The sequence below is a fragment of the Neobacillus sp. DZ-9 genome, assembly GCF_059587065.1.
Genome location: NZ_JCAIOL010000002.1, coordinates 57672 through 173014, shown reverse-complemented (window position 1 = coordinate 173014; position 115343 = coordinate 57672). Strand labels below are relative to the sequence as shown.

118 protein-coding genes, 1 pseudogene and 1 riboswitch (2 of these 120 cut by a window edge) are annotated in these 115343 nt (G+C 37.3%); of the genes and pseudogenes, 51 read left to right on the top strand and 68 right to left on the bottom strand.

What is annotated here, in order from left to right; all coding sequences use genetic code 11:
* The 6 genes from AC59HZ_RS05235 to AC59HZ_RS05210 all read right to left on the bottom strand — a co-directional run.
* Window positions 1-760 carry the 5' portion of an AAA family ATPase gene (locus AC59HZ_RS05235; protein WP_496544815.1) on the bottom strand. It extends 755 nt beyond the left edge of the window, so 760 of the gene's 1515 nt are visible here — the first part of the coding sequence; it begins with the start codon at window positions 758-760; the stop codon falls past the left edge of the window.
* Between the two features lie 17 nt (window positions 761-777).
* Complete coding sequence (locus AC59HZ_RS05230; RefSeq protein ID WP_496544814.1) at window positions 778-1023, bottom strand: hypothetical protein; 246 nt, start codon at window positions 1021-1023, stop codon at window positions 778-780.
* Window positions 1024-1059: 36 nt separating this feature from the next.
* Window positions 1060-1194, bottom strand: a complete 135-nt coding sequence (locus AC59HZ_RS05225) for a hypothetical protein (protein ID WP_496544813.1) — start codon at window positions 1192-1194, stop codon at window positions 1060-1062.
* A 174-nt stretch (window positions 1195-1368) separates the two neighbouring features.
* On the bottom strand, window positions 1369-1515 hold the full coding sequence (locus AC59HZ_RS05220; RefSeq protein ID WP_496544812.1) for a hypothetical protein: 147 nt from the start codon (window positions 1513-1515) through the stop codon (window positions 1369-1371).
* Between the two features lie 12 nt (window positions 1516-1527).
* Window positions 1528-1650 carry a hypothetical protein gene (locus AC59HZ_RS05215; protein ID WP_496544811.1) on the bottom strand — a complete coding sequence of 41 codons (123 nt, stop codon included), beginning with the start codon at window positions 1648-1650 and terminating at the stop codon, window positions 1528-1530.
* A gap of 76 nt (window positions 1651-1726) precedes the next feature.
* Window positions 1727-1969 carry a helix-turn-helix transcriptional regulator gene (locus tag AC59HZ_RS05210; protein WP_496544810.1) on the bottom strand — a complete coding sequence of 81 codons (243 nt, stop codon included), beginning with the start codon at window positions 1967-1969 and terminating at the stop codon, window positions 1727-1729.
* Between the two features lie 150 nt (window positions 1970-2119).
* Here AC59HZ_RS05210 and AC59HZ_RS05205 point away from each other — a divergent pair, with 150 nt between their 5' ends.
* From AC59HZ_RS05205 to AC59HZ_RS05160, 10 genes and pseudogenes are all read left to right on the top strand, one after another.
* Window positions 2120-2575 (top strand): helix-turn-helix domain-containing protein, encoded by a 456-nt coding sequence (locus tag AC59HZ_RS05205; protein WP_496544809.1) that lies wholly within the window; start codon window positions 2120-2122, stop codon window positions 2573-2575.
* A 187-nt stretch (window positions 2576-2762) separates the two neighbouring features.
* A complete protein-coding gene (locus AC59HZ_RS05200; RefSeq protein WP_496544808.1) occupies window positions 2763-2972 on the top strand; it encodes a hypothetical protein in 210 nt (69 codons plus the stop codon).
* 190 nt (window positions 2973-3162) lie between these two features.
* Window positions 3163-3477 (top strand): hypothetical protein, encoded by a 315-nt coding sequence (locus AC59HZ_RS05195; protein ID WP_496544807.1) that lies wholly within the window; start codon window positions 3163-3165, stop codon window positions 3475-3477.
* A 146-nt stretch (window positions 3478-3623) separates the two neighbouring features.
* Window positions 3624-4361 carry an AAA family ATPase gene (locus AC59HZ_RS05190; protein ID WP_496545341.1) on the top strand — a complete coding sequence of 246 codons (738 nt, stop codon included), beginning with the start codon at window positions 3624-3626 and terminating at the stop codon, window positions 4359-4361.
* A 151-nt stretch (window positions 4362-4512) separates the two neighbouring features.
* Window positions 4513-4806: a 3-isopropylmalate dehydrogenase gene (locus tag AC59HZ_RS05185; RefSeq protein ID WP_496544806.1), complete on the top strand. Its 294-nt coding sequence runs from the start codon at window positions 4513-4515 to the stop codon at window positions 4804-4806.
* 235 nt (window positions 4807-5041) lie between these two features.
* Window positions 5042-5455, top strand: a complete 414-nt coding sequence (locus tag AC59HZ_RS05180) for a hypothetical protein (protein ID WP_496544805.1) — start codon at window positions 5042-5044, stop codon at window positions 5453-5455.
* Window positions 5456-5535: 80 nt separating this feature from the next.
* A complete protein-coding gene (locus AC59HZ_RS05175) occupies window positions 5536-5778 on the top strand; it encodes a DUF7336 domain-containing protein (RefSeq protein ID WP_496544804.1) in 243 nt (80 codons plus the stop codon).
* A 143-nt stretch (window positions 5779-5921) separates the two neighbouring features.
* Window positions 5922-6440, top strand: coding sequence for an ImmA/IrrE family metallo-endopeptidase (locus AC59HZ_RS05170; protein WP_496544803.1), 519 nt, complete (start codon window positions 5922-5924; stop codon window positions 6438-6440).
* A gap of 67 nt (window positions 6441-6507) precedes the next feature.
* Window positions 6508-7935 carry a recombinase family protein gene (locus tag AC59HZ_RS05165; RefSeq protein WP_496544802.1) on the top strand — a complete coding sequence of 476 codons (1428 nt, stop codon included), beginning with the start codon at window positions 6508-6510 and terminating at the stop codon, window positions 7933-7935.
* Between the two features lie 14 nt (window positions 7936-7949).
* A pseudogene (locus tag AC59HZ_RS05160) lies at window positions 7950-8921 on the top strand (hypothetical protein); the annotation flags it as partial.
* Window positions 8922-8960: 39 nt separating this feature from the next.
* On the opposite strand, the gene AC59HZ_RS05155 reads toward AC59HZ_RS05160, so the two are convergent.
* Window positions 8961-9596 carry a phosphatase PAP2 family protein gene (locus AC59HZ_RS05155; RefSeq protein WP_496544801.1) on the bottom strand — a complete coding sequence of 212 codons (636 nt, stop codon included), beginning with the start codon at window positions 9594-9596 and terminating at the stop codon, window positions 8961-8963.
* A gap of 139 nt (window positions 9597-9735) precedes the next feature.
* Here AC59HZ_RS05155 and AC59HZ_RS05150 point away from each other — a divergent pair, with 139 nt between their 5' ends.
* Window positions 9736-10908: a M20 family metallopeptidase gene (locus tag AC59HZ_RS05150; protein WP_496544800.1), complete on the top strand. Its 1173-nt coding sequence runs from the start codon at window positions 9736-9738 to the stop codon at window positions 10906-10908.
* A 22-nt stretch (window positions 10909-10930) separates the two neighbouring features.
* Here the strand turns inward: AC59HZ_RS05150 and AC59HZ_RS05145 are convergent, their stop codons facing one another.
* The 3 genes from AC59HZ_RS05145 to AC59HZ_RS05135 form a co-directional block, all read right to left on the bottom strand.
* On the bottom strand, window positions 10931-11653 hold the full coding sequence (locus tag AC59HZ_RS05145; protein WP_496544799.1) for an EcsC family protein: 723 nt from the start codon (window positions 11651-11653) through the stop codon (window positions 10931-10933).
* Between the two features lie 62 nt (window positions 11654-11715).
* Window positions 11716-12939, bottom strand: a complete 1224-nt coding sequence (locus AC59HZ_RS05140) for an ABC transporter permease (protein WP_496544798.1) — start codon at window positions 12937-12939, stop codon at window positions 11716-11718.
* The gene (locus tag AC59HZ_RS05135) at window positions 12932-13672 is read right to left on the bottom strand and encodes an ABC transporter ATP-binding protein (protein WP_496544797.1); all 741 of its coding nucleotides are present in this window, start codon (window positions 13670-13672) and stop codon (window positions 12932-12934) included. Before AC59HZ_RS05135 ends, AC59HZ_RS05140 begins: the two co-directional genes overlap by 8 nt.
* A gap of 594 nt (window positions 13673-14266) precedes the next feature.
* On the opposite strand from AC59HZ_RS05135, the gene AC59HZ_RS05130 reads away from it, so the two are divergent.
* Both AC59HZ_RS05130 and AC59HZ_RS05125 read left to right on the top strand, forming a co-directional pair.
* A complete protein-coding gene (locus tag AC59HZ_RS05130) occupies window positions 14267-14686 on the top strand; it encodes an HIT family protein (RefSeq protein ID WP_496544796.1) in 420 nt (139 codons plus the stop codon).
* A 150-nt stretch (window positions 14687-14836) separates the two neighbouring features.
* On the top strand, window positions 14837-15364 hold the full coding sequence (locus AC59HZ_RS05125) for a tryptophan transporter (protein ID WP_496544795.1): 528 nt from the start codon (window positions 14837-14839) through the stop codon (window positions 15362-15364).
* A 68-nt stretch (window positions 15365-15432) separates the two neighbouring features.
* Here the strand turns inward: AC59HZ_RS05125 and yhzF are convergent, their stop codons facing one another.
* A complete protein-coding gene (yhzF, locus tag AC59HZ_RS05120; RefSeq protein WP_496544794.1) occupies window positions 15433-15624 on the bottom strand; it encodes a membrane protein YhzF in 192 nt (63 codons plus the stop codon).
* 222 nt (window positions 15625-15846) lie between these two features.
* On the opposite strand from yhzF, the gene AC59HZ_RS05115 reads away from it, so the two are divergent.
* The gene (locus tag AC59HZ_RS05115; RefSeq protein WP_430066360.1) at window positions 15847-16422 is read left to right on the top strand and encodes an HTH-type transcriptional regulator Hpr; all 576 of its coding nucleotides are present in this window, start codon (window positions 15847-15849) and stop codon (window positions 16420-16422) included.
* Here the strand turns inward: AC59HZ_RS05115 and AC59HZ_RS05110 are convergent.
* The gene (locus AC59HZ_RS05110) at window positions 16419-16757 is read right to left on the bottom strand and encodes a DUF1878 family protein (protein WP_496544793.1); all 339 of its coding nucleotides are present in this window, start codon (window positions 16755-16757) and stop codon (window positions 16419-16421) included. The two genes, AC59HZ_RS05115 and AC59HZ_RS05110, sit on opposite strands and share 4 nt — an antisense overlap.
* A 207-nt stretch (window positions 16758-16964) precedes the next feature.
* Here AC59HZ_RS05110 and AC59HZ_RS05105 point away from each other — a divergent pair, with 207 nt between their 5' ends.
* Window positions 16965-17144: a hypothetical protein gene (locus AC59HZ_RS05105; RefSeq protein ID WP_191272637.1), complete on the top strand. Its 180-nt coding sequence runs from the start codon at window positions 16965-16967 to the stop codon at window positions 17142-17144.
* A 106-nt stretch (window positions 17145-17250) separates the two neighbouring features.
* On the opposite strand, the gene AC59HZ_RS05100 is transcribed toward AC59HZ_RS05105, so the two are convergent.
* Both AC59HZ_RS05100 and AC59HZ_RS05095 read right to left on the bottom strand, forming a co-directional pair.
* Window positions 17251-17343 (bottom strand): YjcZ family sporulation protein, encoded by a 93-nt coding sequence (locus AC59HZ_RS05100; protein WP_223592945.1) that lies wholly within the window; start codon window positions 17341-17343, stop codon window positions 17251-17253.
* 32 nt (window positions 17344-17375) lie between these two features.
* Entirely contained in the window at window positions 17376-17462 is an 87-nt protein-coding gene (locus AC59HZ_RS05095) for a YjcZ family sporulation protein (RefSeq protein ID WP_223593141.1), read from the bottom strand.
* Window positions 17463-17669: 207 nt separating this feature from the next.
* Between AC59HZ_RS05095 and AC59HZ_RS05090 the strand changes: the two genes are divergently transcribed.
* The gene (locus tag AC59HZ_RS05090; RefSeq protein ID WP_496544792.1) at window positions 17670-18542 is read left to right on the top strand and encodes a peptidylprolyl isomerase; all 873 of its coding nucleotides are present in this window, start codon (window positions 17670-17672) and stop codon (window positions 18540-18542) included.
* 42 nt (window positions 18543-18584) lie between these two features.
* Here the strand turns inward: AC59HZ_RS05090 and AC59HZ_RS05085 are convergent, their stop codons facing one another.
* From AC59HZ_RS05085 to AC59HZ_RS05060, 6 genes are all read right to left on the bottom strand, one after another.
* The gene (locus tag AC59HZ_RS05085; RefSeq protein ID WP_496544791.1) at window positions 18585-18779 is read right to left on the bottom strand and encodes a sporulation YhaL family protein; all 195 of its coding nucleotides are present in this window, start codon (window positions 18777-18779) and stop codon (window positions 18585-18587) included.
* Between the two features lie 83 nt (window positions 18780-18862).
* The gene (yhaM, locus tag AC59HZ_RS05080) at window positions 18863-19807 is read right to left on the bottom strand and encodes a 3'-5' exoribonuclease YhaM (protein ID WP_496545340.1); all 945 of its coding nucleotides are present in this window, start codon (window positions 19805-19807) and stop codon (window positions 18863-18865) included.
* Between the two features lie 51 nt (window positions 19808-19858).
* Window positions 19859-22861 (bottom strand): ATP-binding protein, encoded by a 3003-nt coding sequence (locus AC59HZ_RS05075; protein ID WP_496544790.1) that lies wholly within the window; start codon window positions 22859-22861, stop codon window positions 19859-19861.
* 20 nt (window positions 22862-22881) lie between these two features.
* The gene (locus AC59HZ_RS05070) at window positions 22882-24102 is read right to left on the bottom strand and encodes a metallophosphoesterase family protein (RefSeq protein WP_496544789.1); all 1221 of its coding nucleotides are present in this window, start codon (window positions 24100-24102) and stop codon (window positions 22882-22884) included.
* Between the two features lie 117 nt (window positions 24103-24219).
* Window positions 24220-25473, bottom strand: a complete 1254-nt coding sequence (locus tag AC59HZ_RS05065; protein WP_496544788.1) for an ABC transporter permease — start codon at window positions 25471-25473, stop codon at window positions 24220-24222.
* Window positions 25466-26365, bottom strand: a complete 900-nt coding sequence (locus tag AC59HZ_RS05060; protein ID WP_496544787.1) for an ABC transporter ATP-binding protein — start codon at window positions 26363-26365, stop codon at window positions 25466-25468. Before AC59HZ_RS05060 ends, AC59HZ_RS05065 begins: the two co-directional genes overlap by 8 nt.
* Window positions 26366-26490: 125 nt before the next feature.
* Here AC59HZ_RS05060 and AC59HZ_RS05055 point away from each other — a divergent pair, with 125 nt between their 5' ends.
* Entirely contained in the window at window positions 26491-26676 is a 186-nt protein-coding gene (locus AC59HZ_RS05055; RefSeq protein WP_430066408.1) for a YhzD family protein, read from the top strand.
* 33 nt (window positions 26677-26709) lie between these two features.
* On the opposite strand, the gene AC59HZ_RS05050 is transcribed toward AC59HZ_RS05055, so the two are convergent.
* The 5 genes from AC59HZ_RS05050 to AC59HZ_RS05030 all read right to left on the bottom strand — a co-directional run bounded on the left by AC59HZ_RS05050 (window position 26710) and on the right by AC59HZ_RS05030 (window position 32386).
* Window positions 26710-27501 carry an enoyl-CoA hydratase gene (locus tag AC59HZ_RS05050; protein ID WP_496544786.1) on the bottom strand — a complete coding sequence of 264 codons (792 nt, stop codon included), beginning with the start codon at window positions 27499-27501 and terminating at the stop codon, window positions 26710-26712.
* 146 nt (window positions 27502-27647) lie between these two features.
* Complete coding sequence (locus tag AC59HZ_RS05045) at window positions 27648-29267, bottom strand: long-chain fatty acid--CoA ligase (protein WP_496544785.1); 1620 nt, start codon at window positions 29265-29267, stop codon at window positions 27648-27650.
* 131 nt (window positions 29268-29398) lie between these two features.
* Complete coding sequence (locus AC59HZ_RS05040) at window positions 29399-30910, bottom strand: coproporphyrinogen III oxidase (protein ID WP_496544784.1); 1512 nt, start codon at window positions 30908-30910, stop codon at window positions 29399-29401.
* Window positions 30911-31039: 129 nt separating this feature from the next.
* The gene (locus AC59HZ_RS05035) at window positions 31040-31909 is read right to left on the bottom strand and encodes a Cof-type HAD-IIB family hydrolase (protein WP_496544783.1); all 870 of its coding nucleotides are present in this window, start codon (window positions 31907-31909) and stop codon (window positions 31040-31042) included.
* A gap of 126 nt (window positions 31910-32035) precedes the next feature.
* Window positions 32036-32386, bottom strand: coding sequence for a YlbF/YmcA family competence regulator (locus tag AC59HZ_RS05030; protein ID WP_496544782.1), 351 nt, complete (start codon window positions 32384-32386; stop codon window positions 32036-32038).
* 238 nt (window positions 32387-32624) lie between these two features.
* Between AC59HZ_RS05030 and AC59HZ_RS05025 the strand changes: the two genes are divergently transcribed.
* The 8 genes from AC59HZ_RS05025 to AC59HZ_RS04990 all read left to right on the top strand — a co-directional run bounded on the left by AC59HZ_RS05025 (window position 32625) and on the right by AC59HZ_RS04990 (window position 40254).
* The gene (locus AC59HZ_RS05025) at window positions 32625-34004 is read left to right on the top strand and encodes a YheC/YheD family endospore coat-associated protein (RefSeq protein WP_496544781.1); all 1380 of its coding nucleotides are present in this window, start codon (window positions 32625-32627) and stop codon (window positions 34002-34004) included.
* 1 nt (window position 34005) lies between these two features.
* Window positions 34006-35109, top strand: coding sequence for a YheC/YheD family endospore coat-associated protein (locus AC59HZ_RS05020; protein WP_496544780.1), 1104 nt, complete (start codon window positions 34006-34008; stop codon window positions 35107-35109).
* Entirely contained in the window at window positions 35087-36451 is a 1365-nt protein-coding gene (locus tag AC59HZ_RS05015) for a YheC/YheD family endospore coat-associated protein (protein ID WP_496544779.1), read from the top strand. The genes AC59HZ_RS05020 and AC59HZ_RS05015 overlap by 23 nt, the downstream gene beginning before the upstream one ends.
* Window positions 36448-37494, top strand: a complete 1047-nt coding sequence (locus AC59HZ_RS05010) for a YheC/YheD family endospore coat-associated protein (RefSeq protein WP_496544778.1) — start codon at window positions 36448-36450, stop codon at window positions 37492-37494. Before AC59HZ_RS05015 ends, AC59HZ_RS05010 begins: the two co-directional genes overlap by 4 nt.
* A 75-nt stretch (window positions 37495-37569) precedes the next feature.
* The gene (locus tag AC59HZ_RS05005) at window positions 37570-37779 is read left to right on the top strand and encodes a YheE family protein (RefSeq protein WP_496544777.1); all 210 of its coding nucleotides are present in this window, start codon (window positions 37570-37572) and stop codon (window positions 37777-37779) included.
* Window positions 37780-37832: 53 nt separating this feature from the next.
* Complete coding sequence (locus tag AC59HZ_RS05000) at window positions 37833-38024, top strand: hypothetical protein (RefSeq protein ID WP_430066326.1); 192 nt, start codon at window positions 37833-37835, stop codon at window positions 38022-38024.
* A gap of 116 nt (window positions 38025-38140) precedes the next feature.
* Complete coding sequence (locus AC59HZ_RS04995) at window positions 38141-39046, top strand: PucR family transcriptional regulator (RefSeq protein ID WP_496544776.1); 906 nt, start codon at window positions 38141-38143, stop codon at window positions 39044-39046.
* A 107-nt stretch (window positions 39047-39153) separates the two neighbouring features.
* Window positions 39154-40254, top strand: a complete 1101-nt coding sequence (locus AC59HZ_RS04990) for an ABC transporter ATP-binding protein (protein ID WP_496544775.1) — start codon at window positions 39154-39156, stop codon at window positions 40252-40254.
* A gap of 41 nt (window positions 40255-40295) precedes the next feature.
* Here the strand turns inward: AC59HZ_RS04990 and AC59HZ_RS04985 are convergent, their stop codons facing one another.
* A complete protein-coding gene (locus AC59HZ_RS04985; RefSeq protein ID WP_496544774.1) occupies window positions 40296-40538 on the bottom strand; it encodes a hypothetical protein in 243 nt (80 codons plus the stop codon).
* Between the two features lie 333 nt (window positions 40539-40871).
* Between AC59HZ_RS04985 and AC59HZ_RS04980 the strand changes: the two genes are divergently transcribed.
* On the top strand, window positions 40872-41075 hold the full coding sequence (locus AC59HZ_RS04980) for an alpha/beta-type small acid-soluble spore protein (RefSeq protein WP_430066318.1): 204 nt from the start codon (window positions 40872-40874) through the stop codon (window positions 41073-41075).
* Between the two features lie 247 nt (window positions 41076-41322).
* Here the strand turns inward: AC59HZ_RS04980 and fumC are convergent, their stop codons facing one another.
* The gene (fumC, locus tag AC59HZ_RS04975; protein WP_496544773.1) at window positions 41323-42702 is read right to left on the bottom strand and encodes a class II fumarate hydratase; all 1380 of its coding nucleotides are present in this window, start codon (window positions 42700-42702) and stop codon (window positions 41323-41325) included.
* Window positions 42703-42999: 297 nt separating this feature from the next.
* Between fumC and AC59HZ_RS04970 the strand changes: the two genes are divergently transcribed.
* Complete coding sequence (locus AC59HZ_RS04970) at window positions 43000-43620, top strand: NAD(P)-dependent oxidoreductase (RefSeq protein ID WP_496544772.1); 621 nt, start codon at window positions 43000-43002, stop codon at window positions 43618-43620.
* 38 nt (window positions 43621-43658) lie between these two features.
* Here AC59HZ_RS04970 and AC59HZ_RS04965 read toward each other — a convergent pair whose 3' ends face one another.
* From AC59HZ_RS04965 to thiT, 9 genes are all read right to left on the bottom strand, one after another.
* Window positions 43659-45674 (bottom strand): ABC transporter ATP-binding protein, encoded by a 2016-nt coding sequence (locus AC59HZ_RS04965; protein WP_496544771.1) that lies wholly within the window; start codon window positions 45672-45674, stop codon window positions 43659-43661.
* Complete coding sequence (locus AC59HZ_RS04960; RefSeq protein ID WP_496544770.1) at window positions 45671-47428, bottom strand: ABC transporter ATP-binding protein; 1758 nt, start codon at window positions 47426-47428, stop codon at window positions 45671-45673. Before AC59HZ_RS04960 ends, AC59HZ_RS04965 begins: the two co-directional genes overlap by 4 nt.
* 402 nt (window positions 47429-47830) lie before the next feature.
* Window positions 47831-48145: a YbjQ family protein gene (locus tag AC59HZ_RS04955; protein ID WP_496544769.1), complete on the bottom strand. Its 315-nt coding sequence runs from the start codon at window positions 48143-48145 to the stop codon at window positions 47831-47833.
* Entirely contained in the window at window positions 48126-48362 is a 237-nt protein-coding gene (locus AC59HZ_RS04950; RefSeq protein WP_496544768.1) for a sigma-Y antisigma factor component, read from the bottom strand. The genes AC59HZ_RS04955 and AC59HZ_RS04950 overlap by 20 nt, the downstream gene beginning before the upstream one ends.
* Entirely contained in the window at window positions 48359-48706 is a 348-nt protein-coding gene (locus AC59HZ_RS04945; protein WP_496544767.1) for a YxlC family protein, read from the bottom strand. The genes AC59HZ_RS04950 and AC59HZ_RS04945 overlap by 4 nt, the downstream gene beginning before the upstream one ends.
* A complete protein-coding gene (gene sigY, locus AC59HZ_RS04940) occupies window positions 48660-49217 on the bottom strand; it encodes an RNA polymerase sigma factor SigY (RefSeq protein WP_496544766.1) in 558 nt (185 codons plus the stop codon). The genes AC59HZ_RS04945 and sigY overlap by 47 nt, the downstream gene beginning before the upstream one ends.
* A gap of 138 nt (window positions 49218-49355) precedes the next feature.
* Complete coding sequence (locus tag AC59HZ_RS04935; protein ID WP_496544765.1) at window positions 49356-51350, bottom strand: transglycosylase domain-containing protein; 1995 nt, start codon at window positions 51348-51350, stop codon at window positions 49356-49358.
* A 61-nt stretch (window positions 51351-51411) separates the two neighbouring features.
* Window positions 51412-51867, bottom strand: coding sequence for a helix-turn-helix transcriptional regulator (locus AC59HZ_RS04930; protein ID WP_496544764.1), 456 nt, complete (start codon window positions 51865-51867; stop codon window positions 51412-51414).
* Between the two features lie 151 nt (window positions 51868-52018).
* Entirely contained in the window at window positions 52019-52603 is a 585-nt protein-coding gene (thiT, locus tag AC59HZ_RS04925; protein ID WP_496544763.1) for an energy-coupled thiamine transporter ThiT, read from the bottom strand.
* A gap of 73 nt (window positions 52604-52676) precedes the next feature.
* Window positions 52677-52783: riboswitch (TPP riboswitch) on the bottom strand.
* A gap of 198 nt (window positions 52784-52981) precedes the next feature.
* On the opposite strand from thiT, the gene AC59HZ_RS04920 reads away from it, so the two are divergent.
* From AC59HZ_RS04920 to AC59HZ_RS04895, 6 genes are all read left to right on the top strand, one after another.
* Window positions 52982-54142: a histidine kinase N-terminal domain-containing protein gene (locus AC59HZ_RS04920; protein ID WP_496544762.1), complete on the top strand. Its 1161-nt coding sequence runs from the start codon at window positions 52982-52984 to the stop codon at window positions 54140-54142.
* A 106-nt stretch (window positions 54143-54248) separates the two neighbouring features.
* Window positions 54249-54806 (top strand): GNAT family N-acetyltransferase, encoded by a 558-nt coding sequence (locus AC59HZ_RS04915; protein ID WP_496544761.1) that lies wholly within the window; start codon window positions 54249-54251, stop codon window positions 54804-54806.
* A 137-nt stretch (window positions 54807-54943) separates the two neighbouring features.
* Window positions 54944-56251, top strand: coding sequence for a hemolysin family protein (locus tag AC59HZ_RS04910; RefSeq protein ID WP_496544760.1), 1308 nt, complete (start codon window positions 54944-54946; stop codon window positions 56249-56251).
* A gap of 156 nt (window positions 56252-56407) precedes the next feature.
* On the top strand, window positions 56408-56842 hold the full coding sequence (locus tag AC59HZ_RS04905; RefSeq protein ID WP_496544759.1) for a MerR family transcriptional regulator: 435 nt from the start codon (window positions 56408-56410) through the stop codon (window positions 56840-56842).
* 60 nt (window positions 56843-56902) lie between these two features.
* Window positions 56903-58255, top strand: coding sequence for a hemolysin family protein (locus AC59HZ_RS04900; protein WP_496544758.1), 1353 nt, complete (start codon window positions 56903-56905; stop codon window positions 58253-58255).
* 115 nt (window positions 58256-58370) lie between these two features.
* Entirely contained in the window at window positions 58371-58553 is a 183-nt protein-coding gene (locus AC59HZ_RS04895; RefSeq protein ID WP_496544757.1) for a hypothetical protein, read from the top strand.
* Between the two features lie 70 nt (window positions 58554-58623).
* On the opposite strand, the gene AC59HZ_RS04890 is transcribed toward AC59HZ_RS04895, so the two are convergent.
* The gene (locus AC59HZ_RS04890; RefSeq protein ID WP_496544756.1) at window positions 58624-58920 is read right to left on the bottom strand and encodes a hypothetical protein; all 297 of its coding nucleotides are present in this window, start codon (window positions 58918-58920) and stop codon (window positions 58624-58626) included.
* Window positions 58921-59174: 254 nt separating this feature from the next.
* On the opposite strand from AC59HZ_RS04890, the gene AC59HZ_RS04885 reads away from it, so the two are divergent.
* The gene (locus tag AC59HZ_RS04885) at window positions 59175-59486 is read left to right on the top strand and encodes a HesB/YadR/YfhF family protein (protein ID WP_496544755.1); all 312 of its coding nucleotides are present in this window, start codon (window positions 59175-59177) and stop codon (window positions 59484-59486) included.
* A gap of 53 nt (window positions 59487-59539) precedes the next feature.
* Here the strand turns inward: AC59HZ_RS04885 and AC59HZ_RS04880 are convergent, their stop codons facing one another.
* Both AC59HZ_RS04880 and AC59HZ_RS04875 read right to left on the bottom strand, forming a co-directional pair.
* Window positions 59540-60079 carry a hypothetical protein gene (locus AC59HZ_RS04880; protein WP_496544754.1) on the bottom strand — a complete coding sequence of 180 codons (540 nt, stop codon included), beginning with the start codon at window positions 60077-60079 and terminating at the stop codon, window positions 59540-59542.
* Between the two features lie 170 nt (window positions 60080-60249).
* The gene (locus AC59HZ_RS04875; protein WP_496544753.1) at window positions 60250-66867 is read right to left on the bottom strand and encodes a DUF4350 domain-containing protein; all 6618 of its coding nucleotides are present in this window, start codon (window positions 66865-66867) and stop codon (window positions 60250-60252) included.
* A 281-nt stretch (window positions 66868-67148) separates the two neighbouring features.
* Here AC59HZ_RS04875 and AC59HZ_RS04870 point away from each other — a divergent pair, with 281 nt between their 5' ends.
* From AC59HZ_RS04870 to AC59HZ_RS04860, 3 genes are all read left to right on the top strand, one after another.
* Window positions 67149-68351, top strand: coding sequence for a HupE/UreJ family protein (locus AC59HZ_RS04870; RefSeq protein ID WP_496544752.1), 1203 nt, complete (start codon window positions 67149-67151; stop codon window positions 68349-68351).
* 124 nt (window positions 68352-68475) lie between these two features.
* Window positions 68476-69732 (top strand): DUF445 domain-containing protein, encoded by a 1257-nt coding sequence (locus AC59HZ_RS04865; protein WP_496544751.1) that lies wholly within the window; start codon window positions 68476-68478, stop codon window positions 69730-69732.
* A 134-nt stretch (window positions 69733-69866) separates the two neighbouring features.
* Window positions 69867-70232, top strand: a complete 366-nt coding sequence (locus tag AC59HZ_RS04860) for a cytochrome-c oxidase (protein ID WP_496544750.1) — start codon at window positions 69867-69869, stop codon at window positions 70230-70232.
* A 100-nt stretch (window positions 70233-70332) separates the two neighbouring features.
* Here AC59HZ_RS04860 and AC59HZ_RS04855 read toward each other — a convergent pair whose 3' ends face one another.
* The 4 genes from AC59HZ_RS04855 to alaP form a co-directional block, all read right to left on the bottom strand.
* Complete coding sequence (locus AC59HZ_RS04855; RefSeq protein WP_496544749.1) at window positions 70333-71220, bottom strand: TIGR03943 family putative permease subunit; 888 nt, start codon at window positions 71218-71220, stop codon at window positions 70333-70335.
* A gap of 12 nt (window positions 71221-71232) precedes the next feature.
* The gene (locus AC59HZ_RS04850; RefSeq protein ID WP_496544748.1) at window positions 71233-72102 is read right to left on the bottom strand and encodes a permease; all 870 of its coding nucleotides are present in this window, start codon (window positions 72100-72102) and stop codon (window positions 71233-71235) included.
* Between the two features lie 221 nt (window positions 72103-72323).
* The gene (locus tag AC59HZ_RS04845) at window positions 72324-73163 is read right to left on the bottom strand and encodes a 5'-nucleotidase, lipoprotein e(P4) family (RefSeq protein WP_496544747.1); all 840 of its coding nucleotides are present in this window, start codon (window positions 73161-73163) and stop codon (window positions 72324-72326) included.
* Window positions 73164-73222: 59 nt separating this feature from the next.
* Window positions 73223-74623 carry an alanine permease AlaP gene (gene alaP, locus AC59HZ_RS04840; RefSeq protein WP_496544746.1) on the bottom strand — a complete coding sequence of 467 codons (1401 nt, stop codon included), beginning with the start codon at window positions 74621-74623 and terminating at the stop codon, window positions 73223-73225.
* 299 nt (window positions 74624-74922) lie between these two features.
* Between alaP and AC59HZ_RS04835 the strand changes: the two genes are divergently transcribed.
* Together AC59HZ_RS04835 and ald are read left to right on the top strand one after the other, a co-directional pair.
* Window positions 74923-76176, top strand: coding sequence for a PucR family transcriptional regulator (locus tag AC59HZ_RS04835; protein WP_496544745.1), 1254 nt, complete (start codon window positions 74923-74925; stop codon window positions 76174-76176).
* Between the two features lie 130 nt (window positions 76177-76306).
* Window positions 76307-77440, top strand: coding sequence for an alanine dehydrogenase (gene ald / locus AC59HZ_RS04830; protein WP_496544744.1), 1134 nt, complete (start codon window positions 76307-76309; stop codon window positions 77438-77440).
* A gap of 18 nt (window positions 77441-77458) precedes the next feature.
* On the opposite strand, the gene AC59HZ_RS04825 is transcribed toward ald, so the two are convergent.
* The 9 genes from AC59HZ_RS04825 to AC59HZ_RS04785 all read right to left on the bottom strand — a co-directional run bounded on the left by AC59HZ_RS04825 (window position 77459) and on the right by AC59HZ_RS04785 (window position 87507).
* A complete protein-coding gene (locus tag AC59HZ_RS04825) occupies window positions 77459-78799 on the bottom strand; it encodes a UDP-glucose dehydrogenase family protein (protein ID WP_496544743.1) in 1341 nt (446 codons plus the stop codon).
* A 20-nt stretch (window positions 78800-78819) separates the two neighbouring features.
* Window positions 78820-80220, bottom strand: coding sequence for a hypothetical protein (locus tag AC59HZ_RS04820; protein WP_496544742.1), 1401 nt, complete (start codon window positions 80218-80220; stop codon window positions 78820-78822).
* A 116-nt stretch (window positions 80221-80336) separates the two neighbouring features.
* On the bottom strand, window positions 80337-81260 hold the full coding sequence (locus tag AC59HZ_RS04815; RefSeq protein WP_496544741.1) for an FTR1 family iron permease: 924 nt from the start codon (window positions 81258-81260) through the stop codon (window positions 80337-80339).
* A 29-nt stretch (window positions 81261-81289) separates the two neighbouring features.
* Window positions 81290-82042: an EGFR-like transmembrane domain-containing protein gene (locus tag AC59HZ_RS04810; protein WP_496544740.1), complete on the bottom strand. Its 753-nt coding sequence runs from the start codon at window positions 82040-82042 to the stop codon at window positions 81290-81292.
* Between the two features lie 97 nt (window positions 82043-82139).
* The gene (locus tag AC59HZ_RS04805; protein WP_496544739.1) at window positions 82140-82910 is read right to left on the bottom strand and encodes a glycosyltransferase family 2 protein; all 771 of its coding nucleotides are present in this window, start codon (window positions 82908-82910) and stop codon (window positions 82140-82142) included.
* A complete protein-coding gene (locus AC59HZ_RS04800; RefSeq protein ID WP_496544738.1) occupies window positions 82907-84364 on the bottom strand; it encodes an alkaline phosphatase family protein in 1458 nt (485 codons plus the stop codon). Before AC59HZ_RS04800 ends, AC59HZ_RS04805 begins: the two co-directional genes overlap by 4 nt.
* Window positions 84361-85311: a lysylphosphatidylglycerol synthase transmembrane domain-containing protein gene (locus AC59HZ_RS04795; RefSeq protein ID WP_496544737.1), complete on the bottom strand. Its 951-nt coding sequence runs from the start codon at window positions 85309-85311 to the stop codon at window positions 84361-84363. The genes AC59HZ_RS04800 and AC59HZ_RS04795 overlap by 4 nt, the downstream gene beginning before the upstream one ends.
* Window positions 85292-86248, bottom strand: a complete 957-nt coding sequence (locus AC59HZ_RS04790) for an NAD-dependent epimerase/dehydratase family protein (protein WP_496544736.1) — start codon at window positions 86246-86248, stop codon at window positions 85292-85294. The genes AC59HZ_RS04795 and AC59HZ_RS04790 overlap by 20 nt, the downstream gene beginning before the upstream one ends.
* 77 nt (window positions 86249-86325) lie before the next feature.
* Complete coding sequence (locus AC59HZ_RS04785; protein ID WP_496544735.1) at window positions 86326-87507, bottom strand: hypothetical protein; 1182 nt, start codon at window positions 87505-87507, stop codon at window positions 86326-86328.
* A gap of 282 nt (window positions 87508-87789) precedes the next feature.
* Here AC59HZ_RS04785 and AC59HZ_RS04780 point away from each other — a divergent pair, with 282 nt between their 5' ends.
* Entirely contained in the window at window positions 87790-88905 is a 1116-nt protein-coding gene (locus AC59HZ_RS04780; RefSeq protein ID WP_496544734.1) for a GAF domain-containing sensor histidine kinase, read from the top strand.
* A 13-nt stretch (window positions 88906-88918) separates the two neighbouring features.
* Window positions 88919-89569 (top strand): response regulator, encoded by a 651-nt coding sequence (locus AC59HZ_RS04775; RefSeq protein WP_496544733.1) that lies wholly within the window; start codon window positions 88919-88921, stop codon window positions 89567-89569.
* A gap of 95 nt (window positions 89570-89664) precedes the next feature.
* Here AC59HZ_RS04775 and AC59HZ_RS04770 read toward each other — a convergent pair whose 3' ends face one another.
* The gene (locus tag AC59HZ_RS04770; RefSeq protein ID WP_430066235.1) at window positions 89665-89919 is read right to left on the bottom strand and encodes a YhdB family protein; all 255 of its coding nucleotides are present in this window, start codon (window positions 89917-89919) and stop codon (window positions 89665-89667) included.
* 137 nt (window positions 89920-90056) lie between these two features.
* Here AC59HZ_RS04770 and AC59HZ_RS04765 point away from each other — a divergent pair, with 137 nt between their 5' ends.
* The 3 genes from AC59HZ_RS04765 to AC59HZ_RS04755 all read left to right on the top strand — a co-directional run bounded on the left by AC59HZ_RS04765 (window position 90057) and on the right by AC59HZ_RS04755 (window position 92915).
* Window positions 90057-91034, top strand: a complete 978-nt coding sequence (locus AC59HZ_RS04765; RefSeq protein ID WP_496544732.1) for a M14 family zinc carboxypeptidase — start codon at window positions 90057-90059, stop codon at window positions 91032-91034.
* Window positions 91035-91052: 18 nt separating this feature from the next.
* Entirely contained in the window at window positions 91053-91412 is a 360-nt protein-coding gene (locus tag AC59HZ_RS04760) for a DUF3889 domain-containing protein (protein WP_496544731.1), read from the top strand.
* Between the two features lie 90 nt (window positions 91413-91502).
* Entirely contained in the window at window positions 91503-92915 is a 1413-nt protein-coding gene (locus AC59HZ_RS04755; protein WP_496544730.1) for a SpoVR family protein, read from the top strand.
* Between the two features lie 406 nt (window positions 92916-93321).
* Here the strand turns inward: AC59HZ_RS04755 and AC59HZ_RS04750 are convergent, their stop codons facing one another.
* From AC59HZ_RS04750 to AC59HZ_RS04740, 3 genes are all read right to left on the bottom strand, one after another.
* A complete protein-coding gene (locus AC59HZ_RS04750) occupies window positions 93322-94044 on the bottom strand; it encodes an SDR family oxidoreductase (RefSeq protein WP_496544729.1) in 723 nt (240 codons plus the stop codon).
* Between the two features lie 47 nt (window positions 94045-94091).
* A complete protein-coding gene (locus AC59HZ_RS04745) occupies window positions 94092-95834 on the bottom strand; it encodes a phospho-sugar mutase (protein ID WP_496544728.1) in 1743 nt (580 codons plus the stop codon).
* Window positions 95835-96023: 189 nt separating this feature from the next.
* Window positions 96024-96422 (bottom strand): YhcU family protein, encoded by a 399-nt coding sequence (locus AC59HZ_RS04740; RefSeq protein WP_496544727.1) that lies wholly within the window; start codon window positions 96420-96422, stop codon window positions 96024-96026.
* Window positions 96423-96561: 139 nt separating this feature from the next.
* On the opposite strand from AC59HZ_RS04740, the gene AC59HZ_RS04735 reads away from it, so the two are divergent.
* Window positions 96562-97455 carry an RluA family pseudouridine synthase gene (locus AC59HZ_RS04735; RefSeq protein ID WP_496544726.1) on the top strand — a complete coding sequence of 298 codons (894 nt, stop codon included), beginning with the start codon at window positions 96562-96564 and terminating at the stop codon, window positions 97453-97455.
* A 37-nt stretch (window positions 97456-97492) separates the two neighbouring features.
* On the opposite strand, the gene AC59HZ_RS04730 is transcribed toward AC59HZ_RS04735, so the two are convergent.
* Entirely contained in the window at window positions 97493-97747 is a 255-nt protein-coding gene (locus AC59HZ_RS04730; RefSeq protein WP_335715334.1) for a GlsB/YeaQ/YmgE family stress response membrane protein, read from the bottom strand.
* Window positions 97748-97915: 168 nt separating this feature from the next.
* Window positions 97916-98620 carry a pirin family protein gene (locus AC59HZ_RS04725; RefSeq protein WP_496544725.1) on the bottom strand — a complete coding sequence of 235 codons (705 nt, stop codon included), beginning with the start codon at window positions 98618-98620 and terminating at the stop codon, window positions 97916-97918.
* A gap of 305 nt (window positions 98621-98925) precedes the next feature.
* Here AC59HZ_RS04725 and AC59HZ_RS04720 point away from each other — a divergent pair, with 305 nt between their 5' ends.
* The 3 genes from AC59HZ_RS04720 to AC59HZ_RS04710 all read left to right on the top strand — a co-directional run bounded on the left by AC59HZ_RS04720 (window position 98926) and on the right by AC59HZ_RS04710 (window position 101233).
* Window positions 98926-99543 carry a DUF47 domain-containing protein gene (locus AC59HZ_RS04720; RefSeq protein WP_496544724.1) on the top strand — a complete coding sequence of 206 codons (618 nt, stop codon included), beginning with the start codon at window positions 98926-98928 and terminating at the stop codon, window positions 99541-99543.
* Window positions 99544-99554: 11 nt separating this feature from the next.
* On the top strand, window positions 99555-100541 hold the full coding sequence (locus AC59HZ_RS04715; RefSeq protein ID WP_496544723.1) for an inorganic phosphate transporter: 987 nt from the start codon (window positions 99555-99557) through the stop codon (window positions 100539-100541).
* A gap of 116 nt (window positions 100542-100657) precedes the next feature.
* Entirely contained in the window at window positions 100658-101233 is a 576-nt protein-coding gene (locus AC59HZ_RS04710; protein ID WP_496544722.1) for a YitT family protein, read from the top strand.
* Between the two features lie 113 nt (window positions 101234-101346).
* Here AC59HZ_RS04710 and AC59HZ_RS04705 read toward each other — a convergent pair whose 3' ends face one another.
* The 9 genes from AC59HZ_RS04705 to deoR all read right to left on the bottom strand — a co-directional run bounded on the left by AC59HZ_RS04705 (window position 101347) and on the right by deoR (window position 110967).
* Complete coding sequence (locus tag AC59HZ_RS04705) at window positions 101347-104577, bottom strand: hypothetical protein (RefSeq protein ID WP_496544721.1); 3231 nt, start codon at window positions 104575-104577, stop codon at window positions 101347-101349.
* Entirely contained in the window at window positions 104574-105986 is a 1413-nt protein-coding gene (locus AC59HZ_RS04700) for a glycosyltransferase family 2 protein (protein ID WP_496544720.1), read from the bottom strand. The genes AC59HZ_RS04705 and AC59HZ_RS04700 overlap by 4 nt, the downstream gene beginning before the upstream one ends.
* Before the next feature lie 4 nt (window positions 105987-105990).
* Window positions 105991-107028: a HEAT repeat domain-containing protein gene (locus AC59HZ_RS04695; protein WP_496544719.1), complete on the bottom strand. Its 1038-nt coding sequence runs from the start codon at window positions 107026-107028 to the stop codon at window positions 105991-105993.
* Between the two features lie 74 nt (window positions 107029-107102).
* Window positions 107103-107906: a pyrroline-5-carboxylate reductase gene (gene proC / locus AC59HZ_RS04690; protein ID WP_496544718.1), complete on the bottom strand. Its 804-nt coding sequence runs from the start codon at window positions 107904-107906 to the stop codon at window positions 107103-107105.
* Between the two features lie 21 nt (window positions 107907-107927).
* Window positions 107928-108440 (bottom strand): DUF3189 family protein, encoded by a 513-nt coding sequence (locus AC59HZ_RS04685; RefSeq protein ID WP_496544717.1) that lies wholly within the window; start codon window positions 108438-108440, stop codon window positions 107928-107930.
* A 104-nt stretch (window positions 108441-108544) separates the two neighbouring features.
* Complete coding sequence (locus tag AC59HZ_RS04680) at window positions 108545-108943, bottom strand: cytidine deaminase (protein ID WP_496544716.1); 399 nt, start codon at window positions 108941-108943, stop codon at window positions 108545-108547.
* Window positions 108944-108968: 25 nt separating this feature from the next.
* Window positions 108969-109139: a DUF1427 family protein gene (locus tag AC59HZ_RS04675; protein WP_496545339.1), complete on the bottom strand. Its 171-nt coding sequence runs from the start codon at window positions 109137-109139 to the stop codon at window positions 108969-108971.
* 24 nt (window positions 109140-109163) lie between these two features.
* Window positions 109164-109838 (bottom strand): deoxyribose-phosphate aldolase, encoded by a 675-nt coding sequence (gene deoC / locus AC59HZ_RS04670; RefSeq protein ID WP_496544715.1) that lies wholly within the window; start codon window positions 109836-109838, stop codon window positions 109164-109166.
* Window positions 109839-110022: 184 nt separating this feature from the next.
* Entirely contained in the window at window positions 110023-110967 is a 945-nt protein-coding gene (gene deoR, locus AC59HZ_RS04665) for a DNA-binding transcriptional repressor DeoR (protein WP_496544714.1), read from the bottom strand.
* Window positions 110968-111262: 295 nt separating this feature from the next.
* Between deoR and AC59HZ_RS04660 the strand changes: the two genes are divergently transcribed.
* Window positions 111263-113341: an MMPL family transporter gene (locus tag AC59HZ_RS04660; RefSeq protein WP_496544713.1), complete on the top strand. Its 2079-nt coding sequence runs from the start codon at window positions 111263-111265 to the stop codon at window positions 113339-113341.
* A 40-nt stretch (window positions 113342-113381) separates the two neighbouring features.
* Here the strand turns inward: AC59HZ_RS04660 and AC59HZ_RS04655 are convergent, their stop codons facing one another.
* On the bottom strand, window positions 113382-113702 hold the full coding sequence (locus tag AC59HZ_RS04655) for a hypothetical protein (RefSeq protein WP_496544712.1): 321 nt from the start codon (window positions 113700-113702) through the stop codon (window positions 113382-113384).
* Window positions 113703-113899: 197 nt separating this feature from the next.
* On the opposite strand from AC59HZ_RS04655, the gene AC59HZ_RS04650 reads away from it, so the two are divergent.
* Both AC59HZ_RS04650 and AC59HZ_RS04645 read left to right on the top strand, forming a co-directional pair.
* Complete coding sequence (locus AC59HZ_RS04650) at window positions 113900-115018, top strand: metallophosphoesterase (protein ID WP_496544711.1); 1119 nt, start codon at window positions 113900-113902, stop codon at window positions 115016-115018.
* A gap of 158 nt (window positions 115019-115176) precedes the next feature.
* Window positions 115177-115343 carry the 5' portion of an ArsB/NhaD family transporter gene (locus AC59HZ_RS04645; RefSeq protein ID WP_496544710.1) on the top strand. The gene runs 1114 nt beyond the window's last position, so the window shows 167 of its 1281 coding nt (coding positions 1-167); its start codon is at window positions 115177-115179; the stop codon falls past the right edge of the window.

Here is a 115343-nt window from a genome sequence, read left to right as displayed (position 1 = left end):
GCGACTGCAGATTATTAAAAGCCTGGTTCTTTTCAAACGCCGCATCCATTTGGCTTTCAAGTTCTCGAACTTTTTTATCAAATTGCCCTAACTCAGCTTTAATGGAGTCGATATCAAGTTTTTCCTCAGATAATTGCTCCAACTGCTCTTTTAATGTCTTGGTGCGACTTTGTGCGGCAATATAGGCTTTGTCCTTTTTATTTTTATTGTCCTTATGAATTTTCTCTAAATCATCTAAACTATGTTTTTTTAGATTACGTTCCAATACCTCTCGTTGGGCTTCTGGAAGTTGTTTTAAGACTTCTTTGCTTACAGGAGACATAACATACCTTAAAAGCAATTCACGCTGTTTTTCCCAATGAAGAGAAGGAAAATATGACGGATTATATTGAGACATAAATAAGTCTTTATCAAATAATTGTTCTATTACATCAGTGAATTCTTTTGCTTTGCTAGGGACCTCGTTTATGTAGTAGGTCGCTTTGCCTTTCTTAAGTCCCCGGCCTAGTAGTAATTGTTTTTCATCAACCATTAAATGAAGTTGTACTAAAGTTTCATCAGCTGCATAAGTTATTGGTGTCGGGTCCATCTTGCTTCCAAAGGCATCTGTGCCGTAAAATAACCAACAAGGGGCTTCCACAACAGTGGATTTTCCTTTTGCATTGTCTGCAGAGATCTTGGTCAGGTCGCCAAACTTAACTTCAAGGTCTCTGTGAGATTTGTAGTTTTGTAGATTTAAAGAAATGAATTTTATTTCCACGATTAAACCTCCTATAATTAAGCCAATTCTTGTTCTAGCCGTTTGATTTCTGCTTCTGCTGCTCCGATGTAAGCCGCAATTACCTCTTCCAAAAGGTCATTTCTTTGCTCAACAATGTTTACATTGTGTTCAACACTATAAAAGATGATTCTTTCTGCATCATTAATCTTGTGAACATTCGCTTTTAGTTCATCGATTTCACGGATTATGTTCTTCGCTAAATCAACCCTGGCTTCCATATATTCAAGTGTTTTCCTATCCATCCATCTCTCCTCCTCTAAAGCTATGAAACAAATAAATTAGTTTTCATGGTGTTCCAATATATATCCGACAGTTACTACTTCACGAAGGTTTGTAGAATACTCGACAGCATCCAATTTTGTGTGGAAATCGCCGTCTGAAACATAAGCTAAAAGCTCTTTACTAATTTGCACGTTTATCACCTCCTAGAAGCCATTTATCACCTGCCCAAAATAAAGCCAATGCTATTGAAAAAAACATAAGAGCAAATGCGATGTACCCCGTATGAACCACCTCCTTAAGTTAGAACAACTTTTCATCGTGTTTTTTCGCCATTTGGCTAAAAAATTTAGAGGACTAAGCCTCTGCTAAAATTGTTCTTGCATTGCTTTTTTATAGCAACTTAATCTTGCTGCACGTTTATACCAGGAATCATTTCTTTTTGTTGGATGAACAGATCCAAGTTGAGCAACCTTTTTTGTGTAGTAAGAAATACGGCGAACATTTTTATTCACTTTCATCCCTCCTCAAGAACTCTTTTTATTTTCCTGCTGCTGGGTTCTTTGTTGTTCTGCTAAATGTCTAAGTAATCCAGGCAATAAATGTTTTTCAACGGCTTTGGCTAATTTGTGAGCTGGCACCTTAATCATTTGATCGCCTCCTTATTAATGTGTATGAGAAGCTGATTGTCTGCTATGTTTTGACAACCTTGGGGATACTAAGATCTCATGCAGTATTAATTCCGTTTCTCATTTCGCGAACTTTATCATCAAAAAAAAGTGCTTCAATTGGTACGCCAAGAGCATTTGCAAGTAACGGAACTTTTTCAGCAGTCAAATTCCTTCGACCTTTTTCAATATCTGCATAGCTTGAAGCAGTTTTAAAGCCAAGTTTTTTTGCTACAAACTTTTGCTTTATTCCCTTTTCGATTCTAATTTGTCGAGCAATTTGACCAACTTTTGCATCCATCGTTTCACCTCAATTTCGCATATTGCGAACTAACTACCTTTATAGTAATTTCTCATTTCGCGAATGTCAACATAATTATTCTCATTTTGCGAAATTATATATCGAATATGCGAATTTAGGATAAAATCATTATATTAGGAGGTGTATCCAGTGAGTGAAATAATGGGGAAACGATTGAAGCATTTAAGAGAGAAAAGTGGATATCAGCAAAAATTTGTTGCCGACAAAATCGGTGTTAAAAACAATACTCTCTCTGGGTACGAATCAGGGAATAGGGAACCTGATTCAGAGACTCTCACAAGGCTTGCAGATTTTTATGAAGTTACGACAGATTACCTCCATGGAAGAACTGATGATCCAAAGGGATATGTAGTATTAGACCCAGACACGCTCCTGCAAATGTACGGAATTGAGCCCAAAGATAAAAACATTACATTTGATTCCCTGGCAGAAATCACCAAACTTGCTAAAAATTATGGTCTGGAACAATTAGGTTTCTTCGACATCGAGGAATGGAAAAACCTAAGCCCTGAAGAAATAATGATGTTGGATGCACAATTTAAAGCTGTAGCTGAATTAGCTAAAAAGCGGAAAGAAAACAAGTAGACGCTAAAGACACTCATAGGTTATAAAACCAGTGGTGTCTTTTTTTATGATATGTTAAGTTTAATGTCAATTGTTTATTAAACTAACGGGGCAGGTTTGTTCAATATGGGATAATTAACTCGCTTTGGGAAACGAATAAAAGTGAAGTAAATGGAATCCTTTAATACAATAAATAGGAGTAGTAAAGATGAATTCTTTAATGAAAGATTTTTTATTTTATTTAATGGCATTCTTAGGTGTTTTAATTATGTTTATTAGCGTCATTAATATGTGGATAATAGATACGAAAAATAAGAAGAGTGAACAAAAAAAAAGTAAATCAAAACATGTAAAATTACTGATATTTGGGTTAATTGTTTTTATTTTATCCCGTATCTTACATGGACAAATTCTTTAAGTGGTTAATAATGGCAACCCCTATTAAGCTAAAGGGTGCATATGTTAAAGATGGGATTGCTGCGGCGATCCCGTTTTTTTATTGTGCTAACGGGGCAGTTTAGTTGAACAAGAAATAATAATTTAAGCATAGATTTCTTTGTGGTAAAATATGTTAGTAGTACAAGCTGGAGTCGGATGGAGGTTTTTATATGAAAAGGAAATTAGTTTTAACTCTTGGTTTTGCAGGAGTTTTAGCGTTATCAGTTGGTTTTGCGGAAAACTTACAAAGCACAAAGGTATCAGCAGAAGAACAGCCTGAATTAGCAGAACAAACAGTAGAAAACGGAACAGGATTTTATTTTACAAAATGGAAACTATTAACTGAAGGAAGTGATATTCCCACAGTTATTACAGTTGAAGAACAATACGGGGCAGAGAAAATGCTAAAAAATATGCCAACTGGGTTTAAGGTATTTGTACCACAAGAAAATGGAACAGGATTCTACGTTTCAAAAGCGAAATAGTTTATTAAACTAAAGGGTGCGATTGTTCAATAAGAGCAGTCGCTTTTTCTTGTTCCGCTAACGTTGCGGGGTACTTCAATAAGAATTATCTCAAAATCTCGCAATACCCGTTATAATAAAAATAAAAAAGCGGAGTGTAGCCAATGCTGTTTTTACGTAGAATTACTCTTTTACGAGAAGAAGTTCCCGATTTTAATACGTACCCATTCACTGTTCCTGCTATAAGAGGAATGGATGCATTGGACTTAGATAGTGAAGTAACATTTTTTGTAGGGGAAAATGGTTCTGGAAAATCTACTTTGCTTGAGGCAATTGCTTACAAGTGTGGGTTTAATACCGCGGGGGGAGGAAGAAACAATATATTTGATGTAGATTCATCCCACGCTGCTTTAGGAAATTACATTCGTTTGTCTTGGTTGCCAAAAATCAGTCAAGGCTTCTTTTTAAGGGCTGAAAGTTTTTATCATTTTGCTACTCATCTGGATGAACTAGCCAAAGAAGATCCGACTATTTATCAAGCATATGGGGGTAGGTCATTACACCACCAGTCTCACGGAGAATCCTTTTTATCATTATTTTTAAACCGTTTTTCGGGTAAGGGCATTTATATATTAGATGAACCCGAGGCAGCATTATCGCCAGCTCGCCTATTAGCATTTATGAGGGTTATTTATCAATTGGTGAGTAGTGGAAACTCTCAATTTATCATCGCCACACATTCGCCTATTCTTCTGGGGTATCCAAATGCAAACATCTTTAGTTTTGATTCCAATGTAATTGAAAGCGTCAGATATGAAGACACAGAACATTATCAAATAACAAAGGGATTTTTAAATAGAAAGGAAAGGTACTTAGAAGAGTTGTTTTTAAATGACGAGGATTAATAAAAATATAGCTTACTCAACTAAAGGGTGCAAGAGTTAAAGAAAGTGATCGCTGCGGCGGTCTTTTTTATTTTTGAGCTAGAATGGCAGAATAGTTCAACAAGGTTTTTAGTTTTAATGGTAAAATATGTTTATTAAAGGGGGCAGTTGAATGAGTAATTTTTTCTTAATCCTTATGGGCTTTTTTATTGTTGTTGCAAATGTTATTGGATTTATATCCTACAAGAAAAAGAAAAATCTATACTTTACGGCTTTTACAATATTATTATCAGCAGTTTTATTTGGGGCAATCGGTGGTGTATTAGCACTTTTGGTTATTCGTGATGCTTTTGCAATATTTTACGGCTTGCAAGTAGGATATTATTTATTAATAAATAGTGTTATTGTTTTTTTAATCGCCATTTTAGCAACTGTAATAAATAGATATAACAACAGAACAACGTAATTCACGACTACATTCAACTACCATGGAAGAACGTGTTAAAATTCCATTCTCTGTGGTGCAGCTTTGCTGCATAGTTGGCTAACGGGTGCATGAGCTGTACAAGGTTGCTAAGGTAGCCTTTTTTTGTTCAACTAACGGGGCAGTTTAGTTGAATAAGCATTCAAAGAATTCTATTAAAAAAACCAACAATAACAGAAATTGAAATGGTAATATTTAATAAAAACGGGGTCGTAGGATGAAATTAAAAAGTGCGGTAATTACCATTATATTTTTTATCTTTCTTGGAGGTTGTAGTGATACGGAAGAACCAAAAATTCAAGATAAAAAACTGGATGAAGCATCGATGAATTTCGAGATGAACAATGTTAAACCTTTTTTACAACGCATTAGCCCATTAGTTGAATCAGGTTTTTCAGCAGAAGAAATTAACCAAGTACAAGAAAAGTTAGAAAAAATGAAACCCGATGATGAGTATGAGGTTGGTAGATTCGATATAGTTTATCGAGACAAAAATACGCCTTTTATCATAAAGGCTTTTATGGATGGTCCTGAAGCACCTGATGTTTATATCTATACAGAACCTGATTTAGCTACCCAGATACAAGAGGAAATGATTAAGTTTGCAGATGAATTGGAAGCTAGTAATTGAAAAACTATGACCTACCTTCTTCAACTATCAGGTGCTTTTGTTTCACAAATAAAAAACGGAAAAATAGGGGAAGTGTTTCTATGGGGTATGTATATGTTTTAGAACACAGTTACGAGTATGAATATGAAGGCGAAATGTTTGATGAGATAAAAATGATTGGTGTCTTTTCAACAAAAGAAAAGGCGGAAGAAGTGATTGAAAAATATATGACACTACCTGGGTTTAAAGACCATCCCAAGGAATGCTTTCATATAGGCAAACACGAGATTGATAAAATTAGTGGATGGGATGAAGGCTTTATTAAATGGAAGGATGCTTATTAAGCTAACGGGTGCTTTAGTTAAAGAACAACTCCGAAATATTAAAGAATAAAATAGATCGTTTTGTAATGTCCATTTAATTGGGCATTTTTTATTGTTTTTACGAACAAATGTTTGTATAATTTTATCGAAAGGTGGGGAATTTGGTGGAATTATATAAAAATACTTATAGAACAACCGCCCTAGAGGATTGGGTAACGGACTTTTATATTCGCTTAAAAATCCTTCATCCTCGGCAGATTAATGAGGATCATATTGCACGGATTTACAGTATCTTTATCAAACGTTGGGAATTGCCTTCCTTCCACAAAGTTAATGGAAATTTTCGAGGAATTTATATTAATAAATTAAAACCGAAGGACCAGCAAAGAGAAATATTTTTCCACGAACTCTGTCATGTCCTTAGACATATGGGAATCCAAACCATGATGCCAGCTGCTTTTCGTGAGCTGCAGGAATGGGATGCCAGGCATTTTACTTTGTATGCCGCCATTCCCCATCACATGATTAAATTTATAGATTTTGAGGACGAATATGTTATTGACCAGATGGCTGGACTTTTTAAGGTTACACCAGAACTATGTGAGGAACGCTTGGAACAGATCCGCAATCGATGCTCCCATATTAAATATATTGCAGAAAATCGGAATACTTATGAAGTATAGCCATTATTTAACGGGATATTTTATAAGAGACTTTATATATCATTGATTGTGGAAAGGAGGAAAAACAATGAGGGCTGTTGACTATGACCGTGTATCTACGGATGAACAATTTAAACAAGGCTACAGTATTGAGTCTCAAAAAGAATTAAATGGTAAGTTTATAGAGTCACAGAACTGGACGCATGTTGACTCTTATGTGGATGATGCTAGCGCGAAAGATCTAAACAGAAAAGACATGCAGCGCTTGATAAAAGATGCTAAGGATAAGAAGTTTGATGTTGTTGTCTTTTACAAATTGGACCGTCTTGTAAGGTCTGTAAGTGACCTGGATAAGTTACTCAAGATATTTGACGCGAACAATATCGCTATTCGCTCAGTAACCGAACCATTTGACACGACAACAGCTATGGGAAGGTTTCTTATTACCTTGGTTGCTGCTATTGCACAATGGGAGCGTGAGACGATTTCAGAGCGTGTGACGGTTAATATGTTGGCAAAGGCAAATAAAGGTGAACGTAATGGTGGGCGCGCTCCGTTTGGATATAAACTTGTGGATGGGGAATTAGAAATCAATCAAATGGAAGCAAATCTAATTGAGGAAATGTTTCGGCTATATACTAATGGTCATGGAATACGTTCAATCGTATTGTATTTACAGCAATTTGGAGTTTATAAGGACATCAGGACGATTGGTCGGTGGCTTGAGAATCCAGTATATACCGGCCGTTTAAGATGGGGAAATAATTCTAAAATGGATGCCATCATTTACAATGAAATTACCCATACAGCAATCATTAATGATGAGACCTTTGAAAAGGTTCAGGAACTAAGAGGTAAAAGAAAAATAGATGGAAAGAAAGCAACCTCACCTTTTCACTTTTCAGGTGTTCTCCGATGTGCAAGGTGTGGTGGAGCTCTCTCAGGATACAGTAGAAAGGCAAGAGGCTCGAAACATTACGTCTGCATTAATAAGAAAAATTTTGCAACCTGTGACCTTCCACAATTCACTGAACATGCATTAACTCAAATCTTTTTAGATGAATTAACCGCTGATGATCCTGAGCAATTTTTAAACTTGTCAAAGGAATTTAATTTAGAGAAAAATGAACAAGACAACCAATCACATTTAATTAAGGATTTAGAAAGAGAATTGGCTGCTATTAAGACTCGCAAAAAGAATTGGCTCCTGGCATTAGGCAATGGTGTAATGAGTCAGGAAGAATACAAAGAGTTAAGTCAGGAAGATACACGGAAAGAAGAAATGATAAAAGAGCAGTTGGCCGCGATAATACCAAGTGAAGTTAAATATGATCGAAATGAAATATTATCACTGCTTGAGCACATTCCACATTTATGGGATACTGCAAATGATTTAGAAAAGAAAGCATTTATTAATGACCTATTTGAATCAATCACTGTTGACGTTCCAAGCAGCTATTACCGGGCTCCAGGTAAGACCCCTTCTGTTTTAATAACTGAAGTAAAATTCCTCTAAAAAATAAAACTCCTTTGTTGTCGTTAGGCACCGCCATGGCAATGAACTTGTTTGGTCATGGGATTGCTTTATCTGGGGATTTCGTGATTCAGGCTGCTCCAAAGCTAACTTCTGATGCAGCAGGCATTCCAATCCAAGAGGTCATTAATGCCAGCGTTCCTTTAGTTTTCACAATGGGGATTGTTACAACCGTTACGGCTTTCTTCTTTTTAAGGAGAGATATGAAGCGGGGCGTCCTAAAAATAACAGATTCTGTTATACAAGACACTCATGAAGAAGAAAAAAATCAGCCAGCACTTTTATCCGTTGCCCAAAAACGATTCTTCGCCATTTTAGTGCCTTTATTATTTGCTGCTGATGTTGCTGCTATGACTATTTTAGAATTAACTGGCGGCGATGCAACCGCATTAATTGGAGGAACCTCCATCCTCATATTGTTGCTAATCACATTAACCACTCACAAAAATAAAGGGCTTGAAAAAACCACTCAATATTTAATAGAAGGATTTACCTTTGGGTTTAAAGTGTTTGGACCTGTTATTCCCATTGCCGCATTCTTCTATTTAGGTGATGCTGGTTTTGGAAAAATTATTGGTGATTTCTTACCGAAAGCCTCACAAGGAATCGTCAACGATTTAGGTGTCGCTCTAGCCAATGTTGTGCCATTGAGTAAAGAAGTGGGAGCGGTTACATTAACCACAGTTGGGGCAATTACTGGATTAGATGGTTCAGGATTCTCTGGGATTTCTCTAGCTGGCTCAGTTGCCGCCCTTTTTGGCACAGCCATCGGCAAAGGTATTGCTACCTTGACAGCACTTGGGCAAATTGCAGCGATTTGGGTAGGCGGCGGTGTCCTCGTACCATGGGCGTTAATCCCAGCGGCTGCTATTTGTAAGGTAGATCCATTCGACTTAGCCAGAAGAAACCTTGTCCCAGTATGTATAGGATTGGTTGTAACAACGATAGTTGCAATGTTTTTAATCTAAACTAATAATTAAGAGGCAGATTAATTTTCTGCCTCTTGCTTACTTTACCCGCATTTTAAAATATTTATAGATTAATAGCGAGCAAAACACCCATATGTACCCTATAGCATATCCGCCTAATACATCAGAAGGAAAATGAACCTGCAAAATGATTCTGCTTGCCCCTATTAAAAGAATTAAAATGGTTGCGGCACAGACAATAATGATCTTCACAGTTTTTGATTTGGCGGCTTCCATTAAAAGATAAGCAATTAAAAAATAAACAATCATCCCCACCATCGCGTGTCCGCTTGGATAGCTGTAGCTTTTTACTTGGACAAGATGCTCAAGGTCGGGTCTAGGCCGGTCAAAAAGATTTTTTAGAAGTTTACTAGCTTCATTACCTAATGCTACTGACAAGGCAAAAACAGCAGCACCCAAATAGTTTCTTTTCCTCAGTATTAACCAGGCAAGTGTTAATAAGCCAACACCCCCAATCCCTTTTTTATCACCCATTTCGGTTATCTGAACAAAAAAGGGAATGACAGAATCAGGAACATGGGCTGCCCAGCCTGCCACACTATCATCAATAAAAAATAGACTGTGTAAGGCAACTTTAATAGAGGTGTATAACGTGATTAACACAGCGATGATGATATAACTATAGGAAAAATACCATTTATTTTTAAGATCCATTCCGCAAAATCCTTTCTTACTAGTTAAATTACTTTTAAAAGTATAATGAAAGAGGATATTAAAATCTACAATTCAAGGTAAGAAATGTTAAAATAGTTTGAAAATACATTCTAAATAATCAAAGGTTGGGGGTTTACATATGTTAAATAATCTTTTTGCTAAATTAGAAAATTACTATGATGAAATGGTCTCGATTCGGAGGTACATGCACCAGCATCCAGAACTTTCCTTTGAAGAATATGAAACAGCAAAATTCATTAAATCCTTTTATGAGAATCTGAATATTGAAGTCGAAGGGAATATTGGCGGAAATGGTGTGGTAGCAAGGATATATGGGAAAAGGCCTGGTAAAACTGTTGCACTAAGAGCTGACTTCGATGCCCTGCCAATTCAGGACGAAAAGGATGTCCCTTACAAGTCATTAGTACCTGGCGTGATGCACGCCTGTGGACATGACGGTCACACTGCTACTCTCCTCGTACTGGCGAAAGCCTTGAATGAACTAAAAGATGAACTTGAAGGAAACTACGTCTTTATTCACCAGCATGCCGAAGAGTATGCACCCGGCGGGGCGAAATCGATGATTGAGGCAGGATGTCTAAAAGGGGTAGATGTCATTTTCGGGACACATTTATGGGCAAGTGAACCGACAGGGAAGATTCAGTATCGAACTGGACCGATTATGGCAGCAGCTGACAGGTTTGAAATTGATATTCAAGGTAAAGGTGGACATGGAGCCCAGCCTCATAAAACGAAGGATGCTATCGTTACTGCCTCACAGCTTGTATTAAATTTACAACAAATTGTCAGCCGTAAGGTTAATCCGGTTGAATCCGCTGTTGTAACAGTTGCTTCTTTTACGGCTCAAAATGCGTTTAATGTCATTGCAGATAAAGCAAAACTGATTGGCACCGTCCGAACGTTTAATGAAGATATCCGCCAGTTCATCGAGGATGAAATGAAACGAATTATACATGGCACATGTTATTTGGCGGACTGCGGTTATGAATATCATTATTTCAGAGGATACCCTCCGGTAGTAAATCATGCAAATGAAACAGAATTTTTAATTTCATGTGCTGAAGATGTTCCTGAGGTTCTAACCATTGAAGAAACCGAGCCCCAAATGGGCGGTGAGGATTTCGCTTATTATTTACAGGAAATTCCAGGTACATTCTTTTATACAGGAGCAAAACCAGTCAAAGATGATGCTGGTTTCCCCCATCACCATCCTAAATTTGATATAGATGAAAAAGCGATGCTAATTGCCGCTAAAACACTCGGAACCGCCGCAATAAAATTTCAGAAATAAATTAAACGAACCCCTGAACAATTTATAGTTCAGGGGCTTTTTGCAAAATTCTTAACCTGAAGGCATTCATCGCGGTTTCTCCCAAATGCTTTAAGAGATTGTTATTGGCATAGGCACCAACAAAAGCCCCAATTCCCGGGACAAGCTGCAGCATTTTAACCAGGTCAATATAATCCCGATATTCCTGTTGAAACTTGCACCAATCCATTTCCACTAGCACTTGTTTTCGTGTTTCCCAATTTTCAATCTCAGATAAAGTATTTTTCCGGATTTCATCACTTGAAAAAGCAAGCTGAAAAACATGGAGAATAAATAACCTTTCCTCATAATCCTTGGTATTGAATCCATAAACTGCTGCTGTCTCAAAAAGATATTTCATTTTAATGGTAAGCAGTAATGGAAAATCAGCCAGCCCGAGTAAAATACCTCCTGCCCCCGTACCCGCTCCTTCAATTATTGCGGTTTTTTGAAAAGTAGATATTTTTTTTCGAGCCAATTCATCTCGTTCAGCTAATGTCATCCCGCTTGCCTGATCCTTATTTGTCGTTACCTGCGAACCGAATAATGTTGCTTTGACCATCGCCTTTATACTCTCTGTCATCACCTCATGGACCTTTTCCGGAATGAATTCATTTATTTTCCCCTGTGCTTTTTTGGAGAGACGATTCATCATTCCTGACCGTCTCATTATTTTTCTTTTCCATTCTTCTACTTCTTCATAGACTTCCAATTCATATTCATTCATTTTTATGACCCACCCCTCCATAATAATTTATGCTTATTTACAGTGGAATCTGCCCAATGGTTTCAAATGGAGGATACATCTTTTACACGGTTTTTACTGTAAAATTTCACAAACATGAAGGTAAACAAAAGGCCTCCAAGTAACGCTAGAAATGCAAGAACCAGTTCACCTTTAATTAAAATGAACATAGCGAAAATCACAGCCTGGACAATCATAATAATCATTAATAATGAATGAAAAGCAGCTGATTTATACTTAGTCGCAACAGGATATAAATCAACCCATAGCTTGTTTTGATGATGGTTCCATAACGGAAGAAGCTGAAAACCGGTTAAATATAAAAATAAGACACTTAACAGAATTTGCCCCAACCCAAACGATATAAAATAAATGGCAAATGTTCCAATCACTGTTAGGCGGATAAAAAGACCAAGGTAATCAGATGATCGCAGGAACGTTCTAGAAAATAAATAAAGATACGTTTTTTCTTGAGAAAAGCTCATTCCATTAATAATGAAATCAAGCCATTTTCTTCTTTTAACTGTTTCTTTTAACTTAGGCACATCGGTAAAGAGATTAGCCAACCGATAAAAAGAGGCCATTCTTTTTTCTTCCCCATCAATTAATAAATCCCACTTCAGACCCATTCTTTTTGTTCGCACATAAAAGGAGTAAAAATAAAAGGCCAGGATTATAACGATAAGGAAAAGGAGCAGAACGTTTGCCTGCTTAAATAATAAATAGGAAAAAACTGCATTTAAAAAATAACGGACAACCAAATCCCATCTATGTACAGACGATTGAACATAATAGTGGATTCTCCAGCTTGAAGCAAGATTCCATGCCTTTAAAGCTAACAAAACCACGAAAAACAGGAAAAAGCGGTGGAAACCTTCTCTGCTTATGTGTGCATACATTGGCATTAATATTGCAAGAGCCATTAGTAGAATATATCCTTGAAAAAAAAGGCTGGATAATCCTGAACGAAAAAAATATCCTTTTAATTTTTCTTCAAGCGGTATTAAGAACACTTTATCCGCTTCCAATAAAAAATTATAAACCGGACTATAGGTTAAGAACCCCCCAATAATTATGGCCATGATAATTTCTGCCGGAAATCCAGAAGAAAGTCCCTCAATCCATTTTTGATAATAAAAGGATGCTGTACCAATAAGAAATAACAAAACAATAACAAGATGCCCATTAAAAATATATCTAAGATACCTGCCTAAATCCTTTACTCGAACCCCTGCCCGATCCTTCCAAAGCTTTTTTTCATCAAACATAATTTTCTTCCTTTGTTAATTGGATATATAAATCATCTAATGAAGCTGCAGGCATTGAAAATTGTTCCCTTAATTCCTCTAATGTTCCCTTTGCTCTAATTTTTCCTTCATGGAGGATTACAAAGCGGTCACAATATTTTTCGGCAGTTGCCAAAATGTGGGTTGACATTAAAATACCTGCACCACTTTCCTTCATTTTTTTCATTAAATCAAGCAAGGATTGGATTCCGAGGGGGTCTAGTCCAACAAAAGGTTCATCGACAATATAAAGAGATGGCTGCACTAAGAAGGCACACATGATCATTACCTTTTGTTTCATCCCTTTTGAAAAATGTGCCGGAAACCAGTTCAGGCGTTTTTCCATTCGAAATTCAGCCAACAAAGGTGCAACTCTTGATTGATACCTCGATTCATCCAGGCCATAGGCCATAGCTGTTAATTTCAAATGCTCGTCCAATGTAAGCTCTTCATATAAAACTGGAGTTTCGGGAACAAAGGTGAACAAGTGGCGATATGCCTCTTTATCCTCAGTAAAAGATTTTCCATTAATTTTTATGGCTCCCTTGTGCGGCTCCATTAATCCGATGATATGTTTTATGGTCGTACTTTTTCCGGCTCCATTTAGTCCGATGAGACCAACCATTTCTTTTTCTTTTACTTCAAAAGAAACATCCTTTAAAACCGGGTTTCTAGTGTATCCCCCGACAAGATTTTCGATTGTTAATAAAGACATTTTTTAACGTCCTTCCATAGCATGATTATGGTTTATTTTATCAAAATGCGTTCAATAAAAATAGGAATTCAATTTTTCGATTTTTTTTTGTATATTTCTTTCATAACCGGACATCATAATATTCGAAGGGGAAACAACTTACTTCGGTGAAGCAATTCATCAAAATTTGAAATGAGGTGTCTGTTAAAGACATTTTCCATTCAAACAAGTAAGCTTCTCAATCGTATCAGATAAGGGGATGGTTGTTTTGTACAATGTGCATGGTAACCATTTGGAGTTCAAGTAACACCACTGTTTATCTTAAAAAAATAAACGGCAAATGAGGTGTTTACCGCAGATCGCCACCTGTTTTTATAAGTTGGGAAAACATATAAAAACACATATAGGGGATGGTCAGCTTGAACAATGATGTCTCTTTATAAAAACACTCTACGAAAAATGAGGTGTTTATCAAAGAACACTCCTAATTGAACGTCAATATGAAGCAATCCCCTTCGAGAGGGCAGGATTCCATGCGAATCCTGTTCTTTTCTTTTTTATCCGTCTATATTATGGTAAAATAAGACAAACATTTTATGAAGGGCTGTGAAAAAGATGAGTGAATGCATTTTTTGTAAAATTGTCAATGGTGATATTCCTGCAGCAAAAGTTTTTGAAAACGAACATGTTTTGGCTTTCTTGGATATTAGCCAGGTGACAAAAGGACATACGCTAGTTATTCCCAAAATCCATAAGGAGAACTTATTTGAATTAACGCCTGAGATTGCCAGAAATATGTTTGAGGTTGTCCCTTCCATTGCCAACGCATTAAAGCGTGAATATGAACCAATTGGACTTAACACGATCAACAATAATGGTGAGCATGCCGGCCAATCTGTATTTCACTACCATATGCATTTAATTCCTCGTTACGGAAAAGGTGATGGATTCGGAGCAGTCTGGAAAAACAATCAAGGTGATTATTCTCCCCAACAATTGCAGGAAATGGCTGCAAATATTTCAAACCAGCTTTAATTTTCAAAAAATAATTTTCAAATTATCAGAAAATTATTTCTTTATTAATATTATATTATTATGTTATAATGAATCTAAGTTTTTCGCTGCAGGCAATGAGTGCACTGCAGGAGAAACAAATAGCTTAGAAGAGCAGAGGAGAGATGAGAAATGAATACAAAAAATCTTGTTGTTTTAGCATTGTTAGCGGGGATTGGGGTAGTTTTACACACGGTAATGCCATCATTCTTTGGAATTAAGCCAGACATGATGCTGGCCATGATGTTTTTAGGAATAGTCCTTATTCCAGAATTTAAAAGTGTCATGTTACTAGCTATTGTTACTGGTGTGCTGTCCGCATTAACAACTGGTTTTCCAGGCGGTCAAATTCCAAATATTATCGATAAGCCTATTACTGCAATTGTCTTTTTTGGTTTATTTTTAGCCTTAAAAAAATACCGAAATTCTGTTGTGAGTGTCGCAGTCTTAACTGCAGTGGGAACAGCTGTTTCAGGGACTGTCTTTTTAACAGCTGCGTATTTGATTGTCGGCTTACCTAATTCATTCGCATTACTATTCTCAGCAGGTGTATTACCTGCAATCGCACTAAATGCCATTACTATGATTATTTTGTATCCAGTTGCCCTTTCAATCGTTAAAAGAACTAAAATATCTACAGCTTCCGTCATTCAAAAATAATGGTCGGGATCCTTTTTAAGAAAAGAACCCAACAGGGTTCTTTTCTTAAATTCGAATATTACCAGATTTTATAAAAAATAAGAAAGCATGGAAGCAACGAGAAGGCAAATTCCACACCCTCCTGCTAATGCCGTAATTCTTTTCTTTAAAACTTGTTTCGGCGGATAGACACCAGGTCTTTTATAAATTAATAAATATTTAAATGTGCCCAAAAAAAGGATGGCACTAAGGATAAAGAAAATTACAGTTGCACTTTTCATTTCTTGCCCCCTTGAAATATTAAAAATTTTCTAATTATTCTTGTAACTATTTATATGATTGATCGTCCATTCCTATGAACAAGGCAAGTTTTTTGCATAAAAATGAAATATCAAGATAAAATTTTCATAATTTCTAAAAATTTTGTGAATTTATATCTTTATTAATTTTTATTTTATTGGCATAATGATAATAGAGAAATATAAAAGTAGGTGAAAATGGGGATGACAGAGAAACAATATTCAATGAAGGAAGCTTTCTTTTTTAGTCAACGAATTGCACAATTAAGCAAGGCGCTTTGGAAATCAATTGAGAAGGATTGGCAACAGTGGATTAAACCGTTTGATTTAAATATTAACGAGCATCATATTCTATGGATCGCCCATCATTTAAATGGTGCTTCCATCTCCGACGTGGCAAAGTTCGGAGTGATGCATGTATCCACAGCGTTTAATTTTTCAAAAAAGTTAGAAGAAAGGGGTTTGCTTCAATTTTCTAAAAAAGAAAATGACAAGCGAAACACCTACATTCAACTGACTGAAAAAGGTGAAGACATTTTACTGCAATTAATGGAAACCTATGAGCCGAATAGTAATTCTGCTTTTTCTGGGGCCCTTCCACTAAGGGAACTATATGGCAAATTCCCAGATTTTATTGAAACGATGGCAATTGTTCGCAATATTTACGGAGCAGATTTCATGGAGATTTTCGAACGTTCTTTCCATAATATTGAGAGCGAATTTATCGAAGAGAATGGGAAACTTCGTAAGTCTGAGAAGCCCGAACAAGAACTTGCTTAGATGTATTTTATGAACTCTAGAAATAATGTCTTGAAAAGATCTTGCTTTATACATGCCTTTAGTACTTCTTTTATTTCCAGTGTTCCTGGTAAAGAAGCAGATAATTCGTCGAAAAGCGGATGAAAGTATACATAACCTTCCGCTTTTTGTTCTTCTAATTTTATGCTCATTTCATCACATAATTGAAAGAAATTTATAACTTCCTGTTTAGATATTCCCCTTTCAATAATGAGCTTATAAAATTCAAGCTTTGGATTGTTAAGGAGTTCTAAAAGCAGTTTTTGATGGTATTCCAGCAGGTTAATTCTTTGTAATAGAATTTCGTATTCTGTCATAATTAAGCCCTCATTTCAAAACTTTAAAGTTAGCATATTAACATTATTCACTTATTTTAATTAAGGGTAAACCCTTTTTTAACAACTGTCTGAAATTTTATGCAACTGAATAAAAAGTCTAATATTCTTCCACTCTTTTTGACTATCTTTTTTTCGTAATTTTTGATAATGTATTAAGCATAATGAACAACAAGGAGGGAATCGTTGATGATCTCCATTTTTATTGTCTTCGCTATTTTTATCTTGTTTTATGTAAATAAAATGACCAGTTCCCTTTGTATTCAAAAAGAAATACCTGAAGAACGCCAGCATAAGGTTTTTCGTACCATTAATGTTCTAATCACCATCCTTCTGATTTCTTCATATTTGGAAATTTTATATACATAATCCAATTGTTATCTTATTGCGGGACAAAGGATATGTAATGGACCAAAAACATTAAAAAATAGAAGCGATGAGGAAATCTCATCGCTTTTAGTTTACCATTTTGTAATTAATAAACCCAAGAAGCTCCGATAATAATTAATAAAATGAAAAGGACAACGACTAACGCAAATCCTCCACCATATCCACCTGCACCAGACATTTTTTTACCTCCTTTCAGCAAACTTCAAATTTTTAGTAAATCCAGGAAGCTCCAACAATAATCAATAGTATGAAAAGTACTACAATTAGAGCGAAGCCAGCTCCATATCCACCACTCATCGTAATACCTCCTTTATCATTTGCTACCATATACTATTCAACCAGTATTCATTTCGTTTAGGCATTTACCAAAAATTTTTGGAAAAGACCCGGGTGCATTTCTGTAATATTCAAAAAACAAACACAGTTTAAATTTTTGCAGTAGTTCGCATTTATGTTATAGTAGAGATTGTGGACAAGAATATACTGTTTAGGAGAGATTTCAACATGAAAAAATGGATTTTAGCCCTTTCTTTAGCAAGCGGGGTTCTTGCTTTAAGTGCTTGTAATCAAAGCGGATCTGATACAGTTGCAGAGAGTAAGGTTGGTAATGTTACCCAAGAAGATCTTTACAATACGATGAAGGCAAAATATGGTGAACAAGCCCTCCAGCAGCTGGTTTATGAAAAGGTTCTTTCTAAGAAGTACAAAGTAACCGATAAAGAATTAAATGACAAAATCGACCAATTAAAATCAGATCTAGGTGCAAACTTTGAAACTACCCTTGCTCAATATGGGTACAAAAGTGAAGATGACTTAAAGAAAACGATGAAGCTTGGCATGCTTCAAGAAAAAGCTGCACTGAAGGATGTAAAAGCAACAGAAAAAGAAATGAAGGACTACTACGATAACTATAAGCCTGAAATTAAAGCACGCCACATTCTTGTTGCTGATGAAAAAACAGCAAATGAAGTAAAGAAAAAGCTTGATGGCGGTGCAAAGTTTGAAGATGTTGCAAAAGAATATTCAACAGATACAGCATCAGCGCAAAACGGCGGCGATTTAGGCTGGTTTGGAGCCGGAAAAATGGATCCTGACTTTGAAAAAGCAGCATATGCATTAAAAGTCAATGAAATTAGTGCTCCAGTGAAAACACAATTTGGCTATCATATTATTCAGGTAACCGATAAAAAAGAGAAAAAATCCTATGCTGACATGAAGAAAGAAATTGAATATCAAGTAAAATCATCTAAATTAACTAGCGAAGAAATTAACAAAGCCATGGAGCGCGAGCTTAAAGCTGCAAATGTAAAAATAAATGATAAAGACCTTAAAGATGCACTGAAGCCGCAAACTTCAGCTGCTGCTGCTGGACAATAATAAAAAAAAGCGGAAGCGCCCAATTAGGCGTTTCCGCTTTTTTTATTCACCTGTAGCCTTTAGTTCCTCTTTCATTTCTTTTTCGCGCTCTAGACGTTTTATATAGATTTCCCCTTCTTGCTCAATGTTTTCAAGTTCAAGCTTTCGTTCTTCTCTGCCTGTTTTAATGGCCATGAGTGCACTAACTACAATTCCAACCACAACTGCATAAATCCAAATAGGAATAGTCAATATCATTTGCTCCCTTCATTAGTGGCTGTCCACTTTTTATTAAAATCATATTCATTGCGATGAAAAAAAATAACCCTTAATGGGTTATTTTATTTATGAAAAACTGGCTTATAGAATGACCGATTATCCAACGCATAAATTCGCTCAGAAAATTCACCAGGCTTTACTCTTTCGAGAGCGCGGTCAAGCATATTCATTTTAGCATCGAGATTATCAATATAATGAAGAATCTCTGCCTCTTTAATTAATGGTGGTTTCGGACTGCCCCATTCAGCTTTACCATGATGGCTTAGAACCAAATGCTGAAGAATAAGTACTTCCTCACCTGTAATTCCCAGTTCCTCGGCTGCTTTGCCAATTTCATTGATCATAATTGTGATGTGCCCCAGTAAATTACCTTGGATCGTATAAACGGTTGAAACGGGTCCGGATAATTCCATTACTTTTCCCATATCATGCAAGATAACTCCTGCATAAAGTAAGTCTTTATCAAGACTAGGGTACAATGATGCAATTGCCTTCGCCAGGTCAAGCATACTAACGACGTGATAGGCAAGTCCTGAGACAAACTCATGATGGTTTTTTGTGGCTGCTGGGTATTCCAGGAACGCCTTTTGATGTTTTTTGATTAAATGACGTGTAATTCGTTGGATGTTGGGATTTTTCATTTCAAAAATATATGAGGTCAGCTTGCTGACCATCTCATCTTGACTAAGTGGAGCTGTTTCGAGAAAATCATCCAATTTAACGCCATCTGATGGTCCAGTCGGCCGAATCTGACGAATCTTTAATTGGCTTTTCCCACGGTAATTTTGTAAATCCCCCTGAATTTTGACAATATTTTGGGCTGCGTAAGTTTTTTCTTCCTCTTCACCTGCATCCCAGAGCTTTGCCTCTATCTCACCGCTTTGGTCCTGAAGGATTAACGTCAAAAACGGCTTGCCATTACTCGCAATTCCTTTTGTTGAACTTTTTATTAATAAAAATAATTCAACCTGTTCCCCAATCTCATAATGCAGTACACCTTTAGTCAACATAACCACGCTCCTTCTTTTAGTACGAGTATAACATACCGGGCTATAACTCTATGAAATAATCTGAACAGCACCTTTTTCCAACCGAAGAACATTTTCCTTTTTAAAATAAGGAAGTATATGACTATGGCATGTGAAAAATAGTATCTGATTCCTATCCAACTGATTTAGAAGCTGAATAACTTTTTCAGTCCTGCCGGCATCGAAATTTACAAAACTATCATCAATGATGATTGGGAAATGGTAGTTTTCATAAAGTGTGGTTGCCAAGGCAAGCCGAACTGCTAAATAAAGCTGTTCTGTCGTTGCTTGACTTAGTTCATTCGCTTCAAATAATGTATGGTCTTCCCTTTCAACTAAAAAGCCAGTACCTGACTTTTGCAGATGAATCTTTTGATAGCTGCCATTTGTCAGGAATGATAGATATTCTTCTGCCTTTGATAACATCCTTGGTAAATGAATATTCTTGTACCTTTCAATGGTACTTAAAAGAATATCTTGTGCCAAACTATAAACCGACCACTCTTTGGCTGCTTCTTCTAATTCAAATTTTTTCTGTTTATAGTGATGTAGAATGTCAGAATATAATCCGCCTTCTTCAAGGGCCTGGATTTCGTATTTTATTGATGCCAGTTCCTCTTGGAGATTTCTTAATTTTGCTTGTAAGCCTTTTATTTGCTGATTACATTCATTTAATAATTCCTCAGCATTTTGAAGTTGTAAATAGCTGTCTCTTTCCGGCTCAGAAAGTATAGAGAAATGCAGTTGGCTCTGAATGGATTCAAGACGTTCAAGAAGCTTTCCCTGCTTTGCTGCTTTTTCACCAAGTTCATAATATTTTTGCTCTGATTCTACATTGGCATCCTCTATGAGCTTTTGGTATTCAAGTTGCAGGTGGCCTTGTTCCTGCTTTTTTTGCTGCAATTCAGCTTCAAGGTCGGCTAATTTGGAAACTCTTTCTTGACTCTTGATCTGTTTTTCATGCTCTTCCTTAAGCTTATTTCTCAATAAAAAAGCTGTTTTTTGTAAATCCATACTCTTTTCCGGCAAATACCTATTTGCAATTATATTAAGGTCTTTCACAATTTTAGCTTGCTGTTGATTGATGTGCTCAAGTCTTTCAAGCGTTTGTTTTTTCTCACGTATTACTGATTTATATTGTTCGATTAATTGGAAGGCTTCCTGTAAAAAAGTATTGGCAATATATTCAGGAATCTTTAACTCACTGCTTATGGAAAACAACTGTTCCTTATTTTGTGCTGCTTCTAATTCCCATTCCTCAAACTTAGTAATTACCTTTTCATAAAGCTTTTGCTGCTGTTCCAACTTTATTTTCGACTTTTGCAGCTGCTCATGACGGAGATTATCCAGCCTCAATTGTTCTTCCAGCTGAGAAAAATCTCTCATTTCAGCTGATTGTAATTTTTGAAGTATTGCTTTTTCCTTTTCTTTTAATTCTGTTAGCATTGGATCAACAGTCTTTTGTTTGGAATTATTAAAGCTTCTAATCATTAAAAAGGTGATTATCAAGCATCCAAGACACCCAAATGCTAATAAAATAACCTGTTTGGTTAGCAATCCATATAAAGCTATTCCTAGTAATATTAGATCAAAAATAACAAATTGAAACCTTCTCTGCTTAAAAAACCTTTCCTTTTCATTCTTTTCCCGTTCAAGTGCCTGATGGTAAAATTCAAATTTATCTTGTGCAGACTTTAATTCTGCCTCCAAGCTTTTTTTATCATTTCCTTGGTTAACTTGTTCAACTAGGAGATCTCTTTTGTGCTTGGGTAAACAAACGGATTCTGTTAAGCGAATTTCTTTTTCAATTTCCTGCAGATTGTTTTTTTCATCTCTAAATTGTGCTTCCAGGTCATCTTTGGCTTCCTCTAGCTTTTGCTGCTTTCGCGTGACCCTTTCCACCTGATTTTTCATATAAATATTAGTATTAATCGAGAGAATTTCTTCTTCATTAAAATTCAAATGAAGTCTTTCTTTAATGGCCGAAAGTTTTTCTTCAATTTCTAGCAATTTTGTTTCACATTGCTGCTTATCAAGTTTCACTTGATCATGAAGAGGTACTTGATCGAGTGATGATAAAATTGCTGCTTCATTTTCTAGAATGGAACGCTCCGGCCGAATATCTGTAAGTTCTTTTTTTACTTGGATAATTCTTTCCTCGAGGCTGGCAATTTGGGCATTATAGGGATGAATGAGCTGAGTTAATTTTTCTATTCTTTCAATTCCACGGGCAGGAAAAACAATTTTCCCTAATTCACCGAGGTCTTTTTTCGTCCATTTTTCCTCTTTTACGATTGCCTCAATTCTTTTCCATTCGGATAGTTTTTCTACCTTTTCATGAATTTCCACAAGGGAATGATTTACATTTTCCATTTCCTGCTCGAGCTTTTCTTTTTTTTCGACAAAGAATTCGTAGTCCTTATTTTTAGCTGCTGCTTTTTTTAATTCCGTACTAATTTCATGAAGTTCTTGAAGTCTTTCATTTAAAATAGGTTTCTTTCCGGATGGTTTAAAGCGGTAATCTAATTCTTTTTGTAAAATAGTTTCGGTTTTCGCTAACTTTTCTGTCCCTAAGGTCCCCGCGGAAAATAAAAACCTGCCAATTTCTTCACCCTTCATTTGATGAATATTCTGAAGCCCATGTATATTAAAAGAAAAAATTGCTTGAAATAGACCCTTATCGAAATTTACAAGTATCTCTTTAAGCAGTTCTTCTCCGCCAACCGTCCCATTTTCAAAGACAACCGTTACGTCGCCTGCTGCTTTACCTTTTACTCGTTCAATGACTGCATACCCGTAATCTTCATGATAAACTTTTATTTTCCCCCCATATTTGTGGTGATGTTTCGGTTCGTAACGCAGTTCAGTTTGTTGTTTCGTAGGAAACCCAAACAATACACCATGAATAAAGGCCATTATCGTCGATTTCCCGGCCTCGTTTTCACCAAAAAAAACTTGGAAATCGGATATGTCATTGATTTTTACATTCTCTAGTTGACCATAGCCATAAATCTGCAGCTCGACAATTTTCAATATGTAAACACTCCCTTCCTTTAAGATTGATAAAGTAATTCGATTAATAGTTTTTCAGCTTTTTTGATTAGATTATCTTGTTCTTCCTCTGATAAATGGGATAAATATTTCCTCCCTAATGGATGATTATATAACGGAGTCACTGCCTGGTTAATTTCTTGATAATTTTCAATCGTCTCAAAAAGCTCAGCATAAAAATTTGCTTCCGTTTTTAAGTGTTCTTTGTCAATTTGCTGCGCCGCCATCATCAGTAAATCGAATGTCCATACAAATGATTCTTCCTCTCGTTCATCCTCAATAAGCAGTTCTAATAGTTCCTCGTTTAACCCCCTTATTTCCCTGTCATCATTCAAGTGAACATTTTCTATATAAAGAGATAAAAGAGTTCCTGTTTTTTCCTGTCGGATTTCATTTATCTTTGCATGACACAGCTTAAGGATTTCGTCAAAGGTATTTGCCGGTGCCGCATCTAGGACCGCTTCCTTCCACACAATATCAGAGGTTTCTATAAACTTCATATTTACATCTGATTCTGAAAGCTCTACTAAATAGCAGCCTTTTGTACCTGTTTCCTTCTTATTTCTCCCCTGAATATTTCCCGGATAAATAATGGGTGGGGATTCCGATAAAACTGCACGCTTATGGATATGTCCTAAAGCCCAATAATCAAAGCATTTTTCTTTCAGTTCCTGGATGGAGAAAGGCGCGTAGTTATCGTGCTCCGTGCTAGAACTCTCATTGCCATGAAGAACACCGATATGGAAATCGGCTCCTTCTACCTTCATATATTCATCTATTTTTCTACCGAACACGTGCCTGGTTGGATAACTAAACCCATAAAGGTGAACCTTTTCACCACTTCTTGTATGTAAATCCTTAACCTCAACCACACTATCAAAAATATGGACATTTGCCGGCATATCCAAATGTACCCATGAGCCATTTAAGTGGTCGTGATTTCCATGAATAACAAAAACGGGAATATGGTGCTCTTCAAGCTTCTGCATCTCTGTTCGAAAGCGTGACTGGGCACGCAGGCTCCGGTCTTCGCCATCAAATAAATCACCAGCTAAAATGACAAAATCAACTTGATGGCAGATAGCTGCAGCTGTAAGCTTTTTTAAGGCCGTGAAGGTACTTTCTTTGATTCTTGAAAAGATGTCTGCAGGCAAATGTTTTAATCCGACCATCGGACTATCTAAATGCAGATCCGCTGCATGAATAAACGTTATCTTTTTCATCGGCAAAATATTCCTTTCATCCTCTTTTCTTTCATTTTAACACCTTTAAAATACGAATGCACGTTCTGTAGTAAAAATAATAATAAGCCTTACCAAAAATGGTAAGGCTTAAACCCTCTATTTATTCTTAGTTAATTGTAACGCTTTTTTAATATCTTTATAGGAATTTGACTGCCCATACATTAACACTCCACCACGATATACACGGGCACCGAATACGGCTAAAACAGCAATAGTGAGTACTAGGATTGATATTCCTAATATCGCCTCCCAAGCTGGAATGGTCAGCATCCCGACACGCAAAAACATAATCATTGGTGTAAAAAATGGAATATAGGACGTTGCCGTAATAAACGGGGCGTCCGGCTTTCCAAGCCCAAACATGGCTATCATAAAACCGCCAACCACCAGCAGTGTCATTGGGGTAATCATCTGCTGGACATCTTCAATCCTGCTGACGAGCGAACCCAAAAAGGCCGCAAGTGTAGCATAAAGGAAATAACCGAGAATAAAGAAGATGACAGCATACATAATCGTCTTCCCTGGGATATCTTTAAAGCCGTAAACGCCAAAAAAGCCGTCTTTTAATGAATCCATATTCTTGGTTAATGAGTAATATCCGATGATTAAAAATACTGCAAGCTGCGTCAGACTTAATAAACCGATGCCAATAATTTTTGCAAACATTTGCTTTATTGGTGAAACACTTGAAATTAAGATTTCCATGACCCTTGAGGACTTTTCGGTCGCTACCTCCATCGCAATCATATTGGCATACATGATAACACTAAAATAAATAATGAAAAGAAGAACATAGACAAGACCTCTTGCTTGATTCAATTCCTCTTCTGTTTTCGCATTTTTTTCTAAGGCAAATTTTTTAAATGACACTGGTTCATATAGCTTTTCAAGTTGTGTAGGAGTCAAATTTATTTGAGTTGCGGCCAGCATGGTTTTTACCTGCTGTAAACTAGTCTGGAGGTCCGTAAACAATGACGAATCTGCAATGCTCCTAGCTTTATAGGTTGCTTCTGGAAGCTTTTCATCATTAAAGCGTAATTGAATAAGTCCTTTAAATTCGCCTTTTTCGATAGCTTTTTCCGCTTCTTTTTCAGTTCCATTATAATTAGTCAGTTTAATATCTTTATTTATTGCAGCAGCTTGTTGTTTGAAAGGCACATAAAGCTTTCCTGTTTCATCGAGCACGGCTACTGTTTCTTTACCGCCATTTTTATCAAATATAGAAATGATATTATTTAAATTTGTGAGGGCCAGCACAATCACAACGGTTAAAATGGTCGTGACAATAAACGATTTGCTTTTCAGTTTGTTTAGATAAGTATGAAATAAGATTATCCAAAAATTATTCATAAGAATTACCTACTTTCTCTATAAAAATATCATTTAAAGAAGGTTCTTCAAGCGCAAATTTTCGAATGAATCCTTTCCCTACTATTTCTTTTAATATTTTTTCTGCAACTGGCTCCCCTTCAATCTGCAGATGAACACCTTCCATTGTTGATTTAACCCTTACAACTCCGGGGAAATTTTTTAACTGGTCTAATTCAAAATCAGCATGGATAGCAAGATTCTTTTTGCCGAATGCCCGCTTGATTTCTTTTAAAGAACCATGTACGACTGGACTTCCCTTATGCAAAATGCAGAGGTGCTCACACATTTCCTCGACATGCTCCATCCTGTGGCTTGAAAACACAATGGTCGCTCCATTTTCCTTTAAAGCCAGTACAGCTTCCTTTAACATTTCCACATTTACAGGATCAAGGCCGCTGAATGGTTCATCGAGAATTAATAATTTTGGTTTATGTAGAACTGCGGCAATAAATTGGATTTTTTGCTGATTCCCTTTAGAAAGCTCCTCCACCTTCTTATTCTCATACTCTGGTATTTTAAATCGCTCTAGCCACGATTTTAGTTCAAAAACAGCATCATTTTTTTGCATCCCTCTTAATCTAGCTAAATAAACGAGTTGGTCACGGACTTTCAGTTTTGGATACAAGCCTCTTTCCTCAGGAAGATAGCCGACCAAGTGACTTGTAGAATAATCAATCGCCTTCCCATCCCATGTAATTCTTCCGCCGGTAGAATCCAAAAGGCCTAGAATCATACGGAAGGTAGTGGTTTTACCCGCCCCGTTAGCTCCTAAGAAGCCAAACATTTCTTTTTCGGGAATTTCTAAGGATAATTGATCGACAGCAGTAAATTGCCCAAAACGCTTCGTCACACCTTCAAGTTTGAGTACCATGTTAATCACTCCTTCGGTTTTCATACGTACCAATCAGGAAAAAGTTTCAAATTTTTCCCTTTGAAAAATATTAAGAATTATGTGAAAATAATAGTGATTATTTTTTTAATAAAGGGGTATGTGTGATGAAAACTTATAAACTAACAGCCTTTGAAGCAAATGGAGAAAAGCTTTTAGATGAAGCCTTCCAGGCAGACAATGACGATGCGGCTAAGAAGCATGGTGAAAAACTATTATCAGAGAAAAACTTACTAGAAAAAACACATCGATGTATCTCACCAAGCGGAAAGTTATTGTTGTTTCATTCTTAAAAAACAAAGAAGCTCATGAGCTTCTTTGTTTTTTTATTTACCGATAAAATTTGGCTTCCTTTTTTCAATAAAGGCCTTTATACCTTCTTTATGGTCTAAAGTTTCCCGCATTTTCTGCTGTCCGTATTTTTCTAATTCTAAGATTTTCAATAATTGAGGGCGGTTTTTTTCTGCTAAAATCTTTTTTGTTTTAATCATCGCTTGGACAGGACGGCCCAGCCAGTCGCTAATTCGTGTATGTAATGTCTCTTGAAGATCTTCTTCAGCCACTTCTTGAACGAGACCCAGCTTATATGCTTCTTCCGCACTCATCATTTTACCGTCCCAAATCACTTGCTTTGCTTTCGTTTCACCTAATCTCTTTTCTAAAAAGAAATGCGCCCCTCCATCAGGAATAAGGCCAATTCCAATAAAATTCATCGCCAGTTTACTTGCCTTGTCTGCGATAATATAGTCCGTTGCTAATGCTAAACTGAACCCTAATCCGGCAGCAGCACCTGTTACAGCACTGATTGTTAATTTTGGGATACTATAAAGAGTGATAATTAATTCACTGATGCAATCCATAACTGGCAAGAAATCGATCTCATTCATGTTTGAGAGCATAGTTTTAATATCTCCGCCAGCCGAAAAGGCTCTACCCTTGCCTGTTAGGACAACGATATCAATTTCATCTGATTCGCTTATTTCCTTTAATTTACAGACGAGCCCTTTAATGACATCAGTATCCATAGCGTTCATTGATTCCGGACGATTCATTTCGACCGTTGCCACGCGGCCTTCAATTTTCACATTCACCTTATCCGTAACAAAATTCATTGCCAATTTAAACGCCCCCCAAATAGTTCATTCAGTTCCATTATAGCTGGTAATGGAAGGAATAAAAACAAACTTTCTTAATATATTGAATTTTCTTCTAGTATTTAACTATACTGCAAAAGGACAAAAGGCTGAACCCTTTGTCCTTAATTCTAATTTTTTGGAAGAATATCTTTTTGGACCTGTTCCCTTAATGCCATTTTCAGGAATTTACCAACTGAAGTTTTTGGAATTTCCGTGACGAATAGGATATCATCGGGAATCCACCATTTAGCAAACTGTGGATTTAAAAACTCAACTAGCTCATCCTTCGTTGTTTTTCCTATAAATGCATCTTTTAAAACGACACAGGCAACTGGACGCTCTTGCCACCTTTCATGTGGAACGGCCACAACCGCGGCTTCGAACACAGCCTCATGTGCCATCAATGCATTCTCTAAGTCAACTGAAGAGATCCATTCGCCGCCGCTCTTGATTAAATCCTTCGTACGGTCTACGATCTTCACAAATCCTTCCTCATCTATTGTCACCACATCTCCGGTATGAAGCCACCCATCCCTAAATGCATCTAAAGTCCGTTCGTCTTGATAATATTCGGAGGCAATCCATGGTCCTCTAATACAAAGTTCTCCCATTTCCCTTCCATCCCAGGCAACTTCGCCATCCTTGCCGACAATTTTCATTTCTAAACCTGGAACAAGGGTCCCTTGCTTCGCTCTAATATTTAGTTTTTCCTCAGGATCTAATTCCTTTTGGTAGCTTTTTAAAGTAGAGATAACGGCAAGCGGGCTTGTTTCTGTCATCCCATAGGCATGTATGAAAGGAATTTTATGACGCTGCTCATAAGCCTTAATCATGCCTTTTGGTGCTGCAGATCCTCCACATAAAACCCCTCTTAAACTGCTCAAATCATAGGAGCCTTCATCTAGTTCTTTTAATAGTCCCAGCCAGATTGTAGGAACCCCCGCTGTAATCGTTACCTTTTCTTGTTCGATAAGCTCAGCCAGCAATTTTGGTGTAAAATATGGACCAGGTAAAACTAGAGATGTGCCAAACCAAACGGCGGCAAACGGCATTCCCCAAGCGTTGGCATGGAACATTGGTACCACAGGAAGTGCGGTGTCCTTTTCACTTAATGCTGCGGTATCCGCAAGACCTAAAGCCATGCTGTGCAGATAAATGCCGCGATGCGAATAGACCACACCTTTTGGGTTTCCAGTAGTTGCGGATGTATAACACATGCCTGCTGGATCATTCTCATCGATATCTTTCGGGTATTGGTAGGCAGGATTTGCTTCAGCTAACAGGTCCTCATAGTGAAAGACAGGAGAAAGCTTTGTATCCGGAAGTTCCTTTTCATCGGTCATGATGACATATGCTTTAACGTTTGGTAATTCATGGGCACATTTTTCGAGTAATGGCAGGATGTCTGGATCAACTAGCAGGACCTTGTCCTCTGCATGATTAATAATGTAGGAAATATGCTGCGGGGCAAGACGAATATTGATAGTATGAAGAACCGCTCCCATACATGGTATTGCAAAATAGGCTTCCAAATGGCGATGATGGTTCCACGCTAAAGTTCCTACTCTATCACCTTTAGTAACGCCTAACTTTACCAAGGCGTCGGCGAGCCTTCTTGTTCTTTCTGCAATTTGTTTATAGGTAAATCTATTGATGCCCGAAGACGTTCTTGAAACCACTTGTTTCTTTGGAAAATACTTTTCTGCTCTTTCAATCATTTGCGTCATCGTTAAAGGTGTTTGCATCATAATTAATCCCCCCACTAATGAAAGCGTTTAAATTTCATAGTATTCTATGAAGAATATCCAATATAATATTCGACATTCTGGGTAAATAATCCTTTATTAAGAACGAAGCCAAAAAAAACTCTCCTGCTTTATTAAACAGGAGACCCTTTTTCCGAAAATAATTCATCTAAAATTTTAATTTTTTCATCTGTATATGCTTTAAAACCGTCATTGTAGGATTTTGGATCCTTTGGATTGGCAAAGTGCGTAATTTTTCCTGTTAGAGGATCAACAAATTTACTTGCTGCACCACAGCCAAGACCAATTATGGTCTGAACTTCTTCCATAATCATGATATTATAAATGCTTTCTTGACTCGGTATAGAATAACCAACGTTTTCCAGATTACCCAGAATGTTTTTTTGCCTATATAAATAATAGGGTACATAGCCATGCTTAGATGTCCAGCCCTCTGCAAGCTCCATCATTTTTTCCACTTCGCTGCGGTCTGCAACCTTATATTTCTCTTTATTCTTAGTCATTTCAGAAGCACGCTTAAACGACAAGGTATGAACGGTTAAAGATTCAGGCATCAGTTTTTCAGTTTCATTCAAGGAGTGTGTAAATTCAGGAATTCCTTCACCTGGCAGGCCAATAATTAAGTCCATATTAATATTGTTCATGCCCATCTGTCGTGCAAGATGATATTTTTCAATAGTTTCTGTTACCGTATGATGTCTGCCGATTGCCTTTAAGGTTTCTTGTGTATATGACTGGGGATTAATACTGATCCGATCAATCTTCCATTTTTTTAATACTTCCAATTTTTCAGGACTGATTGTGTCCGGACGACCGGCTTCAACCGTAATTTCGCGAATCTTATCAACCTCTGGGAAGGATGTGTACATTTCTTCGTAGAGCATGTCCATCTCTTCAGCGGTAATACTTGTTGGCGTTCCGCCGCCATAATAGACTGTTGTAATCTTGATTCCTTTTTCCTTTAACCATGCACCGATTTTCCTCATTTCATAATGAAGACCGCCTAAGAAAGAGTCAACGGAGCCATGACGATTGTTAATCGCATAGGCCGGGAAGGTACAATAGGCACATTTTGTTGGACAGAAAGGGATACCGATATAAATACTCACTTCTTTTTGAAGTGAATATAGGTCTGGGACAACTGTCAATTGACGATCAACGATTTGCTGCATAAGTTTGATTTTTTCATCTTTAATCAAGTAATCTGCCTTTAATTGCTGATGTGCAATTTCTAACGGAATCCCTTCCTGCACTTTTTTGTGAAGCAGTTTTGTGGGTCTGATCCCTGTTAAAATACCCCATTTTTGCGTAATGCCTGTGTAATCCTGCAATACAGTTAAATAGACGTGGGCAACAGCGTTTTTTATCTGTTTAAAACGCTCTTTTTCTGTATCGGTTATTTTTATTTCTCTTTGATATTCTGAGGCAAAGACTTTTTCATCTTTACACATCAATTCAGCTGAAACCTGTATTTTATCCTGAACCTGCAAGTTAAAATTTATTTGTATATCAGCTTCTTCAATGACTGACATGAAAATCTGAGATTCTTCAAAAAACAAATTGGCAATCAGCTGGAGCGGCCGATTGAATCTTTCATCCTCTATCCCTATTATTGAAATCCGCAAGTATATCACCTTTCAAAATTAAACTTCCTTAAGTGTACAAAATCAGGAATATAAGGTCAATATAGTGGAAATTATTCCATAAAAGCAAAAAAGATACCACAGGCTTCCACCGATGATATCTTTTTAAGGTCAATTTTTGATTATTTTCATCTTCCGTAAAAACTCAATCGGCTGTTGTTTTCTAAAGTGTTCTTTTACCATATAGGCCACACCTTGTTCATTTTGCGACCTCGTGACCCAATCGGACGCTTTTTTCACAGCAAAATCAGCATTCCACATGGCGACTCCTAATCCAGCTGCTTCAATTAATGGGATATCGTCAAGCCCGTCACCTATATAAACCACTTCACTCGCTTTAAGCCCAAGCTGATTAGCAAGGCTGGTTAATCCAGCAAGTTTGGAAACACCAGAAGGGACAATATCTAGTCTTAATGAATCTAGTTCAATAATTTCAATCTCAGTAAACATTTTACTAAGCGCTTTTTTGGCATCAATTAGATCCCTTTTTTCTTCAAAATAGACCTCAATCTTTGGAGGTGTTACAGGCTGATCATGTAAATATTCACTTAAGGAAGAAACAAACTGCTGTGAATAAAAAATGGGATCCCCTGAGGTAAACACCGTTTTCGCTAATAAATTATTCTGGAGCTTGAATTTATTTGCCAGCGAAAATTGTTCATGTACCAGCCTAATTTGGCATGGGATGCCTTCTAGGAATCGGACTGTATCGTAGGTAATATCCTCATTAACCCGTTTAACATAAATCGGCTTATCTACTTCGCTTGCAATTAAAGCACCCTGGTGTGTGATTATTGGTAATTTTATCTTTAATGCCTTAGCTGCCTTTTTAGCTGATGGAAAACTTCTTGAGGTAACGAGTGTAACATAAATCCCTTTTTGCTGAACATATTCAATGGCATCCTTCGTTGACTTATGAATTTTCCCATTCGTTTGTATTAGTGTTCCATCAATATTTAAAGCAAGCAAACGATAAATCATTTTGTTGCCCCCTGTTCTTGGTGAAATTACCCTTATATCACTTTTATGACTGTTTATCCATTTATATGACTAACCCAAGAACAAGAAAAAAGCCTTCGGTTTCGCACCGAAGGTTTTAATGAAGTGTTATTGCATTTTTCCGTAAAGCTCTTCTAATGGTTTCATAATAATTTGGTTTAGTTCCCCAATAATCATGCTCATTCGTTGTTCAGCTTGCATAAGGTGGGCAATTTTTTCATTCTGTTGAACTTGGGCAACCGTTGCTTGAGCCTGTTGTACTTCTTGCTCGGAAATATTCTGGCCCATCATTTGTTTTTGCTGAAGGTTCATTTGCATTTGCCGGAACTGGTCAAACATTTGTTTAGCAACCGGATCTGCATTCACTGCATTGTAGGCGTTTTTTAATGCTGTATATTCATCGCTTTGACGAATAGCTGTTTCAAGCGCATAGGCGGAATCAAATAAATTAACTGCCATTTTAGTTCACTCCCTTTATTTATTGGTTGTGCTAAACTAGTCTGTTGATTTCCGCTCCAAACAACAGGGTTAAAAATCAACAGTAACCTTTAACACAGCCTATTTATAAACATTTCCAATCAACTATAACAAACTATTCTTAGAAATGCGAGAATGTTCATTTCACCATCCATAACATTACAACATACGATACTTATATCAACTAATGCCCATTTTGAAAAATAAATGAGGAGTGATTATGTCTTTTTCATTTTCAACCATTACGATTATTCCAATAATGCCTTCAAATCAACATGACCATTTCATACAAATGTCCCGCCATATGTTTCACCATTTTCAAATTAAAAACAATCAGGAAATAAAAATCACCATAGGCAGGGCTTCTAAAAAGGTAAACATACAAATTGTAGAAATGGATCCCAACCTGGTGCTAATTCCCGATTCTATCATGACGGCATTAGATTTACCTGCCCAAAAAATTAAGTTACAGGGCTTTTACCGTCATGACATACAAACACTTCAGCTCGGCCCAGTCGTAGGATTGCTAACCGATTTCGCGACTGATGAAATAAACCAACCGCATTTTCGTTCTATCCACGGTTTTTGTGAGGAACTTCATCAAGGAATTTCTGAAAATGGTGGTATATTCTATGTGTTTTCATTAGACCAATTTTCAACTCAAGGATATTACTTTAAGGAAGGAAAATGGAGTCCCGCCAAGCTTCCTTTACCTGATGTCATATATAACCGCATTCATTCCCGACTTCTCGAACAAAAAAATCAATTTCAGGATTTCCGTAACAGCATTGAAAAGCTGAACATCCCATTGTTTAACGACCGGTTTCTCTCTAAATGGGAAGTGTATAAGCATATTAGAGAGGAAAAACACTTAATCCCCTATACGCCGGAGACTAAAATATATTCAAAAGAAAGCCTTTTTGAGTTTGCTCAAAAACATCAAACAGTTTTTGTAAAGCCTATTCATGGAAGTCAAGGAAAAAACATTATCAAAATAGTAAAGGTAAAGGAAAATCTATTTCGTTTTCAAACATCTTTTACAACCCATACCCCGAAAATTGACAAGAATTATTCGCTAGAGGAAATCTATCAACGAATTAAACCTCTGCTTACCAATCGAATCTTTCTTATTCAGCAAGGAATTTCCTTAATTACACAAGATTCTCGTTCTATGGATTTTCGGGTGTTATGCCATAAAAATGAAAATAACGTTTGGGGTGTGACTTCTATGGTAGCAAGAGTCGCAAATGAACAAGAATTCGTTTCCAATTTAGCTAGAGGCGGAACATTACTTCGGCCGCTCCAGGCCTTATTAACATGGATGGATCGAAGGAATGCACTTCAAACTCTCTCCCTTTTGAAGGAATTATCACTTGAAATTGCGGAAAACATAGGCCGACGCTCAACGGGTATAACCGGAGAGCTTGGAATTGACATTGGGGTTGACGAAGGAGGAAAACCTTGGCTAATAGAAGTAAACTCAAAACCTTCCAAACTATTTGAAGACAATACTGGAAAAATTAGACCGTCAGCAAAAGCGATTATCCAATTTTGTACAAAGCTGGCCAAAGACGTTATTTCTGAAAAGGAGGTTGAATAAATTGATTTCATTTGGAGTCATGTCCCTAAAACTAGATAGTGAAGATTCTTATATTAACGATATCGCTAAACTTGCGGAATCGTGCGAAATGGAGTGTTACCGTTTTATCCCTACTGAAATTAATCCCCATTCACTTCAGGTACGAGGTAAAAAATTTGATGCAAAAACTATTCAGTGGATAGATTTAGAGTTTCCAATTCCACCCATTATATATGATCGTTGTTTTTATGGTGATGATGAACATTCCAAGCTTTGCCTTCCAATTGTTTCCTGGCTTAAAAGCAGAAACGATATTACTTTTTTAGGCTATGGATTACCCAACAAGCTTGAACTTTACCATTCACTTAAAAACACAGCATTATCTGCCTATTTACCACCGACAAAATTTGCAAATGATTCAAGCAGCATCTTAAAAGAACTCAATAAGTTAAAGAAAATTATCATAAAACCAATTAATGGGTTTCAGGGATTTGGTATTTATTCATTGAAGAAAAATGACAGAACCTTTCATGTCAAAACAGAGAAACAAAAAAAAATTATTTCGCGGATTTTTCCAAATGAGTCCAAGCTTATCAATTGGCTGGATCCATTAATAGCTAACCGCCAATACCTAATCCAGCCGTTTCTGGAATTATCCAATGATGAAATTCAGCCCTTTGATATTCGCATTCTCTTGCAAAAGAATATTCAGGGAGTCTGGGGTGAACTTGGAAGAGGTATTCGACTAGGCAATTCTGGAGGCATCTTATCAAATTTAAGTGCAGGAGGTTCCGTTATCACCTTTTCGGATTGGACATCATCATTGCAGCCGGCTAAAGGAAAGTATATCCGGGAGGAGTTAGAATATATCCTTTCCCAGCTCCCCCTTATCCTCGAAAAAGAATTTCTGCCTTTATTTGAACTTGGCGTCGATATAGGTATCGCTAAAAACGGATCCATTTGGATTCTAGACATTAATTCCAAGCCAGGGAGAAAGGTTATTTTAGAAACCCAGCCAAATATAAAGGAAACACTTTTCTTAGCTCCTCTTCTTTATGGAAAACATTTATTTCAGACCGGTCAATCAGAAAGGAAGAGCTTTCATGAGAAAACGTTATCTCATTGAAATTGCCCCAAATAATCAATTGATCGTTTTTTGCCCGCCTTTTCTTATTAAAGAAAAAACCTTAAAAAGAATTGCCTTCGGATCAAAATCGATGGAGGTTGATTTCCGCCCCCATCCAGACAAAAATGACCGTATTGTGATTAGTAAAGAAATTCAAAAAGCTATTCATTTCCCGTGCATGAGTATTCCGCTCCATATATTTTTAGAAAACGAAATACTTTATATTGGGCCGCTCGTTGGAATCTTCACTGCCGGCTTTACACAAATTCCGGAACAGCCCATAGGAGAAAGAACATTATTCTTTTCCAAACTTCTATCAGTAAATAAAGAGGTTGGGGCAATTGCCTATCTTTTTGGAGAGCGGCATGTCGATTGGGAACGTGGGATAATTGAGGGATTCTTTTATTATGATTCCTCATGGCATAATTTCGAGGTGCCTTTTCCAAATGTAATTTACGATCGCCTGCCCAATCGTAGAAGTGAAGGAAATCCAAAATTAATCAAAGTGAAGGAAAGATTACAAAAAGACTATCTTATTCCTTGGTATAATCCTGGCTTCTTCAATAAGCTGGATATATACGAAAGACTGCAGCAGGAAGGTTCAGTCGATGCCTATCTTCCCGAAACCCATCCGTTTACCTCTTTTTCCTTAATTGAAAGGATGCTTTCAAATTATGGTCATGTGTATATTAAACCTAAAAATGGAAGCCTTGGATTAGGTGTACACCAAATTATCTATGATAAGCATACATCTGAATATTTTTGCCGCTACCAAGACGACGCAGGTGTTAACCGCTTGCGCAAATTTTCTAGCTTAGAAAGATTGTTTCATTCCGTTTTTGGAAATCAGTCACTTGTAAATATGCTGGTGCAACAAGGCATTCATTTGCAAAGGCAAGACGGAAGGTCCATTGATTTTCGTATTCATACGAATAAGGACGATTCAGGAATTTGGCATGTAAGTGCCATTGCAGCCAAAATTGCTGGTGCAGGCAGTGTTACAACACATGCTAGAAGCGGTGGAGCTATTAAAACATTGGAAGAAATTTTTTCGAAGGATGAATGCGAGTTATTTACTAAAAAACTATCGAATGTAGCTCTCTTATTAAGTAATGCTATTGATAAAAATATATCGGGGATTATTGGCGAAATTGGTTTTGATTTAGGCATCGATCGAAACGGTGAAGTTTGGCTCTTCGAAGCCAATTCTAAGCCAGGAAGATCCATCTTCAGTCATCCAGAACTAAAGCTATTTGATTTATTAACTCGAAGATTATCTCTAGCGTTTGCTGTATTTCTGACAGAACAATCCTTATTCCACCCAGAGGAACTTTTCAAATGAAGTACGATAAAAAAACTCCCCTCGTTGGTATTATTACGGCACGTAAAGCTAATGGTGCAATAACCGGGAATGGCCCGCTTTTTATAGAATTGCAAAAAAAGCTTATTTCTCTTAACGGAATGAGCTTTATTTTTACAATCGAAGGGATAGAGCAGGATACAATTAATGGATATTCCTTTTCACCGATTGAAAATCGATGGATAAAGGAAACATTTCCATATCCTGACCTTGTTTATAATCGGATCCCTTTTCGAAAATCGGAACAAGATGAACGATGCAAACACTTTTTTTACCACTTAAGAGAAAGAAACATTCCTTTTTTTAACCCTTGCTTTATTGATAAATACGAGTTGTTTAATTTGTTAAAGAATCATCTAGGCCTTCAACATTACCTGCCACAAACCATCCTTGTCCAATCAAAAAATGAATTTTTGTTATTCTTAAAAAAACATATGAATGTTTATTTAAAACCAAGTCAAGCTTCCAAAGGAAAAGGAATATTCCGCCTACGAATTATGAATTCAATGGAAATTGAGATGGTTGGAGTAAAAGAAAAGAAAACCTATATCTCCTTTGATCATTTTTGGGGAGAATGGAACAAGGAGCTGAAAGATAAAAACTATATTGCACAGGAAGAAATATCCTCGGCCAAATATAATGGAGCACGTTTTGATTTTAGAATACTAGCACATGCATATAAAGATGACTTTAACCTAACTGGGATTGGTATTCGTTCATCACAGGAACAAGAAATAACGACCCATATTCCATCAGGCGGGAAGCTCCTCCCTTACAAGCTTTTGCAATCGACTGAACATGACCAATTCATTGAAACAATCGTCCCTCAGATAGGAAAGGCCTTATCGGAACAATTTGGCTTTTTTGGGGAATTTTCGATTGATGCTGCGGTAAGTGAGTCAGGGAAATATTATATTTTTGAAGTAAATTCCAAACCAATGAGCTTTGACGAAACTGAAATCGAAGATAAGAAAATTGAGCAGCTTTGCCGTTTATTCTTCCAACTGGCAAATAATAAAATGTAACAGAAAATCTATTTAAATAATCTCCAAAACAAGGTAAGCTAAAAATAACCTGAGGAATCAAAGGGGGATTATCACATGCTCATGCACTTTCAGTTTAAGCCGTTATTTGAAAATAAAAATATACCAGGCTGGAATTTTTCCTTTTATTATAAGAAGCAAAGATTCACTGGAATTTACCACCAAACAGGAAAAATTGAATGGACAACAAATACTCCTGAACAGGAAGATATTGAAGCGTTAACAAGCCAGATTCATGAACTAATGCTCTATCATGTTTATGAATGAAAATTTAACCTTTCCCACACAATAAAAATATAAAAGGGAAAGGATGGATAGTCATGGAAAAAGGTAAAGATCAAGTTACAAATCAAGGCTCTGCAAATGAGGGCAGAGACAAGGTGTTTATGGATGTTGACCGCATGATAAATGAAGGAATGTCGGGTGGCTCTGTGCACGCCCGTTATGATTCAACCAATATTGAAGAGGCACGAGATTTGGTTGAAGAACAACCACCATATGAGTGCGATTAATAACTTTGCATAATATGCCAGGCTGAACCTCAAAAGGCTCAGCCTTTTTTATTTTTATGCTGCAGGTCTATACTGATATAATAGAACCAATAAATTTTTATAATGGGGAAGGTACGATGCTTCGAAAATTATTAACTATATATAAGAACTCCATTTTGTTTCCCGGTCGGCCCTCGCACCCTTCCGAATTAGTTTATACGTTTTATGATAAGATTTCGAACGAATGGATTGGCATACCTAAAGCAGAATTAGAAGAAAAAGAGTTAACTCTCCTTAAAACGCTTTATGAATTAGTCGATATCCAACCAATCTCCTTTTCGGGTATAGGTAAAACTTGGTCTGAATTTCTATTATCTGAAGGCCCTCCCCCTTTATACAAGGATGATACACCGATTCGATTTATTCATTTTAATATTACTGGTAATGATAGTCATCAGGAAGAAATGGAATCAGCATTAAAGGGGTTCTTTTCTGAAGAGATTATCATTATTTGGGAAAGCAAAAATAGGGGTATCGTCATAGAAGAAAAGAAACAAACTTTTCTTTCAGAAGATGAAATAATGTCGATGGCGGCAACTTTGGAAAGTGATTTTTACGTAAAAATTTCCTTTTTTATTGGAAAACCAATTCCGTTTTCTAATCAACTTCGGACTAAATTTAAGCAGGAACAAGAATTCTTTTCATTTGCAATTTCTTATCTTGGAATTTCGAATATACTTTCGTTGGAACGAGTATTCCCGTCTTATTTAGCTCGTCATTTACCTGATGAAATACAACTAATGATAAACCAGGAGATATTTGAACTATTTACCAATGATACAGAAATGTTTTCTACAATTAAGGTTTTTTTAGAACAAAATTTAAATGCAAGTATGACGGCTAAAAAATTATATATCCACAGAAATACTCTGCAATATCGAATTGACAAATTTACCGAAAAAACTGGGATTGGCTTAAAGGATTTTTACGGAGCCTTTACCGTTTTTTTAGCCTGTCTTTTGTTTGAACAGCAAAAGAAATAACAAAATGCCCAAAAAAGCGTTTTCAATCTTTGTGCAGACTGTCTATATAAATTTTATTCCCCCCCCTGTAAACTAAAGTTACAAATGATATAGGGAGGAATAAAAGAATGGCAGAATTAAAATTAGATCATATTTATAAAATTTACGATAATAAGGTAACCGCTGTACAAGACTTCAATTTACATATTGAAGATAAGGAATTTATCGTCTTTGTCGGACCATCAGGATGCGGAAAATCAACTACGCTTCGAATGGTCGCAGGCCTTGAAGATATTTCAAAAGGTGATTTCTACATTGACGGCAAAAGAGTCAACGACGTAGCACCAAAAGATCGTGATATTGCGATGGTTTTCCAAAACTATGCCCTTTATCCTCACATGACTGTTTACGATAATATGGCGTTTGGATTAAAGCTTCGCAAATTTCCAAAAGATGAAATCGACCGTCGTGTAAAGGAAGCAGCAAAAATCTTAGGATTAGAAGCATATTTAACTCGTAAACCAAAAGCTCTTTCAGGTGGACAACGGCAGCGTGTTGCTTTGGGCCGTGCCATCGTTCGTGATGCAAAGGTATTCCTTATGGATGAACCTTTATCTAACCTGGATGCTAAGCTTCGCGTGGCGATGCGTGCTGAAATTGCCAAGCTTCATCGCCGCTTAAATACAACAACTATCTATGTTACCCATGACCAAACAGAAGCAATGACAATGGCATCGCGTTTAGTTGTTATGAAAGACGGTGTCATTCAACAGGTTGGTACACCAAAAGAAGTTTATGAAAAACCAGAAAATGTATTTGTTGGCGGCTTCATTGGGTCACCAGCGATGAACTTTTTTAATGGAAAATTAGAAGACGGCAAGTTTATCATTGGAAAATCTTCAATTGCTGTCCCAGAAGGGAAAATGAAGTATTTACGTGAACAAGGATATATTGGAAAATCAATTATTCTTGGCGTTCGCCCAGAAGACATTCATGATGAACCAGTCTTCATTGAGGCATCTACAGGTACTAAGATTACCGCCCACATTGATGTTGCTGAATTAACTGGTGCAGAATTGATGGTATATTCAAGCCTCGGAGAACAAGATTTTGTTGCACGCTTAGATTCACGTGCAGACGTTAAACCAGGTGATAAATTAGAACTTGCGTTTGATTTAAATAAAGCACATTTCTTTGATGCTGATACAGAAGGTAGAATCCGCCCATAAAAGGTAAATTCCTGAAAAGTCCCGTTTTTATAAGACGGGGCTTATTCTTTTATAAAAATAATTTCATCTTGATGGCAGGTTGGGCAGCGGTAAAGATGTGGACACTTTTGTCCTGAATTTGTGTCTGAAAATCCATCCTCCATTTTCATTAAATCAATTTCCATATAAGGACTGTAATCATCATAAAAATCCATAAGTCTGCCGCTCTCTATCATTGAATCTCCGCAGTTTGAACACTTTAAATAGGCTTCGCGCAAACCATTACAGACTGGACATATCGCCATATTCTTCACCCTTTTGATAAGTAGATACCTTTAGTTTGCGTTACTTCACTCACCCTATGTGATGGAATAAATTACTAATCAATTCTTTCGAATAAGTCTTTACTTTTTAATCATAATAAAATTACAAGCAACACATTACATCGATGGATGAAACCAACAAGGGTAATAACCGGTGCAACTCCGGATCATCCAACCAAATATAATTTCTCCGATACTAATAATTTTTATCAAACGAAAATTGATAATATGGGTTAGGCCATGGTGGCAATGGTTTTCCATTATGGTTCAATACCATACTAACCCCAAACTTATTAAGAGGAGTGTTATTCAACTATGGCTAGTAACAACAACTCTAATCAACTTTTAGTACCAGGCGTCGAGCAAGCACTTAGTCAAATGAAGTATGAAATTGCAACTGAGTTTGGTGTTAATCTTGGTGCAGACACAACTTCACGTGCCAACGGTTCTGTCGGTGGAGAAATTACAAAGCGTCTAGTTCAAATGGCTGAGTCTCAACTTGGCGGCGGATTTCGTTAATTTTTAGCAAACCCATATATACCAATTAAATAATATGGCTAAAGCCCCCTCCTCTACTGGAGGGGGCTTTCATTTTAACTATGGCTATATTCGCAAAGATTGTTGTTTTTCGTATAAGTTCATCAACCCGTATAACTAGATTCTTCGTGGCATCTTTTCGTAAGAACATTTGCCAAAATTGCCTAGGAACTTTGTAAATGCCCCTTAATAAGTTCCAAAGCAACAAAGATTACGAAAAGAGCCTAACTTAAATCATATTTTCTGGTTTGATCCATTGTTCAAATTGTTCTTCTGAGACATAACCAGTTTTGATTGCTGCTTCTTTCAAGGTACTATTTTCTTTGAACGCCAATTTGGCAATCTCTGCTGCTTTTTCATAACCAATATGCGGATTTAACGCTGTAACTAACATTAAGGATCGTGCTACATGTTCCTTGATAACTTGTTCATTTGCTTCAATTCCATAGGCACAATTTTCATTAAACGACCGGATTCCATCTGTTAGAAGTCTGACAGATTGGATTAAATTATAAATAATAACTGGTTTAAAGACATTTAATTCAAAATTCCCTTGACTTGCAGCCATGCTGATTGTCGTATCATTACCAAAGACCTGGCATACAACCATCGTCAATGCTTCACTTTGAGTAGGATTTACCTTCCCAGGCATAATTGAGCTCCCAGGCTCATTAGCCGGAATGCTAATTTCTCCTATGCCGCTTCTAGGTCCGCTTGCAAGCCAGCGAATATCATTTGCAATTTTCATTAGGTCAGCCGCTAATGCTTTTAGCGCACCATGGGAATAAACAATTTCATCATGGCTTGTAAGGGCATGAAATTTATTTTCAGAAGATCTAAACGCAAAACCAGTAAGTTTGGAAAGCTGTTCAGCCATCTTTTTTCCAAATTCAGGGCCAGCATTAATGCCTGTTCCAACAGCGGTCCCGCCAATTGCTAAATCAAGCAAATAATTGCTTGATTCTGTGACCATTTTTTCATTCTTATCGAGCATGAACCTCCAACCGCTAATTTCCTGGCCAAGTGTTAAAGGGGTTGCATCCTGTAAATGGGTTCTTCCGATTTTAACAATTTTTGAAAAAGAGTTTTCTTTTTCTCGCAGGGTGCTTTTTAACTCCTGTATGGCTGGAAGCAGGTTTTTAGTTATTTTTATATAAGCAGCAATATGCATCGCGGTTGGAAATGTATCATTCGAGCTTTGGGACATATTGACATCGTCATTTGGGTGAACATATTGGTCGCTCCCCTGCTTATTTAGCCATTCATTTGCCCGATTAGCAATCACTTCATTAACATTCATATTGGATTGCGTCCCGCTGCCTGTCTGCCAAACAATTAAAGGAAAGTGGTCATCAAAATCTCCATTTAGAAGATGACCGCATACATGGTTAATGGCATTCATTTTTAATTCACTTAGCTTTCCTATTTGGAAATTTACGATTGCGGCTGCTTTTTTTATATATGCCAAGCCGTAAATGAGTTCAATCGGCATTTTTTCTGTGCCAATTTTAAAATTTTCTTTGCTGCGCTGTGTTTGCGCCCCCCAAAATTTATCAGCTAGTACCTTCACCTCACCCAGCGTATCTTTTTCTACTCTAAATTTCTCCAAGGAGTCCACCTCACTTTTTTACATTACTTCAATATATATTCCCATTCCGAAGGCAATTCTTCCCAAAAACGAAAAAAAACTGCAGACACTTGTCTGCAGCCTATGCTTTATAGATTGTATATCCGATATAATAAGAAAGGATTAAAAAGCTGCCGATTAATAGGACAATTGAATAATCAGACATGTTGATTTCCCACCCCAATTAATATAAATTGTTAAACATTTTTAATCTATCATGGGCGAGATTATTTACCAGTGATATAAATTACACTTAAGTGCCAAAGGAGTGAATTTTTTGTGAACATTTGCCTTTTCGGAGCAACAGGGAGAGTAGGCTCTGTGATTTTAGAAAATGCGTTATCCAATCAATTTTCTGTTCAAGTGCTGGTGAGGGATTTTGAAAAACTAAATGCTAATGTCAACGGACTCAAAGTCAGGGCTGGGAACGTATTAAATGAAGAGGATATTGTGAAGACAATGAAGGGAACTGACATTGTAATAAGTGCATTAAATACTGATGGAAACAGCACACTTTCTCAATCTATGCCTTTAATCATTAGTAATATGAAAAGGGAAGGAATCAAAAGAATTATTACGATTGGAACAGCCGGAATCCTACAGGCCCGATCTGCACCGCAATTATATCGCTTCCAATCGTCTGAGTCGAAAAGAAAAAGTACCCGTGATGCTGAGGAGCATTTAAAGGCTTATTTATTGTTAAAGGCTTCTGGGCTAGATTGGACTGTTGTATGTCCCACCTATTTACCAATTGGAGAAAGACTTGGGCAGTATCGATACGAAAAAGATATTCTTCCCGAAAATCCATCTTCTATTTCGATCTATGATACAGGAGACTTTGCATTTCAACAGCTTTTCAGCAATAAATTTATCGGCTCAAGGGTTGGGCTTACCTATTAAAAAAATGAGACCCCTCTGAAAAGAAGGGCCTCCTTTACCTAACCGGCCAGTTCACTGCCGCCTTGCTGCAGCTGATACATCTGAAAATATTTGCCCTTACCGGCCATTAACTCGTCATGTGTTCCTCTCTCCACAATCGTTCCTCGATCTAAAACAAGAATTTGGTCGGCATTTCGGATGGTTGACAAGCGGTGAGCAATAATAAAAGTTGTTCTGCCTTTTTTTAACACTTCCATTGCTTCTTGAATAACAGTTTCCGTTTCGGTATCAATACTGGAGGTAGCTTCATCGAGAATAAGAATTGCCGGATTAAATGCCAGCGCCCGCGCAAAAGAAATAAGCTGCCTTTGTCCGCTTGATAGGGTGCTTCCCTTCTCTATCACTGGTTCATCATAACCATTCTCTAAATTTCTAAACACCTTATCTGCACCAACATCCTTTAGGGCTTTTTCCACCTTTTCTCTCGTAATCGAAGGATCATTTAGGCTCACATTCGAAGCAATTGTCCCTGAAAACAAATAAGGATCCTGTAGGACAATCCCCATATGATTTCGGATTGACTGCCGCGGCAAACTTTCTACATCTTTTCCATCAATCGTAATTTTCCCTTTCTGGCAGTCATAAAAACGGAACAGTAAATTCATGATTGAACTTTTCCCTGAACCAGTATGGCCTACCAGGGCGACAGTTTCACCCTGCTTCGCCTGGAAATCGATATTCTTAAGGACATACTCACCATCTTTATACCCAAAAGAAACATTATTAAAAGATACATTTCCTTTAAACCTTGAAACCCGTTCTGTGCTGACATTTTCACCATACTCATCCATTAGTTTAAAAACTCGCTCACCCGCAACCAGAGCCTGCTCCAAATTGGCTAATTGATTTACAATACCCTGAACTGGCTGGAAGAGACGATTGATATAATCCACAAAAGCATAAAGCATTCCGAGTGAAATGATGTTTGCAGGCAGAAGCGACTGGGCCCCAAAATACCATATAAAAGCCACAAAAATTAGGTTTCTTAATATCCCAACGAGGTTATGTGACGTTAAAGAATTTAAGCTTAACAATTTGTTTTGATAAGTAAAATGATCATTATTAAGCTTTTCAAACTCCTCTTTCGTATCATCTTCCCTGTTAAACGCCTGAATAATCGTCATTCCTTGAATGGATTCATTGATCATGGCATTGATGTCACTATTGCGTGATCGAATAACACGATTATATTTGGATGCATACTTTCGGTAAACCAACACCCAGATATACAGGATTGGCAACAATAATAAACAAATCGCGGCTAACTTCACGTTCAAAATAAACAAGGCAACATATATACCTGTTATATAAATTACACTCGTAAAAAAGGTAGCAAGCACGGTAACGTAAAGCTCCCGGATCGCTTCTGTATCATTCGTAATTCTTGCCACTACTTTTCCTGCGGGCAGATTATCGAAATATTGGATTGAAAGTCGTTGGATATGGCCAAAAATATCCTCACGCATTTTTTGAATGATTCGGTTTGCCGATTTTTTCAGCAGATAGCGTTCACCAAATTGAAAAATGGCCGAAACCACTAATAATCCAAAATAAATGAACAATAATTGAATAATCGACGGGATTTCCGGCTGATAAAATTTAAGGAGTTCTCCTCCCTTTAAGATTTTTACCGGATAAACTGCTTTCTTATCCCCTTTTCTAATAATTAAGGACCCTTCAGCAATCGTTCTTTTTCCATCAAATTCTAGCTCTCTATCAAGGAAAATAAATTTTGAGCCTACCTGTAGAATCCTGATTTGCTGCCCTTTTTGTTCACCATCTACAAAATACTTTCCTCTTTTGTAAAATTGACCATTATACTCTACCGCATTTGCGTCCTTCTTGGAAATATACCATTTTGACTCAATCCCTAAAATATGCTGATCAATCACCTTTTTGGCAATTAAGGGACCTGCTAGATCTGTGACTACCGAGATGGTGAGCATGACTAATGCAGCTATAATAATCTTTTTATAAGCTAATGCATATCCAAATAATCGTCTGCCTGTGGTCATGCTGACACCTCCTCTTCTACGTTTCCTTCAATTTGCTGTCGTAAAAATTGTTCTTTATACCACCCGTCACCCGCAATGAGCTGTTTATGTGTCCCTTCTTCAATAATTCTTCCTTCATTAAGGACAATAATATGATCAGCATGCTGAACAGCCGACATTCGGTGGGTGGTGATAATCGTTGTTTTGTTATTTCTGACATGGCGGATATTATCAATAATTCTTTTTTCGGTTTTGGCATCAACCGCTGATAATGAATCGTCGAGAATGAGAATTTCCGGATTTTTAATAAGTGCACGTGCAATCGAAATCCTCTGCTTTTGCCCTCCGGAAAGAGCTACCCCTTTTTCACCAACCATTGTACTTAACCCTTCCGGAAGCATCTCAAGATCCTTTCGAAATGCAGCAAGATCGATAGCACTCTCTAATTCTTGATCGCTTGCATCCTTTCTGCCGAAGAGAATATTCTCCTTTACACTTCTTGAAAATAATACATGGTCCTGGGGTACATAGCCAATCCAATTTCGTACTTGATCCAGCATCTGCTCTTCAATCGGAACTCCAGCAATGGATAGTTCACCGGTTCCAAGCGGGTACTGCCTTAATAATTGTTTGATAAAGGTTGTTTTTCCGCATCCAGTTTTACCGACTATCCCCAGTGTTTGACCTTGAAATAATTGGACATTCACATTTTCCAAATTGTTATTTTTAGAGGATGGATAGCGAAATGTTACCCTCCTGTATTTTATATTTTCAACAGAATTTATTGCCACCGGATTACTTGGATTTTCAACGTCCTCCTGATAGGCCAATGTTTCATTGACGCGGTCTAGTGAAGCATTTCCCCGTTGCATCACGTTGATTAACTCGCCAATTGCAAACATAGGCCATATCAACATTCCTAAATAGACATTGAAGGAAACAAGATTGCCTAAAGTAATCGTTTGATGAAAAACTAAATAGGCCCCATAGCCAAGCCCGATTAAATAACTGATTCCAACCAGGATCTTAATGGTTGGATCAAACAAAGAATCAATCCGCGCTACTTTTAGGTTTTTTTGATAAACATCCTCTGTTAATAGATGGAACCTATTCCTATCAGCCTGTTCTTGGACATAGGCACGAATGACCCTTACTCCCGCAACTGATTCCAGAACCCGGTCATTTAACTCACCGAAAGCATCCTGTGCCTCCATGAAGCGAGTGTGAATTCTCTTACCATAAATCTGCATCAGGATTGCCATAACCGGCAAGGGAATAATGGCTGCTAACGTTAGCTCCCAGCTAATAAATAATCCCATTGTCAACAACAAGGTCAGCATCCAAACACTGGAATCAACCAGCGTTAAAATACCGAATCCAGCGGTAATCGAAATTGCTTTTAAATCATTAGTTGCTCGGGCCATTAAGTCTCCTGTTCGATTCTTTTCATAAAAAGATGGCGTCATCTTTAATAGGTGCTGCACAAACCGTGAACGAAGCTTTCTTTCAACAAGGAAGGCGCCGCCAAACAATTTGTACATCCATACATAGGTGATTCCGTAGGATGAAAGCATGATCAATAAAAGAGCACCTAAATATTGAAAGATTTTATTTTTACTCATCTCCCCAACATGAATATTATCAATCGCCATACCAATCAATTTTGGCGGCAGCACATCTAATATTCCTACCAAAATTAATAAACTTACCGCAATAACATATCTCTGCCAGTTTTCTTTGAAAAACCAGCTTATTTTTTTTAATACCGAAAACATGATGTTCCTCCCCCTTTTGTTTTACTATCCGCCTTCTATCTCTTCAGCTAAATGAATAAGTCTAACCTCAACAATTAGTAACATCACATGTTCCTCCCCCTGTTCATGTAAAAATAAAAAAGAGACATACCGCTGTATAAGTGCAGTATGCCTCTGGAAAAAAGAGACAAAAAAACACACATTACGCATCAATAAAGAACGCAACCTGTGTTTTGTCAATTTTTAAATGTACGTTAGAAAGGAATTAAAGAGAATTCTCTTCAGGACAGGTTGCAATTAAATATTTAGTTTTAAAATTAACTTTTCTAATTCTAATCATGGCGCAACCCTCCATTTCCTATTTTTTCTTCCTTTGTTAGATTATCACCAGTTGCTATGAAAGTCAATTCCCATTTTTCAGAATTATTCTGCCTTTACCGCTGTTCCATAAGCGATTAATTCTGATGCCCCTTGCATGACCGAACTAGATTGTAATCTCATGGCGATGATGGCATCTGCCCCTAACTGCCTGGCTTCTTCTGTCATCCTCTCAATCGCCTTTTGTCTCGCTTCATTTAACATATCGGTATATTCCTTTATTTCTCCGCCTACAATGGTCTTTAGCCCAGCCAATAAGTCCTTGCCAATGTGCTTGGATTGGACTGTACTTCCCTTGACCAAACCAAGCACTTCTTTAATTTCCCTGCCTGGCAGGTAATCAGTCGTAACAATCATCATAATTTGGATTCCCCTCATTTCTTCTCTTTTTACGAAAAATTTTTCTCACAAAAATCAAATAAAATAATGTAGGCATTGGTGCTTGAATAAGGCCGACAATACCCCAAAGCCAATAATTATGATTATGTTTACGGGCATCTAAAAATAAATATATGCTTTGTACTAACAAAATAGCAGCCACTAAGATGATGACGGTAAACGAATCCTCTCCCTTCATCCTCTATTCACCTTCTCCATTAAACGTGTCCCACTATAAAATGCTATAAAAATGGTCGTGGCAAACTGTAGAAATATAAAAACAGCAGGCATTTGAAATAAGGAAATCATAATCCCACACAAAATGATTATCGCTACTATTAAAAATAAAGCCAAATCTCTAATGAGTTTTTTCCTAATTCGCTGTTTTTCCGCTAATACCATTTGTTTAAACCATTGTAGATCAGGTGAATAGACTGGGAATTGCTCCATTTTGTTTAAACCTTCTTGCAACTCAGAAACAGCTAAAATGTCCTGATTATTTTGTTGATCGCTGTCCAAAACGATGACTTTCTGTTTCTTCACTTAGGTTCAGCTCCTTTCTGACTGATTTGATCCCATTATGAACTCTTGATTTCACCGTTCCAGGAGATATTTTCAGCCATTCGCCTATTTCTTCGTAGGAGTAGCCATAATAATGCTTTAATATTATGGGAATACGGACGTCCTCAGGCAGTCTACTGAGTGCCTCCAGAGCGTCGTTCCAGTCTTCATTTCTGCTTTCAAAATGCCACTTCAGCTTTCGGTAAATTTCCTCTTGTCCCTGCCAGTTCTTTTCTCTTTTTTTCTTTCGGCACTGATCAATATATGTATTTGTCGCAATAGAAACAAGCCATGTAGAAAATTTGCTTTGTCCATTATATAGGTGAATCTTTTGAATACATTTTGCCATTGTCTCTTGAGCTAATTCTTCAGCTGTATCGGGATTCATTGTAATTTTCATTAAATATTTTACAAGGAATGGATAATGTTCTTTAAATAACATGGCAAACGCAAGATGATCCCCATTTTTAGCATTTTTTATTAATGCATCCATTTAGCACTAACCCTCTCCTTCCCCCATATTCCTTGTTTTTTCTCTCTTTATTTTTGACGAACAAAACTAACTTTCGTTCATTCTAAATTCATTTTATAATTAAACATTGGAAAAAAAAACACGGATTGCTCCGTGCCCTTAATCACCTTTTCCATGTCCCTTATTTTTTCCTTTCTTTTCCCACTTGTCTATTTGCTTGTTCCATTTATCTTCCCACTTTTGAATTTCATTATTAAATTCCTCTTGAAAATTAAATCGATTTTTTTCTTCCAAAGCGGAAATATGCGTCACATTAAATTTTATTTTTGGTTTATTTTTTAATGCTGCCGACATTACTTCACGAAATATAACAGCAGAACCTGTTTTACTGGTGGGAGTGATATAATGTTCCACATCTGTTTTATCATAACCGACCCAGATAGCACCCACGAGCTGTGGTGTATAACCGACAAACCACTGGTCTTTCAGACCATTAATTCCTTTGATCGGTACTTGGGTGGAGCCTGTTTTTCCTGCCGTTTCGCGGCCAGGGATTTGGGCGGCTTTTCCTGTACCTTCTTCCACAACGCCGAGCAGCATTGTTGTCATATCATCCGTCACTGCTTTCGTCGTGACTCTCTCCTTTTTGAGTTTCCATTCAGCAACCACATTGCCATTTGCATCATTGATTTTTTTGATCACATGCGCCTTCACTTTGACACCATTATTCGGAAATACAGAAAAAGCTTCTGCCATGTTTAGGGGAGAGACTCCTTTATGCAAGCCACCAAGGGCAACCGATAAATTCCGGTCCGCTTTATCCAGGGAAATACCGAATCGTTTAACTGAATCCAGCCCCTTTTCAATTCCGATTTCATTTAAAAGCCATACCGCTGATACATTTTTTGATTCCTTAACCGCGTCATACATCGGGACTTCTCCCATATATTGATGATCGTAATTACTAGGCTGATAATTTCTAAATTTCATCGGTTCATCTATTAGCATATCCGTGATTTTCCAACCCTCTTCTAGCGCTGGGGTATAGACAGCTAATGGCTTAAATGAGGAACCGGGCTGTGCTTTTAATTGGGACGCCCGGTTGTAGCCTCTAAAAGTGTGTTCTCCCCTTCCTCCTGCAAGGGCTCTGACTCCGCCTGTTTTGGGGTCTACTAATACCCCACCGCTTTGAACTAGACGGTCTTTTCCTCTTGGAAATAAACTGTTATTTTGATAGGCTGATTCCATTACCGATTGCATATTGGGGTCAAGCTCTGTATAAATTTGATAGCCACCAGTAAGCAGATCATCTTGCGATAACCCATACTGATGAATTGCTTCGTCTAATACCTGATCGACATAATAAGGGAATTTACCGCGGAACGGATCACCGCCCTTATCATCTAAAACCACTTTTTCTTGTTTGGCTTTTTCATATTGTTCATTTGTAATATAGCCTTGATTTTTCATTTGAAGTAGTACAAGATTTCGCCTGTTAACTGCTTTTTGCATATGGTCATATGGATTTAGGGCAGACGGAGCCTTAATTAAACCGGCAAGCAGAGCGGATTCACTAATCGAAAGCGCCTTTACCTCTTTGGCAAAATATTTTCCTGCCGCTTGCTTAATTCCATATGCCCCATTCCCAAAATAAATTTGGTTTAAATACATTTGTAAAATTTCTTGTTTCGAATATTCCCGCTCAACCGCCAATGCTAAAAAGATCTCTTCCATTTTTCTTTTAAGCGTTTTTTCGGATGTTAGGATAGTATTTTTCGTCAATTGCTGTGTGATGGTGCTGCCGCCTTCTACCATCCCTCCTGCCTTCAGGTCACGGAAAAGCGCCCTTGAGGTACCAATTAAATCAACACCTCCATGTTGATAAAATCGATGATCCTCGATGGCAATTACGGCATTCTTCATTGATTCAGGGATTTCCTTAATTGGAACCCCTTCATTTTTATTCGCCGAAACCTTGCTCGCTATTTTCCCGTTTACATCATAAAAAACCGTTGGCTGGGGTAGTTCATTTTTAAGTTCAGATATATTGGCATTCTTGGAAAAAAAATAAATTGCGCCAAAGAAGCCTAAAATAATTACTAATCCGATTAATACCACGATTTGGACTCCATGCCATTTTTTCAAATTTTTCATAGCTGCCTCCTATTTCGAAGAGAAAAAAAAAGACAGGAGAACCCTATCTTATGTTTAGATATTATTCACTTTTCGTCAACTCTTTAAAACGCTGTTTCGATAGCTTCTCATCAAAGCTGCTAAAAATCCGATAATTGCCTTCGTCCAGTATCCTAAAATGTTTACTGAGGATATTTTGTTGGAGAATAAATCCGCTTTTCTTGGATAGTGCTCTCCACCAGATCCGGCCGCCCAATGTTTTCGTTTTGCGGTAATCAATTCCTTCTCGAGCTACCGTTTCCAATACCTCTAGTGGCTCATTACCAAATAAAAATTGTACTGTTTCCGTTTCCCGGAAAAGAGCACAAATAGCAACGACTGTTGACCAGTTAGCAAGGACTCTTCCTTTTTCAATTTGAACAAGTGTTTTCTTTGATACACCAATGATTTCAGCCATTCTATCCTGGGTATAGCCTGCTTCAGTCCGAATCAAGCGAAGCTTTTCAGACACTTTCAATATGATTTCATCTCTGGTCATGTTAAGCCCTTCCTTCAATTGCTTATGGTGTAATTTTACACAAGTTCCTGGAATCATTCAAATTTTATCATAAAAAAACTGCTATCAATTCTTTGATAACAGTTTAATGAACTAAATATTATAAACAGCAAGGCTTTTCTTTTGTTAAAACTTATTTTGCATGTACTAGCATTCTCTTTGGCATTGCTCCAATAACAAGAATGACAATGATGGCACTGATTACAAAACTTGGAAGCATATATGTCCCATTATAAAGCAGGGAATAAATCATAACCGGCTGGCCCTTTGGAGCATACTCTCCAAAGAAAACGAACCCTGAAACGAAATGGCATAGATAACGAAGCAAGCTTCCAATGAAAGCACCAAATAATACATAGCTAATCCATTTACCTTTTTTCCCTTCATTAAGCATTTTGCTTATTTGACGTGCAAAAATGCCCGCAAAGCCTACCACTGTAAAAGCTATAAAGTAATCAATAATTCCTTGAATAATTGTAAATACTTGCGCAAAGCCAAGAATGAACTGTAATAATCCTAATAAAAATCCGGTTAAAAGACCGCCTTTAACTCCCCAGCGGAAGGCCATTAGAAAAATCGGCACCATTGCGATTGAAACCGAGCCTCCTTGCGGCCAGATTTTAAACGATAGAATATTTCCTACATAATCCAATAAATACGCGAGTGCAGTAAAAACAGCAACCTCGGTAATAAATAAAGTATTACTTCTTTTAGTCATTTTAATTTCTCCCTCCATTTTGGTAAACAAAAAAAAAGCAATGCAAGACATAAGGATTGTCTGCATTGCTAATCTATCTGGCAAACCACATCCCTACGCTAGTGTTAACTAACAGGTTCATAGGGTCAGAACTCAACCGTTCACTCTCAGCCGCCATTTGCAGCTCCCCCTGTGGAACTATACAATTAATTCTTTATGAATATACTACTATTTCAAATCGAATACAAGGGTAAATTCCAACTATTTTCAAGAGGAGATTTTCGTGACAAATTGACTATGTAAATATTAAGAAAATAATTTTAACATGTTTTTAAGAGGGTTTTTTGTCATTATCAGCGAATTATATGGTAAGGCGTAATGTGTTTCGGGAGGGACAATATGTTTAAAAATGATCAAACAGATTTAATTGCTTTCTTTGATAAACATAAAGATCAATTGCTTCTTGATTGGGAGAATTCATATATTATTTCTAAAGAAGACCCATATATAGAAAAAATAAGCGAAAATGCCAAAGCACTTTTTCATGTTATCTTAAATATGCATAAGTTGACCGAAGAGGAGCTTTTATTAGTAATCGAAAAGATTGCAAAAGAAATATCGGAAGAAAGAGTAATTGCCAATATTAACATTGGGGATTTTGTTTATAATGTAAATCTTGGCAGAACGATTATGTACAGTTATTTAAGCAAAACAGGGATATCATGGGGGGAAATGCAAGAATCGATCAATCGGATTAATTTCTGTTTTGACAAGTTTTTATACTATGCAGTTTCCAATTATACAGAAGCAAAAAACAAAATCATAGAGGAAAAGACTATGTTCATCGACTCAACCCATCAGGATCGGCTAACCCTTTTGGGGCAAATGACATCCAGCTTTATTCATGAATTTAGAAACCCGCTCACATCTGTTCAAGGATTTATCCAATTGCTTAAAGCTGATTTTCCGAATATGAGATATCTTGATATTATTTCAAGTGAATTAGATCAGTTAAATTTTAGAATCTCTCAGTTTCTGTTATTATCCAAGAAAGAATTGATTGGGAAGGAAAAGGATTACTTTAAACTAAATAAATTGATAGACGAAGTTTTGAACTTTCTCTACCCTAGCATACTTGATGGCAAAGTGAAAATAATCAAAGAGTTGTGTGAGGAAATAACGCTGCACGGTTATGCTGATGAAATTAGACAGGTTTTTATCAATATTATATTTAATGCAATTGATGTTTTAAATCATCATGCGAATCCCCATCCAACAATAGGAATTAACAGTACTTTAGAAGACAACAAACACATTATTATTACCATTTCAAATAATGGTCCTGCAATTCCAACTGAATTGCAAAAAACAATTTTTGAACCGTTCTTTACGACGAAAAAACTTGGTACTGGTCTAGGTCTATTCGTTTGTAAAGAAATTATTGAAAAACACAAGGGGAAATTAACCTGTAATTCTACACCGAATAAAACCACCTTCTCCATACATTTACCGATTGCATTAAATTTGGAAACCGAACATTTAATATATGATAGAAACTAATCCCACTTAATAAAAAGGCGGGATTTTTTTTATCTAGGAAATTTCTTCCGACTTCCCTCTATCTTGCATAGGATATAGGAAAAAATTTAAGCAGGAGAAAAGTTCAATGTTTACATTAAAAGTTGATAATGAAATTGAGCTTCAATTGTTCGAGAGGCACCATGCCTCAAAGCTTTTTCAACTAGTTGAGAACAATCGTAATCATTTACGGAAGTGGCTGCCCTGGGTGGACAGCATGACCTCTCCCTATCAATTCGAGACGATTATTCCTGTTTGGCTTAATCAATTCGCGGAAAGTACCGGATTTAATGTCGGGATTCTTTATAAAGGAGAACTAGTCGGCTCGATTGGCTTACACCAAATAGATTGGCATAATAGCATGACCAGCATTGGCTATTATCTTGCAAAAAATGCGGAAGGTCATGGGGTTATGACCCGAGCTGTTCAAGCATTACTTAACTATGCCTTTTTTCAATTGGGGTTAAATCGAGTAGAAATCCGCTGTGGTGTGAAAAATAAGAAAAGCCGAGCGATACCGGAAAGATTAGGATTTGCCAAGGAAGGTTTAATTAGAGATGGCGAACATTTAAATGGTCACTTCCATGACCTAATTGTTTATAGCATGCTAGCTCGTGAATGGAATGGTTCTGGGATCATTAAATAAGAACCTTTAAAGCTGCTTTTATTAGCAGTTTTTCTGTTTAGCTGGCTTTTTTGCTTTTTAAGGCCAATTTTGAAATAATAATGAAAAAATGAGTATTTTAAGTGAGGTGGCATACCTTACGAATGGTAAGGTATTAAATGATTTTAATGAACATATTCATAATTGCTATTTTAATTACACTTACCGCTTTTTTTGTTGCATCTGAATTTGCAATTGTAAAAGTCCGGACAACAAGAATTGATCAACTAGTGTCGGAAGGAAATAACAAAGCGGAGGCAGCAAAGAAAGTAATATCAAATTTAGATGGTTACTTATCCGCAACACAAGTTGGTATCACTATTATTTCCTTAATTCTAGGCTGGCTTGGCGAACCAACCATACGAAATCTTTTACAACCTGTTTTTGAATTCATACCAATACCGTCTGCTATAGAGCACATTATCTCTGTAATTATTTCTTTTATGGCCATTACCTTTATCCATGTTGTCATTGGTGAATTATCTCCAAAAACGTTTGCGATTCAAAAAGCGGAAGAAATCATTTTACTTTTTGCCGGTCCGCTCATCTTGTTTTATAAGGTCATGTATCCTTTTATTTGGGCGCTTAACCGCTCTGCTCGGTTTGTAACTGGGCTTTTTGGAATCCTGCCTGCTTCCGAACATGATATTAGCCTATCGGAAGAGGAATTGCGAATGATTCTTTCCCAAAGCTATGCAAGCGGGGAAATTAATCAATCTGAATACAAATACATGAATCGAATCTTTGAATTTGATGATCGGATTGCGAAAGAAATCATGGTGCCCCGGACAGAGGTGATTTCACTCTCCAAAACTGCCACCATGGAAGAGATTCTTGAAATCGTAAAGGAGGAAAAATACACTCGTTATCCCCTTATTGAAGGAGACAAGGACAATATCTTAGGGATTGTTAATATAAAAGAAGTATTAACGGATTGCATTCAGCAAAAATGTAACGGAGAAGAACCGCTTATGCCTTATTTAAAGCCTGTCATTCATGTAATTGAAACAATTCCAATCCAGGAACTTTTAGTTAAACTCCAAAAAAACAGATCCCATATGGCCGTGTTATCCGATGAATATGGCGGAACGGCTGGGATTGTGACAGTTGAAGATATTTTGGAGGAAATTGTCGGTGAAATTCGCGATGAATTTGATATAGACGAACTGCCTCTAATTCAGAAAAAAGACGATAATCATTATATTTTGGATGGGAAAGTCCTTATTAGCGAGGTAAACGATCTTCTCGGTACTACTCTCGAGGAAGAAGATGTCGACACGATTGGAGGATGGTTTTTAACCCAAAAATTTGACGTGCATAAGGGTGATACGCTTGAAAAGGAAGGTTTCGTATTTCAAATCAAGGAAATTCAAGGTCACCATATTCTCTACATAGAGGTAAAAAAAGCGAAAGCGTCTCCAGAATAAGGAGACGCTTTTCATGTTCCTATTTTTAAAATATTTTGATTTTAATATTCATACGAATGACGATTTTCCCATAAAATGTAGATAACAATGACTACGATAACCAGAACGTTTGACTGTACGGTTTAAATTCTTTATAATTATTGTTAATTTTATATATTGTTGAGGTGGTATGATGGGGCTGTCTATCGAATTGGCGAAATAGCAGAAATAGCGCATGTGTCGAAACGAACAATTGACTATTATACGTCGATTGGCTTACTAAGGGCAGAACGTTCTAAGTCAAATTACCGCATTTATACAGATGAAGCATTAAATGATTTAAAGTTTATCGAAGAATGCAAGAGTTTGCACTTTCCTTTAGACGAGATTCGAAGAAAACTAGAAATGCGAAAAGCTGGGAATATCCATCTTTCTGAAGTGGATAAACATGTTTGTGCGGTAACACAGCAGATGAAGCAGCTTCATAGTGATTTATTTGATCTGCTGCCAATTTTAGAAAAACTGGATGAACAGCAGAAGGAAAAGCTGATTAATAATGTAAGTCTGCTAAGATCTGCTTTAAAAAAATCGCTCGTAAGTGTAACGAGCTAATTTTTGTATAATACTGGGAGGTGACTCCTTACTCGTCTAACAGCGAGCTAAGGAAAATATTTGGACATATTTAACTTGGTTTTAATAGCCATTTTAATTGCATTGACTGCCTTTTTTGTAACTTCAGAGTTTGCTATTGTTAAGATTAGAAGTACAAGAATTGATCAGTTAATTGAAGAAGGAAATTCGAAGGCTGTTTCAGCCAAAAAAGTGATTTCGAACCTGGATGAATACCTTTCTGCCTGTCAGCTTGGGATAACCATTACGGCCTTGGGCCTAGGTTGGATTGGGGAATCGACCATAGAGCATTTGCTTGGTCCTGTTTTCTTAAAATTAAACATTCCCGAGGGAGCAACGGAAATATTATCAATTGCGATTGCATTTGCTTCAATTACATTTTTACATGTAGTTGTTGGTGAGCTTGCTCCAAAAACACTGGCGATTCAGAAAGCTGAGTTCATAACCCTTACGGTAGCACGTCCGCTAATCATCTTTTATAAGATTATGTACCCGTTTATTTGGGTGCTAAATGGTTCAGCGCGTATTGTATCCAGTATTTTTGGCTTAAAGCCAGTTTCCGAAAACGAGATTGCTCATACAGAGGAAGAGCTTCGAATTATCCTATCCGAAAGCTATAAAAGTGGTGAGATTAACCAATCAGAGTTTAAGTATGTAAATAAAATTTTTGAGTTTGATAATCGAATTGCAAAAGAGATTATGGTTCCTAGAACGGAAATTGTTTCTTTATCGAAGGATGATACGTTAGAGACCTTTCTTGAGGTAACACGAGAGGAAAAATTCACAAGGTATCCAATCATTGATGGTGATAAGGACCATATTATTGGGCTTGTGAATATTAAGGAAATGGTGACAGATTTAATTGGAAATGAGAATTTATCAAAACAGACATTAGAAAGCTATACTCGTCCGATAATAAGAGTAATAGAAACAATTCCAATTCATGATTTGCTGGTGAAAATGCAAAAAGACCGGATGCACATGGCGGTATTAATGGATGAATATGGCGGTACCTCAGGTCTTGTAACGGTTGAAGATATTCTTGAAGAAATTGTTGGCGAAATTCGTGATGAATTTGATATGGATGAAATTCCGATGATCCGCAAAATAAAAGAAAACCATTATATCATTGATTCAAAGGTACTAGTCAGCGAAGTGAATGATTTATTGGGCGTAGAAATCGACGATGAAGATGTTGATACAATTGGCGGCTGGATTTTAACTGAAAACTACGAAGCAAAAGAAGGCGACGTCATGGTTCATGAATCCTATACCTTTAAAATCCTTGATATGGAAGAACATCATATAAAATATATTGAAGTGATGAAAAATGCACATAACGGTGAAGCAACTTTACAGCAAATTGCCGTTTCCAAGTCGGAAGTTTTATACTAAATAAATTTTATTTAAAAAAGACCAAAATGTGGTCTTTTTTTTTGCTTTTGATTGTACATTTGTCCAATCATCATTCGCAGAAAAATCATATGTTACTCGTAAGGGGGTGAAGAACATGAGTCATGCAGCTGGGTTATTTTTAGCGTGTATTTTAGCAGGCTTTGCCTTAATAAAAATGCCAACAATCGGTTTTTTAGCTGGCCTTTATCCTTTTTTTCATATCGTTGGAGCTCTTGCCATTCTAATTTTTGCTTTTGCACTTATTTATTATGGATTAAAAGCACTTATTAAAAGTTAGTTACCGCTTTCGATTCTGGATTAAAAAAAGATCAGGTTGTACGTAACCTGATCTTTTTTTATGAAATCATTTATTTCGAATTAATCATAATAATTTCTTCTTCGGCTTTCGCTATTTTGACTAAATGAGAATCAAGTCTGCGGTTAATATTTTGAATTTCACTACTCTTTGTCTCCTCAATTCGCTGCAGCGATTCTTTAATATCAGATAGATCAATTTGGTTCACTGCCACTCTGTGTTCGATACTATCTACTTTTTCTAATCTAGAAAGTCTTTTTTCAATATTATCTAATGTTTCATTAAACTTATTAATTAAAGTTTTGATTTCGTTAATATTCTCATTCAGGTAATCAAGTTCTCGGTCCATATTATCCTCTCCTCTTCTTGATGTACATATTTTATCACCGTTTACACCATGAAGAAGTTGATAAAAACAACAACAATGTGAACACTTCGAGACAATAAAGTGAACAATTTTTTAATTCATCCTTAATGGCAGAAGTCCGTGAATATTATCACAGGCTGAACACTAAAAAAGGTATATTCTTGCAATATAGGGAAAAGAAAATGCTTCCCTCTTTTAAATGGATTCTTACCACATGAAAAGGTTGGTGTAAAAATATGTTCATTTCGATTGACGAAAAGGCTGTCACATGGTTCACTAAAGAGTTTGAATTTAATAAGCCCTTTAGTATTCGAATGTTCCCACGATACGCTGGATTTGGGCAACATCTTAAAGGCTATAGCCTTGCCTTCTCTGCGGAAACTCCTGAAAATATAGGTTTTACAAAAGAAATTGACGGGATTACTTTTTTCATTGAAGGTAACGATGAGTGGTTTTTTGAAAATACGGAAACATATTTGTCCGTAAATGACCTGATAGATGAATTGCAGGTTACTTTTAAGGAAGAAATCGCAACTGCCATTAATTAGAGGCTATTAAAAAGCAAGCCAGTTAACAGACTAGGCTTGCTTTTTGGGTTTGTTTAGTTAACTTGTTTACCTAAGCTTGGAGCAAGTAATTTTGCACTTTCAAATACTGCAGCAAGCTTTTGTTCACCTTGTGCAAAGGTTGCATCAGCAGCGTCAAATACTGGCTTATCCTTCTTCAATTCATCAGCCTTTGCTTGGTATGAGGCAGCATAGTCTTTTACAGCAGCATCAAGATCCGCTTTCTGATCCTTTAGCTCAGCAGGAATTTGAAGACTATTTAGATCTGCGGCTACCGCTGCAGCAGATGCACTAGCAGCAGCTCTATCCTCAGCTGTTGGCAATTCTTCTGGTTTCGCATCCTCCTTTGAGGCCTTCGCAACGTAAGCATTTAGATCAGCATCTTTTGCGTTAATACGCTTTCCAAGATCCATATAGAATTTGACTAATTCCTTTTTTACATCAACCTTAGGAGCAGCTGCTTCTTGATTTTCCTTTGTGTCCTTCTTCGCTGTCTTTTCTTCGTTGCTGCTTGAGCATGCTGCTAGACCAACAGCCATGATTAAAGCTGATAATAATAACAAAAACTTCTTCATTTCATAATCCCCCTAATTCTTTATATATTAGCGTTGCTTTTTTTACAACATTTAATAAGACGAAGAATATAAAAAAAGGTTTCATGGATAATTATTTTTTTAACTAATTACAGAAATCAGCACAAAACCTCCTCTCATTCTTGAGAGGAGGTTTTGTTTATAGAAGCAGATTATTGAATCCAGGCACCATCTTTGCCAATCTTATACTTACCAATCATGGTATTGGCAGCCATATGACCGTCATTGTATAGGTAGTACCACTTGTTGCCCACTTTAATCCATCCGGTTGCCATAGAACCGTCAGCATTTAAGTAATACCATTTTCCGCTTGATTGAACCCATGAACTTGTTTTCATGACTCCATTTCCATCTACAAAGTACCATTTACCGTTTGTTAGAATCCATGAATTAGTTTTCATGACTCCAATTGCATCAACATAGTACCATTTCTTGTTTGTTTGAACCCATGAATTTGTTTTCTTAGCTCCACTAGCGTCAACAAAGTACCATTTGCCAAGGTAAAGTATCCATGTATTTGTTGGCATTTTTCCTGATGCATCAACAAAATAGGATTTACCGTTTGCTGAAGGTACCCATGTATTTGTGCGCATAGAACCGTTGTTCTCTGAAAAATAGTACCAATAACCGTCAATTTGTTTCCAGCCGGTTACCATTGTATATTCTTCTTTGTCAAGATAATATTTATTGCCATTAAGTTCGAGCCAGCCAGATACTAATTCTCCGGTTTGAGGATTGATATAAATCCAAGTATTAGTATCGATTTTGAACCAGCCGGTTTGAGCAGCTGTTACAGCCACTTTAAGTGCTTCACTAACGTTGCCAGAAATATCTGTTTGAGTAATTGCCAATATCGTTCCGACAGCTTGTTTTTGAATGTCAAATTCGAAGTAGCCATCTTCATCAGCAGTACCTGAGCCAATTAATTCTCCGTTTACTTTTACTTCAACTTTTGCGAATGGCTCAGCATATCCTGCTACAAAGTTATCAAACTGTGTGACATCAAAACTTAATTCAGGTGCTGCTGGTGGTGTCCCGTCAGTTACCATTACCTCTGTAGCCGCACTTGTGTTGCCGCCTGCATCAGTTGATGTTACTACAATTTTTGTTCCTGATACTTGTTTCTCAATTGTAATTGAGAATGTGCCATCAGCATTTGTAGTGTCTTTCCCAATTTCTTTGCCGTTAACAGTTGCAGTTACAACTGCGCCCGCTTCCGCTTTGCCTGTAACCTTTGTTGATTGGTCAGTAACCTTATCAACTATTGGTGCTGATGGAGCTGTAGCGTCGCTGACTGTAACTTCAGCTGCTTCACTAATATTGTTTGATGCGTCAGTTGCTGTTACTACAATTTTTGTTCCTGCTGCCTGCTTTTCAATGGTAATCGTAAATTTGCCTTCTGCATCGGCTGTTGCTTTTCCAATTTCTTGGCCGTTTACTTTCGCCACAACTGTTGCTAAAGCTTCAGCTGTTCCTGAAATAACAACATCATTCTCAGATACTGGATTTACAGCTGGCGCTTCTGGCGCTGTAGTATCCAGTGCAATCGTTCCAACTAATTCTTTCGTATCTCTTACACGGATGCGGGTACCCTGTGCAAAAGCACCCGATAAACCGACAGCTTCAAGCGTGTCACCTTTTGAAAGAACTGGAACCGGACCGCTTTGGTTCACAATGTATCCGTCCGTAAATACTAACACATCACCAGAACCATCATTGATGACATAGGAATTTTCATCAAACTTAGATACAACAGTCCCTTTTACCTTCACAAGCAGACCTTGGTTCGCAGCGGATGTCGCTTCACCAGTAGCTACTTGTTTCGGCTGTACAGGATCTCCTAAGCTTAGTTTAATAACATCATTTGCAAATGTCGTAAACTCTAATTCTTTGTTATTTTCAAAAGTCTTAATATGACCATACACGCGTACTTTGTCGCCTAGTTTAAGAGAACCTTCTGGAACCTCTTGGAATGCCATAATACCGCCAGTTGCATCCTGCAGATAGAAGGCATCAAAGAAATTGCCTGCTCCAGTCGTAACTGTTCCTTCTACGACCACATCTGTACCATCAGCTAAAGAACGTACATCCTCAATCTTCGCAACCTTCGCTTCACGATGCGCTAACCAGTTGATGGCGTTAAACGTGAATTCGTCGTTGCCTTTTGGTTCAAACGATTCATCCATTTGCTTATCATTGAAAATATTCATACCTGATACAATGACACGGCCTTGATCGCCAATTTCTTCTGATGCAATCATTGGAATCGCTGAACCGCCAGTTGTATCGGATACAGAATCATAAGTGTATCCACCTTTGATATTGCCTTGGTAGGTTGTATCATTACCTTTTGCCAGGATGGTAACCTTACCGCCGTCAGTCAACGGCTGATTGTCCGCTCCTGATAGACTTGTACCACTGTAGTAATCGATAAACGATACGCGGTCAGTGATATAGTTAGAGACTAATCCAGGATGTAGTCTGACAGCATATGGGCTGACTTTTGGATCGCTCCAGAAGTTACCGGTTTTACTATCATCAAATACTCCATCATTACCCATACGGATGGCAGAGCCGATATCCGATAATAGGTCATTGTTTATGGTCGGATCAGCGCTATTATTGCTCTTTCCAGCCATCAGCAGGGAACCGCCATTTTTCACGAACTTCGCTACGGCTGCTCGTTCATCAGCTGATAAAGCTGTTCTTGCGTGTGTTAACACTAATACTTTTACATTGCTTAACACATCATCGGTAAGCGCAACTTTATTTTCAGTTACTGTGTAGCCTTCTTTTTGAAGCATGAGTGTAAATGCTTTTAAGTTGTCTTTATACGTACCGCTGTCAGCACTTGTATTTTCGTTGCCATGGAAAGCATCGATTACTACTTTAATGCCAAGCGGCTCTTTGATTTGTACGGGTACCGTAAAGGCGGTATCACCAAGATCTAAGCCATCAAGTGATGTAACAACGGCAATAAGCTTATGGTCGCCTTTAATTGGGTTTGCCCAAGTTGCTGTTGCAACAGCTGATCCTTTAGATAAAATAGATGAAATATTGTTTGTTCCAATTAAGTTTTCAGGCTTAACTTCATCGTAATAGAAGTCTACCTTAAGATTTTTCACTACTTCTGTTCCGTTGTTCGCAACAGTTGCTTTTAATGTAGCAGGGTTGCCGCCGACAATCACGCCGCCATCGACATCGATGCTATTTACTTTAACGTCGACTGACTCTTCTTTTGACCAGATTGGTGAAGAGTAAATGCGTTCGCCGTCCATTTGTGTAACCTTTACAACAAACCATTGTTGTCCGCCCGTTACAGTGTATGATGGCTTCCAAGTGAATTCTTTTTCCATCGGTGTAATCGAATCTACCACTTTTCCACCGTTTGTAATCAATTCCACTTTTTGAATTCTATCATCAGACTTATAAGATGTTGGAAGGTAGTTATAGTCGCTGTTATTATGCGCTTCAGCCACTAAGTCGCTTCCTGTAATGTTGAAGCTCAATTTTTTGCTGTCTACTGTTGAACCCATGTAGTAGCCATTTGCTAATACATCCAATGTGAAGTTAGGATCTTCTTCCATGTACACGCGCATGTTACGCATAGAGTGTAATAGGGATGCTTGGGAAAGGTCGTCCGCTACGATTACGGTACGAGCGTTTACTTGGCCCCATGTTCCTTCATGGTTATCTTCTCCATAAGTTGGAGCTACGTGCCAGCCTAAATCAAGAGCTGAGTAAAACTTGTTTTCCGCATTTGCATATCCATAGTGACCAGAACCATTACCCACTTCTAACATCGTGAATAGCTTGTCTACGTCTTTGTTATAAGGTTTAAAGTTGTTAAACGCATTGGCAGACATATCTGGGTGGTTAAATTGACCGACGATATCGTCGTATGTCATAACCCATGCATAATATTGATTTAAATCTTGATACTGCTTTCCATTAATGTTTCGGTCGATAAAATTATCGGTTCCGAAGATATTGGAGTGTCCCCAAGTAGTAGAAGTCATTTCGAACGCTGGGAATACTACATAATCACTGGTTGTGTATTGCTTAGCAAGGTCTTTTGTTAATTGCCACTGTGAGCCACCAGTACGTTCCGGCATTCCATTACGTACTACTGTATCCGTACCTAATTTTTCAGGGTCGATATCATGTGAGTGGTCAGAGAAAGCAAACCAATCGTAATGATGGGCTTTTCCAGCTTTTAAGGCATCTTCTGGTGTACCAGCACCATCGTGTGAAATATTCGTGTGGTTGTGTGTTGTACCCCGGTAATGGTTACCGCCTGTAAAACGTGGAACCACTTCAAAATTCCATTCTTTTTCAGCAAGATTGCCTTTGCCGTCTTTTGCAGAAACCTTTACAGTATGTGTTCCTAGTGCAAGATCCGTTTCAGGAACATATTTCACTTGTGTTTTGCTGATTGTTGCAGCAGGGGCAGTAAGCTCCTTGCCATCCAGCCACAATTGAACCGTTGTTTCGTCCACACCGCTTGGGTCTTCAAGTAAAGCGGAAATTTCCGGTGTTGGACTTTCTACTTTATCTCCAGACTGTGGAGTTTCACCTGTAATTGCTGGTCCAGTCTTATCCTCCACCAATACTACCGCATATGGTGAAGCACTTGTTCCAGCTGATTGGACTTGGGTACCAGCTTTGGCTTCAATGTAATAATCGAATCCATTTTGTGGTACATTCGCTGCTGTTAAAGTCGCAGTATAACGTCCGTCACCGCCATTTACCATTGGTAATGCAGTATATTCAGTAGAATCTTTTGCTCTGTAGTATACAGTTACAGATTCTGCACCATCGGCATTAGCTTCGAATCCAACGTTTGTATCTTTGTATACTTGTGTTAATGCTGTGTGCGTAATGCCTAAAATTGGAGATATATCCTTTACATCACGCGGATATACTTGATACCCATTTATTGCTGAAGCATTAGATGTAAACTGTCCTAAAACACCAGTAACAACATAGCTTTTTCCTACTACAAGGTCAGTGTCAGGTTTAATACCTGTTGCACCCATTACACGTAAAGTAGTTGCTTTAGCGTTTTCATCAACAAATGTTACGTTATAGTTCGCACCTGATGCAGCAACTGCAGAAACCTTTCCAGTTACAGTTACAAGACTGCCTTCAACCGGCTCAGCCACTGCGTACGTGTTCAAATCTAAAATGGTAAGCGTTTTAGGTGTTGGAATTGGGTTGCCCTCACTGATTTTCTCAATAGAAGTAGGTTCGAATTCCGTCAAGCCGTTATAAACTAGTACTTTACCAGTGATCCGTAATTTATCGCCTTTTAAAACCTTGTATCCGATATCAAGAGATGAGCTGAAAATGTTGATACCAGCTGTATCATCTTGAAGATAGAAGTTTTGCTTTTGCGTCCCAAGAATTTGGTTATCGACGGTGGCAACACCTTCAACCGTGAAGAACTTATTCAGGTTTACCGGCTGCCCTTTTGAATCAGAAGCACGTACGTCCGCAAGCTTTGCAACTGCCGTTGTATCGGCTTTTGTCACTGAAACTGGAACACTTTCTAACTTAATTCCTGTTGCAGAGCTTGTCATTTGTGTTACATAAACAGTGCCAGGAGCATTGTTGATCGTTACGGAGAAATCACCTGCTGTTCCTGCTTTGATTTCTTGTGCATTTAATTTTTCTGTTTTTGTTGCAGTATCGTTTGGATAAACATTGATGATAGCATTTGCTGCGGCAGCTCCTGCGCCGCCGATTAATGTTCCGACACCATCGGCTACAACATAGCTTAATTTTGCTTGTGCCACAGAGGCACTCTCTGTCGCTAAATCAATTTTGATCGCAGCACTTTCAGCCAGACCAGTCTGGGTAGCCGCTACGTATACAGATGTTAATGTTGTTGAGACACTAATATCGAAAGAACCATCAGCACCCGCTGTTCCAGAGCCAATTGCTGTGCCCTTGGATGCGGTTTCATAAATTTTAATAGTAGAATTAGCTTCGGCTGCTTCTGCTAGACCTGTTACTTTTGATGAAGTGCCGTTTTGTACAAATTGAATATTCGTTCCTTTTGGCTGTAAGCTTAATACAGGAACCATTGGTGCTTCCGCTGGACTCTGAGAGTTCCTAGGAGTTGGGGTAACTGTAACAAAATCAGTTGCATTGTCATCTGAATCCCATGCATTTCCGAGACCTGGTGCAGGTGCAGTATTTGCATAAGGGACCCGTACTGCACTTAAAGTAGCAGAAGGTGTTTTTGTAGGTCCTGTTCCTTCATAACCTACAGATCCAGTTCCATAACCTACAAAATCAACGACTTCAGTTGGATATTGTCCAGTTACAGCTGTGGTTTTATTAACCAGTACCACTTTACCTGAACCTGCCCCCATCGCTAGAGCACCTGTAGCATCAGGTGTTGGTAAAGGTTTATCCTTTACTGTGGCCCCTGGTGCTTCTTGAACGAGATAATATCCATGGGATTTAATGGTCCCTGATAGTGTAGTTAGGTTCCACTGTGGACCTGTGCTACTGGTATACTGAACAGACCATCCATCCAGTACTACATCACTATCGGTTGGATTGTATAATTCAATAAAGTCATTTGTGTAAGTAGCGCCACTATTACCTCCCCCGCCATAAACCTGAGAGATAACAACATGATCAGCTTGCTCGGCATGAGCCCTGCCAATGAAACTGCTTGGCAAAAATGTACTGATCAGTAGCAGCGCTGCCATAAACGTACTCGTCCAACGCTTAAACTTCCGATTGCCTGCTATCATTCATTAACCACCTTTTATCTGTAAATTTTGAAAATACATGATAGAAAACGGTTACATAGGTCTTCTATCATGCATCTGGTTCACTATTATTCTACAAAATTTTCAAACTGAAAGATATATATTTTTTGTAAATTTATTATATAGATATGTAAAAAAAAATTTATTAAATATGTACAAACAAGCACAAAATATGATTATATAAAGGAGAAATTTTGTTTTGCTTTAAATTGGTAAATTTAAGTAATTATTTTAATATAATATTTATCAGGAGGATTTTTTTAATGTATCGTTCTATCAAAATTCGACAAAGGTTGAATGTCAGACCTCTAACCTTGATTTCACTAGCACTTTTTCTATTTATCTTTACCTCTTTCCCCTCCCAGTCATCAGCCCATGCATATAGTGCAAGTTATACACAGATAACAATGAACCAAGAAAAGACAGAAGTGGTCTTCTCCATTGATACGTTATCGATACTGGAGTTACTTCCAAAGATAGATAAAAATAAAAATTGGGTTTTAGAGAAATCGGAAATTAACAGCGACAGGCATCATTTAGATGAATTAATTACAGATGGGCTTACTCTTGATAAGGGTAACAGGGAACTAGAACCGAAAATTGAAAAGATGAAAATCATCAAGAAAGGAAATAAAGAATTTTTATCAATTTACATGAGCTATCCTGCATTCTCACCAGGTGAAACACTCTCTTATAATGATGGATTTTATTTCAATGACACGGGCACTAACTATGTCGATCTCATCTCAGCATCCTATTTGGGTGAAACGAGTGAAGCAGTGTTAGAGGGAAAAAATAGAACCTGGACCTTTCTGGCCACCGAGGTGCAACAAGAGCAACAGGCTCCAGGGGGGCAATCGATTCAGCAAAATACAAATCAAAGCCAAACGGACCAAGCTGTGCAGGAAAAATCCAATACTCCTACTTCCTGGTTCTCTTTTTTCAAATTAGGAATGATGCATATTTTAACCGGGTATGACCATTTATTATTTCTATTTGCCTTATTGTTAAGAAAACAAACCTTTAAACAATATGCTGCCATTGTCACTTCTTTTACCATTGCACATAGCATTACATTAAGCCTTGCTGTCTTGGGATGGATCACATTGCCTTCACGTTTCGTCGAGGCGACAATCGCCTTCAGTATTTGCTACGTGGCACTAGAAAATATTTTCCGAAAAGAGATTAAATACCGCTGGAGTATCACCTTCTTATTCGGATTAATACATGGGCTGGGGTTTGCCACTATATTAAAAGAAATGGCCATTCCAAAAAGCCACCTTGCCGTGGCATTAATTAATTTTAACCTGGGAATTGAGGCCGTTCAGCTTACGATTGTCCTATTACTTTTGCCTTTACTTGGATTAATCCAAAAGCAAAAGTCTTATAGAAAAATTGTCCAAATTGGCTCTATTATCATCACACTCTTGGGTGGGTTTTGGTTAATTGAGCGAATCTTTTCTTAAAAATCAAATAAGTACTTCTTAATAAAATATTTCACTATTTTATTAAGAAGTTTTTTTTGCTTTTTATTATGTTAAATTGAGATAATAGCCTTACCATATTTATCTAAAAACGAGGGGTACAAAAATGTTCAAGCAAAAAAATAAATCAAGGCATCTTGCCGCTATTTCCCTTGCTGTGATGGCAATTGGATTCATTGCTACAATGCCTTATCAGGATTCACTTTGGGGTGTAATCCTGCAGGGTGGTTTCGAAGCAGGACTTGTCGGAGGTCTAGCCGATTGGTTTGCCGTAACCGCTTTGTTTCGACATCCACTTGGTATTCCTATTCCACATACAGCCTTGCTCCCTAAAAACCGTAAAAGAATCATCGGGGGCATTATTTCAATGTTAGAAAATGATTGGCTTACAAAAGAAAGTATTCGTAAGAAAATTGATACCTTTCATTTCTCGGATAAAATTCTATCCTTAATTGAAAAGGAGCTACACTCACCTGGGGTGCAAAAAAATTTCAAATCCGTTATTCAATATTTACTTAATAAAGTAGATATTAAAAAAATTGCTCCCATTATTGAAAAGGAAATAAAGAATTACTTAAATGAACTGGATATTAAACTCTATCTCCCATTACTTATTGATCAAGTATCGATTAGGAAATACGATGAAAGAGCACTTGATTTCGTATTAAAAGAGATTGATGAATGGGCATCTAGAGAAACAACGAAATACAAACTCGGGGGCATGGCAGTTGACGCTATTGAAAATATTAAAGCAGATGGGATCATGCAGTTTGCTTTGAAGTCCTTTAGTAATCTGGTTAATGAGGAAAAATTAGGAGGAATTCTCCAGAATTTAATCCTTAAAGGTGTAGATAGTTTCCGTGATCCCTATAATCAAAACAGACAAACCTTGCTCAATCATATCCATAAAAAATTGCAAAACATTAAAAGTGATGAAAAGATTTTTGATGAGCTCGAAAACTTTAAAATACAATTGATAGACAAATGGGAACCGGAAGAAAAAATAACCGGCTTTTTAACTAAACTCCAGCAGAAAGCTATTGAAACTTTAGAGGACCCTATATTTATGAATGAATATTTACTCCCTTTAATCGAAAATAGCTTAAATGAATTTAAAGAAAATCCTGAAAAAATTAACAATCTAGAATCTTGGATTAAGAAGCATATTTCCAACTTTGTTGATAATAATCATTCAAAAATAGGTAAACTCGTCGAAGAGAATTTAGAAAAGCTTGATAACGAAACACTCATCAACATGATTGAAAACAATGTAGGAAAGGACCTTCAATGGATTCGAGTAAATGGGGCAGTTTGTGGATTTTTAATTGGTCTCGTTTTAATTGGAATTAAAACCTTTTTCTGAGCAGCCGTAAAATTGGGGCTGCTTGTTTTTTTGAAATTACAAATTATGTCCTATTAAATGAAAGTTCTTTTTCCAAGTAGTTCTTCATATTTAGTACTGTAGTCATATTTTTCACTAAATAAGGAGGCTGAGGAATGGGAGTTAGGTTTATTAAAATCTCTGTTGTGTATTTTGTCATAGGTGTTTGTATGGGGATGTATATGTCCATGACAGAGAAATTTGACCTTACGCCAGTACACGTCCATGTCAATTTGTTAGGATGGGTGTCAATGACACTAGCTGGGCTCATTTATGCAGTTTATCCAAGTGCAGCGGAAACAGGATTAGCGAAAGTTCATTTTTGGCTCCATAATATTGCATTGCCTGTCATGATGATTGCCCTTGCATGCTTAGTTTCCGGAGTTGAATCTGCCGGTCCTTTCATTGCCATTGGCGGGACATTATTGGTTCTGGCCATTATCCTCTTCGCCATAAATATCCTAAAGAATGTTAAGAGCTAATCGATTATTGTTGTAGTTTTAAACCCAATACGAAAAAGCAGTGAAAGAATAATGATATTAACAAAGGACCCCAAAGGGTCCTTTTTTTCAAATAATCTTATTAATTAAAGCTGTTTCGATAAACATAAGGATCTTTAGGCTGGTTGATTGTTTTATAACTTGTCACTTTGATAACAGGAATTCTCGCCTTCATTGGAGCATAATATTCGGTATCCACTTTTCCTGTTACCTGGTACCATTGGTCATTTGGAATATGAATGTCATTCGGGAATTGAATCATCATACCAAATGCCCCAGAGTCTGCTATACAATGGATGATCCCAAACCGAAGCAGAAAGATTTGATTGTTGTTTAGGTTAGGACCGTTATAAGAGAAACCTTTAAAAGTAATTGTTTTCCCCACGAAATCTCCCGAGTAATTATAAATGACTTCTAATGCTTTTAAATAATCATTATCAGTCAAGGTAATATCGTTCTTTACTTTATAAGACTTGGACTCCTTATGAACTAAATCTAAGAAGGCATCTTGTCCTAAAAATTGGCTCATATCAGGATTAAGAACTTGATGCATCCCGTATTTATCATTACCATCCTCTAAGGTAGGGAATTGAAACCCTTTGGCATTCACTAGCTGTGAATCCAAAGTTGCAACAGGTAAAAGAACACCTGTAAGGGCGGGTATTAATACAAACGTGTAAGATAAAAATCTTTTTACCTTTTTTCCTTTAGATACTTTCTTTTTGTCAATTTCATGATTGTGTTCGTGATCATGGTCATGATGACAATCACAGCCAATGTGGTCCTTTTGTTGCTTCTTGTCAGATAAATACCATCTTATTCCTTCAGCAATCGTCAACAGAAATAACACCACGACCATGCTTTTAGATAGGAAGGCATATTTCATGTTTATATATTTTGAAATGTTCCCTGAAAGGTGCAGAGTAAAAAATAAGTTGGTAAACAATAATAAAATGACAACCCTAAACATCTAAATCCCCCTTTACAGAAGAAGTGAACCAATGAATACAAAGACTGAAATTAAAGTAACTAAAATAATAACGATTCTTTTCTGAAAATATCCGGTCATCATCAAAACATTTTTTATATCTAACATTGGCCCTAAAACTAGAAAAGCTACAATAGAACTTTGGCCGAAACTATTTCTAAATGAGGAAGCAACAAAAGCATCCGCTTCCGAACAAATCGATAAGATAAACGCTAAGCCCATCATGACTAAAATCGCTGTAACTTTTGTATCACCTAAAGTAAGTAGAACTTTTGTTGGTACATAAACCTGCATTGAAGCAGCAATCAATGACCCCATAACGAGAAATTTAGCTACACTTAGAAATTCATCAATTGTATGTGTAACAACACTAATCAGCTTTTGTTTGGTGTTTTGGTTAGAATGATCATGGGCGTGCAGATCAATATTCTCTTTCAATGGATTTTCTTTGATAACAAAAGATAGGACAATACCAACCAAAATAGAAACAACTAACGCTAATCCTGCTCTGTAAAAAACCATTGTCCAACTATCACCAAAGGCGATGAATGTGGCAAATACTACAATGGGATTGATAATAGGCGATGAGAGCATAAAGGAAATAGCCGCATGAGGTCCTACCCCCTTCTTTATTAATCTCGAAGCTATCGGGACTATTCCACATTCACACCCAGGGAATAATACCCCTAAAAAACTAGCGGTAATAACCGATAAAAATCTATTTTTAGGCATTAATCGAATAATCATATTTTCAGATACGAATACTTCAATCAGTGCAGAAATTAATGCACCAATGACAATAAAAGGAATAGCTTCAATCACAATACTGATAAAAATCGTATTTAATTGCAATAATCGATCCATAGAAGTACCTCCTTGAAGAAACACTTCACTACTAGGTTTATTTAAAAAACATTTTCTATCATATCAAAAAACAATGTATATTGTTATGTTTTCATTTTCCAAATGTGGTAGATTACTTGGTTTAATGAATGAATAAATACATCATACTACTTTAATTTGAAAAATAAAAACAAAAAGACAGCTCCTTAATAATCGGAACTGCCTAATGATATTTACGAAAATCATGGTTGAAATGGCTCTAAATTATCTTTCCTTAGCTTTGCTTTTTCAAGATCAGGTCTTCTGGAATCATATTGATAAATAGCACCTTCCCAATCTCCATACATGGGATTAGGGAAAACGATTAACTTCCTTCCAAATTCATTCCTTTGTTTGTCTGCCATTTGTGCTCTTTGGGTTACAGAAAGCCCCTCAAACCCACTGAAATCCCCAAGATTATCACCAAACAACAATACAATATCATGTGTTTGCGCAACCTGAAGACGTCGTGCTTCTTTTCCTCTTTCTCCCCTTTGCTTCAATAAAACATGTGCTGCATCCGCTTGCGGCGCGCCAACCCGTTGTAAATTAATAATCGTTGCTGCTTTTTGCGATTCTTTGCGATTGGATATATAAAAAATGGCTATACCCCTTGAATCTGCATATTTTAAAAATTCTATTGCACCTGGTAAGGCTCTTGCCTCAGCACGTTCCACCCACATGCCCCAGTTCAAATTTGCGCTCGCTGGTGACATGATTTTCGCCGCGAAGAGCGGGCTATTATCAATAACGGTCTCATCTAAATCCAGAACAATTGCAGGCTTCAACCCTTGTTTCCATTGTTTTTTACTGAGTATGTCATCCAATCTCATTTTTCCAATGTTATATCCTTGATAAAATAAGGCCCTTGCCTCCCCTGCTTTTTGAAACCAAAGAACTGACATGGTATTTTGCTCTTGCAACGGGTTAATAACGGTTTGTGACTTCGCCTGATCACAGGAAAAAGTAAAAAATAAGGTCAATGCTGTGATACAGATTATTTTACTCTTCTCCAATATATGGCCCTCCTTTTTGAGTTCCATTTTAGTATGTGGAATCAAGGTAAAAAAATGAGGCCCTTTTTCCAGGGCCTCATTTCAGCTTAACCTATTCGTTTTTTAGATGCAGTTTGTGTTAAATCTCTTTTATGAAAACCTTTTAAATAATAAACCCCAACCAAGAATATTAGGAATAACGGGCCAATCACTAAGGCTATTCTTGTATCCGGATTATAGGCCATTAGAGCAATAACAAAGGCTAAAAAGGCTAATGAGATATAAGAAGTAAATGGAAATAGTGGAACTTTGTATTTTAAATTCGTCACTTCATTTGGCTTTAAGCTTTTACGGTAACGAATTTGCGATAACAGAATAATTCCCCATGTCCAAATCGCTCCAAATGTTGCAATACTAGTCACCCAGGTAAAAACTTTTGCCGGAACGATATAGTTCAGCACTACGCCAATTAATAAAGCACCTGCTGAGGCTAAAACCGCAATACCTGGAACACCGTTTTTTGTTACTTTACCAAAATTCTGCGGTGCTTCACCGTGCTCCGCCAGATTAAATAGCATCCGTGCTGTACTAAAAATACCACTGTTACAAGATGAAAGAGCAGCCGTTAACACGACAAAGTTAATAATTCCTGCTGCACCTGGAATGCCGATTTTTTCAAAAGTAAGTACAAACGGACTTCCCTTCGTTCCAATTTCTTCCCATGGATAAATCGACATGATCACAAACAATGCACCTACATAAAAAATTAAAATTCGCCAGAAGACAGAGTCAATCGCCCTTGAAAGAGATTTCTCCGGATTTTTAACTTCCCCAGCCGTTACCCCAATCATTTCAATTCCAAGATATGCAAACATAACCATTTGCAAGGACAGGAGAACACCTTTAATTCCATTAGGGAAAAATCCGCCATGTTCCCATAAATTTTTAATTCCTGTTGCTAGGCCGCCGTTTCCTAATCCAAAGAAAATCATTCCAGCCCCTACAACAATCATTGCCAAAATGGTTACAATTTTAATAAGAGCAAACCAGAATTCCAATTCCCCATATGCTTTAACCGCTAAAAAGTTTACTGTTGCCATAATGACAAGTGCTGCAAGTGCCCATATCCAACGTGGAACACCAGGGTACCAATATTCCATATAGATTCCGACAGCCGTAATTTCAGCCATACAAGTAACGACCCACAAAAACCAATAATTCCAGCCAGTAATATATCCTGCAAGCGGTCCCAAATAATCACGTGCGTATTTACTGAACGAACCGGCAACAGGTTTTTGAATCGCCATTTCCCCAAGTGCTCTCATAATGAAAAACATAATCAAGCCACTAAAAGCGTATCCAAATAAAATACCTGGTCCAGCCATTTTAATTGCGGTTGCAGAACCTAAAAACAGTCCAACCCCGATGGCTGCCCCTAAAGACATCAAGGTAATGTGCCTTTCTTCTAAACCGCGATGAAGTTCTTTGCCATGAGTGTTTTTGCTCATATATTAATCTCCCCCTGATTAATCAACTTCAATTTCCTTTCCATCCCACTTCATTTGTTTTTATTAAAATAGTAACAATATTATTTATTTTACCACAACGGCATAAAGTATTAGTGTTTTCTCCTTCCTTTTTCCTATTTGGCAACGCTTTCAAAATAGAATTTTTTAAATATTTATTTTTTTGAATATTACTTGAATTATTTTAACATTATTTTTAACGAATTTTTTTGTGAAAAAACAAGAAATTATCTCTTTTATTTTGTAAAATTAAACAAAGGAATATTATTAATTCTTCCATTATGGAGGTTACCAGTTTGAGTAATAGATTACATGATCCTTTTAAAACGGCCTTTGATAGTTTAGAGGAATTTGCCGACCTCATTAGTCAGGTTTTGAAATGTCCTGTGACCATTGAGGATGTGAATCATCGGCTTCTTGCCTATAGTACACACGATGAACGGACAGATCCGGCAAGAATTTCGACGATCATAGGCCGCAGGGTTCCAGAAAAAGTTATTAACCAATTATGGAAAGAAGGAACCATTCCAGCTCTCCTCCAAACGAGTGAGCCTATTCGTGTAAAGAGTATAGAGGATGTAGGACTCAGCAACAGGGTTGCCATTTCGATTTGGAAGCAGGAGGAAGTAATCGGATTTATTTGGGCATTAGAAATTGACAAATCCTTAACGGATGAAGATTTCAGCCTATTAAAAAAGGCTGCGGATGCTGCAAAAAATAAACTCCTTCAGCTTCAGACCAGGAAAAATAAAAAGGAAGAACGTTCTCAGGAGTTTTTTTGGAAACTTTTAACAGGTCATTTGAAGGTTCAGGAAGAAATATTTGAAAACTTCCATACTTTGCAAATAACACCATCGTCTTCGTTCGCCGTTTTAGTTTTTCAGTTTAATGAAAATATCACCAGTAAAGAAGAGCAAAACATCTCTTATCTTTTAAAAACAAACCAGCGGCTGAAAATTATGCTTTATACCATAGACTGTAACCAGCTCATTCTATTAGTATCCGCTGAAGGTTTAGAAAACCCGCTTACTGAGCTTGAACAATTTGTCCAGGTTTTTATATTAAAGATGAGGGATCGCTACGGAGTTAGGGATATCACCCCTGTTTTGAGTGGTATTTATACGGATTATCAAAAAATCAGACGAGCCTATGAGGAGACGTTATCTGTTTTATCTATTAAACAAAAATTCCCTTACGAAACCAAAGACATTTACAATTATCAAAAGCTTGGCATTTATCAATTCTTTGGTCTCCTGTTGGAAAAAAGGAAAACCGAAGAATACGAAAACTATTCCTTAACAAATTTACACGAATATGATCAGAAGCATAATAGCAATCTCGTGGAAACCTTAGAGATTTTTTTAAATAATGATAATAATATTAATGATGCTGCTAAGGAATTAAATGTCCACGCTAATACGTTAAATTATCGCTTGAAACGGATCGCTGAAATTGGCGAGGTAAATTTTAAGGATCCGAATCAAAAAATGATGCTCTACTTAGATTTAAAACTTGAAAAATACAAAGGGATTTGAACGTTTTGTGAAAATCCCCAAAAACGTAACCAATCTTTCTCCTTTCCTAACAAAGAAATTTCCCTGCAAACATTTTATACTTTAGCCATAGGTAAATTACTTTTAAGTTATTTAGGGAGGAATTTGGGTTATGTTTATTGGTGTACCGAAAGAAATTAAAAACAATGAAAATCGTGTAGCACTTACACCAGCTGGTGTTGTTTCATTTTTAAATGCGGGTCATACTGTTTTGGTAGAAAAAGATGCCGGAATTGGAAGCGGTTTCACTAATGATGATTACGCAAAAGCCGGTGCTGAGATTATCGACAGCGCTGAACAAGTATGGACAAAATCAGATATGATTATGAAGGTAAAAGAACCTCTTGCAAGTGAATACAAGTACTTCCGTCAAGGTTTAATCCTATTTACGTATCTACATCTTGCTGCTGAGCCACCTCTCGCTCAAGCACTTAAAGATAGCGGCGTAATTGCCATTGCTTACGAAACAGTTACTGCGAACAGAACGCTTCCACTTTTAACTCCAATGAGCGAAGTGGCTGGACGTATGGCAGCACAAATCGGAGCACAGTTCTTACAAAAGAATAATGGCGGCCAAGGCATCCTTCTTGCAGGTGTACCTGGGGTTAACCGCGGTAAAGTAACAATCGTAGGCGGTGGTATTGTTGGAACAAACGCTGCTAAAATGGCGATTGGCCTTGGTGCAGATGTTACAATCATCGACTTAAGTGCTGACCGTCTTCGCCAGCTTGATGATATTTTCGGAAATCAGATTAAAACATTAATGTCTAATCCCTTCAATATTGCAGAAGCAGTTGCAGAAGCAGATCTTTTAATTGGTGCTGTTCTAATTCCAGGTGCAAAAGCTCCTAAGCTTGTAACAGAAGAAATGGTTAAAACTATGAAACCAGGATCAGTTATAGTGGACGTCGCGATTGACCAGGGTGGAATTGTTGAAACAATCGACCATGTAACAACTCACGACAATCCAACTTTCGAAAAGCATGGCGTTATTCACTACTCTGTTGCCAATATGCCTGGTGCTGTTCCTAGAACTTCAACTATTGCATTAACAAATGTGACGGTTCCATATGCCCTGCAAATCGCTAATAAAGGCGTTTATAAGGCTATTGCTGAAAACGCAGCATTAAAACAAGGCGTGAACGTTGCTAACGGTGAAATTACATTCGAAGCCGTTGCAAAGGATCTTGGTTATGAGTTTGTAACAGTAGAAGATGCTCTTCAAAAAGAACTTGCAGCTATCTAATATATAAAAATCTACCCCTCAAGAGATTTCTTGGGGGGCTTTAAATTTTATTCTTCCATACACACTCGGTCTACCAATCGAATGGTATTCAATCGGATAAATTTTAATAGCATTCAGATCAAAGCAATTTCTGCCATCAAAGATAACGGGCTCTGACATCCATTCAATTAAATTATTAAATGGAATATTTTTAATCTCCTCCCACTCTGTTACAATAAAAGCCATTTCCGCACCTTTCAGTGCCTGATCCAATTGATTTGTGTATGAGATTAAATTACCAATCTCATTCATAGCATTCTTTACCGCAACAGGGTCATAGGCCGTGACCAATGCTCCCTCTGCCACCAACTGTTTGGCAAGCTTAAGTGCAACTGACTCACGAACGTCATCTGTATTTGGTTTGAAAGACAGCCCTAGCAAAGCGACTTTTTTACCTTTTAAGTTAGTATATCGATCTAAAGCTTTCTCAATGAGCTTTAATTCCTGCCGCTTATTAATCTCCATTGCTTCATCTAAAAGATGGGAAGATAATCCAGCCTCTCTTGCTAAATAAGCAAGAGCCTCCGTATCTTTAGGCAAACAAGATCCGCCAAATCCCACTCCAGCATTCAGAAACGAGGTTCCAATCCGTGTATCCATCCCAATTCCGAGCGCCACTTCTTCAATGTTACCGCCTATAGTCTCACAAAGATTTGAAAGAGCATTTGCGTAGCTTATTTTTAAAGCCAAAAAAGAATTTGCAGCCATTTTAATTAATTCAGCACTTTTGATATCCGTTTTAATAATTGGAACGCCAAACGGCTCATAAAGCTCCTCAATAGTTTGAATTGCCGCCTCACTATCTGAGCCAATAACAATTCGGTCTCCATTGAAAGTATCATATACGGCTGATCCCTGACGGAGAAATTCGGGGTTTGCCACCATCTGAAAACCAAGTGTGGTCCGAGACTGAATCCAGTCTTTAATTTTTTCATTTGTTCCTACAGGTACCGTACTTTTCGTTACAATGATAATATTATTTCGTCTAAGCGCCATGCCAATTTCTTTTGCAATCTGCTCAATAAAATGTAAATCAAGAGAGCCATTTTTATCATTTGGCGTACCAACAGCAATCATAATGATGTCGGCATCCTGATATCCATCAATTGAGTTGGTTGTAAAGGTAAGTCTCCCTTCTTCGATGTTTTTCTTCAGAAGCTCTTCCAAGCCAGGTTCATAAATGGTTGCCTGCCCCTTAAGCAGAGAATTTATCTTCTCAGAATCACGGTCCACACAAATTACTTTATTGCCAAGTTCAGCAAAGCAAACCCCTGTGACGAGACCGACATAACCAGTTCCAGCAATCGCTATTTTTTTCAAAGATTAATTTCCTTTCCTCATTAATTGCCTTCCCATTTATATAAAGTAATCTCATGATAAACAGGATCAAATAGTTCATTTGATTGAAAGCTTAATACCTTTGTAATTTTACTATCTAAAGAAATCCCTTGTGCCCGAAATCCTTTTACGACCTTATCCGTTAGCAAAATGGTTTTGCCGCGATAATACTTTGAATCGGACTGGAAAAATTGAAAGGTTTCGATTCGTTTGTGCGTATATGGGGCATGCAAATACTGCAGTACCCTCGTTTCTTCCCATGTATACAGCACGATTGGCTCATCGAATTTTTCCAGAAATGCATTCATTTTATAAATTGCCGGGCTTTTAGTTGCCTCCGCCTTCAGTAATACAACATCGTTCCAAACTTGTTGTCCTAATAGAAACAAAGATAGTGCAAGAATCAGGAAAGAAGTTTTTTTTGAAAAAATTATGGTACATAGAAAAAATACTAGCAGAATTACGAGCGGCAGCGTGTGCCGCGCCTTATCAACGTTTTGTGCAAGCAGGCCCCATATAAAATAACTGCCGAACATTAAATATACTAGCTTAATTAAAGGGTGTGCAGGTACATTTTTTTTGGATATAGCTAGTAGTATAATGTAAATAAGAATGACAATGGCAGATCTTGCTGCGAGTCCTGTCCAAATTATATTATCCCAAGTAAAAATAAAAAACCTTTCAAAAAAACTTATTTTTGATGTTTCAATTGCACCTCCCCAGTCATTGAAATGACCACTTGTAAATGCTAAAGAGAGCTTGATAAAACCAGTCAAACTTCCTTCCGAAAATATGAGTGCTACTACCCAGCAGGCCTGAAAGGCTAAGCCAAAGAGAGAAAAATAGATAAGCTCTCTCCAAGTGGTGTTTTTATTTTTCATTTTAGAATAAAAAAGAAAAAGGATGCCGATCGCAAAAGGCAAATAAGAAAGGCGGATACCTAACAAGATACTTAACAAACCTAATGGCAACAAAATATAGGTTGAATTTCTCCTTTCAAATGCAAAAAGCAAACTCCAAAAATACCACCAAAAGGCAGCAAGAGCCGCCCCTTCTGACATCGGCTGGTTGACCATAATGATACAATAACTGGTTGAATAGATTATAGCTGTTGAAAACCATGAATAACTGCCGGTTAATAATCTCCTGCATACTTTGTAAACAGGAAAAATAGAAGTGGCATAAAATAAAATATTAAATAACGTTAATGCCTCAGATGGACTTTTCACAAAAGGATTCAACATTTTCCCGCCAAGAATAAAAAAGGGATATCCGGGAAAGTGTGGCTGCATTGCCATTAAATCAAAACGGGAGACGGCAAGGGTAAAATCAACCTGATCCCAGGACGAGGTAAAGGGATTAACATACATAAGTTGTGAAATAAAAACAATTATGATTGACAAAATAGATACTATTCTTAACAGGGTGCATTTCAACGGAATATATATTTTCATATTTTCACACGCCTTATAGAGAAAAAGTACAAGGCAGCATGGCCTTGCACTTTGATTATAAAAGATTATTTTGCTTGTGGTTTAAGAACTTGTGCATTGTTTGGAGCTTCTTCCTTTTTATGCTTAACTGCAGACGGCTTTGAGGATGTCAGCAATAATATCGCGACAAAGTACCCGATATAAGCAAGCACTTCTTCAATCGATGGCATCGAAGAATAGCCAAACAGTGCTTTTAAGAATACACCGACATCTCCCGAAAGAATTGGAGCCGTCCCGTGATCACGCAGATAATGTGTATAATCAATCGGATGCTCTGGAAGCAACCAGGTTAAATCATATACATGCGGGAGAATACTGCCTATTATGTTAAGGTCCTGCATCATGGAGATTGCTTGGACGAGTAATCCAGCAGATATTAAAATAATAAATGCACCAGTTAATTTGAAGAAAGTACTCAATGGCACTTTCATTGTACCTTTAAAGAACAAATAAGAAACAATGGCGGCTATAACTACCCCTGTGATGGCACCCCACCCCTGCATGGCAGCGCCGATGTTCCCGCCTGTAATAGCAGCGAAGAAAAACACTGTCTCTACTCCTTCACGAAGAACAACGAGAAACGAGTGGATAACCATTCCGACGACATTGCCGGTGGAAATAAATTTATTCATTTTTCCTTCCATGTTCCCTTTTAAATCGCGGCTATGACTCGCCATCCAGAAAACCATTTGGGTTAATAGGACTGTAGACACCAGCATAATCCCTATTTTTAAATACATTTCGCTTCCCATTGCAGCAAAGCCGGTAAAAACCAGTTGGAATAAAAGGGCTACCCCGACACTCGCCAAAACAGCGAGCCCCGCCCCTAACCAAACATATTTATTGAACTGCTTATGATTGACTCTTTTTAAATAGGTTGTAATTATCCCAACAATTAATAACGCCTCTAAGACTTCACGAAATGTAATTAACAGTGCTTGAATCTCCACAGCCTTTTCTCCTCCCCAATGGTGTCTTTTTATTTTCTTCTTCTACGGATTACAAAAATAATAACAGCAATAAGAACAGCGACGATTAATACGAGTGGAATCCAGTTTCGAATATTAGAGGGATCCGTCCAGTCCTTTTTAGCGGCAGCTTGTTCAGTGGCACTTTCAGAAAAATGACCAACCTCAAGACTTTTTAATTTAAATTCTGTTTTTAAACTATTTAAGATTTCATCTTTATTTTCCTTAAAAGCATCTAAGTTTGCTTCTTTCTTCCCTACGCCAAACAATCCTGGATTCCCCAATGCTTCGAGTGCTTTATCAAAATCCGCTCGAATCTTCTTGTCATTTTCAGGATTTTCAGCCTCAACCTTCGGAGATAAAGCGTCGTATGTAGCAAATCCTTTGGCAAGCAGACGTTTGGTTGTGTCATATTCTTTAAAATTGCTTTCTATGCTTTCCAAGCGTCTGGCAATATTTAAAACCAACAGCTTTTCCATATTAGAAATGGCGGCTTCTTTATCTTTTGCATCGAGATTGCCAATAATTAATTTTGCAGGCTCAGGACCCATATGCATATCAATTTCTTCTTTTACGGTTTCGAATAGCTTTTTCGCAGATGTGAAATTTGGAGGGTTCTCATTAAGCTTAACGACCATCTCCTTGTATACATCAGCAATCTTCTCTTCATTTGGATCCCCGTAGGAATAAGCATGAACCCCTGTAATAGAGAAGCTGTTCAATATGATTGCTATAATAAAAAATAAAACTGAGAATTTTTTCATCTACCAATTCACTCCTACAATAATAATGATAATGATTATCATTCACGCTGTCAATGAAACAAAGCAGAATGTCACATAATTAACATAATTATCTTATTTACTGTTCTTGGTTCCTATTCATAAAGGGATGTACCTTTCCATTCACCTTACGATTTACTTCATCTACTTTATTCACAGGTCTTCGGATTTCTTTTAATATTGCTGGGAGGACAGACGTCATATATGCCTTAAACTTAATAAAAGATTCACCAGTTTTCCGAACTTGATAACGAATCGGGATTTCCTTCATTCGAAAGCCCTTGCGGATTAGATTAAGTGTGACTACTTGGGCATAGTTGTAATCATGGATAATTTCTGCTTCAATCATCGCCTGCCGAGAAAAGGCTCTCATACCGGATTGACCATCATAGATCCATTTCCTTAGCAGCAGTGCCTGCAGAAAGGTGAAACAGTAATTTCCGAGTCTTCGGTTCCATCTCATTCCCTTTATTGTCCCAAGGAATCGGGAACCCATCACATAGTCATGCGTTCCCATTAAGATTGGTTCAATTAATTCCGGGATTTGCTCAGCAGGATATTCATTATCAGCATCAATCATAACCCCAATGTCTGCGCCATTTGCTGCACATAATTCTAGACCTTTGCGGACTGCTGCCCCTAAACCTTTGTTTTTCGGGAAGGTGTGAACATAATCAGCACCTGCTTCCCAAGAAAGCTCTTCTGTTCGGTCACTCGAACCATCATTGATGACTAATACTTCTACACATACATTCTGATTAAAATGTCTTGGTATGTTCTGAATCACCTCAACGATTGATTCTTCCTCATTAAAAGCGGGTAGAAAAACAATCACTTTTTGCTGCTTCATTCCTTAATTACTTCCTTCCTAATTGCATCAATTAATACAGGACCGCGTGATTTGCCTGGGAAAGGTGCCCCCAATAAGTAAGAGATAGTCGATGCCATCGATACTAAACTATGCTTTTCCTCGACACTCTTTCCTTGTTCAATCGCAGGGCCATACATGAAGAACGGTACAAACCGTTCACCTTCATCCAAGTGGCCATGACCTCCGATGCCATCTGCCTGGCCATGATCCGCACATACAATAAATGTGTAATTATCAAGCTTCCCCTTTTCTTTAAGCCAATTAAAATATTCTTCAATCAGGCTATCAGCTTCTTCAATTTTTTGAATGTATTCATCATATAAAACGCCCCGGCTGTGTCCAGTTTGATCTGTACTAATTAATTGCACAATCTGTAGGTCTGGATTCTGCTCGTCCATGATATTTTTGGCACGTTCAATAATTCTCCGGTCGACGATACTATTATTCATTACGGCTGTATAGGTCTCGACATCCTTACCAAATGAATCAACTAGGTGGGCAACAGCTAATAATGAACCCTTTTTCCCTACTTTTCTTAGACTATCGAACACACTTTCAACTTTAATCCCGAGCTTCCACACCATATTGGATTTAATTCCGTGTTCAAATGGATAGGTTCCTGTGAACATGGAAGAAAAGCAAACGACCGTTCTCGCTGGATAGACTGTTTCCATTCGAGTATAGTCTGTGCCATTTTTTCTCAAAAAATCAAGAAAGGGGGTATTAGCTTCCTCAAACCGTTCTTTCCTCATGCCGTCTATAACCATAACAATAACCTTATCGTTAATAGCAGAATCTCGCTCCTTAACATTGGAAGTATAGGTTGGAATAATTTTTGGCTTCCAGTCAAATAAGTTTTTATGTAGAATCCATGAAAACAAAAGTACCCCAGCATAAAAAAGAAATAAAATGCCAAGTTCACGTCCGGACCATTCATGTTCTGTATTAACTAAATTCCAAAGTGACAAAAGCAGCAAAAACTTTGGTAATTGTTCCTGGGCGTTTCCACTGGTTGAATCACTATTTTTTAATACGAGCTTCCAAAAGCGGGTAAAATTTAGCCATGATGTTCCTATCCGTAAATGATAGTAAAACGTCCCCCAAAAAAAGACAGTAAAAAAGAAATATAACCCGATTGCTGTTAGGAGCAGACCGAGATTAACATTGTTCCAGATAATAAGATAGGCAGTAAATGGAATCCATAAATAATTTCTTAAGAACAAAGGATAATCAAATAAATAATAAATAATCAGCATTGGTACAATGGCAAGCAGCCCTAAGGAAAAATCCGCTAAAAATGAAGGGTCACCTAGTTTGGATAATGAATAAATGACCATGATGCCAACCGTAAAAATGGGTGTAAACGGCTTTCCCTCATTTAAAAGGTTCCAGCACCTAGCTGCTGTTTTTTCAAATTTTGATGCTTTTTTCATTCAGGTCTTCTCCTCATTAAAAGAATTTCTCTAATTTGGTTGATTTTTGTTCTCGGTGAATGGATCAAGAGCAGGAATCCAACAAAATAGGAAAAAATAAATTTATAGCTATGACTAACAAGCGCTACCATATAGCCATCCTTGACCGGATAATGAAAACTTGATAAAGCCGCTGTCATGACGGCTTCATAGGTAGAAATTCCGCCAGGTGTAATTTGAAAAACCTGTCCTCCGACAGTAATAGAGTTGACCCATATTGCTTTGTAAATGGGCAAACTGTTCCCCAGTGAACTTGTAACTCCCCAAACGACAGCTCCTTCAAGAATCCAGCTTAAGGCAACAAGGGTAATAATCCATGTGAAATTCCTGTTAGCTATGCTAGTTTTTATTAATTGAATATGCTTTTCCAGAAAGGGGGGACAAAATTTACTAAGAATTAAGAATCCAATTAAACCGAATACCAGCAAAATAAGTGCCATTGGTAGAGAATATCGGAACGTAAATGACCTCGATAAAGCGATTAATCCAATAAAGGAAAACAACAAAAGAAAAAACATATCCAATACCCTGAGAACAATCACCGAGTGGGCGGAAATTTCCGGCTTGATATTTTTTTCCCGCCAGGATAAAACACCGATTCGAATCGCATCCCCTACTTTAATCGGCATTATATGATTTACAAACAGACTCAAAAGTACTCCCTGAAGACAGCTGAAAAACCTAACGTTTTTTCCTAAATATAATCTCCAAGCTTCAGCCCTCAGGATAAAAGAAATCAAATAAGAAATCGTAACAATCATAAGGATAATCGGGTTACCAATGAAGAATTCTTTAGTTACCTTTAAAAATTTTTCATGATGAAAATAACGAATGGACAGCACGATAAATACTGCAATTAAGAAGACGCCTGTGAATCTGATGTATCGTTTAACAGATTTCCGTTTCATGTTTTTTCGCCCATTTGATTGTATTGGCAAGTCCTTCTGAAAAAGAAACGGCCGGATAATACCCAAGCTGTTCTTTTGCTTTTCTAATATCTGCCCAAGTCGATTGAACATCACCTTGACGAAAAGCCCCCAGCTTAACAATTAATTCAGGAAAATGAACCCTTAGCTGCTCCACTAATTCTTCTAAGTAAACGGGCCTGCCTGAACCAATATTATAGGTATCTACCCTTTCTTTTTGATTGAACGCACTTAAGATTCCATTCACACAGTCATCGATGTATGTATAATCCCTGGCAGTTCCCTTACCGAATAGAGTAATTTCCTGTTTTGCAAGTATTTTTTTAATAAACTTAGTAATGGCCATATCAGGCCTGCCCCATGGTCCATAAACCGTAAAAAAACGGAGAATCGAGACTTTATAAGGAAATAATGAAGCATATGCATGACAAAAGGCTTCAGCGCCGAATTTGGCGGCCGCATAGGGAGATACCACACTACCCGTTGCCATTTCCTCTAGAAGAGGGACATTTGCTTGTTCTCCGTATACTGAAGAAGATGATGCAAAAATAAATTGTTTTGCATCAGAGTCACCAGCAAAACGAAGAGCGTTAATAGTTGCTTTTATATCATAATCTACATACTCATTCGGGGCTTCAATGGAATGAGGGACTCCAGGTATGGCAGCAAGATGAATAACGGCTTCAGGCTGAAAGGATTGAAAAATATCTTTGACTTCCTTTTCATTATGTATAAGACTTTTGTGGAAAAAGCGAAATTCCCCTGCCTCCCTGATAAACTCCAGGTGGCTTCTTTTTCTATTGATTGAATAATAAGGGTGAAGTTCATCAATGATGATAACTTCATGTCCCTCATGGATTAACTTTCTAGAAAGATGGGAACCGATAAACCCTGCTCCTCCTGTTACAACAACTTTCAATTCAATACACCTCTATTAAGACATAATTCGGGAAAATAGGAAAAACCTTGTGTTTGTAACAAGGTTTTTCCTCTGCATTATTTCGCTTTTTCTACGATTGTATTCAGAGTAGAAATCAAGTCGTTCAATTGTGCTTCACCAGCCGCTTTATCTTTCGCTTTTGCTGTTTCAACATATTTCTGTGCTTTTTCATTTAATGTTTTATATGCATCGTCACCCAAAAGAGCCTTAATATCTTCACCGATGATATCAATAAATAATGCTCCTTCTAAACCAGTAACCGCTGCCTTATCTTCACCTTTACCTAGCAATTCTTTACTTTCCCCATACTCATCCATTGCAATTTTTGCAAACCCACGAACAAAAGCCTTATTTACAGCAGCAGGATCAATTGCTTTTGCATCAGATTCAAGTGAAAAGGATTTTTCAATGAAGGCAGTTTCATCAGCTGCATGTTTGTTCAAGTAACTGCTTAGAGATTGGAAGAATGCCCAGCCTTCTGCCTGCTCTGCCTTAGCAGCAGTAGCATCTTGTTTTGCTTCAGCTGCAGTTTTTGTCGCATATCCGTTTGGAATGGCACCAGTTGCTAAATAGAAAGTCTTCATAAGCGTTTTATCGACAACTTGCTTGCCTAGGTTAAAGCCTAGTTGATCATTATTCTTAACCGCTGTTTCGATTTCGCTAAAACCACCGTCAATGACACTTACAAGATTTGTTCCATATGCAGCATCACGTTTTTCAACTGTTGTCTTTAAGATAGCATAATACTCTTTTGCTTCATTAATTTCCCCATTAACTTGGTCTGTGTTGCCCCATTTATCTCCTACTTCAGTAAAATCGTGTTTAATGGATGTATAAAACACTTTTTGCATCAATTTATCAAAAATTTGTCTTACAACCACTTTGTCCATTGAACCATCTTTACCTGCTGTTAATGCTGCAGTGATTTTTTCATCAAGGGTATCTTCAAATTCAGCATCACGGTTTTGAACAAGCTCTTTTAAATTTTTATTGTACAAATCAGTTACTTTTGCAAAATCAACGTTTTTACCTTCTTTTGCTTTATCAAGCTCAGTGATGGCTTCACCAAAAACTTTCGCATAATCCACTTCTTCTGTTTTCTCAGCTTCTTTCTTCTCCGCTGATTTTTCCTTGTTCTCTACTTTTGGTTTAGTTTCGGTTTCCTCAGCTTTTCCGCATGCTCCAAGTATTAAAGAAAGTGCTGCAGTTGCTGCAAGAAGTTTAAATTTGATAGACATTCCTGTTTCCCCCGGTTTGTTTTTTATATTTGTTTGATAATGATTATCATTTACATTTTTCATTATAGAGAGAATGATTCTCAATGTCAACTAAGTTTTTCAATTGTAACAAAATAGACACTATTTCTAATCTGTTTATCGTAAAAAGGCCATCCCTTACATTCATGATGACTCCTTTTTCAGACTTTGGTCGTAGAAAAAGCTGTACTTTTTTCTAAGGCTCCTTGGAATAAAAAACGTTATAATAATGGGAAGAGTTAGAATTTTTTGGGGGCCTTTTAAATGAACGAAAACCATCTATCCGAATTAAAAATATTGAAAGAAATTGCTGAACTTCTTAACCGTGGTACTGATATTCAGGCTATCCTTACAGAGGTTCTTAAAAAACTACTTAATGTAACAGGTATGCAGACAGGCTGGATTTTTCTGATTGACCGTACAGGCCGATTTGAACTGGCTGCAAAAGAAAACCTTCCTCCAGCATTGACAGAGAATCAAAATACACTAATGTGCAGCGGGGACTGCTGGTGTATTAACCGTTACAATAAAGGCCGATTAGATAAAGCTACCAATATCATCGAATGTAAACGGCTTGAGATTGCCATTGAACAAGGTCTGGGAGATACATGTGGATTAACACACCACGCCACAGTCCCATTAAAAGCTGGAAACGAAAAATTCGGCCTTTTAAATGTGGGTTCCCCCTATAAAACAAGATTTACCCATGAAGAGCTCGCGTTATTAGAATCTATAGCCCTGCAAATTGGATCTGCCTTAAAACGAATAAACCTGACACACCGAGAACAAGAAATTGCTTTAACGGCAGAAAGAAACAGACTAGCCAGAGATTTGCATGATTCCGTCAACCAGCTGCTTTTTTCCTTAAGTCTGACTGCACGGGGCGGCATGGAAATGACAAAGAATTATGATGTTAAAGAAACCTTCGGCTATATTCAAGATTTGGCTCAGGAAGCCTTAAACGAAATGCGGGCACTTATTTGGCAGCTTCGTCCAAAGGGACTTGAAAAAGGCATTGTCAGTGCTTTATGCAGCTACGGTGACATGCTCGGTTTAAAGGTCAACATAAATGTGAACGGTGTAATCCATCTACCTAGTAGCATTGAAGAAGGATTATGGAGAATTGGTCAGGAAGCTTTGGCGAATTGTAAAAAACATTCAGGGGAGACGTCGGTTCATCTTTCTATCATTGTTGGTGAAAACCGAATTTCCCTTGAGATTAAAGATAACGGCTCCGGTTTTCATTACGACGAAACAAAAGAACTCCCTTCTCTCGGATTAAAAAGTATGAAGGACCGAACTGAAAGCTTAGGGGGGACTTTTCATATCAAAAGTAAAACAGATAAAGGGACAATGATTAAAGTTAATATGCCTTTTTAAGGGGAGACGAACAATGAATACCATTCGAATACTTATAGCTGATGACCATCATGTTGTCCGAAGAGGCTTGGTATTTTTCTTAAAAACCCAAGAGAACATCGAAATTATCGGGGAAGCGAAAAATGGAAAAGAAGCTGTCGAACTGGCAGACATCCTTTTACCAGACGTGGTCTTAATGGACTTAGTCATGCCTGTAATGGACGGAATTGAAGCAACACGAAAAATAAAAGAAAAGCATCTGAACATGAATATCATGATCTTAACCAGTTTTTCTGACCAAAACCATGTCATTCCAGCGATCGAAGCTGGTGCTTCCGGGTATCAACTAAAAGATATTGAGCCTGATGAACTTGTAAAAGCCATTAGACAATTAATGAAAGGCGAAAATCAACTACATCCCAAAGCGACAACTCATCTTTTAACGCAATTCTCTTCTAAGAATAATGAAGAAAAAAAAACTCTAGAAGATTTGACAAAAAGAGAATTGGAAGTCCTCAAAGAAATCGCCAGCGGAAAAAGCAATAAAGAAATTGCAGCATCCCTCTTTATTACTGAAAAAACAGTAAAAACCCATGTCTCCAGCATTTTAGCTAAACTTGAGCTGGCTGACCGAACCCAAGCAGCCCTTTATGCTGTACGAAATGGTGTCATAAAAAACAGTTAAAAACACGGCTTCTTATAAAAGCCGTGTTTTTTGGTGGAATTCTTTGGTCCGGTTGTAAAAAAGTTTCTCACACAATTCTGTATCCACTTGTTTTTTTAGGAAAGACTATACATCGGTATCTCATTAGGATCGGCTTCAAAGGTTTCGTTAGCATGGTCGATGTAACGAAGCAGGTTATAAAGTTTCTTTTCAAGAACACTGTAGTCACTTTCAAAATTGTAAGCATGCAGGAATTGTTCGATCTTTTTAGATAAAAATTGATCTTTTGTTCGAACCATTAATATCAGTAAATTATCCCATTCTGACCGATGCGTATAATATAGCGCCCGGTCGTAATCCACTTTATTCATTTTTTATCTCTCCTCCTTATTAGGAGTTGAGTTTATTGTATGACATTTTTTAAAGAACTTTCACAGAAAATGTTGGACACCCTATTCCTATGCTCTTTTCAACTTTTACCTGTATAAATTCTTTAGGGGGAGGTTATATGACTAAATATTTTTGTTTACTAATGGTGCTCTTCCTTACATTTCAAACTACAGCTAATGCTGCTATTATAAAAACTAATAAACCATACTCTTATGAAATGCTTGAACATGATCTTAAGTTATTGAAGGCAAAATATAAAGATGAAATTGAATTAAAATCAATTGGAACGACCCATTTTGGACAAAATATTTTAGCTGTTAAGCTTGGCACCGGGGAAAAAAATATCGTCTTAATCGGCTCCCATCATGGGCGTGAATGGCTGACGAGTATGCTTTTAATGAAAATGCTGGAAACCTATGCCCATGATTATCATGCATTGGAAACGACAGGCTCCAAAAATATTTTAAACGATATTTCGATTTGGTTTGTTCCCATGCTGAATCCAGATGGTGTTGCCATACAGCAACACAACTTTAAACAATTTTCAGCCAAACAAAAGGAACAAATATTGCATATGAATGATGATTCAAACCATTTTAAAAGATGGAAAGCAAATGGAAAAGGTGTAGACCTAAACAGGCAATACCCCGCAGGATGGGACAGTCTAGATACAAAAACGAATAAGCCCTTTTATAAATTTTATAAAGGGAAAAGACCGCTTCAAGCTAAAGAGGTCATAGCCTTGACCAATTTTATTAAAGAAATTAATCCTTCAATTGCTGCTGCTTATCATACAGCTGGAGAAGAAATTTTTTGGAAATATAAAAATGGAAAGAATCTTTCCCGGGATAAATCAATTGCTAAAAAAATCGCGAAGATAACGGGTTATAAATTAAATACTCCCCCTGATGATGCGGTTGGAGGAGGGTTCACTGATTGGTTTATCACCACTTATCACAAGCCAGCCATAACGATTGAAATTAGTTATCTTGTTGGGGAGACAAGCCCGCCATTATCTGTTTTTAAAAAGGAATGGAAACGAAATCGATTTGTGGGGCTAAAGCTTGCGCAAGAAGCGAAAAATATTCCCAAATAATACATATTAAAGAACTTTTTGGAGAAAATATTTTTAAACGCTTTTTTTGGAGGGATTTTCTTGAGAAAATTTTTAGCAGGCTTATTTATTATGTTGTGTTTTTTAGTCTATGTTAACCTACAAGGAGAGGCACAAAAGCCTGATTATGAAAAGTTTGGCAGGATTGCCATAACGGTCGTTCAGGCGGACTTTCCAGGGGCCCCCATTAAGGATTATGAATATTTGGGAAGAAAGAAAGTTGATGCAACAAAGGTAGAAGATGGTTTTCGTTTTAAAGTGCAAGAAAATAACCAGAACTTCTTTGTGATTGTAAGAGTGAGTCATGATGCCACAAATAATAAGGTTTTAAATATAACAGTGGAAAATCAAAAACAATAAGCGACCCTGCTTATTGTTTTTTGGCTTCTTTCTCATCATTCCCAGCTTCCCCTCATACATTGTGGTAAGAGGAAAAGGGGGGAATGGCAATTGAATGGTGAAGAAAGCAAAGCACTAGAATATGCGATTAGTGAAATTACGGAGATTGCAAATGGATTTGGGCTGGATTTTTATCCAATGCGTTATGAAATTTGTCCTGCTGAAATAATTTATACCTTTGGAGCCTATGGTATGCCAACCCGGTTTTCACACTGGAGTTTTGGAAAGCAATTTCACAAAATGAAACTCCATTATGACCTGGGGTTGAGTAAAATTTATGAACTGGTTATTAATTCAAATCCATGCTACGCCTTTTTACTTGATTCCAATACCCTGATTCAAAATAAGTTAATCGTTGCTCACGTTTTAGCCCACTGTGATTTCTTTAAGAACAACGTCCGTTTCCAAAATACGAAGCGGGATATGGTAGAAAGCATGGCAGCCACTGCCGAACGAATTCACAAGTATGAGATTCAATACGGAAAAAAAGAAGTAGAAACATTTTTAGATGCTGTATTGGCAATTGATGAACATATTGATCCTTCGTTGATGAGGCCAAAGCTTGCTTGGTCAATAGGCGATGATGAAGAAGAATCGGGGGAAACCACAATCATTACTCCCTACGATGACCTATGGAGTTTGGATGAAAAAGAAAAACAGGGACCTGAACAGCCACGGAAAAAGAAATTTCCACCTAGACCTGAAAAGGATTTGCTCCTTTTTATTGAAAACTACAGCAGAGAGCTTGAAGATTGGCAGCGGGATATTTTAACGATGATGCGCGAAGAAATGCTCTACTTCTGGCCGCAGCTGGAAACAAAAATCATGAATGAAGGCTGGGCATCGTTCTGGCATCAACGGATATTACGAGAATTGGAATTAACAAGCGGGGAAGCCATTGAATTTGCCAAATTGAATGCTGGTGTCGTTCAGCCTTCAAAAACAGGCATTAATCCTTATTATCTTGGTATTAAAATTTTTGAGGATATCGAGGAGCGCTACAATAATCCAACGGATGAAATGAAGCGCAGAGGTGTTCAGCCAGGGTCTGGCCGTGATAAAATATTTGAAGTTCGTGAGGTTGAATCAGATATTTCCTTCCTGCGAAATTATTTGAATAAAGACCTTGTCATGAGGGAGGATATGTATCTTTTCCAAAAGCAAGGACGGGATTACAAAGTTGTTGATAAGCAGTGGGAGCATATCCGCGACCAATTAGTCAATATGCGGGTAAATGGCGGGTTTCCTTACATTACCGTTAATGATGGCGACTACCTGAAAAATGGTGAACTTTACTTAAAGCATTGGTATGAAGGCGTTGAATTAGATGTGAAATATCTTGAAAAGGTATTGCCTTACGTTCATCAGCTATGGGGAAGACCCGTCCATATGGAAACCACCATCGAGGATAGAAAAATGCTGTTTTCCTATGACGGCAAAGGTGTACATCGGAAATATTTATAATTCTGGAGTGAGCTATCCTGCTGTTCGTGGGATGGCTTTTTTAGATGGGATTTCATTTACCGTTCGTGCTCTTTTTTAGTCGCTTCGGGCAATGAACTGCCTTTTCATTTACCTTCCGATCTCTTTTTTAATCGCTTCGGGCAATGAATTGCTTTTTTATTTACCATCCGAGCTCTTTTAATCGCTTCGGGCAATGAAACTTTTTCCACGTCACTGTTATAATCTCTTCAGCATCATTTGGGTATCGTAGACCCCTTCTACGTTACCCTTTCCTCTTCTCCACCACATTTTCGGTCACCTAAAGTCATTCATCCTGCCTCCGATTCTCATCGCCATTTCGATTTCAATCACGTAGCCATTTTCCTAAAAATAACCCCGAAGGGCACTTGGCCTTTCGGGGTTATTCTTATGCTATCGGATATTGTTGTACAAATGGATGTAAGACGATTTCATCAATAATCATATGTTTTGGAGCAGAAGCCATATACACCACGGCATTCGCGATGTCCGCTACTTTGAGCCAGTCCTTTTTCTCAGGCAAGCCCTGCTCGGATTCTGCAAAATACGTATCCACCATACCCGGATTGATCGTGCCAACACGGATTCCGTATTCACGGACTTCCTGAGCGACTGAACCCGAGAATCCTTGGACAGCATATTTAGTTGCTGTGTAAGCTGAACCATTAGGGATTGTATAGCGACCAACGTCAGAAGAAATAGTAATAACCGTTCCAGACCTCTTCTCCTTCATATGTGGAAGCACTGCTTTCGTTGCTAAGAATACCCCTTGGACATTTACCTCGAATACCTTCCTCCACTCGTCAACAGTTACATCTTCAGTTAACTTAAAGAAGCCCACTCCTGCATTATTTACAAGAACATCAACTGAACCATAGGCATCAATCGTATTTTGAACAACCCGAAGCATATCCTCTTCATTCGATACATCGGCTTGAACTGGAAGGACATTTTCAAACCCCAGTTTCTTAAGTTCACTTGCTGTTTCAGTTACTTGAGCTGAACTTCCAACAAGCGTTAACTTCATCCCTTGCTCGGCTAGCTTGACAGAGATTTCCCTGCCAATCCCCCTGGAAGCGCCAGTAACAATGGCAATTTGGTCTTTTAGCATATTGCTCTTCCCTTCTTGATGAATTCTACATGATGTTGGTTTCAATGCTAATTTTCTTGTACCATTTTTACTTTTTGATCAACTAAATCCATAAAGTCTTTCTCAATCGCTTTTAGTTTCGTTTTACTTGAATCAAGACTTTCACTATTAACACCAAAATAGAATTTTACTTTTGGTTCTGTGCCTGAAGGTCTTAGACATACCCATGAACCGTCTTCAAACGTATACTTTAGGACGTTCGATTTAGGTAGGTCAATCTTTTCCTCACTAAAATTGGTTACGCGGATTCCAGTTAGGTAATCCTCAGTAATAGCCGTATTTAATGACCCTAAATTTTTAATCGGTTCATTTCGGAAAGAAGCTAAAATGCGCTGAATTTGTTCGGCTCCCTCTTTACCTTTTAACGTTAAAGAGCGAAGACCTTCCTGATAATAGCCATACTTTTCAAAAACCTGCATCATTCCTTCGTAAAGGGACATTCCTTGCTTTTTATAATAAGCGCAAACCTCTGTTGCCAATAATGCTGCTTGGACTGCGTCCTTATCACGGGCAAAATCGCCAACGAGATATCCGTAGGATTCCTCATAACCAAATAGGTACGTATGCTCACCAGTAGCTTCATACTCTTTGATTTTTTCTGCGATAAATTTAAAGCCTGTTAATACATCAATTGTTTCTAATTGGAATGCGGAAGCAATTTTTCTTCCTAATTCCGATGTTACGATCGTTTTTAACACAACTCCATTTTGAGGCAACGTTCCTTTTTCCTTTTTCTGTGTTAAGAGATAATCAAGTAAAAGAGCCCCTGTTTGATTTCCAGTTAAAACAACATATTCACCTTCAGGATTAAGTACAGCAATACCAAGTCGATCTGCATCCGGATCCGTCGCAATTAAAAGATCTGCACCTACTTGTTTCCCATCACGAATGGCTAATTCAAAGGCCGCATGCTCTTCCGGGTTTGGACTTTTTACTGTTGAAAATTCTGGGTCTGGAAGCTCTTGCTCCTTCACCACTGTTACATTCTTATAGCCTAGAGCAGCAAGCGCTGAACGAACCGGTTTATTGGCCGTACCATGTAATGGAGTAAATACGACATGAAGTTCCGTTTCTTCTGATAGATGTGGATTTTCGGAAATTGTTTTTAAGTTTTCAAGATAGGCTTGGTCCACTTCTTGACCAATGGTTTTAATGAGTCCCTCAGCTTTTAACTTTTCCTCACTGTCGACCTCGATTAATAATTCGTTCTCTATTTCATTTACTCGGTTGATCACAATATCAGCATCAAGAGGAGGCAGCTGGCCGCCATCAGAACCATAAACCTTATAACCATTATATTCCGGCGGATTATGACTCGCGGTAATGACAATTCCAGAAAAAGCATTTAAATACCTTAATGCAAACGATAATTCTGGAGTTGGTCTTAATTCATCAAATACATATGTTTGAATCCCTTTGGTGGCAAGTGTTTTGGCAGCCTCCATCGCGAAAAGTGGTGATTTATGTCGTGAATCAAAAGCAATCACAACTCCGCGTTGTTTTGCGTCTAAGCCATGTTCTTCTATGTATGCAGCCAGCCCAGCTGAAGCTTTGCGGACAGTATATATATTCATACGGTTTGTCCCAACACCTATTTCACCGCGCATACCGCCAGTTCCAAATTCCAAATTCTTATAAAATGCCTCTTCAAGCAGTTTTTCATCTTTCTTTATTTCTTCTAATTGATTATGTAATTCAACATCCAAATCTTTAAATTCAATCCAACTATTTGCTACTTCTTTCCAGTCCATAATGGCCCTCCCGTTTCTTTCTAATTTATATTTTTTCTTAGTTATAACATGTTACTCCTTAAAAAATCGTATAAAAAATCCGACAATTTTCGCAGAATGTTTAATTCCCTATACTATTTTACCTTATATTTTTCATAAATTAAAAAAAAGCAAAATAAAATACCTGCAAAAATGCAGGCATTTTATTTTTTATATGAGCAATTCATTATCTGCTTTCGTGTATATACTAAGTATCGTATTTTTCAAACTCTTGGCTTCAAAAAATTGTTCAAATTCAAATGGAAAAAACAATCCAAAATCTTGCAGATTTGCAACATTTTTATCAAATAAAGCAGCATACTGTTCATCAAGAGGTGACGCCTCAAGAATGGAAATGATCGTTTGAATGCTTGTCATAACCTGAAAGGCATCCTTTAAGGTACTAAAATCTTCGACATGCTTTCCTGCAGTATGCAAGACCTTTAACTGTTCAAACTGAAAAATTTCCTCATCAGTAAAATAGAGTGGAAAAATATTAGAGTAAATATACCTCACAAGTTCACAAATTTCTTGCTCCTGACTTGGTGTTGAGGCAAAAACAATTTTCACTTATAACCCACCTTTGCCATCGCATAATTCTATCGTAATATATATGATAAGAATAACATAACAAACGAGGAATAAAGGGTGGTAATTAATAGAAAGTAAAGGAGTACTTATGCTTAATACAATACGAAAGGGAGATTGGTTGCAGATCATAATCCCAAAAGAGTGGGAAGGTAAAACAACTGATGAAATTTTCCGTAATGTGTGGAAAGCTCCCAAAAAAGTCATTCATTCTTTCAGAATGGAAGAAAAAGTTCGCATGGAAGGTAAACGAGTAGATTGGAATTTACCGCTTACGGTTGGAACAAAACTAGAAATTCAATTATTTGAGGAAGAAGATATTCAGGTCCCGTCACATTACTATGAAATCGAGGTTTTGTTCGAGGATGATCATTTTCTTGTTATCAATAAGCCGCCGTTTATGAATACTCATCCAAATGATAGCAATACGGAAACAAACACTTTAATTAATGCCGCATCTTTTTATTTATTGGCAAAAGGAGAAATGAAAAACATCCGCCAAATCCACCGCCTAGACCGGGATACCTCAGGAGCAATCTTATTTGCGAAGCACGGTTTAGCTGGTGTTATTTTAGATAGAATGCTGGAAGAGCGCCAATTAAAGAGAACTTACCTTGCTATGGTTCATGGTTTATTACAGAGAAAAAAAGGGACCATTAATGCTCAAATTGGGCGTGACCGCCATCATGCAACCAAAAGAAGAGTTTCTCCTTCTGGACAGGCAGCCATTACCCATTATCAAATATTAAAAGAAGATAAAGTACGGAAGATGTCCTATGTGAAGTGCTGGCTGGATACGGGGAGAACACATCAAATCCGCGTTCACTTAAGTCACCTCGGCCATCCTTTAGTTGGAGATATTTTGTACGGAGGAAAACCACTTGTAAACAGGCAGGCCCTTCATGCCGCTAAGCTTGAATTTGTACATCCGTTTACAAAAGAAAAAATCAGCTGTCACGCACCTTTTATCGATCATCCGGTTATTTTTAATGATATTGATGTATATACGATATAAATAGATAAAGCCTCCCATGTTGGGAGGCTTTTATTTCTTAATCGGCTCTTCTAAATGCCCTCATGATGAAGCTTAGCAAGAGAACGAGTACAGCAGCACCAATTACCGCCGGGATGATGGCAAAATCAGCAACATGCGGACCCCAGTTTCCTAAAATCATTGTTCCAAGCCATGCGCCAACAAATCCAGCAATTATATTACCAATAATGCCACCAGGAATATTTCTTCCAACGATTAGACCTGCTAACCATCCGATAATACCACCAACAATTAATGACCAAATAAAGCCCATTACGAACACTCCTTTTTAGTTTTCACCTATTTTTAAAGCGTCTGAGCCTACATCTCAGGCAGAAGGTGAAGAAATTGAATTCTTCCCGCCTGTACCTATAAATTACCCAATTTTTATTTTATTACTCATAGAAAGAATAAAAACCGGATTCAATGAATCCGGTCTACTTTATGGTAAATCAATCAGCATTAATCTGCTTTTATTGGCAGCCTTAATTTGTAATTCAGTAGTATCTGTTATCCGAGCAGAATCGCGCTTATTCAACTTATAATCTTGGTTTATTTCTACATCCCCCTCTATCATAAAGAAGAATATCCGCCGATTCTTTTCTTGTTGAAAAGTCAACTCACTGCCTTCATCTAAATCAGACAAATAAACGGTTAAATCCTGATGGATACCTGCTACATTTTCCCCAGCGCCATATTTCGAAACAATTGGTAACAGCTTATTCTTCAATTGATTTACATCAAATTCTGTTTTCTCATAAGAGGGTGAAAGGCCATTTCTCTCAGGCATAAACCATAATTGTAAGAAGTTTACTTCATCTGAAGCTGAAGGGTTTACTTCTGAGTGAATGACCCCAGTTCCAGCTGACATCCTTTGAACTCCGCCAAAGGTCGTCACTGCACTTCGTCCGGTACTATCTTCATGTTTTAATTGGCCCTTTAATACTATGGATACAATTTCCATTTCACGATGCGGGTGTGCCCCGAAACCTCTTAAGGGCTGGACAATATCATCATTTAATACACGCATTGGTCCAAATTGCATATTGGCTGGATCATAGTATTCAGCAAATGAAAAACTAAAATTACTTTTTAACCAGCCATGGTCGGCAGTATATCTATCTTCAGCTTTAAAAATGTTTATCATCAGTTTCCACCTCAATTGTTTTTTATAGTATCGCCATAATTTATCTAACGACATAATCTCAAAGTGAAATATCTTTAATTCGAGATAATTATACTATCCTCGTCTTAATTAGTCAACTTCATACATAATGAGGCATTTCTATGGAGAAAGTAAAAAAGTACTATTCATAATGAAACATAATTCAGAAAATTCAAATGTTAAGTTTTTGTAAATTTCGTTAAGATTTGTTTCTTTTTTCGACAATTTTCCTATAAAATATTTTCGGTAAGTGTACAACTTTACATATGAATATTGGAGGTAATTACATGGCATTCAAAAAAAATGATAAGTTCTCGGTTTTATTAAATAATATTTCCGCTAACTTAAAGGAAAGTGCCAATTTCTTTACAGAATACAAATTAAAAAACGTGAGTGATTTAAAAATTTTCTCTGAAAAAATGAAAGAGCTTGAAACAAAAGGAGATTCCTACGTTCATGAAGTGATTAAAGAATTAAATGACGCCTTTATCACTCCTATTGAACGAGAAGACATTCTCCATCTTGCCATGAGTATGGATGATGTCCTAGATGGACTTGAAGGATGTTCAGCGTTATTTGAAATGTATTCTATTACTAGTGCTGATGAATTTATGGTTAAGTTTGTAGAAGCCATTCAGGGAAGTGTTCATGAAATCGATAAAGCCGTTGTACTTCTTTCCAATAAAAAGCTTGCTCAAATTAGAGAGCATGCCATCAAAATAAAAGATTTTGAATCCAAATGCGATAATATCTTAAGACAATCCATCAAAAATTTATTTACTGTTGAAAAGGACCCAGTCCGCATTATTCAATACAAGGAAATTTATGAAAATCTAGAGGACATTGCTGACTACTGTCAAACAGTTGCCAATACTCTTGAAACCATTATTATGAAAAATGCATAAGGAGCTTAACTATGACCCTAATTATATTAATTGTAATTGGTGCCCTTGCATTTGACTTTATTAATGGATTCCATGATACCGCAAATGCAATTGCAACATCTGTTTCTACAAAAGCCTTAAAGCCCCGTCATGCCATCATTTTGGCCGCGGTGATGAACTTTATTGGGGCGTTGACATTTACTGGGGTAGCTAAAACGGTATCGAAGGATATTGTCGATCCTTTCAGCCTAAGCAATGGGACTGTTGTAATATTAGCAGCGTTAATTGCGGCCATCGCATGGAACCTACTCACTTGGTATTACGGCATTCCAAGCAGTTCATCCCATGCAATTATCGGGTCCATCGCGGGTGCAGCCATTGCAGCCGAAGGATTTAATTCACTTAATTATGGCGGGTTTTTAAAAATTTTAGAAGCACTAATTATTTCTCCTATTTTAGCGTTTGCCGTCGGTTACATTGTTTATAGTATTTTTAAAGTGGTTTTTCAGAATTTTAATTTAACAAAAACCAATCGAAACTTTCGTTATATCCAAATAGCTACAGCTGCATTACAGTCCTACTCACATGGAACGAACGATGCACAAAAATCGATGGGGATTATCACCATGGCCCTTCTCACCTCTGGTACTATTCAAAGTGATGATGTTCCTTTTTGGGTTCAAGCTTCCTGTGCACTTGCCATGGGACTTGGAACCTCTATCGGCGGCTGGAAAATCATTAAAACCGTTGGCGGAAAAATCATGAAAATAAGGCCTATTAACGGGGTCGCTGCGGATTTAACTGGAGCTGCAATCATTTTTGGTGCTACTTACGTCCATTTACCAGTTAGTACAACCCACGTAATTTCCTCAGGAATACTTGGGGTTGGTTCTGCTCACCGTCTAAAAGGGGTTAAATGGGGTACTGCCCAGCGAATGATTATCACTTGGGTTATTACATTGCCAATTACCGCAGTATTAGCAGGAATCTGCTACTTTATTCTAAATCTTGCTTTTTAAATACGATAAAAAGAGGAAGAAACTTTTGTTTCCTCCTCTTTTTTTATTTGTTCACTTCTAAATGAGGTTAATCTTCATAACTTTAATGTAAAAGGACAAGTTTTGAGGTGAAAATAATGATTGAAAAAATATTCGCAATGATGATTGGTTCAATATTATTAAGTTTAGGGGTAAACGGATTTCTAGTCCCTTATCACTTGCTAGATGGGGGGGTAATTGGTTTAGGCTTAATCATTCATTATTTTTATGGCTGGCCCACTGGACTTAGCATTATTCTTCTTAGCCTTCCCCTTTATGTTTTAGCCTGGTTTTTTGAAAGGCGTTATTTCTTCTACAGCCTTCATGGTTTAATTATTTCATCCTTTTGTATTGATCTTTTTTCCTTTATTAACGGAAGAATCCATCTCGGTATATTACCAAGTACAGTCATTGGCGGGTTGCTTGTAGGGATTGGCATCGGCGTCATGCTTCGTTATGAAACAAGTACGGGTGGGACGGATTTACTAGCCCAGCTGTTAACTAAATTTACAACAGTAAATATCGGAATCATCATTTTCTTAATTGACGGGCTGATTATAACAAGCGGCATTCAAGTAGTTGGATTAGAAAAGTTTTTTTATTCCCTTTTGACCATTCTTTGTGTTGGACTTATGACAACTGTCACTGTGGCAAGAAGACCAGAAACACATTAAAAAAAATGTCGTTTTTTGCGAAAAAATAATTTTCAAACAATTTCGTTACTCATGGCTATAGGAAAAAAATGAACCACCAGCATTTTTGCTGGTGGTTTTCATTTTTTAACGTATCAGTATTTATTATAGGTTTCCTTCATGATTTCATAGGATTGCTTCAATCGCTCATAATAGACTGGTTTATCCCATTTATCCCAGCTATACAAATAGGATTCCAACGCTCTTAACTTACCATTAACTGTCTTTGGGAATGTTTGCTGTACAGCCTCCTTGTTCGCAGCAATAACAGCAAACCTGATTCCTTTCGTTTCAAAACCCTTTGTTAGTCCATTTTTCCATATATCAGCCATCACTTCTTTTGTGCTGGGATCCTTGAAATTCAAAAGTTGCCACGGAATCCTTCCTTCGATAACTCGTTTATCGTCACTAACACTAATATCAGTTAAAGAATCAAAATTTTTACTCCTTGGATTGGCATTCCCATACTGTAGTACACCTGTTTCGTAATCCTGAAACGGAACATTCGTATTAGTTGAAGGAATCATCAATTGTTTATTTAATGCCAACCGCATCGGATGAAATACCCCGTTATCTGGCTTACTAGCGTATGGCTCTTCCTTTATCATTTTTAAGAGCTTTGCATACTGATAATAGAATGTATCATAATAACTATCCACCATAACCCTTGATTCCTTCGGACCGATTAGCTTTATTAAAAACTCAATACCATAATCCGTTTTTATATTCATTTTTTCCGATAAGGCAATGTTGGTTTGGCCTTGTTTACTGATTGTATCTAGAAGTAAATAGGTTTCTTTACTATCGAAGTTAACAGGCTGATTATATTTAAGTAGGAAATACAAATATCCACTATCTGATGATATTCGAACTTCTTTCAAGGGCTCCTTATTATCTTTAGATTGATAACTGTTTTTCACACCTTTGATATCCCAATCCTTATCCGAACCATCAACAATGATGGCTTCTTCCTTTCTCCCCGGGTCAAATCCAAGTAGACCAAAGTGCTGCTCATTCGTTTGCTGATTATTCCAGTAGGGTCTTCTGTCTGGATTATCGAAATCCATTGTATTCCACGTACGTTTGAACCACTCATCCTGCCAGGTAAAAACTAGTCCGCCAGCATAATTTTCAGCAACAATTGTTTGATACAATCTTTTGTCTATGTTGCCCTGTTCTTCTTCTGAATGAAAGCCCTGGTTCATACCATAGGCATTTATATGTGTTAATCCTCTTGAAGCAGGTACCCCAAATTCAGCAACTAAAACAGGTATTTGATGGGCTGCACGCAATTCATGCAAGTAGCCGGCATAGTTATTTTTCTTACCGCTGGAATCTACATAATTAAGATAACTTTTCTCATAATTCAAAAAATCAGGATAATAGGGATAAATATGATAGGAAGCAAATAATCCTGGCGAAAATTTATTCTCAGCCTTTATATGATTAGGATTAACGGCCACCATATCTTCATTTTCAAGTGGCTCAGCAGGATGATTTAATAAATCCGTCGTTACCCAGTTGGTAAAGCTCATCGTGTGCTGCCAGCTGTATTGTTTCACTTCATACTCAGCTGCGAATTCCATTAACCCTGCAAGCCACACCTCAAAAGGGCTAGCACCCACAGTTTTGAAATATTCTCCATTATATTGTCCAACACCCGTATGCTTCGCATTTGTGTTTGCAACCATTGCAGGATCCCATTCGGTACCAATAATCATCCCTAAAACATACTTGGAAATATCATATTTAAATTCGCCGGATGCATGCCCAGGCCTAGCTGAAAGAGCCGCTTTTCCATGAATAATATCAATCATGTTTTTAATTTCCGTTCGTGCGTCCTCCAGATTCTCATAATCAAAAGCATCCTGTGAACGAATTAAGTTTTCTTCATTTACCCATGTACCATGGAGTAGATATAATGGCTGATGAGCAATTTGATTATATTCATAGAAAGCCTCGTAAAACTGGGGCGGATGAAGTGTATAAACCCTAATCGCATTGGCATTCATCTGGCCAATTTCTTTAAACCATCGAAAGTACTCTTCCTTAGTAATCGCTGTCTCACCAGGAAAATATCCAGGCTTTCCGATCCCCATGTTAACCCCTTTAATCAAAAGATCCTTCCATTTATCATTTCTGTGAATTTGAATAAAGGAATTACTGGTCTTGCTATTCGTTTGAACCCCACCCCGCTTAACCAACTCAACTTTTTGCTGTGGATCAACATGATGCAAGCCATGCTGTAAAATATCCTTCATCATGGGTACATACGCTTCCCAATAAAAAGAGCCTCTCGCACTTAGATTCCTTTTCCAAAAATCAAATCCCTTCGATTGATAAATTCCAGGGACCTCCGCTTCATCCGCGTAATCACCAGAGAAATAATATGAGGAATATTTCGCATTTTGATGATAAAGAACAGCCGGAAAAATTGTGGGAATTCCATAGCCTTTTAGTTTTTCCTTTGCCTTTTTTGAAATTGGGAGCTTATAATAGGCAAGGATTTCATCCTGGTCACGAGCCTCAATAATATCAAACCAATATTGATATTCCCCTTGAATGTCACTTGAAAATTGTTTTTTGCCCTGTTTGGTTAACTGAAAGATAAGCCCTTTATCTTGGATATCCTTATTGCCAACTACTACTACATAGTTATTTTTATTTACAAAAACATATCCCTGCCCTGAAAAAGTCCACGCCTTTCCTTGCCTGACATACTGCTTCTTCACCCATTTTGGCACTTCTGAGCTATCAAGTTGGGAAAAATAACGACCTATCCACCCAGACCAATCCAAGTTTAACAAGTTTGATATTTTTTCCCTCGACAAATCCGAGGTGGGGCTTGCAAACGTATTAAATTCTGCAATTAAGGTCTTTCCTTTTGTTTGAATAAGAGTCTTCTCAATTTTTGTGACTTCACTTGTTTTTAAGCCGCCATAAATCTTTGCCGACCTCTCCCCTGTTGGGTTTGTTCCGGAAACGTCCTTCTTATAAACCCCATATTGGTCAGTCAGATAAATAACATCGAACTGTTCTATATTTTTTGGAAGGGGCTTTATTGAATATTTCTGCCTTTTGTTTGGTGTATAGCCACTATAATCATTTTTTTCTGAATATGGTTCATTTCCATTTATAAAGTATTTAGCATTATTTAATATCCAAACAAGACCTTTATGCTCTCTATAGGTTGAGTTAGGGACTGTTTTATCAACGATTAACATGTTTAATTTTTTGGAAGGCTGGATTAGCCAAAGCCAAAATGGACTTGTAATTACCGTTATAAACAGGAAGACATAGATGATAAGAGAGGTTTGCTTCTTCATTCAGATACACCTTTTCTTTTCATTTCTCCCCAACTATTATCGCCTGTCAGCATCTGCCAAACACCTTCACATCGCCACAAAACGGTTAACGGGCGGTACCAGATAGTCTCTGTCATCGAATATAAAAACAACTTAATGATATCAGATACCTTCGGATACTTTGTTAAACTCCATTCTTCTAATAACACGGCAGCCATTGAAAAAATCGACCCATATAAACAGGAAAGAAGGAATAATAAAATAGCAAATTCGATGTAGATTCCCCCAAAAATTAAGCATAGTATCATAAAAATATAACCCATTAATTCAATGATTGGACCCAGAAACTCTACAATCCAAAAATAAGGGAAAGAAATGAATCCGATCAATCCATATTTTGGATTAAAAGTTAACTTCCGATGAATCCATAAACTCTCAAAAAGACCTCGATGCCATCGTCTTCTCTGTCTGCGTAAGAACGTTAAGCCTTCAGGAACCTCTGTCCAGCAAACGGGATCAGGAACATAGACAATCTTTTTTTTCAGGCGTTCCTCTTTCAAGAGCCGGTGCATTCTGACCACTAATTCCATATCCTCACCGACTGTATCTGTACGGTATCCGCCCGCTTTGATAACCCAATTCTTTGAAAAAACACCAAATGCACCTGAAATAATCAATAAAAGATTATGCCGGCTCAAACCAATTCGCCCCATTAAGAACGCTCGTAAATATTCGATTATTTGCATAACCACCAATGGTTTGTCTGATAATCCTATCTTCTCGATATGCCCATTTTGAATTTTGCAGCCGTTTGCAATCCGTACACTCCCACCTGAAGCAATTACCTCTTCATTAGAATCAATTATTGGCTTCATTACCTTTAAAAAGGCATCCTGTTCTAATACAGAATCGCCATCAAGTGAGCAAAAATAGGGATAATGTGAAAAGTTTAAGCCAACATTTAATGCATCTGCCTTTCCCCCATTTTCTTTATCAACAAGGAAAAGGTTAGAAAGTACGGTAGATTGGTAAATTCTTTTTATCGGTTTGGTATCCACCTGTTTTCGAATCACTTTTTTTATTTCTTTCATTTGATAATGGTCAAGCATTTTTTCAAGAGTTCGGTCGGTGGAACCATCATTGACGACGATTATTTCATATGTAGGATAATTAATACTTAATAACGAACGTACACTATAAATGATCCCAGCTTCTTCATTGTATGCCGGCACAATAATGGAAACTGGTTTTGTATAGATTTCATCCAAATAATCTTCATAGGCCTGAACCTTATCAAGCTGATATTCCTTGCGGATCTGAAAAGATGAAATAACCAAAATGACTGTGTAAAAGGCAATCACAATGGCCATATAGACGGCTATAAACCATGAAAAAATTATAACAATGTCTCCCCATTGAATTGAAGGCATTCCGTTAATCCCCTTTATGCAGCCATTCCCAGGCCATATCTCTTGCGAATGCATCCTGGGAGGTTTTCAAAACTGACTGTAATATTTCTCTACCATCGGCAAAACGGCTGATTGACTGTCCTGCCTGTGCACGCACCCACCATGCAGGATCGTGCAACAGTTCAATTAATCTAGGAATTGCCTTCTTTTCTTTTAAAGAACCGATTAATTTTGCGGCAACCATTCTTTCTTCCCATTTGGGAGAGTCCACTAAGGCTAAATAGGGATCAATTATTTTTATGCTTCCAATTTCTGCTATTGCTTTTAAAGCCCTTAGTCTAACTTCTCCTGAGTAGGTTGAAAAGATATTTTCTAAAAATGAATGGTAGGTAATTTCTTTTTTTATGGAAATGACATCTAATACAGCCCTTTGTAAGGCTGAATGGCTTTTATGGAACTGAAGAATAAATTGCTCAAACTGTGCATGTTCTAAGCGAATTAAAATATTACGATAATCGTATTCTGATAAATGTACATATTGGTTCGTCAATAATTCAGTCATTTGGGGTAATTGAAATAAAGCAAGTGTTCGAAGAACATGGACAAGCTCGTCACGTGAAAGCCTTTTCTTTTTTAAGAGCTTATAAACGTCTTGTAAAAGTTTAATCATGTTAAAATCCTCAATATGATAAAGGGTATTCATACGAGTGCTCCATCGCAAGCTTCTAAGCCGTTTTCGATAGTAGTCTTTTAAGTATTTAGAAGCTAATTCAGTTAACCTATACTTTTCATCTGCTTTTTCCAATCCTTTTGAATAACGAATTAGAAGTTCTTCGATTGCTAATTGCTGATAAAGTGTATCGGTGGAAAGTCCCCTGATAAGCCTTCCTTCCGTAAGCATTTGAAATATTGGAGCATTATATTTTGCTTTGTAGTGATTAATTTTTTCCCTTTTTTTTATTTCAGTTACTTTCCGAATGATTAAATACACTAATAAAAAAAGCAAAATCCCTAAAGTAGATAGTGTTAAGACTGTGAGGACCCGCAACTCATTATTCAGCATCTGATTACATCCTTTTGATTAACCACAAAACTAATGATTTTAAAAAAGGACCCATATATGGATCCAAAGTGAAATCACCTTAACATTTTTACTTTATCCGTACAGCTCTCCATCGCAGACAGGATGGCTCCTCGAAATTGCTTTTTCTCAAGAGCAGCCACAGCTTCTATGGTTGCACCCCCGGGGGTACACACATTATCCTTAAGTTCGCCAGGGTGAATACCAGTTTCCAGAACCATTTTGGCTGCGCCAAGAATGGCCTGAGCAGCAAGACGATAGGACTTGTCCCTTGGGATTCCTTGTTGAACTCCACCATCTGCCATGGCTTCAATTAGCATATAAATATAAGCAGGGGAAGATCCACTAATGGCTGGCACCGCATCCATCCATTTTTCCTCGAGCCGCTCAGTTTTTCCAAAGGTCTTGAACACATGCTCAACTTCCATAATTTCTACTTCACTAAGACGGTCATTTGGACAAATGACGCTCATTCCTTCCCCTACTAGGGAAGGGGTATTTGGCATGGCCCGAACTGCTTTAACTTTCTGGCCAAAGGCATGTTCAAGATCAACTAAAGTAATGCCTGCCGCAATCGTTACAATAATTGTATCTTGTTTAATTTCATGCTTTATTTCTTGAATTACGGAAGTATGAAGGTCTGGCTTGACAGCAAGGATAAGAATATCTGCAAACCTTGCAACTTCAATATTATGTAATGATGTCCTAATCCTGAAGCTCTCGGTGATTTTATCAATTGTATTTTTTGTTGCTGAACTTGCCATGATGTTTTCCCGTGAAATCACTTCTGATGCTACGATTCCTTCCAGCATGGCCTGCGCCATTTTCCCTGCCCCAATAAATCCTATCTTTTTATTCATTCTCTCCACACCCTATTCTTCTTACTTGTACATTTCATTTTCTAATATGATGACATTTTCTGCAAATGTTGTTCTGCCAACTTCTTTTGTATTTTCCACTAAGCGATAAACATTGTCACAGCATCTTTTCGCCCCTTTTACTAATAGTGGCACTCCGATAACATCAATTTTTAATCCTCTCGAAAAAAATCCTCCCATTGACATTAAAAATGGAACGGTTGGCGATGTATTGGAAAACACGATTTTTTCATCAAACATAAACTTTTCTTGCAGCAATAAACTCATTTCTTTTAAAGCAGGAACCACATATTTGTTCCTTTTCCGTCCAATTGTATACACAGAATGGCCTTCATCATCCACTCCGTGAAAAATTAGCTTGCCAAAATCTTGTTTTGTTAATTTATTGAAATACTTCACATTTAATATTTCTTCCGTCGTCAATTTCTGTTCTGATTGCGGTAATTGTTTTAAATGATATGCCGCTGCCAATGAAGTTGTATGTGTCCCACCATAATCATTGTATATATAAATCATGGTATCATCCTTTATTCGTTTGTCTATTTTTATTATGGATGATTGTTGAAAGTTTAACCAAAAAAAGAAGCTTTTAGATGAATCTAAAAGCTTCTTTTGAGAAATTACTTATTTAAATCCTTTGGCGAAAATGCACCTGGAAGAAGGTCTTTTACAAGAATTCTTTGGACAGCGCCCTTTAAATTTGTAAGAACCACTTCCATTTCTGAATCACAAAGCTCGGATATCACTTGACGGCAGGCACCGCAGGGAGGAACAGGACGCTCCGTATCCGCGACCACTACTAGTGAATCAAACTTTGTAACCCCTTCTGAATAGGCCTTAAATAAAGCGGTCCTCTCTGCACAGTTCGTCATCCCATAGGCAGCATTTTCAATGTTGCATCCATGAAATACTTGACCATCACTAGATAAAAGGGCTGCACCAACTTTAAATTTAGAATAGGGAACATAAGCAAAATCTCTCGCTTTATTCGCTTCGATCATTAGATCTTTTTCTTCCATCCTTCTCACTCTCCGCCATGGAATATTAATGTTGAACTAACTTAAAAATCCATTCAAGTATTACGCCGCCAAAGTATACACCGAAAACACCAACGACTGCAGAGAATACTGGGGGTGCAGGTAATGGCAGTTTTAAAAATTTAAACAGCATTCCAACAACTAAACCAGCTATTAACGCCAATAAGACATCTCTCATATTTTTATACCCTCGCATTAATTATTAGTAACTACTATAAGAAAGTTCCCCTTTAGCGATTGAAACTCCAGAACTTGCGCCAATACGAGTAGCTCCTGCTTCCACCATTGCCAGTGCATCTTCACGGCTGCGAACTCCGCCGGAAGCTTTTACACCAATTTCAGGACCAACTGTTTCACGCATTAAGCGAATATCCTCAACTGTTGCGCCTCCTGTTGAAAAACCAGTAGATGTTTTAACAAAGTCTGCACCTGCTTTAACGGATATTTCACATGCTCTTATTTTTTCCTCATTCGTTAATAAACATGTCTCAATAATAACTTTAACTAAAGCTTTTCCTTTAGCTGCTTCTACAACTGCACGAATATCTTTTTCCACTAAATCATCTTGCTTATCTTTAAGAGCAGCAATATTAATGACCATATCAATTTCATCTGCGCCGTTTTCAATGGCATTTAAAGTTTCAAAAGCTTTTGTCTCAGGTGTTGAAGCGCCAAGCGGGAAGCCAATTACTGTACATACTTTTACTTCAGGCTTATCAGCAAGAATCTCAGCAGCTGTTTTTACCCAAGTTGGATTTACACAAACTGATGCAAAAGAATATTCTTTTGCTTCTTCTGCTAATATTTTGATTTCTTGTTTAGTTGCGTCTGCTTTCAATAATGTATGATCAATCATTTTAACGATATTTTGAGTCATAACTCCGACTTCCTCCCTATATAAAAACATTTATATTTAAAAAATTGAATGTTAATTATTACACTGTAACTATACCAAAGAATTTGAACATTTGTAAATACTTTTATGAACAAATGTAAAAAAATATTGTAATCAGTTTCACAAAAAAGACAAAAAACAGCGCTTAGGCTGTTTTTTGGATTATTTATTCTTTTTTATCAAGCAGGAATTGTGCTGTAAATTGGTCAGTGATAAGAACATTAGCATATCCGCCTTTTAAAGCACCGTATATCCCATCAATTTTGTTTGGGCCACCCGCAACAAGAATAGAATGCTCCTTCGCACTTAGATCATTCAAATTAATTCCTAAGGTTCTTTCATTCAGGCTCTCATTGCAGATTCCGCCATCTTTATCAAAGAAACGCGAGCAAATATCGCCGACTGCCGTTCCATACAATGATTCCAAGTCACTGTCGGTAAAATAGCCCAACTGAAATAGTAATGAATCCGTTTTTATTGGTCCTATTGTAAACAAGGCAATATTTGCTTCCCTGCCAAGTTCGAGGATTTTACGGATATGCCGATCTGCTTCCATTGCCTGCTTTACCACCGCATGATCTACAATAGCTGGAAGTGGAAGATTGTGCGGGGTTGTATTATAGGCTTTGCCAAAAAGATATAAAATTTCTGAAGCATACGTATTCGTTTCAGCATGGCTGACACCGCCTTTAAGCTGGACGACTTTTACATCTTTTACAAATTTCTGTTTCAACTCGATAGCGATATGGTAAAGTGTTGTTCCCCATGTCACACCAATAATGTCATTATCCTTCACAATTTCATCAAGAAATTGAGCCGCTTTTTCGCCAAGATAATTTTTAATGATATGGTTTTCAAATTGAGGAATTGATGCTACAACCGCTTTTTTTAAGTTGAATTTTTTCTCTAATTGCTCTGATAAATTTTCAACGTTTTCTGTAGGGTCCATGATGCTGATCTGAACGATACCATCACTTTTTGCTTGCTGCAATAATCGGGATACTGTCGGGCGGGAGACCCCTAAAACCTTGGCTATCTCGTTTTGATTATAATCCAGTAAATAGTATAACTTGGCAGCTTCAATCACCTTACTTAATTTTTCTCGATCCATAGGTCCCACCTAAAAAGATATTTTCTTTATTGTATCAAAAAAAGGAGCATAATCATAAATGTTTTACATTTGTAAAAATTAAAATGAACATATTTTTATCATTACCATCTTAGGCGTTGAAATAAACAGTGAATTTTCACTTTGAAATAGGGGGAAAATTTATTAACCAACTGTTTTCCTTTGGATCGGGAGTGATATTTTGAGAAAATTTGGCAGATACATATACCAAAGGCGAAAATGGATTTTAGGGTTATGGATAGCAATCATAATCTTTTTTGGATTTTTCGCACTACAATTGCCATCAGTATTAAGTGGAAACGGATTTGAATATAAAGGGGAATATAATGAAACGAGAAGAATTTTAGAGCAGGACTTTGGCCAGCCAAAATCATCGATTATCTTGGTTTTTGAAAAAGAAAAACAAATAAGTAAAGAGAAATTTCATGGCTTTATTCAAAATACATTTGATAAATTGAGAAATTTTGATGGAGCAAACAAGATGGAAACTCCTTTTGAGCGTGATGGAATGCTAAAGGGGAACTATGCCTATGGGCTGCTCACTTTTAATAAAAAAGCAGAAAGCCTTGGTAATGAAATTGATGAATTAAAAAAGCTCCTAAAAAATAAAAACGGCTTAAAGGTTACGATAACCGGTGAGCCCGTCATCGTGCATGACTTAAATGCCGCAAGCCAGGAAGATCTCGCAAAAGCTGAAATGATCGGCCTGCCAATTGCCCTTATTGTCCTTATCCTGGCATTTGGCGGACTTGTAGCTGCCTCTCTTCCGCTTGTTATTGGCGTGGTTTCCATCTTAACCACTATGGGAACTGTTTATTTTTTTAGCTATGGTATTGATTTAACTATTTTTATTTTAAATATTGTCCCGATGATTGGTCTTGCTTTAAGCATTGATTTTGCCTTGTTATTTATAAACCGCTTTAAAGAGGAAATCGAAACGAAACCGATTCAAGAAGCAATTGAAATAACGGTGGAAACCGCCGGCCGTTCGATTATCTTTTCAGGACTTTGTGTGTTTATTGGTTTATCAGGACTTTGGTTTATCAAAATTGATATATTTCAAAATGTTGCCTTGGGCGGAATGACCGTTGTATTTTTATCTGCTTTTTGCGCTTTAACCTTCCTTCCCGCCATTTTGTCTATATTAGGGAAAAGGGTTAATAAATTAAGTTTACTACCTGTTACAGATAAACAAACCAGTTTATGGTATAAGTTCGCCAAATTTGTGATGCGGCGCCCTGTTCTTATGTCGATTACGGCACTTGCTGTTCTTCTTGCCGGCCTTATTCCGGTTAAGCAAATGGTATTAACCATTCCTGGGACAGATTCATTGCCGGCAAAATATCCTTCAAGAGTTGCATTAGAAACATTCAAGCATCAATTTATCGCTAAGGAAAAACGAGACGAGAAAAAAGTAACAATTGTTTTATCCACGAATGGAAAAATCCTTAATAAGAATAATTTTAACAAAATTAGCCAGGTAATAAATCGAATAGAAGAAGATCCTCTCGTCAATACCGTTTATTCGCCATTTTCAGTAACGGGAATAAAAGATTCAGACCAGCTCCTTCAGTTTTTAACATCTGGAGACAAATCTAAAGTTGCTCCGATAATAGACTATTTTATAAAAGATAACAAAATGCTTTTAGAGGTTTATTTAAAAACTGGTGAGCATTCTTCAAAAGCTCGAGCTTGGGTTAAAAAATGGGCAACTAAAGATTTAGGCTTGAAAGCTTCTTTTGGCGGTTCGATAAAATTTGAACAAGAAATTTTTACGGAAATATATAAAAAAGCACCTTATGGATTACTTTTAATTGTTATTTCCACTCTTGTGATTCTGATGGCGGCATTTCGTTCTATCCTTATTCCAATTAAAGCGATTTTAATGAATATATTAAGCCTTGGCTGTACGTTTGGCATTGTCGTTTGGGTATTTCAGCAAGGTCATTTGGGAGTAACACCTGCAAACATTGCCCTAATTTTACCAGTATTTGTTTTTACACTTGTTTTTGGACTTTCGATGGATTATGAGGTCTTTCTTATCTCAAGAATTCAAGAGTTTTATCTGGAAACAGGTAATAACAGCGAGGCGACAATCTATGGCTTAACCTATACAAGCAAGATTATTACGTCAGCTGCAGCCATCATGATTGTTGTAACAGGTGCCTTCGCCTTTACAGGAGTCATGCCAATAAAGCAATTAGGTGTTGGGATTGCAACAGCCATTTTTATCGATGCAACCATTGTCAGGATGGTGCTTGTCCCTGCCTTAATGAAGCTTCTTGGAGACTGGAACTGGTGGTTTTTTGGAATCAAAAATAAAAATCAAATGGAGAAACGAAAAAAGCCAGCCTGACTTTTCAAGGCTGGCTTTTCCCCCTTTTCGAGAACTTCTTTTAAGACATAAATGAAAGGATGACTTTTTGTGGTAAATCTGTCTCACTATCAGTTTTTCTTTTGAAACGCTCACACGATGGCATTTCATACGAAAAATCCTCAACTTTTGCCGGAATAACGCCTCTTTGCTGCAATTTTTCAAATACTTGTTGCATTGCCTCTTCTGTGGTAATCGTTTCTTCTGAACCCTCCATTTGTAAGCAATCTACACATGTTTCGATAATATTTTCATCAATTTGTTCTTGAGTAAACACTAATTTTGCACCTGTTATATTTTCAACTTCCTGGTTTTCTAATTCAATAATGGTTGTTATGTTCATTTTTATTTACCTCCACTTTTTTATGGCTTCATTATAAATTATTTTCACCTCCCTAATGTTTGAAATCTCTTTAATTCGTTTTTTATTCAAATGTTTTTGACAAATTTCTGTCCATTTTCATTACACCCTTTAAAAGGTATTAACAACCGTGTTAGGCAAGATAATAACAGTAGAAAGATGATGCAGGAGGTAAAATAATGCCTAAAAAAAAGGGACCATTACTACTAATCACATTCATTCTTTATTGTTATATTTACACTCCAAGCACTTATGCAGCAGAGGTCACCCCAAATAATCGCGGAATAATCGATTTGCGAATCTTAGAAACAACTGATATACATGCTTCATTGGTCAATTATGATTACTATCAAACAAAAGTGGATAACAGGATTGGCCTTGTTAAAACGGCAACTCTTATTCACGAAGCACGAGGAGAGGTTAAAAATTCTTTATTGTTTGATGATGGGGACCATCTAAAAGGCAATCCCCTTGGTGAGTATCTCGCCAGGATCAGGGGGATTAATAAAGGTAAAACGCATCCAGTATACCGTGCCTTTAATTATTTAAATTATGACGCAATAGCCATCGGAAATCATGAATTTAATTATGGGCTAAAGTTTTTAAACTCAGCGATAAAAGGAGCCAAAATGCCTGTTTTAAATGCGAATGTTTTTTCAGTAAAAAAAAACAAGCCCTATTTTACACCCTATACGATATTAAAAAAGAATGTTGTCGACCAAAGTGGTAATGAATATACATTGAACATAGGGGTTATCGCCTTTATGCCCACTCAAATAATGAAATGGGATAAAGCAAATTTAGAAGGCAAGGTCTATGCAAAACCGATTGTTGATGCGGCAAAGGAATTTATTCCGATTATAAAGGCCAAAGGAGCAGATATTATTATTGCCCTTGCCCACACAGGTATTAGCAGTGAGCCTTATAATCCTGATACCGAAAATGCTGTCTATTATTTAACACAATTGCCGGAAATAGATGCTATACTAGCTGGCCACTCACACAGCGTCTTCCCTGGGCCTGTATTTCAACACCTACCTAACACAGATATAGAAATGGGCACTATCAATGGAAAACCCGTTGTAATGGCGGGAGCTTTTGGGAACCGTCTCGGTATTATCGATTTAAAAATCGCGAAGACAGCTGGTAAGTGGAAGGTCTTACAAGGGACCTCTACTACTAGGGCTATTAGTAATGAGAATGGGAAATCGCTTGTTAGAAATGATAAAAAATTATATAGAATCATAAGACCAGAGCATCAAGAAACGGTAGATTTTATAAGAAAGTTAGGGTTGTAGCAACCTTCTCTGAAAAGTTATTACTTTACATCCCAAGTATATTTTTATAAAATTAAGTAAATATTAAATACGGTGTAATTTGGGTGGAGTCTGTCATATCGGGCTCCTTTTTGCATTTTTTTAAACACCAGATAAATACAAGGGGGAAGAAGTAAAACATGTCAACACAAGCATACATTGCAATTGGTGTATTTCTTATTACATATGCCTTTATCGTCACTGAAAAAATACACCGAACCATTATTGCAATGGCAGGCGCCATCATGATGATCCTACTAGGAATTGTCGGTCAAGAAAGGGCCCTCCATCATATTGATTTTAATAC

Bases quoted from the DNA above. Each gene is read 5' to 3' on its own strand.
- AC59HZ_RS05230 (WP_496544814.1), bottom strand. From the start codon at position 1,023: ATGGATAGGAAAACACTTGAATATATGGAAGCCAGGGTTGATTTAGCG.
- AC59HZ_RS05215 (WP_496544811.1), bottom strand. From the start codon at position 1,650: ATGATTAAGGTGCCAGCTCACAAATTAGCCAAAGCCGTTGAAAAACAT.
- AC59HZ_RS05210 (WP_496544810.1), bottom strand. From the start codon at position 1,969: ATGGATGCAAAAGTTGGTCAAATTGCTCGACAAATTAGAATCGAAAAG.
- AC59HZ_RS05200 (WP_496544808.1), top strand. From the start codon at position 2,763: ATGAATTCTTTAATGAAAGATTTTTTATTTTATTTAATGGCATTCTTA.
- AC59HZ_RS05195 (WP_496544807.1), top strand. From the start codon at position 3,163: ATGAAAAGGAAATTAGTTTTAACTCTTGGTTTTGCAGGAGTTTTAGCG.
- AC59HZ_RS05185 (WP_496544806.1), top strand. From the start codon at position 4,513: ATGAGTAATTTTTTCTTAATCCTTATGGGCTTTTTTATTGTTGTTGCA.
- AC59HZ_RS05180 (WP_496544805.1), top strand. From the start codon at position 5,042: ATGAAATTAAAAAGTGCGGTAATTACCATTATATTTTTTATCTTTCTT.
- AC59HZ_RS05175 (WP_496544804.1), top strand. From the start codon at position 5,536: ATGGGGTATGTATATGTTTTAGAACACAGTTACGAGTATGAATATGAA.
- AC59HZ_RS05165 (WP_496544802.1), top strand. From the start codon at position 6,508: ATGAGGGCTGTTGACTATGACCGTGTATCTACGGATGAACAATTTAAA.
- AC59HZ_RS05155 (WP_496544801.1), bottom strand. From the start codon at position 9,596: ATGGATCTTAAAAATAAATGGTATTTTTCCTATAGTTATATCATCATC.
- AC59HZ_RS05150 (WP_496544800.1), top strand. From the start codon at position 9,736: ATGTTAAATAATCTTTTTGCTAAATTAGAAAATTACTATGATGAAATG.
- AC59HZ_RS05145 (WP_496544799.1), bottom strand. From the start codon at position 11,653: ATGAATGAATATGAATTGGAAGTCTATGAAGAAGTAGAAGAATGGAAA.
- AC59HZ_RS05140 (WP_496544798.1), bottom strand. From the start codon at position 12,939: ATGTTTGATGAAAAAAAGCTTTGGAAGGATCGGGCAGGGGTTCGAGTA.
- AC59HZ_RS05135 (WP_496544797.1), bottom strand. From the start codon at position 13,672: ATGTCTTTATTAACAATCGAAAATCTTGTCGGGGGATACACTAGAAAC.
- AC59HZ_RS05130 (WP_496544796.1), top strand. From the start codon at position 14,267: ATGAGTGAATGCATTTTTTGTAAAATTGTCAATGGTGATATTCCTGCA.
- AC59HZ_RS05125 (WP_496544795.1), top strand. From the start codon at position 14,837: ATGAATACAAAAAATCTTGTTGTTTTAGCATTGTTAGCGGGGATTGGG.
- yhzF (WP_496544794.1), bottom strand. From the start codon at position 15,624: ATGAAAAGTGCAACTGTAATTTTCTTTATCCTTAGTGCCATCCTTTTT.
- AC59HZ_RS05115 (WP_430066360.1), top strand. From the start codon at position 15,847: ATGACAGAGAAACAATATTCAATGAAGGAAGCTTTCTTTTTTAGTCAA.
- AC59HZ_RS05110 (WP_496544793.1), bottom strand. From the start codon at position 16,757: ATGACAGAATACGAAATTCTATTACAAAGAATTAACCTGCTGGAATAC.
- AC59HZ_RS05105 (WP_191272637.1), top strand. From the start codon at position 16,965: ATGATCTCCATTTTTATTGTCTTCGCTATTTTTATCTTGTTTTATGTA.
- AC59HZ_RS05100 (WP_223592945.1), bottom strand. From the start codon at position 17,343: ATGTCTGGTGCAGGTGGATATGGTGGAGGATTTGCGTTAGTCGTTGTC.
- AC59HZ_RS05095 (WP_223593141.1), bottom strand. From the start codon at position 17,462: ATGAGTGGTGGATATGGAGCTGGCTTCGCTCTAATTGTAGTACTTTTC.
- AC59HZ_RS05090 (WP_496544792.1), top strand. From the start codon at position 17,670: ATGAAAAAATGGATTTTAGCCCTTTCTTTAGCAAGCGGGGTTCTTGCT.
- AC59HZ_RS05085 (WP_496544791.1), bottom strand. From the start codon at position 18,779: ATGATATTGACTATTCCTATTTGGATTTATGCAGTTGTGGTTGGAATT.
- AC59HZ_RS05070 (WP_496544789.1), bottom strand. From the start codon at position 24,102: ATGAAAAAGATAACGTTTATTCATGCAGCGGATCTGCATTTAGATAGT.
- AC59HZ_RS05065 (WP_496544788.1), bottom strand. From the start codon at position 25,473: ATGAATAATTTTTGGATAATCTTATTTCATACTTATCTAAACAAACTG.
- AC59HZ_RS05060 (WP_496544787.1), bottom strand. From the start codon at position 26,365: ATGGTACTCAAACTTGAAGGTGTGACGAAGCGTTTTGGGCAATTTACT.
- AC59HZ_RS05055 (WP_430066408.1), top strand. From the start codon at position 26,491: ATGAAAACTTATAAACTAACAGCCTTTGAAGCAAATGGAGAAAAGCTT.
- AC59HZ_RS05045 (WP_496544785.1), bottom strand. From the start codon at position 29,267: ATGATGCAAACACCTTTAACGATGACGCAAATGATTGAAAGAGCAGAA.
- AC59HZ_RS05035 (WP_496544783.1), bottom strand. From the start codon at position 31,909: ATGATTTATCGTTTGCTTGCTTTAAATATTGATGGAACACTAATACAA.
- AC59HZ_RS05030 (WP_496544782.1), bottom strand. From the start codon at position 32,386: ATGGCAGTTAATTTATTTGATTCCGCCTATGCGCTTGAAACAGCTATT.
- AC59HZ_RS05025 (WP_496544781.1), top strand. From the start codon at position 32,625: ATGTCTTTTTCATTTTCAACCATTACGATTATTCCAATAATGCCTTCA.
- AC59HZ_RS05015 (WP_496544779.1), top strand. From the start codon at position 35,087: ATGAGAAAACGTTATCTCATTGAAATTGCCCCAAATAATCAATTGATC.
- AC59HZ_RS05010 (WP_496544778.1), top strand. From the start codon at position 36,448: ATGAAGTACGATAAAAAAACTCCCCTCGTTGGTATTATTACGGCACGT.
- AC59HZ_RS05005 (WP_496544777.1), top strand. From the start codon at position 37,570: ATGCTCATGCACTTTCAGTTTAAGCCGTTATTTGAAAATAAAAATATA.
- AC59HZ_RS05000 (WP_430066326.1), top strand. From the start codon at position 37,833: ATGGAAAAAGGTAAAGATCAAGTTACAAATCAAGGCTCTGCAAATGAG.
- AC59HZ_RS04995 (WP_496544776.1), top strand. From the start codon at position 38,141: ATGCTTCGAAAATTATTAACTATATATAAGAACTCCATTTTGTTTCCC.
- AC59HZ_RS04990 (WP_496544775.1), top strand. From the start codon at position 39,154: ATGGCAGAATTAAAATTAGATCATATTTATAAAATTTACGATAATAAG.
- AC59HZ_RS04985 (WP_496544774.1), bottom strand. From the start codon at position 40,538: ATGGCGATATGTCCAGTCTGTAATGGTTTGCGCGAAGCCTATTTAAAG.
- AC59HZ_RS04980 (WP_430066318.1), top strand. From the start codon at position 40,872: ATGGCTAGTAACAACAACTCTAATCAACTTTTAGTACCAGGCGTCGAG.
- AC59HZ_RS04965 (WP_496544771.1), bottom strand. From the start codon at position 45,674: ATGACCACAGGCAGACGATTATTTGGATATGCATTAGCTTATAAAAAG.
- AC59HZ_RS04960 (WP_496544770.1), bottom strand. From the start codon at position 47,428: ATGTTTTCGGTATTAAAAAAAATAAGCTGGTTTTTCAAAGAAAACTGG.
- AC59HZ_RS04955 (WP_496544769.1), bottom strand. From the start codon at position 48,145: ATGATGATTGTTACGACTGATTACCTGCCAGGCAGGGAAATTAAAGAA.
- AC59HZ_RS04950 (WP_496544768.1), bottom strand. From the start codon at position 48,362: ATGAAGGGAGAGGATTCGTTTACCGTCATCATCTTAGTGGCTGCTATT.
- sigY (WP_496544766.1), bottom strand. From the start codon at position 49,217: ATGGATGCATTAATAAAAAATGCTAAAAATGGGGATCATCTTGCGTTT.
- AC59HZ_RS04935 (WP_496544765.1), bottom strand. From the start codon at position 51,350: ATGAAAAATTTGAAAAAATGGCATGGAGTCCAAATCGTGGTATTAATC.
- AC59HZ_RS04930 (WP_496544764.1), bottom strand. From the start codon at position 51,867: ATGACCAGAGATGAAATCATATTGAAAGTGTCTGAAAAGCTTCGCTTG.
- thiT (WP_496544763.1), bottom strand. From the start codon at position 52,603: ATGACTAAAAGAAGTAATACTTTATTTATTACCGAGGTTGCTGTTTTT.
- AC59HZ_RS04920 (WP_496544762.1), top strand. From the start codon at position 52,982: ATGTTTAAAAATGATCAAACAGATTTAATTGCTTTCTTTGATAAACAT.
- AC59HZ_RS04915 (WP_496544761.1), top strand. From the start codon at position 54,249: ATGTTTACATTAAAAGTTGATAATGAAATTGAGCTTCAATTGTTCGAG.
- AC59HZ_RS04910 (WP_496544760.1), top strand. From the start codon at position 54,944: ATGATTTTAATGAACATATTCATAATTGCTATTTTAATTACACTTACC.
- AC59HZ_RS04895 (WP_496544757.1), top strand. From the start codon at position 58,371: ATGAGTCATGCAGCTGGGTTATTTTTAGCGTGTATTTTAGCAGGCTTT.
- AC59HZ_RS04890 (WP_496544756.1), bottom strand. From the start codon at position 58,920: ATGGACCGAGAACTTGATTACCTGAATGAGAATATTAACGAAATCAAA.
- AC59HZ_RS04885 (WP_496544755.1), top strand. From the start codon at position 59,175: ATGTTCATTTCGATTGACGAAAAGGCTGTCACATGGTTCACTAAAGAG.
- AC59HZ_RS04880 (WP_496544754.1), bottom strand. From the start codon at position 60,079: ATGAAGAAGTTTTTGTTATTATTATCAGCTTTAATCATGGCTGTTGGT.
- AC59HZ_RS04875 (WP_496544753.1), bottom strand. From the start codon at position 66,867: ATGATAGCAGGCAATCGGAAGTTTAAGCGTTGGACGAGTACGTTTATG.
- AC59HZ_RS04870 (WP_496544752.1), top strand. From the start codon at position 67,149: ATGTATCGTTCTATCAAAATTCGACAAAGGTTGAATGTCAGACCTCTA.
- AC59HZ_RS04865 (WP_496544751.1), top strand. From the start codon at position 68,476: ATGTTCAAGCAAAAAAATAAATCAAGGCATCTTGCCGCTATTTCCCTT.
- AC59HZ_RS04860 (WP_496544750.1), top strand. From the start codon at position 69,867: ATGGGAGTTAGGTTTATTAAAATCTCTGTTGTGTATTTTGTCATAGGT.
- AC59HZ_RS04855 (WP_496544749.1), bottom strand. From the start codon at position 71,220: ATGTTTAGGGTTGTCATTTTATTATTGTTTACCAACTTATTTTTTACT.
- AC59HZ_RS04850 (WP_496544748.1), bottom strand. From the start codon at position 72,102: ATGGATCGATTATTGCAATTAAATACGATTTTTATCAGTATTGTGATT.
- AC59HZ_RS04845 (WP_496544747.1), bottom strand. From the start codon at position 73,163: ATGGAACTCAAAAAGGAGGGCCATATATTGGAGAAGAGTAAAATAATC.
- alaP (WP_496544746.1), bottom strand. From the start codon at position 74,623: ATGAGCAAAAACACTCATGGCAAAGAACTTCATCGCGGTTTAGAAGAA.
- AC59HZ_RS04835 (WP_496544745.1), top strand. From the start codon at position 74,923: ATGGAGGTTACCAGTTTGAGTAATAGATTACATGATCCTTTTAAAACG.
- ald (WP_496544744.1), top strand. From the start codon at position 76,307: ATGTTTATTGGTGTACCGAAAGAAATTAAAAACAATGAAAATCGTGTA.
- AC59HZ_RS04810 (WP_496544740.1), bottom strand. From the start codon at position 82,042: ATGAAAAAATTCTCAGTTTTATTTTTTATTATAGCAATCATATTGAAC.
- AC59HZ_RS04805 (WP_496544739.1), bottom strand. From the start codon at position 82,910: ATGAAGCAGCAAAAAGTGATTGTTTTTCTACCCGCTTTTAATGAGGAA.
- AC59HZ_RS04800 (WP_496544738.1), bottom strand. From the start codon at position 84,364: ATGAAAAAAGCATCAAAATTTGAAAAAACAGCAGCTAGGTGCTGGAAC.
- AC59HZ_RS04795 (WP_496544737.1), bottom strand. From the start codon at position 85,311: ATGAAACGGAAATCTGTTAAACGATACATCAGATTCACAGGCGTCTTC.
- AC59HZ_RS04785 (WP_496544735.1), bottom strand. From the start codon at position 87,507: ATGTCTATCAAATTTAAACTTCTTGCAGCAACTGCAGCACTTTCTTTA.
- AC59HZ_RS04780 (WP_496544734.1), top strand. From the start codon at position 87,790: ATGAACGAAAACCATCTATCCGAATTAAAAATATTGAAAGAAATTGCT.
- AC59HZ_RS04775 (WP_496544733.1), top strand. From the start codon at position 88,919: ATGAATACCATTCGAATACTTATAGCTGATGACCATCATGTTGTCCGA.
- AC59HZ_RS04770 (WP_430066235.1), bottom strand. From the start codon at position 89,919: ATGAATAAAGTGGATTACGACCGGGCGCTATATTATACGCATCGGTCA.
- AC59HZ_RS04765 (WP_496544732.1), top strand. From the start codon at position 90,057: ATGACTAAATATTTTTGTTTACTAATGGTGCTCTTCCTTACATTTCAA.
- AC59HZ_RS04750 (WP_496544729.1), bottom strand. From the start codon at position 94,044: ATGCTAAAAGACCAAATTGCCATTGTTACTGGCGCTTCCAGGGGGATT.
- AC59HZ_RS04745 (WP_496544728.1), bottom strand. From the start codon at position 95,834: ATGGACTGGAAAGAAGTAGCAAATAGTTGGATTGAATTTAAAGATTTG.
- AC59HZ_RS04730 (WP_335715334.1), bottom strand. From the start codon at position 97,747: ATGGGCTTTATTTGGTCATTAATTGTTGGTGGTATTATCGGATGGTTA.
- AC59HZ_RS04725 (WP_496544725.1), bottom strand. From the start codon at position 98,620: ATGATAAACATTTTTAAAGCTGAAGATAGATATACTGCCGACCATGGC.
- AC59HZ_RS04720 (WP_496544724.1), top strand. From the start codon at position 98,926: ATGGCATTCAAAAAAAATGATAAGTTCTCGGTTTTATTAAATAATATT.
- AC59HZ_RS04715 (WP_496544723.1), top strand. From the start codon at position 99,555: ATGACCCTAATTATATTAATTGTAATTGGTGCCCTTGCATTTGACTTT.
- AC59HZ_RS04710 (WP_496544722.1), top strand. From the start codon at position 100,658: ATGATTGAAAAAATATTCGCAATGATGATTGGTTCAATATTATTAAGT.
- AC59HZ_RS04705 (WP_496544721.1), bottom strand. From the start codon at position 104,577: ATGAAGAAGCAAACCTCTCTTATCATCTATGTCTTCCTGTTTATAACG.
- AC59HZ_RS04700 (WP_496544720.1), bottom strand. From the start codon at position 105,986: ATGCCTTCAATTCAATGGGGAGACATTGTTATAATTTTTTCATGGTTT.
- AC59HZ_RS04695 (WP_496544719.1), bottom strand. From the start codon at position 107,028: ATGCTGAATAATGAGTTGCGGGTCCTCACAGTCTTAACACTATCTACT.
- proC (WP_496544718.1), bottom strand. From the start codon at position 107,906: ATGAATAAAAAGATAGGATTTATTGGGGCAGGGAAAATGGCGCAGGCC.
- AC59HZ_RS04685 (WP_496544717.1), bottom strand. From the start codon at position 108,440: ATGATTTATATATACAATGATTATGGTGGGACACATACAACTTCATTG.
- AC59HZ_RS04680 (WP_496544716.1), bottom strand. From the start codon at position 108,943: ATGGAAGAAAAAGATCTAATGATCGAAGCGAATAAAGCGAGAGATTTT.
- AC59HZ_RS04675 (WP_496545339.1), bottom strand. From the start codon at position 109,139: ATGAGAGATGTCTTATTGGCGTTAATAGCTGGTTTAGTTGTTGGAATG.
- deoC (WP_496544715.1), bottom strand. From the start codon at position 109,838: ATGACTCAAAATATCGTTAAAATGATTGATCATACATTATTGAAAGCA.
- deoR (WP_496544714.1), bottom strand. From the start codon at position 110,967: ATGGATCGAGAAAAATTAAGTAAGGTGATTGAAGCTGCCAAGTTATAC.
- AC59HZ_RS04655 (WP_496544712.1), bottom strand. From the start codon at position 113,702: ATGAACATAACAACCATTATTGAATTAGAAAACCAGGAAGTTGAAAAT.
- AC59HZ_RS04650 (WP_496544711.1), top strand. From the start codon at position 113,900: ATGCCTAAAAAAAAGGGACCATTACTACTAATCACATTCATTCTTTAT.